The sequence below is a fragment of the Methylobacterium sp. ARG-1 genome, assembly GCF_001262595.1.
GTDB classification, from domain to species: domain Bacteria; phylum Pseudomonadota; class Alphaproteobacteria; order Rhizobiales; family Beijerinckiaceae; genus Methylobacterium; species Methylobacterium brachiatum.
The window spans coordinates 57,321-167,456 of sequence record NZ_LHCD01000009.1 but is presented as its reverse complement, the minus strand read 5'-3'; the positions used below and the strand labels follow the sequence as shown (position 1 = coordinate 167,456).

Sequence of the window (110,136 nt, the reverse complement as noted above, 5' to 3'; positions counted from 1 at the left end):
CTGGCGGCCCTCGCCAACGCCGTCGTGCTGCTCGGGGTGACGGCCTACATCCTGTACGAGGCCTACCGGCGCTTCTTCGAGCCGACCGAGATCCTCGGCTGGCCGATGATGCTGGTCGCGTTCGTCGGCCTCGGGGTGAACCTCGCCAGCATGAGACTCCTCGCGGGCGGATCGTCGGAAAGCCTCAACGTCAAGGGCGCCTACTTCGAGGTCTTCTCCGACATGCTGGGTTCGGTCGGCGTCATCGCCGCGGCCCTCGTGGTGATGGCGACGGGCTGGCGATGGGTCGATCCGCTGGTCGGCGCCGGCATCGGCCTGTTCATCGTGCCGCGCACCTGGCGCCTGTTGAGCGAGGCGCTTCACATCCTGCTGGAGGGAACGCCTCTGGGTGTCGATCTTGCCGCGCTACGAACGGAGATCGAGGCGATGCCTGGCGTGCGGCGCGCCTACGACCTTCATGCCTGGACGCTGACCTCCGGCTTCGACGCGATGAGCGGCCACGTGGTCATGGACGACGTCGCCGCCGGACCCGACCTCATCCGCGCGGTCCGGCGTCTGGTGAAGGAGCGACACGGCATCGAGCACGTCACCGTCCAGGTCGAGGACGAGGCGCTTTCGGCCGAGGCCGCGCGCCTGCCCGTGTGACGGCGAGCATCCGGCATGAGCAAGAAATCGGCGCGGCTGCGGAGCGAGTGGGCGCCAAATCCTCGGCGCAAGCGACGGGTCAGGCCATACGTCCGCAAAGCCGCGGATCGAATGATGATAGCGATCTGTATCGGATTGCCTCTGGCCGTATTGTTTCTCCAATACTTCAAGCACCTCATGAAGTGATGCCTGACTATGCAAGGTGTTTTCAATGAATGATCTACAAACGCACCATTTTGCCGTGACGACAACGGCGATGCTTGCGGTTCTGAGAACATCGACCATCGCCATGATGACCCTTCTCATGCAAAAACTTTCAGCACCTGAACGGGAAGAGGTTTTCGCAGAGATCGCGGCGACAATCGGTGAGTTGCCCCCGGATTATTCCCAGGCAGGCCCCGTGGGGACCAAGTTCTACGAAGAGGTGGTGGCCGAGGCGCCGGCGCTCGCGAAGGCATTCGTCCAAGATTTGCGTAGATCTCTTGGTTGAAATCCGATGAGACCATTTATCAGTTATCGAGTGTTGGTGACGGAGAGCAGAGGTCCCGCGGACCTGACGCGCCTGTCGCCTTTTCTGTGCTCGGTGCCCGGCCCGTCACTGAGGCTTAGGCGTCTCCGTATCGAGTGCCAACTGGGCATGGCGGATCTTCCTGGCGACACCGCGCCTGCGCGGGTTGCTCGCCCTGAATTTCGCCGTCGCGGCGGCCGGCGCCATGGTCATCGTCAATACCGTGGTAATCGTCCAGGCCCTGCTCGGACGCCCCCAGCACGACGTCGCCCTTGCCCTTGGACCCTTCGGCGCGGGCTCGATGGCCGCCGCCCTGGTCCTACCGCGGGTCCTGGACCGCCTGTCCGACAGGGGTGTGATGCTGCCGTCCGCCGCCTTCCTCGGAGTCGTCCTCGTCGGGGTCGCTGCCCTGACCTGGTGCGGGGCCATCGGCTGGCCCGTACTGCTCGGGACCTGGCTCGTCCTTGGGATCGGCTACTCCGCCGCCCAGTTCGCGCTCTCGCACGCGTCGTGGCTCCTCACTTACCCGCTGGCGGGCTGCCTCGGCGCTGCCGTCGGGATGCCCGCGACCCTGGCGGCACTCGGCGCCCTGACCGTCGCGGGCGTCGCGGCGGCGGCCATGCTTTGGCCTGCATCCGACCCGGACGTCGTCGCACATGCCCACGCGGACCTCGACCCGTCCCACCCCCACGTGCGGGGGATCGGTCAGGGCCGGCACGAGCATGCTTTCGTCATCGACGACCTGCATCGGCAATGGCCGTCCAGGGCGAATTAGGAACCACACGGCGAGCGTTGGAACGGCGACGCTCAGGGGGGGGCGTCGGGTGCCGGACATCCCTCATCCGATGGTCTGTCGGGGGCCGTGAGGATTGCGTCGCGGCAGGTCCGCATCGAGGGGAACACGGCATGAGGACGTTGCTCGGATCCTGGCAGCTGTGGGCGCTGCTTTCTGCCGCCTTCGCGGCGTTGACCGCGATCTTCGCCAAGGTCGGCATCGAGAACGTCAATTCCGACTTCGCCACCTTCATCCGCACGGTCGTCATACTCTGCGCCCTCGGCGCCATCCTGGTCGGCACGGTCCAGTGGGTACCGGTCGGGTCGGTCTCGGCCAGGACCTACGTGTTCCTGGTGCTCTCGGGCCTCGCCACGGGCGGCTCATGGATCTGCTACTTCCGCGCCCTCAAGCTCGGCGAGGCCAGCCGCGTGGCCCCGGTCGACAAGCTCAGCGTCGTGCTGGTGGCCGTCTTCGGGGTCGTCTTCCTCGGCGAACGTCTATCTCCACCGAATTGGCTCGGCGTCGCCCTCATCGCCGCCGGGGCCGTGCTCGTCGCCTATCGAGGATGAAGCCGGCGGGAAGGGATGCGTCGCGGCGCAGTCCAGGGCGAGGGCTCGAAACCGGACGGACCGACCGATGCGCGTGCTGTTGATCGAGGACGACCGGATGATCGGCGAAGGGCTGTCGAACGGCCTCTCGGCCGAGGGCTATTCCGTCGATTGGGTCCGCGACGGCGGCGAGGCCGAGACGGCCCTGCTCAACGGCGGCCACGCGCTCGCGCTGCTCGACCTCGGCCTGCCGGGCGGGGACGGACTTCGGGTGCTTCGATCCGCCCGGGCGGCCGGGATCGACACGTCGGTGCTCATCATCACGGCGCGGGACGGCCTCGAAAGCCGCGTCGCAGGCCTCGACCTCGGGGCGGACGATTACCTGGTCAAGCCGTTCGAGATGCGCGAGCTGCTCGCCAGGATGCGGGCCATCCTGCGCCGTCGGGCCGGGCGGGCGAGCGCGCGGCTCGTGGCCGCCGAGACCGAACTCGACACGGAAAGCCACGTCCTGTCCCACGCCGGGACCGTCGCGGTCCTGTCGGCGCGCGAATACGCCCTCATGCACGCCCTGATGGAGCGACCGGGGCGCATCCTCTCTCGTGCGCAGATCGAGGAACGCATCTACGGGTGGGGCGAGGAGGTCGAGAGCAACGCGGTGGACGCCCTGATCCTCACGGTCCGTCGAAAGGTCGGCAAGGGCGTGATCCTGAATGTCCGCGGCGCAGGTTGGATGGTACCCAAGCCATGAGGGCCGCCTCCCTGCGCCGCACGACGCTCGTCTGGATGACCGCCCTGCTCGCCGGAATCGGCTTGGCCGCGATGGTCGCGGCCTATGCCCTCGCGCGGATCGAGGCGGCCGATTTCCTCGACGGGCAGTTGCGGCAAGTCGCCCTCAACGCCGGTCCCGGGCTAACGGACGCGGACGCGCCGCCCGCCGCCGACCAGGACCCGGAGGACCAACTCGCCGTCACCATCTGGAAGGACGGGCAGGTCCTGCGCGACGACCGCGGCGTCGACGTCCGCCACCCCGGCCGCACGGGATATGCGAACGTCGTCATGGGCGGCGAGCTCTGGCGCACATACACGACCGCCAACGGCACAACGACGGTCCGGGTCGCCCAGCGCGACGTCGTGAGGGCGGAGTTCGCACGCAATGCGGCGCTCGGTGCCGTGGCCCCCCTGCTGCTCCTCGTCCCGCTGTCGTGGATCGTCGTCGGCTGGGCGATGAACCGGGCGCTCGGGCGGCTCGACGGCTTGGTGCATGACCTCGCCGGGCGCGGCGCCGCCGCCCAAGGCCCCTTGCCGACGCGCGGCGTGCCGACGGAGGTGGCGCCCCTCGTCGAGGCCATGAACGGGCTCATCCTTCGCCTGCAGGCCGCTCTGGCCGCCCAGAAGCGGTTCGTCGCCGACGCGGCGCACGAACTGCGTACGCCGCTCGCCGCGATGCAGATCCAACTCGACTCCCTCGGCGGGCCTGCCGGTGGCGGGAGCGACGCGCGGCGTACGGCGCTGGCGGACGGCCTCCGGAGGGCGAACCGGCTGGTGGATCAACTGCTCCGTCTCGCCCGGCTCGACGACGGTGCCGAGGCGCGTCCTGCATCCGTCGACCTCGGCCAGCTCCTGCTCGACTGCGTCGCCGACCACGTCGTGCTCGCCGAGCGCAAGGACATCGACCTGGGCGTGCATATCGAGACACCCGCGACGCTTCACGCGTCGGAGGACGAGGTCCGCGTCCTGTTCGCCAACCTCGTCGACAACGCCCTGCGCTACACGCCGTCCGGAGGCCAGGTCGACGTCCGTCTGCTGAACCGGGACGGTGCGTGCGTCGTCACGGTTCGGGACACCGGCTGCGGGCTGCCGCCGGGAAGCGAGGGCCGCCTGTTCGACCGCTTCTTCCGGGCCGCGCCACCGGAAGTCGAAGGCACAGGGCTCGGGCTCGCCATCGCCCGCCGCATCGCGGAGCGCAACGACCTCGGCCTGACGGTCGAAAACCGACGTGACGGGCAGGGGACCCTCGCAACCGTCAGACTGCCGGCCTGAGGCCGAGCCTGCGGCTCCTTTGGACGAAGCTCATTCTGCCCTCATTATGGCTCGCTATCACGGTGCCCGACCATGACGGACGGGAGACGGGGATGAGCGAGATCCAGCGCCAGATCTTGAACAAGGTACCGGAGGTCACCGCGGTCTTCTGGGTCATCAAGATACTGTCCACGACCGTCGGCGAGACCGGCGCGGACTACCTCGCGGTGAACGTCGGCCTGGGTGCCGCCGTCACCGCCACCCTCACGGCCGGCCTCCTCGCGGCCGTCCTCGCCCTGCAGGTGCGCGAGTGGCGCTACTTGCCCTGGACCTATTGGTCGACCGTCGTCCTCGTCAGCGTGGTCGGCACGCAGGTTACCGACATCCTGACCGACAAGCTCGGCGTGAGCCTCTTCGTCAGCACCGGCGTGTTCGCGGCCGCCCTCGCCACCGTGTTCGCCCTTTGGTACGCGACCGAGCGGACGCTCTCGATCCACGCCATCGTGACCCGGCGCCGCGAGGCGTTCTACTGGCTCGCCATCCTCCTGACCTTCGCGCTCGGCACGGCCGCGGGCGACCTGGCTACCGAGGCGCTGGGGCTCGGCTTCAATCTCGGCGTCGTCATCTTCGGCACGATGCTGGCCGCCCTCGCCCTCGCCTGGCGCCTCGGCACGAACCCGGTGACGATCTTCTGGCTCGCCTACATCGTCACGCGCCCCCTCGGCGCATCGCTGGGCGATCTGCTGTCGCAGGCACGGGAATACGGCGGCCTCGGCTTCGGCACGGCCTCCACCAGCCTCGCCTTCTTCGCCGTCATCGTCGCCCTGGTGACGTCCCTGAGCCTCGTCTCCGGACGCCCTGGCGAGCCGGCCGGACAGCGGCGGGCCTGACCGTCCGCCGCCTCCCGCATCCCCATCCTCCAGTCCTTCCAACGCCGCACGACACGGAGCGAATGACCATGCGAAACATCCTCCTCGCCGCCATCGCCGCGACGGTCATCGGCGCCACGGCCGCCCCCCTGGGCCTGCAGGCGATGCAGGACGCCGCCGTCGGAGCGACGCCCAAGGCGATGGCGGCCTCGAAGCTCGGCGACCTCTCCAAGTTCCGGACCATCGTCGTCGACGTAAAGGCGATGACCGACCGGGGCGACCTCGCCGCCGCCAAGACGCGCATCAAGGACCTGGAATTGTCCTGGGACGCGTCCGAGGCCGGCCTGAAGCCGCGAGCCGCCGCCGACTGGCACGTCGTGGACAAGGCCATCGACCGCACCCTCGACGCGTTGCGGGCTTCGAACCCCGATCCGGCCGCCTGCCGTCGCGCGGTCGACGACCTGCTCGCCATCATCGACCAGACCCACACCGCGTGAGCCAGCCCTCGCTTTCCCACGGCAGCCCGATGCAACCGACCGAGCGACCCGGACACGTCGAACCCGCCAAAGTGCCAGAAGCCACCGCCGGGTTCTGGGCCATCAAGATCGTGGCCACGACGTTGGGCGAGGTCGGCGGCAACGCGGTCACGTTGACGCTCGGCCTCGGCTATCTCGCCGGCACGGCGATCTTCGGGGCCGCCCTGGCGGTGCTGCTCGCCGCACAGGTCCGGGCGGACCGCTTCCAGCCGCTCCTGTACTGGGCCGTGGTCACCGCGACGACGCTCGCAGGCACGACCCTCGCCGACTTCTGCGACCGGTCCCTCGGCATCGGCTACGCGGGCGGGTCCCTGGTGTTGCTCGGATTGGTCGTCGCGACCCTGATCCTGTGGAAGCGCACGCTCGGCACGGTCGCCGTGGAGACGGTACGGTCCCCGCGGGCCGAAGGTTTCTATTGGGCCACGGTCATGTTCTCCCAGACGCTCGGCACCGCGTTGGGCGACTGGATGGCCGACAGCAGCGGACTCGGGTACAACGGGAGCGCGCTCCTCATCCTCGTCGCGCTGGTCGTGGTCACGGCCCTCCAACTGCGAACGCGCGTTTCCAGGCCGATGCTGTTCTGGACGGCGTTCGTCCTGACGCGGCCGCTCGGCGCCACCCTCGCCAACTCGCTCGACAAGCCAGTCGCTTCCGGCGGCCTGGGCATCGACGACATCACGATCTCCGGCGTGCTCGCGCTCGTCATGGCCGGGCTCGTCCTCCTCATCCCGCAGCGTGCCGGTCGCCGGGCGGCCTGCGCCGACGCGCCGTGAGGTTTCCCCTCGAAGAAGGAGCAGGTCCGATGGACGACCGTTACGAACGCGCTCTGAGCAAGGTGCCGGAGGTCACGCTGGGCTTTTGGATCATCAAGATCCTGGCCACGACGCTCGGGGAGACCGGCGGCGATACCGTCACCATGACCCTCAATTGGGGCTACCTCGCCGGTACCGCCCTGTTCGCCGTGCTGCTGGTCGCGCTCGTGGTCGCCCAGGTCATGTCGAAGCGGTTCCACCCGGTCCTGTACTGGTCCACGATCGTCGCCTCGACCACCTTCGGTACGACGATGGCGGACTTCGCCGACCGCTCGCTCGGCATCGGGTACACCGGCGGGTCGACCCTGCTCCTCGTTTGCCTCGCGGCCGTGCTCGGGCTCTGGTACGCGACCGAGGGCACCGTGTCGGTGAACACGGTTTCGACCCCCCGGGTCGAAGCGTTCTATTGGGGGGCGATCACCTTCTCGCAGACGTTGGGCACCGCGCTCGGCGACTGGCTCGCGGACACCGGCGGCCTCGGCTACGAGGGCGGCGCCCTCGTCTTCGCGGCGGCGCTCGCGGTCGTCGTCGCCCTTTACTACCGGACCTCGGTTTCGCGCGTCACGCTCTTCTGGGCGGCGTTCATCCTGACCCGCCCGCTCGGGGCCACGGTGGGCGATTTCCTCGACAAGCCGGTCGCCGACGGCGGGTTGAACCTGAGCCGGCCGCTCGCCTCCGCCGTGATCGCGGCCTTCATCGTCGCGCTCATCGTCCTCCTCCCGCAAAGGGCCGGTCAGCATCCGACAGAGGGAGCACAGGCGTCGCGCTGACCCGGACGTTCCCGTGCGAGCGCCGAACGGCCACCGTGCCTTGCCCAAAGCTTCCGGATCGCCACGTCCAAGCGTATGATGAGGGGGAACCTATAGTGCCAAAGCATGCCCGCTGCATTACGCGACGACTTCATCGGGCTGGATGAGTACGAACGCCTCTGCGAAGCGGCGGAGGAAGGGGAGCGGCTGGAGTACATCGACGGGCAGGTTGTCCGCATGCTGGTCGGCGGCTCCATCGCCCACCATGCCTTGACCCGGTGCCTCGATAACCTGATTGCCGACCGCCTCCCCCCGGCGGGCCGTGCGCGTCATTACGTCAGACGATGCGGCTCCAAGCGGGAACGGCACGCGTCTACCCGGATGTCTTCGTCGCCTGCGGGGATACCGTCGAACCGGATCCGGAGACCAACAGCGTCCGTTCGGCGACCGTCATCGTGGAGGTTCTGCCCCCCGCGACCGAACGGTACGACCGCGGCGGGAAATGGCTCGAATACCAGACGCTGCACGACCTCATGCATTTCGTCCATGTCGCGCAGGACCAACGCCGGGTCGGATTCTTCCACCGTCAGGGAGACGGATGGCACTACGAACTCCTACAAGGACCGGACGCCGTCCTTCGGCTAGCGGCCATCGGGGTCGAGTTGAGGCTCGACGATTTCTACTCGTCCATCCCGCTGCTAGCCACGGAGGGCGGCGACCTCGCTACCCAAGCCACGTTTGCCACCGTTCAGGTATCGGGCATTGCGGGGATGAAGGGTCTTCCACGCTCGCCGGACATCTACGCCATGGTTACGGAGATGGACGCCGGCGAGTGTGAGGCGGCCGTAGCTGCCATCGTCGGCTTGGTCGGTACGCCCGCGATGGTGGATTGGAAGTCCGTACTGCCGGAGCGGCTGCAGAACCGGCTGGATGCTGTTCTGAGCGCCAGCACTTACTATTAGGCAGTCCTTTCAGGAGCCGGGCGGCTTAATCATAACCGAAGGGGGGCGGCCCCATGAGGGCTTGGGCGTCCTCCAACGCCCGGTCGACGTTGCGGGGGTGTTTGCCCGCTCTGGCACCCGCCGCGACGACCAACGCCGGATGGAACCCCGTCTTCATTACCCACTCCGAACCTAAGCGGTCCGTACCCCGACGGCTAGGGCGGCCATGGCGCTCAGCAGGTAACCGACCTCAAAGCGTTGGATCTCGGTCACCAAAGGGCACTGACGAAAGCTTGATGTTGACAGCGGAGAGCATCTCTGAATCAATGCTCTCCCAACCTGAAAACCTGCCGATACGCCGGCGAGGTCAGGCTTCTCAGTAAATCGGTCCACATAATTCGCTTCCCGGGACATATTTTACTGAGAAATTACATAGCGGGCGCTACACGTCCAGGTTGGCGACGCTCAGCGCGTTGTCCTGGATGAACTCGCGCCGCGGCTCGACCACGTCGCCCATCAGCTTGACGAACAGGTCGTCGGCGTCGGTCGTGTCCTTGACCTTCACCTGCAGCAGCGAGCGCACCTCGCGGTCCAGCGTCGTCTCCCAGAGTTGCTGGGCGGTCATCTCACCCAGGCCCTTGTAGCGTTGGAGCTGGAGACCCTTGCGGCCGAAGGCCATCACCGCCTCGAATAAGGCGACGGGCCCGTGCAGAACGGTCTCGTCGGTCTTGCGCATCAGCGTAGCGGGCTCGCCGTAGATCTCGCGGAACGCGTCGGCGCGCTCGGACAGGCGCCGCGCCTCCTGAGAGGAGATCAGGCTGGCATCCAGGGTGGCGACCTGCTTCACGCCGCGGAGCGTCCGGGTGAGGCGATAGCCACCCTCGTGCGATTCACCCTGCCAGCCCTGCTCGATCTCGTCGGCAATCAGATCGAGGCGGCGCGCGGTCATGTCGGCCAGCACCTCGGCCTCACCGGGCCGCGTCGCCGCCTCGGCGTCGAATGCCCCGGCCAGCACCGCCTGCTCGACCACGGAGCGGTCGTAGCGGGTGTGCAGGCCCTGGAGCACGTTGCGGAAGCCACGCGCCTCCTCGACCAGGCTCTTGAGCTGCGGGCCGGTGAACTCGGCGCCGGTCGAGAGCCGCAGGATCGCCCCGTCGGTGCCCTGGTCGATCAGGTAATCCTCGAGGGCGCGCTCGTCCTTGAGATAGATCGCCTTGCGCCCACGCTCGGCTTTGTAGAGCGGCGGCTGGGCGATGTAGAGGTGGCCGCGGTCGATCAGCTCCGGCATCTGGCGGAAGAAGAACGTCAGCAGCAGGGTGCGGATGTGCGAGCCGTCCACATCGGCATCGGTCATGATGATGATGCGGTGGTAGCGCAGCTTCTCCGGGTTAAAGCCCTCGCGGTCCGTTGACGAGCGCCCGATCCCGGCGCCGAGCGCCGTGATCAGCGTGCCGATCTCCACAGAGGACAGCATCCGGTCGGCGCGCACGCGCTCGACGTTGAGGATCTTGCCGCGCAGCGGCAGCACCGCCTGGAACGCCCGGTCGCGGCCCTGCTTAGCCGAGCCGCCGGCCGAGTCGCCCTCAACCAGCAGGATCTCGCATTTCGACGGGTCGCGCTCCTGGCAATCGGCGAGCTTGCCGGGCAGCGAGGCGATGTCCAGCGCCCCCTTGCGGGTCACGGTCTCGCGGGCCTTGCGGGCGGCCTCGCGGGCGGAGGCCGCCAGCACGACCTTGCCCATCACCGAGCGGGCCTGCTGCGGGTTCTCTTCGAGCCACGTGGACAGGCCCTCGTTGAGGACGTTCTCCACGGCGGGACGGACCTCGGACGAGACCAGCTTGTCCTTGGTCTGCGACGAGAATTTCGGATCCGGCACCTGCACTGAGATGACCGCGGTCAGGCCCTCGCGGCAATCCTCGCCGGTGAGCGAGACCTTCTCGCGCTTCGAGACGCCCGACGAATCTGCGTAGCCGGTGATCTGGCGGGTCAGCGCCGCCCGGAAGCCCGCCATATGCGTGCCGCCGTCGCGCTGTGGGATGTTGTTGGTGAACGGCAGGACCGTCTCGTTGAACGAGTCGTTCCACCAGAACGCGACCTCGACCCGGATGCCCTCACGCTCGGCGCGGACCACCACGGGGCTGGACATGCCCTCGATCGGCTTGCGCGAGCGGTCGAGGTAGCGGACGAAGGCCTCGATGCCGCCCTCGTAGTAGAGCTCCTCGCGTTTGTGCTCGGCATGGCGCGCGTCGGTCAGTACGATGCGCACGCCGGAATTCAGGAAGGCGAGCTCGCGCAGCCGCTTCTCCAGCGTGCCGTAGTCGAACTCGATCATCGTGAAGGTGTCGGTGGAGGGCAGGAAGGTCACCTCCGTGCCGCGCCGTCCGTTGCCCGGGCCCACGACCTTGAGCGGCGACACGGCATCGCCGTGGCGGAACTCCATGGCGTGCTCCATCTCGTTGCGCCAGATCCGGAGCTTCAGCCAGGACGAGAGTGCGTTGACCACGGAGACGCCGACGCCGTGCAGGCCGCCGGAGACCTTGTAGGAGTTCTGGTCGAACTTACCGCCCGCGTGCAGCTGGGTCATGATGACCTCGGCCGCCGAGACGCCCTCCTCCTTGTGGATGTCGGTGGGGATGCCGCGGCCGTTGTCGGACACGGTCACCGAGCCGTTGGCGTTGAGCTGGACGGTCACGAGGTCGGCATGACCGGCCAGGGCCTCGTCGATGGCATTGTCCACCACCTCGTAGACCATGTGGTGCAGGCCCGAGCCGTCGTCGGTGTCGCCGATATACATGCCGGGGCGCTTGCGGACGGCGTCGAGGCCCTTGAGCACGCGGATCGATTCCGCGCCGTACTCGGCGGGCTCGTTCGGGGGGATGTCGGCCATGAAATTCCTCGGGCAGGCGGACCAGTTCGCGACGGAGGGACTCGCGCCGTCGGGCGCCCACGCCTGCGCTCTCGCTTGGTCCGCCTGATATAGGGGTTCCGCGTTGAGATTGCACGATTTTACGGGCTCGCGCCGGACCCGTGCACCCGCTTTTCTGAGGCCCGGCGCTTAACGCCGCGTTAGCCCTGGATTCCGCCCGCGCTGGCCGCGTCCAAACGGGCGATCGCGTCCGCCGACAGGGTCAGCGCGGCGGCCCCGAGCAGATCGTCGAGCTGCGCCACCGAAGTCGCGCTGGCGATCGGCGCGGTGATGCCCGGCCGGGCAATGATCCAGGCGAGCGCCACCTGGGCCTGGGTTGCGCCGTGGTCCCGGGCGATCGAATCGAGCACGTCGAGGAGCGCAAGGCCGCGCGGGGTGAGGTACTTCGCGACCCGGTTCTCCCGGGCCCGTCCAGCCGCATCCTGCGCGGAGCGGTACTTGCCGGTGAGGAAGCCCGCGGCCAGGGAGAAATAGCCGATCACGCCGATCTCTTCCGCCCGGCACAGGGGTTCAAGCTCGGCCTCGAAGCCGCGCTCGGCGAGGCTGTAATCCGGCTGGAGGCATTCGTAGCGGGGCAGGCCCGAGGCGGCCGAGACTTTCAGCGCTTCGGCAAGCCGCGCGGCCCCGTAGTTCGAGGCGCCGATCGCCCGGACCTTGCCGGCGGCGATCAGGCGCTCATAGGCCCGCAGCGTCTCCTCCAGCGGCACCTCCGCATCGTCGACATGCGACTGGTAGAGGTCGATCCGGTCGGTCTGGAGCCGCCGCAGGGACGCCTCGCAGGCCGCCTCGATATGCCGGGCCGAGAGTCCCTTGCCGGCCTCGCCCATATCCATGCCGACCTTGGTGGCCAGCACGATCCTGTCCCGCGCGCCCGGACGCGCCGCGAACCACTTCCCGATCACCATCTCGGATTCGCCGCCCTGATGGCCGGGCGCCCAGCGCGAATAGACGTTGGCGGTGTCGACGAAGTCGAAGCCGCGCTCCACGAACCGGTCGAGGATCGCGAACGAAGTGGCCTCATCCGCGGTCCAGCCGAAGACGTTGCCGCCGAGGCAGAAGGGCGCGACCGTGAGGTCGGAGCGGCCGATGCGGCGTTTGTCCATGATGTCAGCCCTGAAGGAATGGGTTGGAGACGCGCTCTTCGCCGAGCGTCCCGGTCGGCCCGTGGCCGGGGATGAAGGCGATGTCGTCGCCGAGCGGCAGGACTTTCTCCTTGATCGCCCGGATCAGCTGCTCGTGGTTGCCGCCGGGCAGGTCGGTGCGGCCGACCGAGCCCTTGAAGACGACGTCGCCGACCAGGGCGAAGCGCGCGTCCCGGCTCACGAACACGACGCTGCCCGGCGAGTGGCCCGGGCAATGGAGGATGTCGAAGCCGAGTTCGCCCACCGTCACGGCGTCGCCGTCCTCGAGCCAGCGATCGGGGGTGACGGCCCTGCCCTCGCCGATCCCGTAATTGGCCGCCGTCTCCGGCAGGAAATCGAGCAGGAACTTGTCGGCGAGGTGCGGGCCTTCGATCGGCACGCCGAGGCGCTCGCGCAGCTCGTCGGCGCCGGCGGCGTGGTCGACATGACCGTGAGTCAGCAGGATCTTCTCCACGCGCACGCCCTGCTCCCGGATGGCGGCCTCGATCCGGTCGAGGTCGCCCCCGGGATCGACGACCGCGCCGACCTTGGTGGAGTCGTCCCAGATCAGCGTGCAATTCTGCTGGAAGGGCGTGACCGGGATGATCCCGGCGCGGGGCGTTCCTGGCATGGGGTTCCGCGAGTTGGCTGCGCCGCCGCCGGCGCTCTCGACCCGGTTCTAGCGCAGAAGCGTCCGGGCGACACCATCGCGGCCCGGTCAGGCCGGTCCATCTTTCGGGCGGCGCAGGCTGTCGTGGAGCGCCAGCATCTCGGCCATGCCGAGGGACCGGCTGCTCCAGCGGGTCTCGGCGGTGTTCACTTTGGTGAACCGGTTGTGGGACCGGCCGCCATAGGCGCCGAAGAGCGCGACACCGGCCTCGGTCGCGCCGTCCTCCGAAGGCGTCGCGGACGCGTCCGGTCGGTCGATCCGATAGGAGGGCGCGGCCGCCTTCCCGGTGACGCCGATCCGCACCCAGGCATCGCCGTAATGCTTCTGGCACATCCGCATCGTCACCAGCACCTGCCGGAGATAGCCCTCGGCATCCTCGAGGCCGGGCAGGACGTCCGCGATCGTCGCGTCCGAGGGGTAATGCTTCGACCGAACCATGTGAAACCTCGCTCCGGGGCGTGCCTTACCGTGCCAGCCGGGCCAGGGCGAGGCGCCGCTCGTCAGCTCGGCGTCCGCCTCAGCAGGGCGTCGAGCCCGCCGACCCGGAACCAATGGTAGCCGTAGCCCTCGAGGAACAGGCAGTGCTTGCCGTCGGGGCCGACCTCGCTGCGCGACCCGGTCAGCACGTCGATCAGGATGTCGTGCTCCGGCTCGGCTGCGCCGGATGCGAGCGCGACCTCGACGGGTTCGGACGCGAGGTTGTGCACGCACAGCACGGCATTGCCGCGCCACGTGTAGCGCAGCGCCAGGACCGAGTTCAGGCCGGTCGGGACCGCGGTCACGTCGCCCCAGCCGATTTCGGGGGCCTCCTTGCGCTGGCGGATCAGGCTCTGCATCCAGTTGAGCAGCGAGCCCGGATCGTGCCGCTGGTCGGCGACGTTGACATGGGCGTAGCCGTAGGGGCCGTGATCGATCGGCGGAAGGATCGTGCGCTCGGCCTTGGTGAAGCCGCCCTGGTGCTCGGCGGTCCATTGCATCGGCGTGCGGGCGCAGTCGCGCTCCTTCAGGGCGAGGTCGTCGCCCATGCCGATCTCGTCGCCGTAGCGCAGCACCGGCGTTCCCGGCAGGGTGAACATCAGCGAGTAGGCGAGCCGGATCCGGCGCGGGTCGCCGGCCAGCATCGGGGCGAAGCGGCGGCGGATGCCCCGGTCGTAGAGTTGCATCCGCTTCTCGGGGCCGAACTCCGCGAACACCGCTTCGCGCTGCTTCTCGGTGAGCCGGCCGAGGTCCAGCTCGTCGTGGTTGCGCAGGAAGATGCCCCACTGGCACGAGAGCGGGCGGGGCTTGGTCCGCTCGATCGCCTTCACCAGCGGTCGCGCGTCGTGCGCGGCCAGGGCATAGAAGGTCGATTGATTGACCTGGAAGTTGAACATCATGTGCATGCGATCGGCGTCGTCGCCGAAATAGTCGAGATCCTGCTTCGGCAGGATGTTGGCCTCGGCCAGGATGATCGCGTCGCCCTTGCGCCATTGCAGGAACTCGCGGAAGTCGCGCAGCATGTCGAATTGCTCGCGCGGCTTGCCGCCGACATCGGCGCCCTTCTCGGCGATGACGAACGGCACCGCATCCATGCGGAAGCCCGAGACGCCGAGCTCGATCCAGAAGCCCATGATCTTCAGGATCTCGGCCAGCACCTCGGGGTTGGCGGTGTTGAGATCGGGCTGGAAGTCGAAGAACCGGTGGAAGTACCAGGCGCCGGCCTTCTCGTCGTAGGTCCAGGTCGTCTTCTGCACCCCTGGAAAGACCATGCCCTCGTCGGTGGTGGCCGGGCGCTCCTTCGACCAGACGTACCAGTCGCGGTAGGGCGAGTTCGGGTCGGAGCGGGCCGACTGGAACCAGCGGTGCTTGTCGGAGGTGTGGTTGACGACGAGGTCGATCAGCACCCGCAGGCCCCGCTGCTTGGCCGCGTGCGCGAAGGCGACGAAATCGCCGAGCGAGCCGTAATCGGGATCGACCCCGTAATAGTCCGAGATGTCGTAGCCGCCGTCGCGCTTGGGCGAGGGCTGGAACGGCATCAGCCAGATCGCGGTGGCGCCCAATCCCTGGATGTAGTCGAGCCGCCGTTCCAGCCCGGCGAAGTCGCCGATGCCGTCGCCGTTGGCATCCATGAAGGTACCGACCGACAGGCAATAGATGACCGCGTTCTTGTACCAGAGATCGGTGATCATGCCGGTCCTTCCCTTCGCCGCGTACGACGAACGTCAAGCCTGGCGTAAGCGTTGCCGTGGGCTGTCTCAAATCAGCCGCGTTGTGCGGCGCCTATCCAGCGCCCCCGGCCTGGCGCTATTCCGGCCGGGCCCTGACTCGCCCCTCGAATCCGGACCGCATGAACGCCATCCTGATCAAGCTGTTCGCGACGGCCCTGACGCTGAGCCAGGTCACGACGCGGCCGGACGCGGTGCGGACCCAGTTCGACCCGTTCACCGACCAGGCCGAGGTCGTGCGCCTGCTGCGCGACGGCTGCGCCCACATGCGCAAGGCGTTCGACATCGAGGACATCAATCTCGACGAATTGATCACCACCGCCATGGAGGATCCGTCGAGCGTGGCCGGGCCGGCCGCGCCGAAGATCCTGCACGGGCTGAACCTCGACGAGCTGAACACCAGCTACAAGCAGTTCTGCAAGGGCGAGAACCCGGCGATCTCGCCGTTCAACGCCCGGGAGGTCATCGAATTCTACGACAACGCCACCAAGGACCTGCCAACGGCCGAGGCGCTCCGGGACAAGGCCCTGCCAGGCATGACCCGGATCCTCGACGGCGCCGGCAAGCCCTTCGCCGAGACCTTCGAGCCCAACGGCCGACGCCTCGTCGTGCCGATCACCGCGGTGCCGAACCTCGTGCAGAAGGCGTTCATCGCGGCGGAGGACAAGCGCTTCGAGAGCCACCACGGCATCGACGAGCGCGGGGTGATCCGCGCCTTCATCGGCAACCTCGCCTCGCCCGGCCGCCCGGCCGGCGGCTCGACCATCACCCAGCAGGTTGTGAAGAATCTCTCGGTGGGCGACGACGTCACCTACGAGCGCAAGATTCGCGAGATGATCGTGGCGTCCCGCCTGGAGCGGATCCTGACGAAGCCGCAGATCCTCGGGCTCTACCTCAACGGCATCTATCTCGGTCGCGGCGCCTACGGCATCGAGATGGCGGCACAGAGCTATTTCGGCAAATCGGTCGGGCAGTTGACCCTGCCGGAGGCCGCCCTGCTCGCCGGCATGCCCAAGGGGCCAAACTTCTACAGCCCGGATAAGTACCCGGAGCGGGCGCGCGAGCGGCGCGCCTACGTGCTCGCCCGCCTCAAGGAAGAAGGCACGATCACGGAGGCCGAGATGAACGCGGCAGTGAACGCCGATCTCGGGCTGAAGCCGGTCGACGCGACACGGCGCGATTCCGGATTCTACGTCGTCGATTACCTGAATCGCGAGGCGCGCACCTTCGCGGGGGTGGATTCGCTGACCGCCGGCTCGTTCACCGTGCGCTCGACCATCAATGCCGGGCTCCAACGCGCCGTCGAGTCGGCCTTGCAGGACGGGCTGGCCAATTACGAACGGTCCACCGGACGGCAGAGCTATACCGGCCCCGAGCTCAACCTCGCCGACAGCATCCGCCGGATCCAGGCGGCGACCCCCGCCCCGGAAGGTGCGGTCCAGGCCGCCCCCGGGGTGACCGGTGTCCGGGCGGAGCCCGCCAAGGACCACGCCAAGGACCTCGCGAAGCCAGAGACGAAGCCGGGCGCCAAGGCACCCCGGCCAAAGGTCGCGGCCGTACCGCAGGCGAAGCCCATCTGGTTGCGGGCCCTCGAGAGTTCCCGGCCGACCCTGTACGACGTGCATTGGCCAGTCGCTGTGGTGCTTGAGGCTGGTCGCGGGCCCGTGAAGGTCGGTCTCGCCGACGGCCGCACCGTCATCCTCGACCCGGGCATCGCCCGCAACCGTCTGCAGCTTTACGACGTGGTGCGGGTGAAGCTGACGGAGGGCCGCGGCGCGGCCCGGGCGCAGCTGCGGGTCCGACCTAACGTCCAGGGCGCGGCCCTCGTGCTGGAGAACCAGACCGGCCGTATCCTGGCGATGGCCGGTGGATTCTCCTATCCGATGAGCCAGCTCAACCGGGTCACCCAGGCGGTGCGTCAGCCCGGCTCGACCCTCAAGCCGCTGACCTATCTCGCCGCGCTCAATGCCGGGCTCCAGCCCAACACCCTGGTCCTCGATTCCCCGGTCACGCTGCCGCCGATCGGCGGCGCCGGGGATTCCTGGTCGCCGAAGAATTACGAGGGCGGCGGCTCCGGACCGACGACCCTGCGTCGCGGCCTGGAATTCTCGAAGAACCTCGTGACCGCCCGGCTGCTCCAGGGCGGTATCGCCCCGAAGGCGCCGGCCAGCCTGAAGCGCGTCTGCGACATCGCCCTCGAAGCTCAGATCTACGCCGAGTGCGAGCCCTATTATCCGTTCGTGCTCGGCGCCCAGCCGGTGCGGATGCTCGATCTGGCCGGCTTCTACGCGGCGGTGGCCAACGAGGGCGCCCGCCCGGCATCCTACGCGCTCGAATCGGTCGAGCGGGACGGCAAGGCGCTCTACACCCACGCCCCGCGCGAGCCGGTGCGGATCGGCTCGGCCGACCGGGTCGCGTTCTATCAGCTGAAGACCATGCTGCAGGGCGTGACCCAGCACGGTACCGCCGCAGCGCTCTCCAAAGTCTCGGCCTATGTCGCCGGCAAAACCGGCACCTCCGAGAACGAGAACGACGCCTGGTTCGCGGGCTTCACGAACGAGATCACGGTCGTGGTCTGGGTCGGCTACGACAACGCCGACGGCAGCCGCAAGACGCTGGGCCGCGGCCAGACCGGCGGCCATGTCTCCGTGCCAATCGCGTCGAACATCCTGCAGGCCGCATGGGCGAACGGCGTCCCGAAGACGCCGCTGCGGGGACCCTCCTCCGAGGCGCGCCCGTTCATCGCCGACCTGCCGATCGACCCGCATAGCGGCCAGCGAGTCGCGGGCGGCGGTTTCCTCGAGCATTTCCGCACGAGCGGCGATGGCAAGATGGCCGACACCCAGTTCCGCCTGGTGCCGCGCGAGACCCTCTACGCCATGCGACCCGATGCCGAGGACGGCGACCTCAACGGCGCCGAGGATGGAGCCAGCGTCGCCGGCGATTACTACGGCAACATGACCGGCGAGCGCCCGGCGCCTGATCCCCTCGACCCGTTCGGCGAGCGCCAACCGCCGCGCAGCCGCCGTGCGCAGGGCGATCTGGATTCCTACGGCCAGGACGCCTACAGGCCCTGGCCCGGCCAGACCGCGCGCTCACCCTTCGGGGAAGAGGAGGTGCGCCGGCCGCGCCGCCGCGACCCGGATTACCTGTTCGGCGAAGACCCGGGCTACTGACCGCCCCTCCATCGATGAGATACCCGTTGCGCAAGCAGTTCCCTGCCGCCCTCGCCCTCGCCCTGACGGCTGCCCACCCGGTCTGCGCGCAGACGCCCGCCGCCAGCCCGGCGCCGGGGTCGGAGCGGATCAGGGAGGTGCCCTCGGTCACGGCCCTCGATCCGGCGACGCTCAAGCCGGGGCAGATCCTGTTCACCGATCACCGCGACAATCCGACGGCGCCCGAGAACGGGCTGATCCCGTATCTCGACTGGCTGAAGGCCCGCCCGGCCGAGGCCGCGGTGCTGGCGCCTTTCCCCGGCTACAAGGAGCCGGACTACACGGTGACGGTGAACGGCGTGACCAAGCCGCGGCACGAGACCCTGAAGGTCTACGTGGCCGAGGGGCGGTTCGTGGTTGCGCGGCCGGCCGAGGCGATCGACCTCCAGGCCTTCGCCAATCTCGGCTTCGTCCAGAAGATGGACCCGGCGATCAAGCACAAGGCGATCACGGCCGGCGAGGTGACGCCGAACAAGGACCCGGCCGCCGCCTTCGCCAAGCGTCCGGACCGATCCTGGTGCGAGGGCGCCGGCGCCTGCATCGAATCGCGCTACGATCTCGAAGGCAAGCTGCCGCTCGGCGTGAAGCTCGCCAATAAGCTGGAAGAAGGCTCGGCCAAGAAGATTGCCGAGTATGTCTCGTTCCAGAGCGAGTTGCGCGTGCTCGGCCCCGACCAGGGCGCGCCGCTGAAGGCCCTGACCAAGATCGACACGCCGGTGACCGGCGGGCTGGAGCAGACGATCTTCTGGGTCAACCAGATCCTGCGCTTCGGCAAGTTCCTGGCCGTGTTCCAGCCGATGCCGAACGATCCGACCAAGACGGTGGTGACCACCTACATGGCGCTGGCGATCAAGGCGGATGTCCTAGACCGCAAGGCCGAATATGCCCGTGTGCCGGTGCTGAAGAACCTGCTCCCCGCCCAGGTGCTGATGGGCAATTCGAGCTTCAACACCGGCAACTCGATCAGCGCCGGCCTGCCGGTCTACGCCCGCAACCGGATCACCACCTTCGCCGACGCGATGGCAAAGCGCTGATCGTTGCGGACGCCGCGTCCCGGTTTCCGGACGCGGCTTTGCGGGCTGGGGATCAGAACCCGCGATTACCGATCGAAGGCAGGGTCGGCTGCGTGTAGGCCCGGTTCACGTCGCGCCGGGTCTGGGTGCCGTTCGTGTCGTTCGAGGCCCGGTAATTGTCGAGCCGGAAGCTCTCGGCGAGGCCGCTGCGCCCGTCCGGGCTGTCGGTGTTGCAGGCGCAGAGACCGCCCACCGCCAGGAACGAGACCGCGAGAAGGGTGAAGCGCATGATTGATCCTGGGCGATCCCGAGCCGGGCGAGGGATTGCTATCCGCCGCCGAATCGCAGTTTGAAAGGCCGGTGAGGGCATGGTCAGGCCGGCGACAAGTCCGTCAAGACTGGCGGCGAGGCGTAAACCGATTCTGCCGCCTCCGATGCGCGGCGGCCACGGAAAATCTACCTTTCCACGCGTTAGCGGCGGATAGGACCCACCATTTGGCGGAAGTACGGCCCCTCCCCCTGGCGAATCCGGGTCCTTTCGGGCCAGAACCGTCGGCGATGAGCAACGTCCTGCCCTTCCGGCCGCGCCCGACCGTCACCCGCCTCGCCCGCTGCGAAGTGGTGACTGTGGCCGGCGACCTCCTCGCCCTGCTCGAGCAGCTCGAGGATGTGAGTGCCCGCGCCGCAGCGATGGGCCGTCCCACGCTCGAGGTGGAGCGCACGGTTCAGCACCTCCTCGACGCGGTCAGCGCCGTCGAGCGCGCCCTCGACTGCATCGGCGAGGGCGAGCAGATGGCGCCGGCCTAAGCGGCACCATCGTGCCGTAACGCCGAGCGGTATCGGGCCTGGTCCTGCCCGGTCCGTGCGTTCCGGAGAGCGTGGAACCTGCTTACGGACCGCATGTGGTCGTCGGACGACGGGCAAGCCGGCCGGACCGGTTTTGCACAATAGATCCGATGGTGATTCGGTCTTCAATGACACGCACAGCGTGGTTCTTCGAACTACGCTTCCAAACCTCCAATATTCCGGAACCCTCTCGCGCAGCTTGCGGTTGAAGGTCCGGCGGTCGAGATCGGCGCCGGTGCCGGAGGATGTTATGAGGTTTCGTACGGGCAGCACGTTGGCCGTCATCGCCGCCGCCGGGCTTCTCGCCGGAACCGTGATCCAGGCCCAGGCGGCCGAGGTCGGGTTCCTTGAGATGCTGTTCGGCGCCCGGCCGGCGCCCGCGCCCCAGCAGGCGCCGCAAGCGCAAGCGCCCCAGCCGGTGCAGGACCGTGCCGTGTATCGGCGCGCGACGCCCCGTCTCGGCAGCGCCCGCCATCGTCTGCAGACGCGCTACGCCGCGCTGCCGGTCCGGATCCGCGTCAAGGAGGTCAAGGAGCTGGAGGTCAGCCCCCGTCAGACCGCGATCGACATGAAGGGCGGCGCGGCTGCGGCGCTGCTGAAGGACGAGACGTTGATGCCCGGAGACATCGTCGTTCTCAACACCGGCGCCAAAGTCTTCACCGGCAACCCCGACAAGCGCCACGCCCTGCGGGACTTCGAGTCCGTGCAGACGTCGCGCTTCGTCAGCAAGGGCACCCGCAAGCAGCTGGCCGGCCTGTTCACGCCCGTCGGCGCGACGCCCGCGAGCGAGGCTCGCCGGGTCGTGGCGCGCGGACCGCAATCCACGCCGCCGATTGCCACCCCGATCCCACCGCAACAGACCGCCATGCGGGTTATCAACGTCTGGAAGACCGCGCAGTAATCTGGTGCGGCCTTCGGCTCAGAAGAAGCGCTCCTTGACCACGATCGTGTCGCCCGGCCGGACCGAATAGGTCATCGGCACGATGCCCGACACGAGCCCGCTGCCGGTATCGCGGGTGAGCACGGCATAGTCCCGGGCCGCGCGCGGTCCGAACCCGGCAGCGATCGCCACCGCCGTCTCAACGGTCATGCCATTGACGAATGGGTACTGGCCCGAGGTCGTGACTTCGCCGAGGATGTAGAACGGCCGATAGGTATCCACCTCGACGGTGACGTGCGGCTCGCGCACGAAGCCGGCGGCGAGCTTGGCCTCGATCGCCCGAGCCGCCTGACCTGTGGTCTGGCCTCCGACCTGGACCGTGCCGACCAGCGGCATCGCGATCTTGCCAGCGCCGTCGACCGCGTAAATGTTCGACAGGTTGTCCTGTCCGAACACGATCACCCGCAGCTTGTCGCCCGCCGAGAGCGGATAGCGCGCGCCGATCGATCCGGTGCCGGTGGCATCGAGCTGGTCGGTGCGGAAGCTCGGACGCAGGCAGCCGCCGAGCGCCAGAGTCGAGCCAAGAGCGAGGAGCAGAGCGCGCCGGTTCATCACCATCGCCGTCATGGGTGCCAAGTCGGCGTGGTATAGGCTGTTAAGGTTAACGAACCTTGATCATTCCGATGACCAGTCCGAGCGGATCGGCACGCAAGCTTTCTTAACGTCCAAGCAACCTTAACGACCTCTAATAGCGCCCGGATGGCATCGCGTGCCGTCTCGTCGGCCTTCGCGTTCAGAGCGTCTCATGTCCCGTATCAGCCTGCGCTCGCCCCACGCCCTACTTGCCATGCAGCCCAGCGCCCGGGACGGCGTCGGCCTGGCGCAGGTCCCACAGATCCTGCGCCGGTCGATCGGCTGGATCGTCGGACCGACCTTAATTGTCGCGCTGGGCGCGGGTATCTTCGTCAACGTGGTGAGCCCGCGCTACACCGGCGAGGCCAAGCTGATCCTGGAGAGCCGCGATCCGGCCTTCGCCCGCACCGCCCAGGAGCGCACCGACCAGCTCGCGCCGATCGACGAGCAGGCCGTGGCGAGCCAGGTCCAAGTGGTGATGTCCCGCGACCTCGCCCGGGAGGCGATCCGGCGGCTCAAGCTGGTCGGCAATCCGGAATTCGACCCGGGCTCCAACAGCATCGGCCCGGTCCAGCGCGTGATGATGATGCTCGGCATCGGCGCCAACCCCCTCGACCGTCCGGCCGAGGACCGCGTGCTCGATTCCTATTTCGAGCACCTGCTGGTCTATCCGGCCGGCAAGTCGCGGATCCTGACGATCGAGTTCCGCGCCAAAAATCCGAAGCTCGCCGCCGAGGGCGCCAACACCATTGCGCAGCTCTACATTTCCTCGCTCGAGGCCGACAAGGTCGACACCGCGCGCTACGCCTCCTCCTGGCTGAGCGGCAATATCGACGGCCTTCGCAAGCGCGTCGCGGAAGCCGAGGCGAAGGTCGAGGCGTTCCGCGCCAAGAACGGCCTGGTCGGCAGCGGCGGCGTCACCGGCCAGCCGCTGACCACGCAGCAGCTCGGCGAGCTGTCGAGCCAGCTCTCCCAGGCCCGGATCCTGAAGGCGGATCTCGCCGGGCGTGTGAAGGCGATCAAGGACCTGATCAAGGACGGCCGCGCCTTCGAGATCACCGAAGTCGCCAACAACGACATGATCCGGCGCATCGTCGACAACCGGATCGCCGTCAGGGCCCAGCTTGCGCTGGAATCGCGCACGCTGCTGCCGGCCCATCCGCGGATCAAGGAGCTGCACGCGCAGCTCGAAGACCTCGACGCCCAGATCAAGACCTCGGCCGAACGCGTCGTGCGCACGCTGGAGAACGACGCCAAGATCGCCGGCTCCCGGGTCGAGAGCCTGCAGGCCGCCGTCGACGGCCAGCAGGACGTGGTGGTGAAGGGCAATGCCAGCGAGATCCAGCTCCGAGCCCTGGAGCGCGAAGCCAAGGCGCAGCGCGAGCAGCTCGAATCCTACCTGTCCCGCTACCGTGAGGCCGCCGCCCGCGACGGCGAGAGCGCCACGCCGGCCGATGCCCGCATCGTCTCGCGCGCCGTGACTCCGGAACTACCCTCCTTCCCGAAGAAGCTGCCAATCGTCGGCTTCGCGACTCTGGTGACGCTGATGCTGGCCGTCGGCGGCGTCCTCGCCAGCGCCCTCCTGGCTGAAGGAAGCCGCAGCGAGCGGGACTCGGACACCGCCTTCGACACCTCGGATCGACGCACCCGCCTCGAGCCGGAGCTCGCGCGCCCGGGCTTCGCCTTCCCGGAGGCGATGCCCCCGGCCCATTGGCCCGAGACCGCCGAGGTCGCCGAGCCGGCCGGTCCCACCCCGCCATCCGCCCCCATCCCTGCACGCCCGCCCGCCGAGGCCTACGATCTGGCGCCGCTGATCGCCCGGATCTCCGCGGTTGTGCGCCAGCCCGGCGACCGCTCCGGACGCAGCGTGCTGGTGATGGAGACGGAAGCGTCGCACGGCGATCAAGCGCTCCACGATGCGCTGGTGCGCGCGCTCGGCCGCAAGGCCAGCCTGGTCACGGTCGATCTGAACACTGCGCGCGGCCGTTCCGATGAGCGCGGCTTCACCGATCTGATCGCCGGTGATGCAGCCTTCCTGGATGTCATTCAGCCCGCGCGCGATAGCGGCCTTCACCGGATCGGCGCCGGCCGGGCCCCGTCGGGGGTGCTGTTCGACGGGCCGGATGCGCTGAGCCTGACCTTCGAAGCCATGGCCGAGGCCTATGATTGGGTCGTCTGCCGGCTTCACGCCGCGCCGGGCGCCGTCGACCTGCTCGAACTCGTCGCCGGCTACATGGACAGCGTCATCATCGCGTCGAATGCCTCCGCCGAAGATCCGGCCCTGGCCGATCTCTACGCGATCGCCGAGGATGCCGGCGCCGGCCAGATCCTGGTCGCGCAGGATCGCTCAGCCGAGTACGTCGCCGCGGCCGATCTGGCCGGTCCCGAGCTCCGGCTCAACGCCGCCTGAGATCACGACCGGCGCGTCAGCTTTCGCAGGCGCGCCGCGACCGCGTAGAGCCGCGGATCGCGCTTGATCCGGCGCTTCGTTCGGGTGAGCGCCATCCGGGCGACGCCATAGGCTCGGCCGCGCAGGCTCACCGGCACGATCGTCTCGACCAGCCCGATCGTCTCGTCGCAGATGCTCGCCTTGTAGCGGGCCTCACCGACGCCGAGATCGAAGCCCCGGCGGCCCCTTGCGGTCTGGTCGCCAACGAGATGCTGCAGCAGCAGGTCGCCCGGGCTGAACCGGGCGATCTCCGGGTCCGGATCGAACGCCGTCATCATGCCGCTGAAGCGATGCTCGCTCACCGCCCCCCCGAAGGTCGCGAGCACACGCCCGCTCTCGGCCAGGCACAGGGCGTAGATCTCCATCGCCGGGGCGGCGCCGGAGGCAGCGGCGGCGAGGAATTGTCGGATCGGCTCGGGCGCGTAGGGGTCGGCGACGCCCATCCCGGCAAATCGCAAAGCCTTGTGGGCGAAGAACGCCGCCAGATACCGGGCCGCCTCCTCGGGCGTCTCGGCACGACGATACGCGAGCGCGCCTTTGGCCTCGACCAGGCGCTTCTCCTTCGAGCGCAGCTTCTTGCGGGCATCGGCGCTGAACACACGACGTACGGTCGCTTCGGCATCGGGGCCGAGCATCAGCCCATAGGCATCGCTGGCCTCCGGCTCACCGGTCTCCGCGAACGGATTGGCCGCGCCGTCCCACATCCGGGGCTGATGCTGCAGCGCGTAGACGTCGATGCCGGCCGGGCGCCCGGCGCGGATCAGCGCCGCCGTGATCTCGCCCGGGGCGATCGCGGCGGCGTCGCGGGTGGCGAAGAGCGGCAGGTGGTAATTCGCATGCGTGTCACCGACGACCCGGGCCACGGTTTGGCCGAAGCGTTGCGTGAGCACGAGAGGGAGCAGGATCCTGGCGCGGCCCTCCGCGTCCCGCAGGACCAGGATGCGCGCAGCCGCCGCTGTGCCGGTCGCCCGCAGGTAGGCCGAGACCCAGTCGAACCGCTGATAGGGCGTGTGCAGGCTCGCCGGATTGAATTCGAGCCGCCGCCACAGGGCTTCCACGGCGGCGAGATCGGAAAAGACTTCCGCGGTCAGCGTTCCGGACGCGCGTGCACCGATCATCTCCGCTCCCGCCACCTGGACGCCGGTCGCCATACCCGGATCTCTCCGCCGAACCGGGCCGTGCCCGGATCCAAGGGCCGACCCTGCCGGATGCGCGCTGAATGAGCAGTGACTCGCGGAGCAGCGTATCCCGACCCAACACTGCAAACCGCGGCTTTGGCTAATACAATCTTCCGGCAGAACTTCTGATCGGGGAGCAATTGTGGGTTTCTTTACCCCGGCCGGTGATCGCTGTACCCGCCCGGGCCGAGCGGCCCGATCGGGTCCGAGTCATGATCTCGTCGCGTGCCAAGCATCGGGTATTCGCGTCCGGCTTCCGCGCGATCCAAGCGCTCGGCGCCGACCGCTGGCTCGCGCCCGCAGCCCGCGGGCTCGGCGTGATCCTCACCTTCCACCATGTCAGCCCGGATCCCGCCCCGGCCTTCGCGCCGAACCGGCTGCTGAGCATCACGCCGGACTACCTCGACCTGACCCTGCGCGAACTCGACGCCCGCGGCTTCGAGGTGATCGGGCTCGACGCGGTGCCGGAGCGGCTCGCCGCGCCGGATTATGGGCCGCCCTTCGCGGTCCTGACCTTCGACGACGGCTATCGCGACAATGTCGAGCATGCCCGCCCCGTCCTCGCGCGCCACGGCGTCCCCTGGACCCTGTTCGTCACGAGCGGCTACGCCGACCAAAGCGGCCGCCTGTGGTGGATCGAGCTGGAGCGGGCGATCGCGCGGCTCGACCGGGTGCGGATCGTCATCGGGGCACGGTGCCTCGACCTTCCGGCCCGCAGCCCGCAGGAGAAGGCGTTGGCCTTCGAGGCGCTCTACCGCGACCTGCGCCGCGGCAGCGAGGCCGACCTGCTGGACCGGATCGCAGATCTGTGCCGGCAAGCCGGCTTCGCGCCGGGCGCCGTCGCGTCCGAGCTGTGCCTGTCCTGGGCCGACCTGCGGGAGCTGGCCAGCGACCCGGCAGTGACCATCGGCGCCCACACGGTCAGCCACCCGATGCTCGCCAAGCACGATGCGGCGACGGCCGCGCGCGAGATCGTCGAAGGCCGCGCCCGGATCGCGGCCGAACTCGGCCGGGCGATCCGGCATCTGTCCTACCCGGTGGGCGATCCCACCTCGGCCGGCCCGCGGGAATTCGCTCTGGCGCAGGAGCACGGCTTCGCGACTGCCGTCACGACCCGGCCCGGGCACCTCTTCGCCGAGCATGCCGGCCACCTGCACGCCCTGCCGCGTGTCTCGATCAACGGCTGCCATCAATCGCGGGCGGCACTCGCGGGGCTGCTGTCCGGCGTGCCGTTTCTGGCCTGGAACCGTGGGCGGCGGCTCAACGTCGCCTGACGATCCCTTTCGAGGTCGTACGGCGCGTCGGTGCCCGCATTGTGCGTCAACGCCGCCGGCGGTGCCGATAGCTGGTCGAGAACGAAGCGTATTGCCGGCCGCCGCGGCGCGAGCGGTAGCGGCCCTTCCGGCTCGGCGTGCTCTCGACGGTGTCCTCGGCCTGGGGCAGCGCCTCCGCCAGGGCCGGGGCGGCGGCCGCGTCGGCTGAGGCGTAGCCGCCCGCCACGTTCCGGGCAGCCGGTCCGAACATCGCCAGGCACTGGTTGTAGGCCAGATCGTTCTTCAGACGCTCGCACTCGCCGATCGAGCGCGGAGTGCCCTGCGCGAGGGCGGGAAACGGCGCGAGCAGCACGACGAGTGCGGCCAGATGCTTGAGACGCATGGGCAAGCGATACACGAACGGGGGATCTCGAAATCCGGTCGGACGCTTCTGGCGGCCGAGTGCGGCGAAATCGAGGGGTCGGGTCAGCTGTCCGGCCGTTCCATCCAGCGGATCAGCGGCATCAGCGGGAAGATCCAGGCGATGCCGAGGATCGAGTAGAGCGCGGCCTGAATGGCCGCCGGCGTCTCAGCGATGCGGCTGTCGGCTAGCGCCATCGCCAGCGGTCCGTAGAGGCAGACGAAGGCCAGCATCGCGACAGTGCCGATCAACGTGCGGGTGCGGCGGCGCATCACTTCTACAGCCTCGTCTCTCCCTGACGTGAGACGGCTACCGCCCGCGGGCCCGGATGGCAACGCGCGCAGCGCCGCGGCCTGCGGCGCCGCCGACGTTGCCCGCATCCCGCGCTTCCCCTAACGCGTCGCGTGGGCCGGGACATCCCGGCAACCGCGGAAGGGATGCGCGTGGTGATGAGAGTTTCGGGCGACCATCGATCGAGCACCGTGCGGGTCTGGCTCTACCTGGTGGCCGCCCTCGTGGTTGCCATGGTGGCGGTCGGCGGCGCCACGCGCCTGACCGGGTCCGGCCTGTCGATCACCGAGTGGCGTCCCGTGACCGGGATCGTCCCGCCCCTGTCGGAGGCGGACTGGGCCGCTGAGTTCGCCAAATACAAGGACACGCCGCAATACAACATCCTCAACCAGGGAATGGGGCTGTCGTCGTTCAAAGTTCTGTACGGTTGGGAATGGGGCCATCGCCTGCTCGGGCGGCTGATCGGCCTGGTGTTCTTCCTACCGCTGGTCATCTTCTGGTGGCGCGGCATGATCAGCCGGCGCCTCGGGCTTGGCTTGCTCGGCCTCGGGATCCTGGGCGGGTTCCAGGGCGCGATCGGATGGATCATGGTCGCCTCGGGCCTCCAGCCCGGCATGACCGCGGTAGCGCCGCTGAAGCTCGCGCTCCACCTCACAATGGCGAGCCTGATCCTGGCCGGCTTGGTCTGGCTCGCGGCCGGGCAGCGCGACGACTCGGTTGATCCCGCGCCCGACCGCCTCCGCGTCGTCGCATTGCTGCTGCCGGCTTTGGTGCTCGTGCAGATCTTCCTGGGTGGCCTCGTGGCCGGGTCGCATGCCGGCCTCGTCTACAACACCTGGCCGAGCATGGATGGCGCTCTGATTCCGCCGATGGACAGCCTGTTCGCGATCCAGCCCTGGATCGAGAACTTCGTCGACAACCACGCCCTGGTTCAGTTCGACCACCGAGTGACCGCCTACCTGATCGTGGTCGTCGCCGTCCTGCACGCCATCGACGCCCGGGTGAGCGGACCGGCCGGCGCGGCCGGGCGCGCCGCCGGCCTCGCGGTCTTGGCCCTGGCCCAGGTCGGGCTCGGCATTGCGACCCTGCTCCTGGCCGTCCCGCTCTGGGCGGCGCTGGCGCACCAGATCCTCGCCATGGCGGTGCTGACCATGGCGGTGGTCCATGCCCGGCTGAGCCGCGGCACCGGCCTCGCCCGGCCGGCCGCGCGGGAGCCGGCGCTCGGTTTCGAGGGATTAGCCGGCCGCGGGGCGTGAGGTTGGCTGCGGCGATGTAGCCACGGGCAACAACACTTTTACCACGCGGCACTAGAACCTTGGGATAAACTCCGCATCAGCACTTTGCATAGGGAACGACTGAGCGCTTTTAAGCTTTAGGATGCAGGCGTAGCAGGAGGCTTCATGATGTCTCTCGCGGAGGATGGTCGCCCGCTGACCCTGACGTGGCATTACACGCCGCGCGAGATTGTGGCGGACGGTGTGATCCACGGCCTCGGTGTCGTCTTCGGCCTCTCCGGCGCGGTGGCACTGGTGGCCACGGCCCTCACGGCCCATCTGGGCTTCGGCGAGCGGGCCGCCGTCGTGCTCTACGCCACCGCTCTCGTGCTGATGCTGGGCGTCTCGGCCGTATACAACCTCTATCCGGTCAGCCCGCGAAAATGGCTGCTGCGCCGGGCCGACCACGCGCTGATCTACCTGATGATCGCCGGCACCTACACGCCGCTGGTGGCGCTGGTCGGCTCCGGGACGCGCGCCTACCTGCTGCTGGCGGTGATCTGGCTGGTCGCCCTGGTCGGGATCGCGATCAAGCTGTTCATGCCCGGACGGTACGATCGCCTGTCTATTGGCCTCTACCTGATGCTCGGCTGGAGCGGCTTGCTCGCCTACGAATCGGTGATCGCCGCCCTGCAGCCGACCGCCCTCTGGCTGCTGGCGATCGGCGGGATGCTCTATTCCGTGGGCGTGCTGTTCCACGTCTGGCGGACGCTGCCGTTCCAGAACGCCATCTGGCACGGCTTCGTGCTCGCCGCGACGGCCTGCCATTACGGCACGATCTGGGCCAGCCTGAACGGCCTCGCGCTGACGTGAATTGATGCTCAGCAGTAAAACTCCGCTTACCTTCCTTCTGAAAAGGCCGGTCGAGCGGAGTTCCGTTTAAGTTTACTGCGACGGTCGCTGCACCACACTCCTGGGACTGTTACTCCCGGGAGCAATACCGTGGCTGCGAAGCCGAACGAGACCCGACCAGCCCAGCGCCACCGCATCCTGCACGTGTTCCGCGCGCCGGTCGGCGGGCTGTTCCGTCACGTGCTGGACCTCGCCCGCCTGCAGGCCGCGGCGGGGCACGCCGTCGGCATCGTGTGCGACGCGACCACGGGCGGCGAGCGCGGTGCAAAGGCCCTGGGCGACCTGGCGCCGACGCTGGATCTCGGCCTTCTCCGGATCCCGATGCGGCGCAACCCGCATCTGTCGGACTGGACCTGCCTGCGCGCGGTCGCGCGCCGGGCCGGCGAGGTCGGCGCCACCGTGCTCCACGGTCATGGCGCCAAGGGGGGCGCCTACGCGCGGCTCGCGTCGGCCTCGGCGATCCGCGCCTACACGCCCCATGGCGGCAGCTACAATTATCGGCCGGGCAGCGCGCTGCACCGGACCTACATGGCCGCCGAGGCCGTGCTGGCCCGCCGCACCGACGCGTTCCTGTTCGAGAGTGCGTATGTCGCCGGTCGCCACCGGGCCTTCGTGGGCGGCCCGGAGCAGGTGACCCGGATCGTCCATAACGGCATCGCCGAGGCGGAGTTCGCCCCGGTGCCTCTGGCAGCCGATGCTGCCGACCTGCTCTATGTCGGCGAGCTGCGCGAGGCGAAGGGCCTGCCCTACCTGCTCGACGCTTTGGTCCGGCTGCGCCAGGAAGGTCGGCCGCTGCGGCTGCTGATGGTCGGCTCGGGTCCCGATGCCGAGAGCCTGCGCGCCATGGTCGAGCGGCTCGGCCTCTCCGACGCGGCGTCCTTCGAGCCGCCGCAGGCGATCCGCTCGGTCCTGGCCCGGGGCCGCATCCTGGTGGTGCCGTCGTTGGCCGAGTCCCTGCCCTACGTGGTGCTGGAGGCAGCGGCCGCTGCCCAGCCCCTGGTCGCCACCCGGGTCGGCGGCATTCCGGAAATTTTCGGCGCCATGGCCGGCGACCTCGTCCCGTCCCGCGACGCGGACGCGCTGGCCGGCGCGATCCGCCGGGTGCTCGACGAAGCCCCGGACGTGCTGGCCGCCCGCGTCCGGGCGCTCAGCGAATCCATCCATGAGCGCTTCTCCCTGGAGCGGATGGGGGCCGACGTCATCTCGGGCTACGCCGCGGCGTTCCAGGCCCGCGAGACGCGCCTGAGGTTCGGATCGGGCGAGGCCGTGCAAGAACGGGCCGCCGCGATGCGAGCCACGCGAACGTGATCCCGTAGGCGAGCCCGCGTCTCGGGACGTCGACCCGGGCGAGCTCGCCTTGACAGTTTTCTATACTGGCCCGTGCCAGGGTCCAGGCTCAGTAACTCATCTGTTTCCGATGATCGGAAAGCGGTGAGACTCCTACAGACCCGGGGGCGTTGCCTCGGGAGGAACCGATCGATGAGCGCGTTCGACATCCGCGACCTTCTCGAGGCCACCGGCCCGCTCGACGGCCAGACCGCTGTGGCGCGACTGGGCGGTGCGGCTCCGCCCGCGGACCTGCAGGCGCACGCGCCGACGGCGATCTCGCCGGTGGTCGTGGCCGGGCTGGTGCGGGCCGCCGAACTCGCCCTGATCTTCGGTCTGGGCGCATTGCTGCACCTGCTGATGCTGCGTGGCCGGGTACCGTTCGGGCTGACCTATGCCGGCGTGATCGCGCTGGTCGCCGGCCTCACCGTGGCGCTGGTCCAGGCCGCCGGCGGTTACCGGATCTCGTCCTTCCGGGCCTTTCCCAAAGCCGCGATCCAGTTGATCGCGGCGTGGTCGATGACCTTCCTGATGGTCGCCGCCATCCTGGTGCTGGCCAAAGTCGCCGATCATTACTCGCGGCTGTGGCTCGCGGCCTTCTACGGCACCGGGCTCGCCGCCCTCCTGGCCGGCCGCTTCGCGCTCGCCCGGGTGATCGAGGTCCAGACCCGGGCCGGCCGGTTCGACCGCAGGACAGCGATCGTCGGCGGCGGCAAGCCGGCCGAGGAGCTGATCGCGGCCCTGGAGAAGCAGAGTGACAGCGGCATCCGCATCGTCGGCGTGTTCGACGACCGCAACGCCGACCGGTCCTCGGACGTGGTCGCCGGCTATCCGAAGCTGGGCACGGTCGACGATCTCGTCACCTATGCCCGTCATGCCCGGCTCGACCTGATCGTGTTCACGATCCCGATCACCGCCGAGGCGCGGATCCTCCAGATGCTCGCGAAGCTCTGGGTGCTGCCGATCGATATCCGCCTGTCGGCCCACGCCGCCAAGCTGCGGCTGCGCCCGCGGAGCTACTCGTATCTCGGCTCGGTACCGGTGCTGGACGTGTTCGACCGGCCGATCGCCGATTGGGATGTGGTGCTGAAGGCTTTGTTCGACCGCAGCGTCGGCCTGATGATGCTGCTGGCCCTGTCGCCGCTTATGATCGCGGTGGCTCTGGCTGTGCGGCTGACCTCGCGCGGGCCTGTACTGTTCCGGCAGAAGCGTCACGGCTTCAACAACGAGCTGATCGAGGTCTTCAAGTTCCGGTCGATGTATGTCGATCAATGCGATGCCGGCGCCGACAGGATGGTCACCCGTGGCGACCCTCGGGTCACTCCGGTCGGGCGCTTCATCCGCAAGACCTCGCTGGATGAGCTGCCGCAACTCTTCAACGTTCTGAAGGGCGACCTGTCGCTGGTTGGGCCGCGCCCGCACGCGCTGCAGGCCAAGGCTGCCAACACGCTCTACGATCAGGTGGTCGACGGCTATTTCGCCCGTCACAAGGTCAAGCCCGGCATCACCGGCTGGGCACAGGTCAACGGCTGGCGCGGCGAGACCGACACGTCGGAGAAGCTGCAGCGGCGCGTCGAGCACGACCTGTTCTACATCGAGAATTGGTCGGTGCTGCTCGACTTGCAGATCCTGATCACGACGCCGTTCGCGCTGTTCAGGACCGAGAACGCATATTGAACTCGGGTTTGACACCCGCACTTCGAACCTCTCACCTCAGGACGAGGTGAAAGGTCGGAAGATGGGGCGGTCTCGGCTGACGTTCAGCCAAGACCGCTGAGAAGCGGGATCTGAGAAGGACTACGGCAGGGCGCCGGCCTTCTCCTTGGCCTGCATGATCGTGTTACGACAGGCTTCGGCATTGCCGGCCTTGTCCTCCTCCGCGGCCTTGGCAACCAGGCGCTTCGCCTCGTCGACGCCCGAGGCGGTCGGCTTCACGGCGGCGTCGCTCTTGGTCAGGGCCGGCGGGGTCGCGAGCGCCTTGTCGGAATGCGACGAGGTCGTGCCGCCGGGCGGCGTCGTGCCGGTCACCGAAGCGGCGCCCGCGCTGTCGAGGCGCTTCTGCAGCGTGGACACCTCGTCGGCGCAGGGGGTCGCCCAGGCCGGGGTGGCGGCTGCGAGAGCCAGGGCGGCGACGGCGAATCTCATCATCATCGGGGCGTTTCTCCACGTCGTTCAAGGCGCGCCCGGCCACGACCCGCGGGGATCGCCGGGGGCCGGCCGGAGCGTCGATCGCTCCCGGAAGAGACGCGGGGGACGAAGGCGCGTTCCTGAGACGTGAGGCCGCACGGCGTTCGGTCTCGGGGTCTCGGAAACGCGAAGGGCGCCCCGCCCGGTCCGAAGACCGCGCGGGGCGCCCTGGCCTGACGGCTTGGTGCGTCAGTACTTGCGGATGATCGGCTCGGCCGACATCGGGACCGGGTCGGCTCCGAAGGCGTAGCGGATGCCGGCATAGACCGAGAAGGGCTGCGACAGGGTCGTGGTCCGCGGGTCGCTGATCCGCAGGTTTCCGGCGACCGCGCCCGGCTCGGCGAAGGTGCCGAAGGTGGCGTAGCGGTTGTTGGTCAGGTTGGTGATCAGGCCGAAGACCTCGAGGTTCTTGGTCACCTGATACTTCGTCTGGAAGTTCATGACGTAGTAGGGCGGCAGCTTGCGGTTCAGGTTCGACTCGTCGCCGCGGAAGTAGGACGACGAGAAGGCCTGGAGGTAGAGGCCGACCTGCCAGTCGGGGGTGATGAAGTAGTCGAACCCGGCCTTGAACTGGTGTGTGGGCACCAGCGGCACGACGTTACCCTTGCGGACCTCGATCGCCCCGTCATCCGAGAGCGGGTTGTTGGGCGAGGAGAGCGTGCCGTTGAACTGGAAGGTGGCGTCGATCAGCGCGTAGTTGGCGTAGACCCGCAGGTAATCGGCCGTGTACTCGCTGCCGACTTCGATGCCCTGACGCTGGGTCGAGGGCACGTTCACGAAGTAGGCGCGGGCGGTGTTGCCCGGGGTGGCGAGCGACAGGATGTCGTTCGACAGGTCGGTGCGGAAGGCGCCGATCTTGTAGCTGATGACACCGCCGTCATAGGTGTTCGGCAGCGCGCCGCGGAAGCCGACCTCGTAGGTCCGCCCGGTCACCTGCTTGAGCGGCGGATCGGCGACCAGCGAATTCGGCAGCAGGCACGGCCGGTCCGGGTTGGAGCAGGCCAATTCCAGCGGCGTCGGCGCGCGGTTCGATTCCGAGTAGCTGCCGTAGAGGTTCAGCGCGTCGGTGAAGCGATAGGTCAGGCCGGCGACCGGGTTGATCTTGTTGTAGTAGTGCGTGCCGGTCACGTCCGGCGAGAAGCCGGTGAGGTCTTCGCTCTGGATGCGGGCGAAGTTGAGCCGCGCGCCCGCCGTCAGCGACAGACGGTCGGTCACGTCGAGGGTGTTGAGGGTGTAGAGGCCCATATACAGGTTCGAGCCGTTGACCGAGCTCGGGGCGATCCCGAGCGCCCCCGCGGTCCGGAGTTGGGTCGTGCCGAGGCCCGGGATGTTGCCGTAGAACGGGTTGCTCGGATCGGTGGTGATCGACAGGTTCGGGTTGATCACGCCCAGGGTGCTGGACGACTTGAACGAGTAGTTCGCGGCATCGATGCTGCCGCCGACCACGAAGGAATTCGGTAGGCCGAACACCCGGTCGCGGTTGGCCGCCTGGATCGATCCGCCGAAGCCCGTGGCCTCCGTGTTGGTCACGTCGAGCGTGCCGTACGGGATGCCGGACCGGAACGGGATGCGCTGGTTCTGCTGGCCCAGCATCAGGAACTGGTTGCGGAAGGCGAGCTGCGACTGGCCGGCGGCCGGGCTGAAGCCGTCATCCTCGAAGCAGAGATTGCCGCGGAAGCTGGAGCGCGTGCTGCAATTCTCGAAGTTTCCGTCGTTGCCGTCGACATAGGTCTGGCTGAAGCGGCGGAAATAGGCGTTGCCGGCGAGATCCCAGGTCGGCGACACGTCGACCCGGCCGGTGAGCTGGAGGGTGCCGACCTCGGTGGTGGTGGTCTGCGGGTAGGTGAAGATCGCCCGCGGGTCGCGGTGGGTGAAGTCCACCGGCGTCGCGGCGGCGGCACCGAAGAAGCTGCGGGCGGCGAGCCCGATCAGGTGGAACTCCGAATCCTGCGAGCGGTAGCCGATATCGCCGTAGAGCCGGCCGATCGTGCTCGGGCTCTCGTAGCGCCAGCCGCGGTCGTTCAGGCCGTCGCCGGTGAAGTAGACGCTCCACGGGCCGGAGACTTTGCCGTACTCGACGTACCCGGCGGTGCGCGCATCCGAGCCGCCCCAGGCCGAGATCTCGGTGCCCTGCCAGGTGAAGCCGTTCTTCATCTGGATGTTGACCGCGCCGCCGAGCGCGTTGAGGCCGAAGACCGGGTTGCCGGTGACGACGTCGATCCGCTGGATCGCCTGCGGGGGGATCAGGTCGAAATTGACCGTGTCGCCGAAGGCTTCGTTGATGCGCACGCCGTTCTGGTAAACGGCGAGGCCCTGCGGCACGCCCTGGACCGGCGAGACCGTGAAGCCGCGATAGGTGACGTCGGGGCGATTCGAATTGCCCTGCGAATCCGACAGGTTGAGGCCGGGCGTGCGGCGGGCGAGCGTCGCCACGATGTTGTCGCTGCCGCGATCGACCGTGATGTCGCTGGCCGTCACGGTCTCGACCGTGCTGGGGATCTTGTAGAGAGGCTGCTCGCTGCCGCGCAGGCGGACCGGACCGATCGGCGGCGGCGCCGAGCCGGCGGGCTCCAGGCCCCCCGGTCCGTTCAGGTTCTGGACGCGGCTGGAATTGCCGCCGCCCGACCCAACCGGCGTGGTCGAGACGACACTGATCTCACCCAGCGTCACGGCATTCTGCGCCTGCGCGGCGCAGGGCAGGATCGCCCCACCCAGAACCGACGCCGACGCGACCAGGCTGCTCCGAAGCGCCCTCAGTGACATCCCAATCCCCTTGCCGTGAACCCGCGCTCGTTTCAGCCGAGCTTGAGGTCACTCTTGGCGGGCAAAGGAAAGGGACACAATTGATCCGACACCACGCGCGGCCGGTTTCAGCAACCTTTCCGAAATACCGATATCGAACGCCGGGGCACGTGATTTAACGGCAACAGTTTCGATAGCGATTTCAGAGGCTTAGGGAAGTTCCGGCAAGCATCCTGGGATGAATCGGCAATTCCACATGCTCGTCCGGTGCCGCCCTCAGAGCCGCGCCTGAATCATCCGGGCGATCTCCCCGAGCCGCTGCTCGAGCAGTTGCGGCACCTCGCAGACATAGGTCAGCGACTGGCTGCGCTCCTGGAAGATCCGCCGATCCCAGGCGAATTTGGTCTCCAGCTCCGACTGGTCCTTGGGCAGCTCGGTGGCGTCGGTGGCGCTCGGCGCATCCTTGGTCTGGCTGATCTTGTCCGCCTCGTCGCGGATCCGCTCGGCCATGCGGCGCTGACCCTGGGCGTAGCGGGCGATCCCGCCCATGACCTTGTCGCGCTCGCCGTTGATGACTTCGAACACGCCGGCATAGACATGGGTCAGCGACTTGGCCTTCGCGTCCTTGTCGGCCCCGAGCTTCGCCGCGAAGGCATCGAGCAGCGGGCCGACCTCGGACAGCTCGGTGCGGCGGGACGCGATCTTCTGGGCGAGCACCGCCGCATCGTTGTCGCTGCCCCAGTCGCCGGCTGCGGCGATATCCGGCCCGGTCCAGAACTGGCCGGGGCTCAGGGTCGCGACCTTCCGCTGGACGCAGGGCCAGTCCGGATCCTGCCGCGGCTGGGCGAGGACGGGCCCGGCCGCCAGCGCGAGGCCGAGAGCGGAGGCGAGAAGGCGGGCGGGAATACGGGTCATCGAACGGTTTCCGAAATCATCACGCGATCATGGAAGCTAGGCGTTATCGCCGGCGGGCCCGCCGCGGCGGGCCATGATGCCGCGACCGGGATCGTAGGCGACCACCGCCATCCCGAAGAACGCGAGGGCCACGCCCACGACGACCGCGCACGCGACCGGCTCGAACTGGACGTAGAGGGCGAAGCGCACGAGCTGGACCGCGTGGCTGAACGGGTTCAACTCGCAGATCCAGTAAAGCGTTTCCGAGGATTCCCGGATCCGCCACAGGGGGTAGAGCGCCGAGGAGGCGAAGAACATCGGGAAGATCACGAAGTTCATCACGCTGGCGAAGTTCTCGAGCTGGCGCACCAGCGACGACAGGAACAGGCCGATCGCGCCGAGCATCAGTCCCGAGGCCAGGAAGGCCGGGAGCGCCGCCAGGTATCCGAGCGGCGGAATGTCGGTCTCCCAGAAATACGCGACCGCCAGGAACGCGTAGGCCTGCACGATCGACACCGACACGCCGGCAAGCAGCTTGGCGAGCAGCAGCAGCCAGCGCGGATAGGGCGAGGTCAGCAGCACCTTCATGGAGCCGACCTCGCGGTCGTAGACCATCGAGAGCGAGGATTGCATGCCGTTGAACAGCTGGATCATCACGGCCAGCCCTGGCACCACGTAGACTTCGTAGAGCACGTAGGTCTGGTAAGGCGGCTCGATCGAGACGCCGAGCGTGTTGCGGAACCCAGCCGCGAAGATGAACAGCCAGACCAAGGGCCGGACTAAGGCCGAGAAGAACCGCTCCTTCTGATTGAAGAAGCGCAGCAATTCCCGCCGGACGATGCCGCCGAGGCAGATCAGGTAGCCGACCGCATCGAGCCGGCCCATCCGGGCGGTTTTGTGGGTCTGGGTTGCCGGAACGGCCGTGGCGAGGGGGGGCGTCATGTGAGCTGACCTATAGGCAGCAGGCCGGTTTGGTTCGCGCCGCGGCGATGGTGACTCTGTCGATCGCAGCGTACCCCCTCTCCCGCACGGGAGAGGGGACCCGCGTCTCGCCCGGCGATGGACGGCGTGAGTCGTTCGCGGCCGAGCGATCCCGTCCAATCCTGAGGTAGCAAGACACTGATCACGCCGTTGCCCTCCCAGGCTCGGCGACGAGGCGGCGGAAGGCGTCTGCGAGGTTTTCGCCCGGCGCGCCGATATCTCCGGCCCGGCCCCGGGCGACGATGCGTCCCCGGTGCAGCACCACGGCGTCGTCCTCCGGCGCAATCTCCTCGAAGATGTGGGTCGCCCAGAGGACTGACAGCCCCTCCTCGCGCACCAGCGCCCGGACGATCGCCACGATGTCGGCGCGGGATTCGAGATCGAGCCCTACCGTGGGCTCGTCGAGCAGCAGCAGGTCCGGCCGGTGGATCAACGAGCGGGCGATTTCGATCCGACGCGACTGGCCGCCCGAGAGCGTCCGGACCTTGTCGTGGCGCCTGTCCGCCAGGCCGACGCGGTCGAGCAACTCCCCCACCCGGAGCTTCCCGGCCCTGCGGGCGATACCGTGGAGGCTGGCATGATAGAGCAGGTTCTGCTCGACGGTGAGGTCCGTATCCAGCGTGCGGGCCTGGAAAACCACGCCGAGCCGGGCCAGGGCCCGGGACGGCTCGCGGTCGAGCCCGTGGCCGAAGATCGAGACCCGGCCGCTCTGGTTGTTGTAGAGCCGGGTGATAACCGAGAACAGCGTCGTCTTGCCGGCGCCGTTGGGCCCGAGAAGCGCCGCGAAACGCCCCTGCTGAACCGTGAGCGACACGTCATCGAGCGCCGCTCGCGCGCCGAAGCGGTGGCCGACATGCTCGACCAGCAACGCTGCCTCGCTCATCGGCCGAGCGCCTTGCGGGCATCCGCGACCGCGTCGAGGCACTCGTCGAACTCGCCCTCCTTCTGCTCGCGCTCGGCGACCCGAAGGGCTTTTTTCAGTTTTGGAAGAGCGGCTTCGGACGGGTTCGCCGCCAGGGCGTCGCGGATCATCGTGATGCCCTCCGCGCAGGAGGATGCGTCATCGGCCGCGTAGGCGGGCGCGGCCAGGACACAGCTGAACAGCACTAGCGCGAGCCCGCTCCCCCCTTTGCCGGGGAAAGGCGATGTGACGGGAGCCGCCCAACCGGTTCCGAACACGGCGCCCATCACTTCACCGTCAACGTGCCGGTCATGCCCTTGGCCTCCAGGCCGCGGGCCTCCCACTTGTAGGCGCCCGGCTTGATCGCGACGAACTCGACGGCGATCTCGCCGGGATCGTCGAACTCCAGGTGATCGGGGGCGCCGCCGCCGTGGATCTCCTTGTGCTCGATGACGATCTGGTTGAGCCAGATGTAGCGGAAGAACTCGGGCGCGTAGAACTTGTATTCCTGGCGGCCCTTGGCGACGATCCGCAGACGGTAGGCCTTGCCGGATTCGAGGGTGATGTCCTTGTTCTCGACCGCGAAATCGTTGCCCTGATCGTCGCCGAGGACGAGGTCGGGCAGGTTCTCCCGCTTCTTGGTCAGGTCGAGGGCCGAGGCCGGACCGGCCGCGAACAGGCCGGCCAGGGCGAGGGCTGCGATCCGAAGCGTTCGCGTCATGTCGTTCCGATCCCTGTGCCGCCGTTCACGCGGCGATGCCTTGTGTCGTGGGCTTTCGATCGGAGTTACACGCCCCGATCTGCGCCTGTCCTCGCGTGACAAATTAGTTCGGGGAGATGGCCACGCCCCAGGGTAGCAGGCCGACCGGGATACTCTTGACTACCTTCTCGGCGGCTACGTCGATCACCGAGACGTCGTTGGAGGTGCCGTTGGTGGTAAACAACATCTTCTGGTCCGGCGTGAAGGCGAGCTGCCAAACGCGCTGGCCCACCGGCAGGTACTTCTCGACCGCGTAGGACTTGGCGTCGATGACCGCGACCCGGTTGGCCGGGCCGAGCGCCACGAAGGCCTTGGAGCCGTCCTTGGTGATGCGGATGCCGACCGGCTGGATCGCCTCGTCGTTCACGCTTGGAATTTTGAAGGTGATCTTCTTGATCACCCGGCGCTGGGCCACGTCGATCACGCTAACCGTGCCGCCGACCTCGGCCGAAACCCACAGAAACTTGCCGTCGGCGGTGAACTCGGCAAAGCGCGGCCGTGCATCCACCAGCACGTTGTCGATCACCTGGAAGGTCTTGGTGTCGATGAAGTGGGCCATGTTGGTGGTCTCGGAGGTGTTCACCAGGATCTTCCCGTCCGGCGACAGGCCCATCCCCTCCGGCTCGACCCCGACCGGCACCTCGGCCAGGACCTTGTTCTTCTCGATATCGATGATCGTGACCTGGCTGTCGTCCTCGTTGGCGACGTAGAGCGGGTTGCCGGAGGCATCGAGGATGAACTGCTCGGGGTCGGGTCCGGAGCGGAGCGAGCGCACGACCTTTCCGTTGCTGGTATCCAGCACGTCGATCCGGTCGTCGTCGCTGGCGCAGACGAAGACCTCCTTGCCGTCCTTCGACACGGTGACGCCGCGCGGCCGGCGCCCGACCTTCCAGGTTGCCGTCACGGCCATCGTATTCGTGTCGATGACGCTGACGGAATTGCCCTTCTCGTTGGTCACGTAGGCGGTGAAGGCGACGGCCGGCCCGCTGAGGGCGAACCACGCTCCGAGGGCGACCACACTCAGACCTGCCTCGACGCGGCGGCGCATACGCATTCCTTCCCTTGTGACGTCCCGGCGTCCTCGAAGGACGTTCTCGGAAGTGGATTGTAGAGCATCGCCCGCGCGTTGCGAGGGCGCGGGCCCCTCGCCAACGCCGCAGGCAGCGGCGGCCCTCATTTGAACTTGCAGGTGGTCTCGGGCAGGTCGACGCCCAGGGTATCCAGCGGGGTGCGCTGGTGCAGGAAGCCCTGCTCGGGCGCGACCGAGACCAGGGCCTTCGGCTGGACCACGATCACCGGCTGGCGCAGCTGGTGGTCCCAGGGGCGGAAGGTCAGCGACACGCCCTTGTAGGCCGGCAGGTTGAAGGCCGGGTCGACCAGGTACGGGGCCAGCACGGCCGGATCGTTCGTCTTCTTGGCGGTGACGGCGTCGCCGACCGTACGGACCGCGGCCCAGACCTGGTAATCGAGCGGGCGCATCAACCGGGAGGCGAGCCGCCGGAAGCGGTTCTGGGCCTGCGCGGCGCCCCAGGTCTCGAGGACGGGCGACCAACTGGTCGAGGTGAGCGCCTGCGTGCCGCCCACGGGGCGGGGATCGACGGTGCGGTAGGAGACGTAGTCGCCCCAGTCGCCCTCCTCGTCGGCCACGATCGCCATGTCGTAGTCGAGGCCCCGGGTGAAGACCATCGCCTCGGCCCGGGTCGGCGTGTCGCCGCGCGCCTTGGCGAGCGGCCCGAAGGTCCAGGGCTTCTCCGCGGTGATCTTCAGGCCGAACTTGCGGGCGGAGTTGCGTACCGCCTCGGCATAGGCCTTGTCGGCGTCGGTCGGGCCGACGATCAGAAAAATTTTCCGCCAGCGCATCACCGTCAGGTATTGCGCGACGGCGTCCGTCAGCATCGCCCGGGACGGCAGGATGTGGAACACGTTGGCCCGGCAATCGGCGCCCCGCAGGCGGTCGTCCGGGGCGCCAGCATTGAGCACCACCGCGCCGGTATCCTTGACGGCATCGGCCACCGCCAGCACCGCCTCCGCCGGCAGGGCGAGCACGAGGTAGTTCACGCCCTTGGCGATGAGCTCCTTGGCGGCCGCCACGGCGTCGGGCTTCTCATCGCTGAGCGCGATCTCGTCCAGCGCGAAGGTCTGCTTGGTGAAGCGGCCGGTGGTGTTGTTGTCGGCGATGCCCATCTTGGCGCCGGCCAACCCCTCGTCCTCCGGGGCGGCCTCGGCATCGTAGGAGGACGGCGCCGGCTGGGGCCGGTAGATCAGCCCGATATGCGTATCGATCGGCGACGGCGCGGGCTGCTGCGCCAGGGCGGCGAGCGGTGCCAGCAGCGCACCGGTCACGAGGGCGGCGCGAAGCCCGGCCCGGGACCAGGCGGGCAGAGTGTGGCGCTGGACCGGGGCGTGTGCAGGATCGTGCATGTGCGCGGCCTCTAGCAGCTTCCGATCCGGCCGCTCAACCGCGGCTTCTTGGCGAATGATCACGTTCGCGTCGTGGGCCAAGCACGCGACGATGTACATTGCCAATTTGTCCCTTCGCCCGAGCTATAGGGGCGCGAATGCGCCGGATGACACGGCATCGATCATCGTGAGGGAGCCCCGAGGATGCGCCACCTGTTCGCCTGCGCGGTGATCGCCTGCCTCCTCGCCGGTCCCGCTATCGCCGCCGAGAAGGCAGCGATCTTCCCCGTCGAGCTGTTCGATCCCGGCGCGACCTACGGCACGCGGGTCCGGCCGGTCGACACGAAGAAGTTGGCGCTGGTGACCGACGAGCTGCGCAACGCTCTGCACAACCAGGCCGGCCTGGAGATCGTCGATACCGCCCCGAAGGCTGACGTCGTCGCCAAGGAAGGGCCGCTCTACAAGTGCAACGGCTGCGCGGCCGACATTGCCAAGAGCCTGGGTGCGGATCTCGTCGTGACCGGTTATGTGGAGAAGGGATCCGGTCAGATCTTCAACCTGAACGTCACCATCGCCGAGGCCGAGACCGGCAAGATGGTGCGCGGCGGCCAGGTGACGATCCGGGCCGATACCGACGACACCTGGGCGCATGCCATGCGCTGGGTGGTGAAGAACCGCCTGCTCGCCGAGCCGCTGCCCGGCAAGTCGTGATTGCGTGCCGCACTTCTTCGAGAGATCCGTGTCCGCGTTCCCCGTTCCGCCAGCCCCCCCGCCCAGCCTCCTCGTCAGCGTTCGGGACCCGGCCGAAGCCGAGGCGGCCCAGCTCGCCGGGGCCGACCTGATCGATGCCAAGGATCCGGAACGGGGCGCGCTCGGCGCCCTCGAGACCGGGATTGTGGGGGAGATCGTCGCCCGGATTGCCGGCGCGGCCGTGACCAGCGCGGTGGCCGACCCCTCGCCCGACGCCGTCACCGCGATGGCCGCGACCGGGATCGACTGGGTGAAGACCGGTCTCGACGCCCGGGACAGGCGCGACAAGGCCGCGATGGCCGCCCTGACGGCGGCCGCGCCCGGCCGCCTGATCGCGGTCCTGTTCGCCGAGGACGGCCCGGCAGCCGATCTGGTCCCGGCCCTAGCCCAAGCCGGCTTCGCGGGGGCGATGATCGACACCGCTGGCAAGTCCGGCGCCCGGCTGACCGATCTCGCCGAGCCGGAGGTGCTGGCCGCGTTCACGGCGGCTTGCCGGACCCACGGCCTGATGAGCGGGCTGGCCGGCTCCCTCCGGATCACCGACATCCCGGTCCTGAGCGCCCACCGACCGGATTATTTCGGCTTTCGCGGCGGCCTGTGCCGCGACTTCGACCGACGCAACGGCATCGATCCCCTGCGGGTCGCCGAAGCCGTGCGCGCCCTGCGGCCGAACCATCGGGACGCCGCGTGACGACGATCCTCAAGATCGGCGGCAGCCTGGAGGCGGATCCCGCGCGGCTGCGCGCCCTGCTGGCTGAGGTGGCGGACGGCACCCACGGACGCTGCATCGTCGTGCCGGGCGGCGGCGCCTTCGCGGATGCCGTGCGGGCGGATCAGATCCGCGACGGCTTCGACGATGCGGAGGCCCACCGCCGCGCCCTCGACGCGATGAGCCGCATGGCCGCATCTTTTTGTGACTGGGAACCGCGGCTGACCCGCAGCATCGAACCCTGGAGCGACACGGCCGCGGCCTGCATCTGGGACCCCGCCCACCTGCGCGCCGGCCATCCCGACATCCCCGAGAGCTGGGACGTCACGTCCGACAGCCTCGCGCTTTGGCTGGCCGCGCGCCTGCGCGCCGACCGTTGTGCTCTGGTGAAATCCGCTGACGCCGCGCTGGAGGAGAGCCCGGACGCGCTGGCCCGCCGCGGGCTGGTGGACGCCGCATTCCCGGCTTTCGCGGCGCACTACCGCGGCCGGATCGCGATCTGGGGGCCGACCCGCCGGGTCACGCTGCAGCAGCGGGTGGCGGCGTGAGCGTCCCCGAGCACATCGTCTTCGTCACCGGACGCCTCGCCCGGGCGCGGCTGGAGAAGGTCGCGGCCGCTTTGCCGGCGACGATCCGCTGGAGCATCGCGGATGCCGGCGTGAAGGTCGCCGCGCTGATGACCGAGGAGATCATCCGCCGCCGAGTGGAGATCCCCGAGGGCGCGACCCGGATCGTCCTGCCGGGCCGCTGCCGGGCCGATACCGCCCGCCTGGCCGAGCATTTCCATCTGCCGGTGGAGCGCGGCCCGGACGAGGTGGTCGATCTGCCGGCCTGGCTCGGGCTCGCCGGCCGCAAGGTCGATCTGTCGAAGCACGATCTGCGGATCTTCTCCGAAATCGTCGACGCCTCGAAGATGACGCCCGACGAGATCCTGGCCAAGGGCCTCGATCTCGCCCGCCGCGGCGCCGACGTGATCGACCTCGGCGGCCTGCCGGACACGACCTTCCCGCATCTGGAAGAATCCGTCGCGGCCCTGAAGGGCGCGGGCCTCAAGGTCAGCGTTGATTCCTTCAACCAAGACGAGCTGGCCCGGGGCGCCCGCGCCGGGGCCGACTACCTGCTCAGCCTGAACGTCGACACGCTGGATCTGGCCTTCGAGACCGATGCAGTGCCGATCTTGGTGCCCCTGCGCCCGGACGACCTGCCCTCCCTCGACCGGGCGATCGAGCGGATGCTGAAGGCCGGGCGGCCGTTCCTGGCGGATCCGATCCTGGAGCCGATCCACCACGGCTTCGTGGATTCGATCAGCCGCTACCGCGACACCCGCGCCCGCTGGCCCGACATCCAGATGATGATGGGCACCGGCAACCTGACGGAGCTGACCGAGGCGGATTCGCTCGGCGTCACCGCCCTTCTGGTCGGGATGTGCTCGGAACTGTCGATCGGCAACGTGCTGATCGTTCAGGTCTCGAACCACACCCGCCGCACCGTCGAGGAGCACGACGCTGCCCGCCGGGTGATGTACGCGGCGAAAGTCGATTCCGCCCTGCCCAAGGGCTACGGACGGGCGCTGCTGGCCCTTCACGACAAGCGCCCCTTCGTGCAGACCGCCGCGGAGGTCGCCCAGGCCGCCGCCGAGGTCCGCGACCCGAATTACCGGATCGCCGTCGCCGAGGACGGGATCCATGTCTACAACCGCGACGTCCACAGGGTCGGCACCGACGCGATGGCCTTTTTCCCCGACCTCGACGTGAAGAGCGACGGCGCCCACGCCTTCTATCTCGGGGCCGAGCTCGCCAAGGCCGAGACCGCCTGGCGGCTCGGCAAGCGCTACGTGCAGGACGAGCCCCTTAACTGGGGTTGCGCGGCCGACGCCGATGTCGAGGATTCCACCGCCTTTAAGAAGGCCGGCCATACCCGCCATTCCGGCCCCGATGCGCCGCCGCCCGGCACCCGCGACGCCCGGCTGGTGAAGCCGGAGGCGAATGCCGACGCCCCCGAGACCATCACGGACGCCGAGGCCCGGGACGAGGTTGCGCTCGAGTCAGCCCAGTCCGCCACCAAGCTGGTCTGCGGCCGGCTGGTGCCGGCGGACAGGGCCTGAGCCATGCCGCTGATCCTGGAGACCATCGTCACCACGCTCGCGCCCTCCGGCGAGCTGCACCTCGTGCCGTTCGGGCTGATCAGCGAGGCGGAGGGCTACGTGCTGGCGCCGTTCCGGCCCTCGCCGACCATCGCCAATCTCGAGGCCAACCCGTGCTTCGCAGCCTCGAGCCCGCGGGACATCCGGGTGATCGCCGGCGCAGTGACCGGACGGCGTGACTGGCCGACCGTACCCTGCGCGGCCATTCCCGGCCGGCGGCTTGCCGACAGCTTCGGCCATGCCGAGTTCGAGGTTGCCTCGGTGGAGGAGCACGAGACGAGGCCGCGCTTCCGCAGCCGCATGGTCCATTCCGCCGCCCACGCGCCGTTCATCGGCTACAACCGCGCCCAGGCCGCGGTGCTGGAGGCGGCGATCCTCTCGACCCGGCTCCACATGCTTGAGCCGGACAAGGTGTTGACGGAGATGGCCTACCTCGCCATCGCCATCGCCAAGACCGCAGGCCCGCGCGAGCGCGAGGCCTGGGGCTGGATCGAGGACAAGGTCGCGGAGGCTCTCGGCCCCGAGGCGCGCCTCCTCGATCGGGACGCAAGCTAGACCCGTATCCGGGCGTTCGGATGCGGGCCTGACACTCACTTGTGACACGCTCTAAGGCGCCAAACCGGTATTCCCCTGACCGGAATGGGCCCTGGAGGCGGGAGGAGCAGGACACGATGAAGACAATGACCCTGGCCCTGGCGGCCACGGCTGCCCTGGTGGCGGCGACCGCGCAGGCCCATGGCCCGACCCGGCGCAAGATCGCCGAGTCGATCGAGATCAACGCGCCGGCCGACAAGGTCTGGGCCGTCGTCGGCGACGTCAAGAACGCCGACTGGATGGAGAACGTCACGAAGACCGAGGTCAGCGGCGACGTGCCGGCCAAGTTCAAGCGCACCCTGACGCTGAAGAACGGCAACCAGATCCAGGAGACCAGCAACAAGTACAAGCCGGACGACAAGCTGTTCTCGTACTACATCGAAAAGGTCGACGTGAAGGACCTGCCGGCCAACGACTATTCCGCGACGATCACGGTCGAGCCGGCCGGCGACGCCAAGTCCAAGGTCGAGTGGAAGGCCGCCTTCTACCGCGGCTACATGAACAACGATCCGCCGCCCGAGCTGAACGACGAGGCCTCCGAGAAGGGCGTTGGTGCCTGGATCAAGGCGAGCCTCGCCAACCTGAAGGCCAAGGTCGAGAAGGGCTCGTGAGCCTGAACAGGCGCGGCGCTCGCCGCCGCCCTCGCCCTCGTCGCGACGCTGGCCCGCGCCGAACCGGCGCGGGAGGCGATCGTGACGGCCCAGCTCGGCGGCGCGGTCGAGATCGTCGACCTCGCCGCCGGCAAGGTGGTGCGCAGCATCGCGCTCGACGGGGCCCCGGCCGGGATCGCCCTGTCGCCTGACCGCAGGCGCGCCTACGTCACCCGGCCCGAGGGTCACGGCCTCGCCGTGCTCGATCTGGAAGCCGGCCGGGTCGTGGCCGAGGTGCCCCTACCCGGCGGACCGCTCGGCGTCGCCGCCAATCCGAAGGGCGGCACGGTCTACGTGGCGGATTGGTACGGCCACCGCCTGTTCGTGCTGACCGAGCGCGACGGCACGCTGGTTCCCGACGGCGAGATCGCGGTGGGCGCCTCGCCCTCCGGCATCGCGGTCTCGCCCGATGGGGCGACGCTCTACGTCGCCAACCGCGAGGCTGATACGGTCTCGGTGGTCGACGCCAAGGCCCGCAAGGAAACCAGGGCGATCCCCGTCGGCCAGCACCCGTTCGGCATCACGCTCGATGCCGCGGCCGGGCGTGCCTACACGGCCAACGTCACGAGCGATGACGTCTCGGTGATCGACCTGGCGGCGGGCCGCGAGATCGCCCGGATCCCCACCGGCCGGCGGCCCTACGTGATCGCGCTGGCGCAGGGCCGCGGCTTCGTCACCGACCAATATGCCGGCAGCGTCACGGCCTTCGACCTCGCCACGCTCAAGCCGATCGCCGACATCGATGTCGGCGACCATCCCGAGGGCATCGCGGCCGATGCGGACGGGCGCCTTTACGTCGCCAATTGGGGCGACAACACGCTGAGCGTCCTCGACGCCCGCACCCTGAAGGTCGTGACGACCATCCCCACCGGCAACGGCCCGCGCGCCTTCGGCGACTTCCTGCGGTAGCGTTCGGGGTTTCGGCGAGGGCGGCGCTATTTTGCAACCCAGCGCTCGTCGGCCCAGACCTCCCCGTGCAGTTCGGACGCCAGGGCGTTGCCGATGGCCTGCTGCGCCATCTCCGTGTTGAGATCGGAGGCGGTGCTGTCGTCCTCGCCTTCCGTATCGGCGCGGCCCGAGAGCAGGACCGGCTTTGGATCGGCGTCGACGAGCTTCGCATCGAGCGGTCGCAGCCGGATGTAGTATTTCGATGGGTCGCGGACGTCCTGCCAGACGAAGGCACGCAGCGTGATGGCCTCCTGGATCCCAACGGCGGCAAAATCGGGCAGCGTCCTCCGGAACGCCACGCGGACCTCGCCCCGGCTGGGATCCTTCTCCGACGACACCGTCGACAGGCCCGGAATCGCCTTCTGCGCCGCCTTGCTCAGGATCGACGCGACATCGGCCTCGTTCGGCTTTGCCTTAAGCCGGATCAGCAGCGCATGATCCAGCACCGTCCCGAACTCCGCGTTGGTGACGCCCGGGACGGCCCGGACCTTGTCCAACAGGGCGGCGGAGCGGCTCGGATCGACCTCGATCGAGGCCGTCGCGCGTCCCGATCTCAACGTGCTGCATTGGGGGATGAGGCCGACCGGATCGAGCCGTCCGCCCTCGGCGCGAACCGTCCGGATCAGATCAGCGAGGTTGGCGATCTTGACCGTCGCGAGGACCTTGCTCGGATCGGTGACGGAAGCACCATCGTCGGGATCCTCCTCCCCGGTCCCATCCGGTTGAGCAGTCGACGACGTGGGATCCTCGTTGAGTGAAACGAGATCGGATTGCGCGATTCGGATCGTATGCCCGGGCAGGGTCACGGTGCCCTCAAGGCCGAGAGATTCCTTCTGCCCGGTGCGCTTTAACGTCACCGAGACCTGACGGCCACCCGCGCTGACCCCCAAGCCTGACAGGGTCGAACCTTGCACCTGCAGCGGAATCGCCAGCCGGTCGAGCCTGAGGGACAGGCTGTCGGACGGAAAACAGACATCGAGACTGGATGCGGTGATTTGGTTGCCGCTCTGTGTGAGTTTCAGCACCCCGTCGATCTGGACCGAGGGGAAGCCGTCGATGGAGCCTTCCGAGAATGGGAGGAACTTCGAGACGGGCCGCGGCGCGGAGGGCTTCTTGCCGTCGCTTTGGGCGGCAGCCGTCCCGCATGCCAGCACAAAAAGAAGTGCTGCCCTGATGCGTCTCATCCGATGCCCCTCTAGCTTATCGCTCCCGTATTTCAACTCGGATGGTATGGCAACTCGATACTGTGCTGTCGCAATTGATCAAAAGGCGCGATTAAAACTAATATTACGCATAGTCCCTACCAAATATGTGGCTGTAGGAGGGATCCACGGCCAGTAACGATTGACGGTAGCACTGCCTCTTCCCGAGTTTTCAATCCCGGCTCCGCTGCGGCGCACCGGAATAACCGGGCGCTCGGTGAAACCCCCGTCCGGGGAAGCAGGCGTCGCGCGCGCGACAAAAAACCCGCGCTGGCGAACCGGGCGGGCTGACGGTGGATCGGATCGGGCGATTCCAACGCGCGGATCGCATCCCGACGGCACCAGGTGTCACCTCACAAGGGCGAGATGTCGTGCCAGGACGATCGGCATCGCCGTCCCCGCGAGCGGTCGTCATGGCAATTTCGGGAACCGCGGAACCGTCGGGTCGCTTGCTCCGCCATGCCCGAGAAGAAGCCCCCGAAGAAGAGACCAGCGGCCAAGCCGAAGCCGGTCGAGAAGGCGCCCGCCAAGATCGGCAAGGCGACCCAGCTGGCCGTGATCCAGGACCGCTATCGCCGAGCCCTGATTACCGCCCTCGATCACCCGCATCGCGCGCAAGGCGACCGGATCCGCGCGGCCCTCGCTGCCTTGCTGGCCGAGAAAGCCGCGCTCGGCGTGAAGGACGGCGAAGAGGCCGCCGAAGCGTCGGAATAGAGTCCGCAAGCGCGACACCGGGCTCGCTGAAGCGATGCGCGGGGTCAATCCAACTGGCGATGCGGCGCCCGGCGATAGGCCACCCGGGCTGCGACCAGGGCACCGCCGATCTGAAGGAATCCGGATTCGCCGAGATCCGGGGGCGCACCATGCGCCTGGATCAGCAACCGCGTCAGCGCGTTCAGCGCGAGCAGGGTCAGGCAGAAGGCCGCTGCGGCGAGCAGGCTGGCGACGAACTCGGGCATGGCATCATCCCCCGTGTCGAACACCGGCAGAGTAGCAAGCCCTGCGCCAGGGGGAAGCCCGCCCGGGGGCGCCGATCAGCGCTTCCGGGTATTCGCCGCCGGGGTCCCGGCCTGGGCAGCCGGCGCCACCAGCCGGGGCGTCTCGACGGAAAGCCGCTTCACCGGCCAGCCGTCGCTCCAGCGCTCCATGTCGGCGAGCCGCGGGTTGTTCTTCATCGCATTCGCGTCCGACCCGGCAAAGGCCGCGGCCGCCGCGATGTCGAACGTCTTCCAGAAGCCGAGATAATCGAGCGCGTCGACGCGGGCGATGTTGATCTGGGAGACCAGGGTCTGCTGCTCGCCGGTGAGCGCCATGTCGGCCGACCAGCGGAACGGCGGCGGCTTGGGGGCGTCCTTGGCCGCGTCCTTCGGCTCCGGTCCCGGCTTGATCGCGCCGCCGTCATAAGCCGCGTCGGTGCCGGCGGGCGCCGCCAGGGTTGCGGTGAGTGCCGGAAAGCCGTGGTCGTCCGAGAGCGCGCGGACGAAGAGCTTGCGCTCGATCGGAACGGCGCTGGCCTCGCGCAGCAGGCGCTTCGCGGCGAGATCGGCTGCGCGCGTGTCCTTGTCGCCGACCATGGTGATGAGCAGTGTCGACGGGTCGATGCTCGACAGCTCGCTGAGCGTGATGCCCCGCGATTTCGGGCCGCTGGCGATGCCGCCCGGCGCTGCCGCGAAGATCAGCTTCGGGACAGGCAACCCCTGCTGCTTGGCGCCGGCAGCCATGTCGAAGGCAATCGGCGCGCCGGCGAGATGCCCGATCAGCGCGACCCGGGACAGATCGGGCTTGGCGTCCGGATCGGATGCGAGGTCGGCGAGCGCGGCCTTGACCAGCGTGTCGGCGATGCCGGGGGCGTCGGCCGGGCGGGTCCGGTTCACCTCTTGGAAGCGGGGATAGAGCACCAGCCAGCCCTGGCGGGTCAGGTGGTCGATCCAGCCGCCGTAGCTCTGCGGGTTGACCACCCCCCAGCCGTGCAGGAACACCGCCACGGGCCGGCCGGCCTCGGGCGCCGCGCCGCCCGCGTGGAACGCGAAGGTGGTCGCGGTCCCGCGCCCGAGCAGCCGCTTCACGATCGTCGCCTTGCGGTCGCCGACGCCGCCGGGGCCCTCGGCCGGCTGCGCTGGCGGTGTGGCGGCCTGCGCACCGGTGATCCCGGCCAGCGCCAGGATCAGGCCGGCCGCGAGCGAACCGCGAAGAACGTTGAGACGCATGAGGGGCTCGGCTGAGAGACGCGATGCGCCGGCAGGTCAGAACCCGCTGAATAGCAGATTCCCTCGCCTTGGCGACACGCCCCGGTCGCTTATCCGGCGAAGGCCGGCTGCCCTATCGGTCCGTCGAGCCGCATCGCCAAAGCCAGGATCTCGGCCGGAACGTCGTCGGTCGCGGACTCGTAATGGATGCGCAACTCATCGGTCACGCTATCCACGACGCAGATCGCGTTCCGGTCGTCCGAGAGGTTCCGTCGCAGAGAATCGGCGTGGTTGGCGGCCACGATGCGCATGATTGTCTTCGGGGTTGTTGGCGTTGCAGGGATTCGGGCGTCGCGCGCCCTTGAAGTGCCGTACAACCCGGAGTTGGCCTCAGGTTTCCAGGCCCGGCGTAATTAATTTACCACCCGGCCCGATGACCGCAGGACCCGTCGTCCCGGAGGGGCGACCCGCCGCCTGCTCGACCCAGGCCAGGATGTCCTCGGCACGCCAGGGCTTTGGGATGAAGGTCGCCGACATGCGCAGGTCGCTCGGTTGATCGCCGGCATCCCCGGAGGTGAGCAGCACCCGGACCCGCGGCCAGGTCACGCCGATGATCCGCGCCAGCTCGAAGCCGCCGATCGGGCCTGGCGTGCGCACGTCGGAGAACACGACGCTGACTTCGTCGGCCCGGTCGTTAAGGATGGCGAGCGCCCGGTCGGCGGTCTCGGCCTCGATCACCGTGAAGCCGGTATCCTCCAGGAGCGTGGCCGCGAGGAAGCGCTCGTCGGCTTGGTCCTCCACGACGAGGATCACGGGCTTCTGTCCGGGCTGTACCGAATCGCTCATGGGCCGGGACACTCTACAGGGGCTGAACGGCGGTCGCGACGATCGGTTCAATGCCCCGGTCGTGACGATCGTCCGGACCCGCGCGGGCACAGATCCACCCGCGACCCTTGCATATTCGACAAGTTGTGGCCGTGTCCCGGGAAGCACAGCCACCCGAGAACATCCTGACAAGACCAGCGAGAGCCCCTGAGTCAGCCGACGCCGTGGGCTTTCAGGAAGGCGAGCGCGCGGTTCCAGCCATCCTCGGCCGGCTCCTTGTGGTAGCTCGGCCGGTAATCCGCATGGAAACCGTGCGGTGCATCCGGATAGATCACAAGTTCGACGGTCTTGCCGGCTTGCTTCGCCTTGTCGCGGGCTTCCTCCACCGAGGCGGGCGGAATGCCGGTATCTGCGCCGCCGTAGAGCGCGAGCAGCGGGGCGTGGATCTCGGCCGCGACATCCCCCGCTGTCCGCGGCTGGATATCCGTCCGCTCCCCGCCGATGGGGCCATACCAGGCCACCGCGGCCTTCAGGTCGCGACGATGCGCCGCGTAGAGCCAGGCATCACGGCCGCCTCGGCACCAGCCCATGACGCCGAGCCGGGCGGGATCGCCCTTGGCCGCGGAGGCCGCCCAGGCCGCGGTGGCGTCTAGATCGCCGATCCACTGCGCGTCCGGCGTCTTCGCGATCACGTCCCGGATGATGATTTTCGGATCGGTCATGGTCGAAAGATCGCCCTGCCGAGCGTAGAGTTCGGGGGCCACCGCGCAATAGCCGGCCTTGGCCAGGCGTCGGCAGATGTCTTTGATGTAGTCGTGGACCCCGAAGATCTCCTCGATCACCAGCACGATCGGGAATGGGCCGGCTCCCTCGGGCACGGCCCGGTAGGCCGGCATCGGACCATCGGCAGCGGGGATCTTCACCTCCCCGGCCTCGATCCCGGAGGCATCCGTGCGGATCACCTGAGCCTCGACGCGGGTTGTGGCGACGGTAAGGCCGCTGATCAGGCTGGTCATCACGAAGCCGCGTCGCGACAGCGGTGACGTGATCAAGCCGTCCAGCCCGGCGTTATCAGCATTCGCCATGATCGTCTCTCCCGCATTCTCGCAAAGAGGGCTATCCGGCGAAGACAGTCGCGGTCAAACGACCGGCCGCCTCAGGCGCCGGCCGCAGCCAGCGCGCGTGCCGGAGCCCGGGCGGCGACCCGGACCGTCTCCGGCGCGGTGCGGGGCTTCAGAACGTCGGCCAGGGTGACGAACGTGTCCGGCGCCGGAGCCTCGACGGCCCGGATGCCGTAGCCTAGCGCGAAGGAGCGGGTGAGGCCGGCATCGCGGGCGATCCCGAACTGTGCCAGAGCGTTCAGGAACGCCTCGCGGAACAGGCTGGGCCGGCACCAGCTCTTCTCCGCCATCTGGAGCGGCCATTCCCACAGGCCCTCGGCCCGGCGCGCAGCCACCGCATCCCGGCCGATGAAATAGCCCGTCCCCCGGTGCTCGAGCCCGTCGGCGCTCACCGACCAATCGTCATTGCCGAACAGCTCGGCATCGGCCACATCGCTCATCGGATCCTCCGCGCTGTGCCGGCATTCCGAAGCACCGGAACAATGCCGGAACATTGGCGCGGAACATCGCAGCGGTCAAGGCGATTGTTCCCGCTGCGTTCGCGAACCTGCCCGTCGGCTCAGCGTCCCTTGAACAAAGGGTGCTCGACACGGTCGCCCGCCTGGATTCCCAGCTTGGCCGCGGTTCCGGCATTGAGCTCCAGAACGGCCGAGACCGGTCCGCCGGACGCGATGATCGCCGTCGACAGCGGCTCGGTATCGGCCGCGATCCGGCTCACGGTGCCATCCTTGCGGATGAACAGCATGTCGAGCGGCAGGTAGGTGTTCTTCATCCACATCGTCACAGGGTCGCTGCGCTCGAAATCGAACAGCATGCCGTGGTCGGGCGCCATGTGGCGGCGGAACATCAATCCCCGGGAGCGCCCGGCATCGTCGCGCATCACCTCGACGTCGAACCGCTTTGGACCGGCCTTCGTGACGATAATGAGCGGCTCGGTCTTGGCGGCGCTCTCGAGTGCCGTCTCCTGGGCGATCGCGGGACGGTGGGGCGCGGACGCGGTCAGGACCAGGCAGACGATCGTGGCCGCCTGCGCGACACGGGTCAGGATTCTCACGGGCACTGGCCTCTCGGGAAACGCGATTGCGGACGGGGACGTCCGCCGCGGGTGCAGATAGCGCATCGCGCCCGGAGCGGGGGACCGGCGTTTGCGAAAAAGACGAGGCCGCCCAATCGGCGCGGGTTCGCGGCGCGCCGTCAGTGCGAGGTCGGCAGCGCGTCGTCGATCAGGCGGATCTCGGCGGCCATCACCCCCTTGGAGCCGTCCCCGTAGCGCACCAGCACCGCGTCGCCCGGCTTCAATTCCGCGATGCCGTAACGGCGCAGGGTCTCCATGTGCACGAAGATGTCGGGCGTGCCGTCGCCACGGGTGAGGAAGCCGAATCCGCGCAGCCGGTTGAACCACTTCACCACTGCGGTCTCAAGCCCGCTGGTCGGCGTCACCGAGACATGGGTGCGCGGCATCGGCATCTCGGAGGGATGCAGGGCCGCCGACTGGTCGAGCGACAGAACCCGGAACGCCTGCCAGCCCCGCGGTCGCTCCACCGCCTCCACGACGATGCGGGCACCCTCGCTCGCGGCCTGGAAGCCGTCGCGCCGCAGGCAGGTGACGTGCAGCAGGATGTCGGGGGCGCCGTCATCGGGCACGATGAAGCCGAAGCCCTTCGCCACGTCGAACCACTTGATACGGCCGGAGACCTCGACGAGGTCGAGCGCCTCATCGTCGCCCGGCGCCCCGTCGGCGGTCCGGGCGTCCTCGATCCGACTGGGGTTCTGCGGCCCGGAAGCGCGTTCGTCAGACATGGCCGAGCAACCTACACCGAATCACGCCGCGCGCTCTCGCAGCAAGATTAACGAAGTCCTGATTCCCGGAAAGCCCATATGACCGGCATCGGAGCCATCCCGAGTTGCAATCTTGCCCGGGGGAGGCAGGCTCGCAACAGTCGATCGGTCGCAGGGGGAGCGGGGTTACGGCGTTTTTGCGCCGCTGGAGCCGTTTGGATATCCTCAGCCACGGCGTCCAGTCAGGTTTTCGCGACCGGTCCGCACACCCCTTCACGTTTTCGAGAGGGTTCGGGAACGCCGCCCGGCTCCGCCATTGCGCCGACGCACCCCGGTGGCGTCCCGAGCGCCGGCGTGGTTTGAGCCCTCGCCATGGTACCAGCTCTATCTCGCCCCAAGTCGTCACACGCTGCCCCGAGCGCCGCACGGGCCCGGTACCCGATCATCGACGCGGTTCGAGGGGGCGCCCTGCTCGCGATGGCGAGCTACCATTCGCTCTGGGACCTCGGATATCTCCGGCTGACCGCCGAGAACTACGCCCTGACGCCAACTGGGCATCGCGCAGCCGAGGCGATCGCCGGCACGTTCCTGACGCTGGTGGGCGTCGGGCTGGTGCTGATGAACGGACGCGGCATCCGCCTGCGCCCGACCCTCTTGCGGCTCGCCCGGATCGGCGGGGCGGCCCTGCTCGTCACGATCGGGACCTGGTTCGCCTTCCCGGATTCCTACGTGTTCTTCGGGATCCTGCACTGCATCGCTGCGTCGAGCGTACTGGGCCTGCCGTTCCTGTTCCTGCCGGTTCCGGTGACGGCGCTGGCCGCGGCCGCGATCTTCGCCGCCCCCGCCCTGGTGCATGCGCCGGTGCTCGACGCGCCGGTCCTGTACTTCCTCGGGCTCGGCGCCGGGACGCCGCGGACCAACGATTACGTGCCGCTGTTCCCGTGGTTCGGCTTCGTCCTGACGGGGATCATGGTCGGGCGGCTGGGCCTGCCCTGGCTGGCGCGCTCGCGCTTGGGCGCCTGGGCGCCGCGCTCGGCACTGAGCCGCGCCGCGGCCTTCGCGGGACGCCACAGCCTGGTCCTCTATCTCGTCCACCAGCCGGTGCTGCTGGCGCTGTTCACCGGCCTCGTCACCCTGACCGGACCGAACCCGCGTGCGGGAGTGCGGGCTTTCCGCGCCGATTACGTCACGATCTGCACCCGCACCGGCGGCGAGCCGCCGCTCTGCCGGATCGCGGCCCGCTGCACCTCGGACGCGCTGATCCAGGAGGACCTTTTCCGGGAGGATGGACGGCCGTTCAGCCCGCAGGAGCGGCTGCGGGCACAGGCCGTGTCCCAGGGCTGCTACGGGGCGATCGAGGCGGCGTCTCGGGCGCCGCGGTGAGGTCGTGGGCTGAGATCGCTGCGAAGGGATCTGCAGACTCTCACCCAATCACCTCATCCTGAGGCGCGAGCACAGGGAGGCTCGCAGAAGGCCTCGAAAGATAACGCAGCTGGCCGGAAGCCTCCTTCGAGGCCTCCGCTTCGCTCCGGCACCTCGGGATGAGGGCGCGGGTGAGATAGAGGTTCTCACCGCACTGCTGTCAGCCCGCAGTGAGATTCCTCAAAAAAATCAGTCCTTGGCGCGCTCGACATAGGCGCCGTCGGCCGTCATCACGACGACGCGGGTGCCGGCGGCGATGTGCGGCGGGACGGTGGTGCGCACGCCGTTCGAGAGCGTGGCCGGCTTGTAGGACGAGGAGGCGGTCTGGCCCTTGAGCACCGGCTCGGTCTCGGCGACTTCCAGCGTCACCCGCTGGGGCAGCTCGATGGTCAGCGGCACGCCGTTATGGCTCGACAGCATCACGGCCATGCCCTCCTGAAGATAGGGGGCGGCGTCGCCGACCACGTCGGCCGGCACGGCGACCTGCTCGTAGCTCTCGGGATTCATGAAGTGGAACCCTTCGCCGTCGCTGTACAGGAAGGTGTGCTCGCGATCCTCCACGAAGGCCCGCTCGACCTGCTCGGTGGTGCGGTAGCGCTCGGACACCTTCACACCGTCCGTGATGCGGCGCATGTCGAGCTGGGTCACCGGGGTGCCCTTGCCGGGGTGGATGTTCTCGGCGAACAGGATCACGTAGAGCTTGCCGTCCTTCTCGACGACGTTGCCCTTACGGAGCGTTGAGGCGATCACCTTCACGGAATTCGGTCCTGCATTGACAAGGCGGGTCGGCACACGCCAAGCGCGTGCATGGGATCTAGGCCCCGGCACTATCGCATCTGCGGCGCCGTTGCCAGCGGGCGGGCCTCAACCGAAGCGCGTGGGCTCGATGCGCGCCTCTCCCAATCCGGGGAACCCGTGGCCCGTGCGGAGGCCTGGACATCGAGAGGCCCGATCGGGAGCCCGTCAGGATCGTGCGATGACGACGCCGAGGATTGCCTTGCCCGGCCGAGACCGCCCGCGCCCGGGGATCGGGCTTTGAGCGGCGCGCCCTCGCCCTGGTGGTCGCCCGGTCGCCACGCCGACCGGCGGCCGCGGCTGCTCCTGCGCAACCGCATCCTGGCCGCCTTCCGGGCCTGGTTCGCCGCGCGCGACTTCGTCGAGGCCGAGACCGCCTGCCTGCAGGTCTCCCCAGGCAACGAGGTGCATCTCTCGGCCTTCGCCACCGCGGCGATCGGCGCGAGCGGGGCGCGGACGCCGCTCTACCTGCACACCTCGCCGGAATTCGCCTGCAAGAAGCTCCTGGCGGCCGGTGAGACGCGGCTGCTCAGCGTCGCCCGGGTTTTCCGCAACCGCGAGCGCGGCCCGCTGCACCATCCGGAATTCACCATGCTGGAATGGTATCGCGCCGGCGTGCCCTACACTGACCTGATGTCCGATTGCGCCGATTTGCTCGCACTCGCCGCCGAGACCGCCGGCACCCGCCGCTTCCGCTATCGCGACCGGGAGGCCGACCCGTTCGCCGAGCCGGAGCGCCTGACCCTCGCCGAGGCCTTCACGCGCTTTGCCGGCATCGACCTGCTGGCCACGATCTCGCCCACCGGGGCGACCGACCGCGACGGCCTCGCCACCGCGGTGTCGGAGGCCGGCCTCCGGATCGCGCCGGATGACACCTGGGCCGATCTGTTTTCCCGGGTGCTGGTGGCGCGGGTCGAGCCGCATCTCGGCATCGGGCGCCCGACCATCCTGTGCGAGTACCCGATCAGCGAGGCCGCCCTCGCCCGGCCCGCCCCGGACGATCCGCGGGTGGCCGAACGGTTCGAGCTCTATGCGTGCGGGGTCGAACTCGCCAATGCCTTCGGCGAATTGACCGATCCCGCTTCCCTTCGCCGACGCTTCGCCGGGGAGATGGCGGAGAAGCTGCGCGTCTACGGAGAGACGTACCCCATCGACGAGGATTTCTTCGCCGCGCTGGCCGTGATGCCCGACGCCTCCGGGATCGCCCTCGGCTTCGACCGCCTCGCCATGCTGGCCTGCGGAGCGAACCGGATCGACGACGTCCTCTGGACCCCGGTCGCGGAGACCCTGCCGTGAACCGCACCCTGCGCAACGCCGCCGACCTCGCCGCCGCCGGCCTGCTCTCCGGCCCGGAGGCGGACGCCCTGCACGATGTGCTGTCGCGCTACGCCGTCTCGGTTACGCCGGACATGGCCGAGCTGATCGATCTGGACGATCCGACCGATCCGATTGCCCGCCAATTCGTGCCGCAGGGTGCGGAAACCGTGGTCGCCCCGGAGGAGCGGGCCGACCCGATTGGCGATGAGGCGCACACACCGGTAAAAGGCATCGTCCACCGCTACCCCGACCGGGTGCTGCTGAAGCCGCTGCATATTTGCCCGGTCTATTGCCGGTTCTGCTTCCGGCGCGAGATGGTCGGGCCGGACGGCCTCGGCTCCCTGACCGAAGCCGAACTCGACGGCGCGCTGGCCTACATCGCGCAGGATCCGCGGATCTGGGAGGTGGTGCTCACCGGCGGCGACCCGTTTGCGCTCTCCGCCCGGCGCCTCGGCGCCATCGCCGAGCGCCTGTCGGCGATCGAGCATGTCCGGGTAATGCGGATCCATACCCGCGTGCCGGTGGTGAAGCCCGATCTCGTCGATGCAGATTTGGTGACGGCGCTCAAGCGCTTCGGCCGCGCGGTGTTCGTCGCCCTGCACGCCAACCACCCGCGGGAATTCGCGCCGGCTGCCCGCGCCGCCTGCGCCCGGGTGGTGGATGCCGGGATCCCGATGGTCAGCCAATCGGTCCTGCTTGGCGGCATCAACGACGACCCAGCGACCCTCGAGGCGCTGATGCGGGCCTTCGTCGAGAATCGGATCAAGCCCTATTACCTCCATCACGGCGACCTCGCCCCGGGCACCGGCCATCTGCGCACGAGCCTGACCGAGGGGCAGGCGCTCATGCGCGCCCTGCGCGGGCGCCTCTCCGGGCTCGCGCAGCCGACCTACGTGCTCGACATCCCCGGCGGCCACGGCAAAGTGCCGGTCGGGCCGGGCTACCTGCGCGACGCGGACGGTGAGACGCGGGTGACCGATCCCAACGGGTGTGAGCACGCCTACCCTCCGAAGGCGTAGCGGAGACGGTTCGTGACGATGCGTAAACTCTGGGGCCGGCTTACCTCGGTCAACGTGCAGAAGGCCGTCTGGGCGCTGGACGAGGCCGGCCTCGCCTATGAGCGGATCGATGCCGGCGGTGCGCACGGCGTCGTCGACGACCCCGCCTATCGCGCCAAAAACCCGAACGGGCTGGTCCCGACCCTGGAGGAGGACGGGTTCGTCCTCTGGGAATCGAATGCCATCCTCCGCTACGTCGCTGCGATGGCCCCGTCTCTCGCACCGCCTGCCGATCCGCGGACGCGCGCCCATATTGAGCAATGGCTCGATTGGCAGGCCACTTCCTTCACGCCCGCCATGCGGGACGCGTTCTGGCAGCTCTACCGGTCGGCCAATCCGGACCGCGCCGTGATCGGCGCTTCGGTGAAGCGGACAGAGGCGTTTGCCGCCATTCTGGACGCGCATCTGACGGGTCGCGCCTACGCGGTCGGCGATGGTTTCAGCATCGCCGACATCGCCCTCGGCTGTGCGGCGCATCGCTGGCTGAACCTGCCGGCCGAGCGCATCGAGCGGCCGGCCCTGCGCCGCTGGTACGAGCGGCTCGCGGCCCGGCCCGGAGCGGCGCGGGCTTTGCGCGAGCCGATCTCCTGAGATCGCGAACGTCTCCCCGGACACCGGCAACCATCTTTCGGGGCGAGGCGGCAAGCGCGGCCTTGTCGGCGGGCCTGTGCGATCCACCTTGAGCCAACTCGCCGATCCGTCCGGCGCCCGCCTTCCACGGAGCCTCTGATGGCGATCGATCCGACCCTGCGCGACGCACTCTCCGCCGTGACGCCGGCCAGCCTGGCCCGGGCCTTGTCGCGCGCGGGCGTTAAGGCTTTCAGCCCGCGCGGTCTGACCGGCAACGGCGAAAGCGCCATCGGCCCGGCCTACACGATGCGGATGATTCCGGCCCGCAACGACGCGGCCGGCGACCTCTCTGCCGCCATCGATGCGGTCCCGGAAGGCGCCATCTTGGTGATCGACGCCGCCCGCTCAGGCCTCGCCCTGCCCTTCGGCGCGATCGTGGCGGCGCGGCTCGCGCAGCGCGGTGTCGCCGGCCTCGTCACCGACGGCGCCCTTCCGGACGCGGTCGGTCTGCCGGTCTGGTCGGCGCCGGAGGTCGGGAGCGAGACGCTGGCCCTGGTCGGCAGCCAGGAACGGGTCTCCTGCGGCGGCGCCGCGATCCATCCCGGCGACATCGTCGTCTGCGGACCCGGCGGGATCGTCGCGCTGCCGGCCGAGCTCGCTGAGCGCATCGCCCTGGAAGCCGTCGAGCAGCAGCGCCTCGACCTGTGGATCCAGCGCGAGGTCGAGAAAGGCGAGAGCCTCTCCAGCCTGCTGCCGCCGGACGCCGCCGCCCTGGCCCGGTTCGAGGCCGAGACGAAGCCGGCCTGAGGCGGCCCGGTGTTCTTCCCGCTCTCGAAGGTGGTCTATTTCCTGATCACCCCGTCGAACCTGTTCATCTTCTCGGCAATCGCCGGGCTCGTGCTTCTGGCGGCGACCCGCCTGCGCCGAACCGGCCTCGCGCTCGCCGCGTTCGGTCTGGTGGGACTGGCCGTTGGCGGCTTGACCCCCGTATCGGAGATCGCCCTCCTGCCGCTGGAGGAGCGGTTTCCGCCCTACCCGGAAGATGGGCCGGCGCCCGCGGGCATCATCGTGCTCGGCGGCGGTATCGAGGCCGGGCTGTCCGAGGCGCGCGAGCAGGTGCTCGGCAATGATGCCGGCGAGCGACCGGTCTACCTGGCCCATCTATCGCGCCGTTTTCCGCAGGCCCGGCTCGTCTTCTCCGGCGGAAGCGGCTTCGTTGGCGGCGGCATTGCGGAGGCCGACATCATCAGCCGCCATGCCGATGTCCTCGGCCTGCCGCGCACCCGACTGATCCTCGAAAACCGGTCGCGCAACACTCAGGAGAACGCTGCGTTTACCGCCGCTCTGGTCCAGCCGAAGCCGGGAGAGCGCTGGCTGCTGGTCACCTCGGCCTGGCACATGCCCCGAGCGATCGGCTGCTTCCGGGAGGCCGGCTTCACGGTGGACGCTTTCCCGGTCGATTACCGAACCCGCGGCTGGGGCGACGCCGCCCGGTTCCACGGATTCGCCTCGGACGGGCTCCTCCAGCTCGATCTCGCGGTGAAGGAGTGGATCGGCCTCGTGGTTTACCGGCTCGCCGGCTACACGCCGGATTGGTTGCCAAGGCCCGAACCGGTCGCGGCGCCTGGCAGCGCCAGCCGGTAGATACCGCGAAAATCGTCCGGATCGACCGGCTTGCCCTTGCGCAGGATCGCAACCTGGCCGGCATGGGCGAGCCGCACCGCGACCCGCCGCACCGGCTGCATCAGCGGCCCCCATCCGTCGGGGTGCGGGCCGCCCAAGGCCCGGGCGACCTCCGACGGGCAGATGGTCTTGCCGACGCCGCGCTCGGCTACCAGCCCGAGCAGGGTCTTCTCGATCGCCGCCTCGTCTGCTTTGGTCATCGTCATGTCCGTGCCTCCTCGGCGGGGGCCAGGAGCGGTCCCTCGTGCGGGCCTTCACCGGCCTCCAGCAGTGCCTTGCGGATCTCCGAGGCGAACTGCCGACGCCACATGATGACGACCACGGCACTAGTCGAGGCGATCAGCACATACGGGCTCACGAACCAGCCGAGATAGGCCAGCGCGAAGAAGAAGGCGCGCTGCCCGCGGGCGAAGTGCCGGCCGGCGCTGACATTCATCGCCGCGAGCCGGCGGACTGCCCGCATCACCTCTGTGTCGCTGACGCCCGAGCCCTTCGGCGGCACGGCGCCCAGCAGGATCGCCGCATAATTGAACAGCCGGTAGGCCCAGGCGAATTTGAAGAAGGCGTAGACGAAGACCACCGCGAGGCCGGCGACCTTCAGCTCCCAGGTCGTCCGGTTCGCCACCGTCCCGAACGGAAGGGTCGCGAACAGGTTGAGCACGTCGTCGCCGGAGCGGGACAGGGTCAGCACCGAGCCCAGTGCAATCAGCGAGGTCGACGCGAAGAAGGCGGTGCCGTTCTGGAGAGAGGCGTTGATCTGCGTGTCGACGACCCGGTTCTCACGCCCGATGATCTGCCGGGCCCAGTTCGACCGGTGCACGTTCATGATCTGGCTGAGCGAGATCATGCGCCCGCGCAGGCGGCCGACCGACAGGCCGTACGCGACCCAGGCGACGATGAAATAGGCCAGCGCCCCGAGATCGAGGGGCGAGAAGGCGGCACTGCCTGCGGTCAGGTCTGTCATGGTCTCGGAGTGCCGGGTATCGGAATCGGTAGCGGCCCGAGGCCATACCAGTCCCATACGCCCCGCAGAACCCGTCCTGCCTCTCGCGACGGTCTCAGCCGCGCAGGATCTCGAACCGGCCTGCCTCCGGCGGATCGCCGCCCTCGCACACACTGACGTCGGTCACCCGGGCCGCCGGCGGCCCGGACCGGCACAGAGCCACCATGTGGTCGACGGCCTCCAGCGGACCGCTGAACAGCGCCTCGACAGAGCCGTCGTCCCGGTTGCGCACGAAGCCGGACAGGCCCCGGGCGCGGGCTTCGGCCTGGGTCCAGGCCCGATAGGAAACACCCTGGACCCGCCCCTTCACGATCACGGAGACGGTACGCGTCGCGCTCATCGGATCGGCACCGTCCCCAAAGGCCCGTGCGGGAGCACGGGCCGCTCAACCTCACTCGGCCGCCATCGGACGACGGACGCCGGCACCGACCGGGGCCGAGCGCGTCTCACCCGTGCGGACATGGGTCGAGTAGAGCATCAGCCCGGTGAAGGCGAGACCGCCGACGATGTTGCCGAGCAGCGTCGGGATCTCGTTCCAGAGCAGGTAATCCATGACGGTCAGGTGGCCGCCCATGAGGATCGCCGACGGGAACAGGAACATGTTCACGACCGAATGCTCGAAGGTCATGAAGAAGAACACCGTGATCGGCATCCACATCGCGATCACCTTGCCGGGAACCGAGGTGGACAGCATCGCGCCGATGACGCCGGTGGAAACCATCCAGTTGCACATCATGGCGCGCACGAAGAGCGTCAGCATACCGGCCGCGCCGTACTTCTCGTAGCCGAGGGTGCGCGCCTCGCCGATACCGGCGATCGCCTTGCCGACGGCGTTCGGCTCGGTGGCGAAGCCGAAGGTGAACACGATCGCCATCATCAGTGCGGTGGTGAGGGCACCGGCGAAGTTCCCGAAGAACACGAGTGTCCAGTTGCGCGCGATGCCGGCCACGGTGACGCCGGGGCGCTTGTCGATCAGAGCGAGCGGGGTGAGCACGCAGACCCCGGTGAAGAGGTCGTAGCCTAGCAGGTACAGCATCGAGAAGCCGACCGGGAATAGCAGCGCCCCAACGAGGGGCTGGCCGGTGGTCTGGTTGATGGTCACCGCGAAAGCCGCGGCGAGCGCCAGGATCGCGCCGGCCATGTAGGCCCGGATGAACGTGTCTTTGGTGGCCATGAAGACCTTCGATTCACCGGCATCGACGGCCTTCTTCACGAAATCGGCGGGCGCCAGATAGGACATGCGAACCTCTCCCTCGCACGCGGCCGCCGATCGCCGTTGACCGAATGGCACGCTGCGCAAACATCACAGCTGGCCGAGGCGCATGATGGTGTCGCCGCCCCGGTCGATCGCGAGCAAGCAGGTTGCGTACCAATTGCCCGATGGTCAGGCGGGCGGGCCGCGCATCCAGGTACTGAGTTCGCGGATATAGGCAAGCGGCAGCTGCGCGGCGTGCGCGGCCGCGACCACGGCTTCGAGGTAGCCCGGACGCGGCCGGCCGCGCGCGGTGGACCGGCCGAGATAGATCAGCGCGCGCTTGACCCCGCCGGCCGTCGTCACCGGCAATGTCGCCTTGGTGTAGAGGCCGCCAGACACGCCCTCGTAGCGGTCGAGGGCCGGAATATCGTCGCGTGCCAGCTCCCACAGGACCCCGTGAACCGTGCGGGCGGGATCGCGCACCACGGAGGCATAGCCCTCGCGCATGATGATGAATCGGTGCGCCGGCAGCCGCCCGCCGCCGATCAGCCGCGAGACCGGGCAACGCAGGGCCATCGCGGCGGCATCCATGTTCGCGCCGTAGGCGAAATACAGGGGCATGCTGACGTGATCAGATCAGCGGCTAGGCCGCCACATCATGGTCCGGATGTGCGCCGGTCGCGTTGAATGGCCCATGCGTTCGCACGCATCGCCACATAAGTGACGACGATGGCGACCGCCGGGATGACGAACGTAATGAAGGTTCCACCCGAACTCATGGCCTGACGCTCCGCAGCACGCGCCTGCCGATCGCATCTATGCCGAAGCTTGAGGAAAGCCAGATCGCCGCGAAGATGGCGGTGGCTGGACGCAAGGCCAGCGCGCTCGCGACTTCCAAACGCATGGCCGTGATCCGCGTTACGAAGCCGATCACCACAGAAGCCACCGCGATGTTGTTCAGCGCGGTGGCCAGGAGCTTCGTCTGCTCGTCGTGAACTGCACGCACGACGAACGCGCGATCATCAGGCGAATTCTAGGATCACCGCGTCCACTGCAAGGCTGTCGCCTTCCTTGGCATGGATCTTCGCGACCGTCGCGTCGCGCTCGGCGCGGAGCATGTTCTCCATCTTCATCGCCTCGACCACCGCGATGGGCTCGCCGTTCTTCACCTCCTGGCCCTCGGTGACCAGGATCTGCTTCACGAGACCCGGCATCGGGCAGAGCACCTGCTTGCCGGAGCCGGCCTGCTCCTTCACGGGCATCAGCGCGGCGAGTTCGGCCTCGCGGCGGGTGTAGACCCGGGCCTCGGCCGCGGCGCCGGCATGCTGCAGGAACACGCCGTTCAGCAGGCCGCGCACCTGGATGGCGACGCGCTCGGCGCCGATCGTGCCGATCCAAACCGGCTCGCCCGGGCGCCACCCGCTCGCCACCGCCAGCGCCGTGCCGTCATCTCGGGTGACGATCAGGTCCTCGCCCTCGGCCTCGATGGTCACCGGGTAGGACTGGCCGGCCAGGATCACGACCCGGTCCCGCTCGAACGCGAACAGGCCGGGGGCGCGCATCTGCCCGGAGATCCCGCGCTTGCGCTGGTTGAGCTTGTGATCGATCGCCGCCGCGGCGGCCATCATTCGGATCGCCACCGCACCCGCGGGCTCGGGCGCGACGAAGCCGTTCGGGAATTCCTCGGCGATGAAGCCGGTGGAGAGATTGCCCTCCTGCCAGCGCGGATGGGCCATCAGCGCCGAGAGGAACGGGATGTTGTGGCGGATGCCGTCGATCGCGAAGGCGTCCAGGGCATCGCCCTGCGCGGCGATCGCCTCGGCGCGGGTCGGCGCCCAGGTCACCAGCTTGGCGATCATCGGATCGTAGTGGATCGCGATCTCGCCGCCCTCCTCCACGCCGGTATCGTTGCGCACGATCGCGGTGCCCTGCCGCCCCTCCTCCGGCGGCCGGTAGGTGGTCAGGCGGCCGATGGAGGGCAGGAAGTTGCGGGTTGGATCCTCGGCGTAGACGCGGCTCTCCACGGCCCAGCCGTCGAGCTTCACCTGTTCCTGCGTCAGCGGCAGCGTCTCGCCCGCGGCCACCCGGATCATCAGCTCGACGAGGTCGAGGCCGGTGATCATCTCAGTGACCGGATGCTCGACCTGGAGCCGGGTGTTCATCTCCAGGAAATAGAAGGACTTGTCCTGGCCGGCGACGAACTCGACCGTGCCGGCGGAATCGTAATTCACGGCCTTGGCGAGGGCGACGGCCTGCTCGCCCATCCTCCGGCGGGTCTCGGGATCGAGCAGCGGCGACGGTGCCTCCTCGATCACCTTCTGATTGCGGCGCTGGATCGAGCACTCGCGCTCGCCGAGATAGATCACGTTGCCGTGCTTATCGCCGATCACCTGGATCTCGATATGCCGCGGGTCGGTGATGAACTTTTCCACGAAGACCCGGTCGTCGCCGAAGGACGAGGAGGCCTCCGACTTGGCGCGGGCAAAGCCCTCGGCGACCTCGCCCGACGAATGGGCGATGCGCATGCCCTTACCGCCGCCGCCGGCCGAGGCCTTGATCATCACCGGGTAGCCGATCCCGTCGGCGATCTCGACGGCGTGCTCGGGGCTTTCGATCACGCCGAGGAAGCCCGGGACGGTGGAGACGTTGGCGGCCGCGGCCGCCTTCTTGGATTCGATCTTGTCGCCCATGGCGGCGATGGCGCCGGGATTGGGGCCGATGAACACGATGCCGGCAGCCTCGAGCGCCTTCGGGAAGGCCTCGCGCTCGGACAGGAAGCCGTAGCCGGGATGGACCGCCTGGGCGCCGGTCTGCCGGCAGGCCTCGACGATCTTCTCGATGACCAGATAGGACTGCGCGGCGGCGGCGGGGCCGATATGGACCGCCTCGTCGGCCATGGCGACGTGGACCGCGTCACGGTCGGCATCCGAATAGACCGCGACCGTCCTGATGCCCATCTTCCGGGCGGTCTTGATGACCCGGCAGGCGATTTCGCCCCGGTTGGCGATCAGGATCTTATCGAACATCGCTGGCGCATCGCTCTCGAGATCGCCGGATTGCACACCGGCTTGACAGTCCCGATAGATCAGATGTGCCGCGGACGGAAGCTGCGCCTTGGTCGTAGTCTCAGGCGGCCAGGGCGAACGTGACGCGCGGAGCCTGGGCCGCCTCGCGGGTCCAGCGGTTGGCGTCGAGGGCGAAAGCCATCAGGGCCTCGGCGCTGCCCTGCGCCTCGCGGACGATCTCCATGGCGATCCGGGCGCCGACCGGGGTCGGGCCGTCGCGGCCGCTGAGCGAGCTGGCGAGCCAGGCGGCGACGTCGCGGTCGATATAGCCGGTCGGGCGCAGGCCCCACACCGCGAAGTCGACCACCGAAGCGACCAGGAAGTCGGCGAAATCGTCGGAGCCGATCACCGCACGCTCCAGGGCGATCAGCATGTCCGCCTCGTCACGGCTCATGATTCCCTCCGGCAGCACCTCGCGCTTGAGGACCAGGAGGTCCTCGTCGCTGATCGCGCCAGTCGAAACGGCATGGTTGCAGAACTGTTGAACGGAGATCATGGTCATGGCTGCCTGCTCCTCCGACCTTTGCTGCGGTCGGTGCTTGTCCCGGTGTGATTTGAACTTACGGGACGGCTCCCCTGCCGGAAGTTAACGGCAAGGTCTGAACGGAAGTTCAGGTAAACACGGACCGAGCAAGCAGGCTTATTGGGACGTTGATCAGTTGCGTTACCGGACGATGACCGTCGCCCCGACGGGCACGCGGTCGAACAGGTCCACCACGTCGATGTTGCGCATGCGGATGCACCCGGAGGAGACCGCCTGGCCGATCTTCTCCGGCTCGTTGGTGCCGTGGATCCGGTAGAGCGTGTCCCGGCCGTGATCGGCCAGGTAGAGGGCCCGGGCGCCGAGCGGATTCAACGGGCCGCCCTGCATGGCGTGGACGTGGGGCCAGCGCTTGATCATCTCGGCCGGCGGGTTCCAGGCGGGCCATTCGGCCTTCCGATCGATGGTGGCTGTGCCCGTCCAGCCAAAGGCCTCATCGCCCACGGAAACGCCGTACCGGATCGCCTTGCCGTCCGGCAGCACGAGGTAGAGCTGGCGCTCCCTGGTCTCGACCACGATCGTGCCCGGGGGCTGCCCGGTCGGATCGCTCACCTGGTATCGGGCGAAGTGCGGATCGAACTCGGCCTCGGGCACAAGCGCCATGAACGCGGCATCGCGGGCCGAGACCTTCGGGTCGGGGACGGCCTTGAACGTGCAGCCCGCGAGCCACGCGGCGCAGGCGATGACGGGGATGATGCGCATGCGCCGGTCCTCGGACGTCTTCCGCGCGCCCGGACATGCGACCCGTTCGGGACTCGTCCCGTGGAAGATTTGAGCAACTATAACGAGGCCTGGCACCCTGCCGTAGTCCGCGCGTTCCGCCCGTGGCACATTGCCGGCTCCTGTTGCAGGTCCGCGACAGGACCGCACCCGGGAGCGATCGTCGTGACCACCCTCTACGTGAGCCATCCGGCGAGTTTCGACCACGCGGTGCCGGAGGGCCATCCGGAGCGCCCGGCGCGGATGCGGGCCATCGAGCGTGCCCTGGAAGACGAGCGCTTCGCCGGCCTGGTGCGAGTGGCCGCACCGCGGGCGGAGATTGAGGTCGCGACCCTGACCCATCCCCGCGAATACGTCGATGCACTGGTCGCCGCCGTGCCGGAACACGGCATGGTCGGGATCGACGCCGACACGATCCTGTCCGCCGGCAGCCTGGAGGCGACGTTGCGGGCGATCGGGGGGGCCAACCACGCCCTGGACGCGGTGATGGCGGGCGAATGCCGCAACGCCTTCGTGGCGATGCGTCCGCCCGGCCACCATGCCGAACGGACCCGGTCCATGGGCTTCTGCCTGTTCAATCACGCCGCGATCGCCGCCCGCTATGCCCAGCAGAAACACGGTGCCGAGCGCGTGGCCTTAGTCGATTGGGACGTTCACCACGGCAACGGCAGCCAGGACATCTTCTGGGACGATGCGAGCGTGCTCTACGCCTCGACCCATCAGATGCCGCTGTTCCCGGGCAGCGGCGCCGCCTCGGAGCGTGGCGAGAAGGACACGATCGTCAACGTACCGCTGCGGCCCAACGACGACGGCGAAGTGTTCCGCGAGGCGTTCGAGGCCGGCATTGTGGCGCGGCTGGAAACCTTCCGGCCCGACGTCATCGTGATCTCGGCGGGTTTCGACGCACACCGCCTCGATCCGTTGGCGAACCTCCGTCTGGAGGCGGAGGATTTCGGCTGGGCGACCCGCAAGCTCATGGACCTGGCCGAGCGTTGCGCCGGCGGCCGGATCGTGTCGGTGCTGGAGGGCGGCTACAGCTTGGAGGGGCTGGCGAAATCCGTATCCGCCCATGTGGACGCGCTGATGGGACGGTGAGCAAGGCGATCGGATTCGCCTTGCGGGCACCGCGAAGCCCGGCATGATCGGCCGATTTCGAATCGATCAAACTCCGGCTGCCGGTGAAACGCTGCGCCCCGCCCATTTGGATGCGTCTCTTTGAGACGGACGCGCCTTTGGTCTGGTCCGGGCGCGGTCGATGACGCTCACCAGCTATCTCGCCTACGCGCTGGCGCTTTGCGTCGCCGCCGCCGTGCCCGGCCCGGGTGTCGTCGCCCTGGTGGCGCGGGCGCTCAGTTCGGGCTTCCGGGCCGCCATGGCCTTCTCGGCGGAGCTGATCCTCGGCGATCTGACCTTCCTGTCCGCGGCCGTCTTCGGACTGGCCGTGATCGCGGAGACGTTGGGCGAAGTCTTCGTCGCCGTCCGGCTCTGCGCCGGCCTGTATCTCGGCTATTTGGCTGTGCGCCTCTGGCGCGCGGCCGGACAGACGGACCGGATCGAGGGCGGCCCGGCGGGAGGCCCCCTATCCAGCTTCACCGCGGGGATCACCATCACTCTGGCCAACCCCAAGACGATCGTCTTCTACCTCGCCGTCTTGCCCACGATCGTCGACCTGCGGACGGCCGCGGCGGGCGATTTCGGTATCCTGGTCGGACTGACGACGCTGGTGCTCGCGGGGGTGATGACGCCCTACGCCGCCCTTGCGGCGCGGGCACGGGAGTCTTTGCGGAAACCCGTGTTCCGCGCCCGGCTGAACCGGAGCGCCGCCGCCATCATGGCCGGCGCGGCGATCTGGACCGTCGCGCGCCGCGCCTGACAGGTCAGCCCTCCAAGGGCACGTCGCCCAGAAGCTCGATGCCGAAGCCGGAGAGGCCGACATAGGAGCGCGCCGACGTCGCGAGGTTGCGGATCGAGACGACGCCGAGGTCGCGCAGGATCTGGGCGCCCAGGCCGACTTCGCGCCACTGGCGGGCGCGCAGAGCCTCGGTCCCCTCCTCCAGGGCGCTCTTCAGCGGAACGCCTGCAGTCCCGTCCCGCAGATACACCAGCACCCCGCGGCCCTCGGACGCGAAGCGCTTGAGAACGGCGTCGATCTGCTTGCCGCCTCCGATCACGTCGGCCGCGACGTTGGAGCGATGGAGGCGAACCAACACGTCCCGGCCATCGCCGATCTCACCCATCACGAAGGCGAATTGCTGGATCGCCTCGAACGGGGTCGAGAAGGCGTAGGCGGTGACGTCCCCGTGGCTGGACTGGACGGTGAAGTGCCCGACCCGCTCCACCAGCCGGTCCCGGGCCTGCCGATAGGCAATCAGATCGGCCACCGAGACGCGCTTCAGCCCGTGCTTCTCGGAAAACGCCTCGATCTGCGGCCCCTTCATCACGGTGCCGTCGTCGTTGGCGAGCTCGCAGATCACCCCGACCGGCGGCAGCTCGGCGAGCTTGCATAGATCGACCGCGGCCTCGGTATGGCCCGAGCGCATCAGCACGCCGCCATTGCGGGCAATCAGCGGGAAGACGTGGCCGGGGCGGACGAAATCGCCTGCGCCCATATTACCGTTGGCAAGCGCGCGCACGGTGTTGCAGCGCTGCTCCGCGGAGATGCCGGTGGTCAGCCCGTGCTTGACGTCGACCGTGACCGTGAAGGCGGTGCCGAGCGGCGCGTCGTTCGAGGCCACCATCGGGTCGAGATGCAGCCGCCGTGCCTCGTCCTGTGTGATCGGCGCGCAGACGATGCCGCAGGTGTTGCGGATGATGAACGCCATCTTCTCCGGCGTGCAGAGCGAAGCCGCGACGACGAGGTCGCCCTCGTTCTCACGATCGTCATCGTCGGTGACGACCACGATCTCGCCGCGGGCGAAGGCCGAGATGGCCTCTGTGACGGTGCAATGGGGCACGGATCGCTCTTTCGTCTCGCATCCCCCACCCCGCGCGGAGGAAGGGGGGGCTCGCTCAGCGCCGGACAGAGGGTGGTCCGGGTTGAGCGAGCCTGTGAAAATCTCTGGTCCCGGAGTTGGCCTGACCACGCCGTGATCGGATCCTGCTCCGGCGGGTCAGGCCACGCCCACCTGCCCGCGATGGCGTAGATAGTGATCGGCCAGCACGCAGGCCATCATGGCTTCCGCCACCGGCACGGCACGGATGCCGACGCAAGGATCGTGGCGGCCCTTGGTGATCAGGTCGACCTCGACACCGTCGCGGGTGACCGAGCGGCGCGGGGTCAGGATCGACGAGGTCGGCTTCACGGCGAAACGCACCACCACCGGCTCGCCATTGGAGATGCCGCCGAGGATGCCGCCGGCGTGGTTCGCCAGGAAGCGCGGGCGCCCGTCATTGCCGGCCCGCATCTCGTCGGCATTGTCCTCGCCGCGCAGGGCCGCGGCCGCGAACCCGTCGCCGATCTCGACGCCCTTGACGGCATTGATCGACATCATCGCGGCAGCGAGATCCGCATCGAGCTTGCCGTAGATCGGAGCGCCGAGGCCCGACGGCACGCCCTCGGCCACCACCTCGATGACGGCGCCGACGGAGGAACCGTCCTTGCGGATCTCATCGAGATAGCGCTCGTAGAGCGCGGCCGCCTCCGGGTCGGGGCAGAAGAACGGGTTGTTGCCGGTCTCGGCCCAGTCCCAGCGCGCCCGGTCGATGGCGTGCGGCCCCATCTGAACGAGCGCCGCACGAATGGTGACGCCCGGGATCACCTTGCGCGCCACCGCGCCGGCGGCGACCCGCGCCGCGGTCTCCCGAGCCGAGGATCGGCCGCCGCCGCGATAGTCGCGGATGCCATACTTGGCGTCGTAGGAGTAATCGGCGTGGCCCGGCCGATAGCTGTCGCGAATCTCGGAGTAATCCTTCGAGCGCTGGTCGGTATTCTCGATCATCAGGGCGATCGGTGTGCCGGTGGTGAACTGGCGACCGCCGGTGCGGTCGTCGGAAAACACCCCCGACAGGATCTTCACCTGATCCGGCTCGCGCCGCTGGGTCGTGAAGCGCGACTGGCCCGGCTTGCGCCGGTCGAGTTCCGCCTGGATCTCCTCTGCCTCCAGCGCCAGCCCGGGCGGACAGCCATCGACCACGCAGCCGAGCGCGACCCCGTGGCTCTCGCCGAAGGTCGTGACGCGGAAGAGATGACCGAACGTGTTGTGAGACATGACCCGGCCCGTCTAGCGCGGGAGCGCCGGAGGCACAAACCGTCTTCCTCAGTCTGACCCTATGCCAGCTCCGAGCCGGCGATCGGCTGCACGCTGAGCCTCAGCCCGATCGCTTTCAGGACTCCGATCAAGGTGTCGAGTTGCGGATTTCCCTTGTCGGATAGTGCGCGATACAGGCTCTCGCGTGATCGTCCTGTCTCGGCCGCGATCTGCGCCATGCCGCGCGCGCGCGCCACGTCACCGATGGCCGCTGCAATAAGGGCGGGATCGCCATCCTCGAGCACGGCCTCGATATACAGGGCGATGCGTTCGGGCGTATCGAGGTGTTCAGCAACATCCCAGGACCGAGTTTCGACGGTCATCGATGTTTCTCCTGCCGGTTGAGCGACTGGGCCTCGCGGAGGTCTCGATCTTGCGTGCGTTTATCGCCGCCACATAGGAACAACACGATCTCGCTTCCGCGTTGCGCGAAATAAACGCGATAGCCCGGTCCGTAATCGATCCGAAGTTCACTCACATCTTCACCGACAGGCTTCACGTCCCCAGCGTTACCCAGGGCAAGGCGCTTGATGCGAACGTCGATACGAACCCGCGCACGCTCGTCGCGCAATCCAGCAAACCAAGCTTCGTAGATCGTGGTCTGACGTATGGTCAGCGTGGTGTGCCAGTAGCTTAAAAACTACATAATCGCTCCGGCGGTTCCTGTCGACACAGCCAGCCCACCCCGTGCCTTCAGCGCCCTGTAAGCCGCCACCCCGACAGAAAGGTCGGCGCGCAGGCGGCGTTCGTCGCCGAGAGCGTCTAGATCATAGGTCAGGCCAAGGATATGCGCCGCCTCGTAGCCCTCCGGCAATTCGCCCAAGGTCCCGAGGGTGATGCACCTGTTCGGGAGGCGCCCTGCGAAATCGGACAGACGCGACCGCAGCGCGTCGCCGCTGGTGCGGAGGTAGGCTTCCGCTCGCGGCCCGTGCTCACGGATCGCCGCCACCGTTCCTTGGGCCAGCGACAGGTGAACGACCTCGCGATCGGCCGGAAACAAGTAGACGAGGTAATAGCCGCGGGTGGCACTGGTTGTGACGGCGGGGTCGAACACGGCAAGCCAGGGCACCGCCGCCCAATGGCTGCCGCGGCCGGGGCTGCCCTTCACCAGAAACGAACCCTCTATTGATTCGAGGGCAGCGCGCAGCTCGTCCGGCGCGCCGCGCCGGATCACTGCCGCCAGGGGATGCCCGGTCGGCGGATCGAGCCGGGCGAGCGGGTATTCCTCGACGATCCGCCGCAGGGCGTGGCCGAGGCTCATTCTTAGGCCGGAACCTGCTCTATGGTGGTCGGCTCCGTCTCGGGCGTCTGGTTTCGGCCGTGACGGAAGCTGGAGAGCGCCTGATAGGTCTTGAGGCGTGCCCGCATCAGCGAGCCAAGCGGCCGGTGCGCCGCGAGGCTGTGAGCGGGCCGGAAGGACAGGACGTCGTCGGCGTAGCGGGTCCGGGCCTCGGACTGGGAATCCTGCGCAGGCAGGACGAGGCGGGCGACGGTGCGATAGGGGCTCGCCGCCTCGTCCCAGCGCTTCGCCGCATCCTCGACCGGCATGTCGTCGAGATTGGTGCAGAGCTGCACGCGAAGCTCGAAAATCGCCGCGTCGCCAGTGAAATAGGCGGCCACCGCGTGCCGGAACGCGTTGGGATCCTCGCCGGGATGCAGATCCTGATCGGCCAGCGCGACCTGTTTCGCGCCGGTCGGAAAGGCGGCGACCTTGGCGACGTGGTCGCCGTAGCGGAGCGCGGCCTGCGAATAATACGGCTCGGCCAAGGGATGCAGCGGCTCGTGGCCGAAGAAGTCGAGGAGCGGCGAGCTCTCGCCGGTCACGGCCTTGACGATCGTATCGGCCGCACGTGCCGTCCGTGAGAAAGCAGCCTTGAGCGCCTCGGGCGCCTTCGTACCGGCCTCCAGCTGCCTCATGCTGCCCAGGAAGCCCTTGGCATCCGGGTTCGGAAAGACCGGCCCGGTGGCAAGCACGAAATCCTGGGTCTCCGCGCCGTGGCCCTGCAGTTTCTCGCCCGCGACACCCAAAACCTTGATCGCCATGCCGCGGTGGGTGGAGACGCTGTCCTTCAGGTGTTCACCCGGCCCCTGCGCGAAGCGCACGATCACCGGATAGGTCCCACCCTTGGCGAACAGGCCCTGCTTCAGCTCGCGCGGGAGATCGTCCGGCACCTGAAGCTCGCCCGTCACCACGCCGCTGATTTTCGCGTGCGATGCGCGCACCGCGTGGCCGTAGCGCTTGGCCGTGGTTTGGCTCTCGCGCGTCATCGACGCGATAATCGCGTCGATCGTCTCGGCTTCATCCGGTGCCGGCGTCTCGACGCCGTCGTGGTAGCGCAGGTAGGTCTCGGCCAAGGTTACAATTCCGGTCGCGATCCGAACGGAGCAAACCGACGGGCCGTCCGCCGGTTGCCGCCCAGGGATCAGGCATTCGGTCGCGCCAGCACGCCGCCGGTCATCGGCTCGCGCACCCCCGTGGTGGATGGGAAGGTGATCGGCAGGCCCCGGAGCGAGCGCACTGCGAGATACGCGAAGGCCTGCGCCTCCAGATAGGCCGAGGACCAGCCGATGGCGTCCGCGGTCGTGATCTCGGACCGCAGATGGTAGTTCAGCAGCCGCACCAGCTCGCCGTTGCGCGCACCGCCGCCGGCCACGATCCAGCGGGTCGGGATCTCGGGCGCGTGGTCCAGGGCCCGGGCGACGGCGCGGGCCGTGAAGGCCGTCAGCGTCGCGGCACCGTCCTCCGTCGAGAGCTGGCCGGCGAGCTTATGCGAGAACCAGTTCCGGTCGAGCGACTTCGGCGGCCGGCGGAAGAAGAACGGATGTGTCAGCAGCCAAGCGAGCAGGGGCTCGTCCGGGCGGCCGCGAGCGGCGGTACGCCCGCCATCGTCGAGGTTCTTGCCCTCGCGCTCCTGCATCCACTCATCGATGAGCGCGTTGCCGGGGCCGGTGTCGAACGCGATCACGCCGCCCTTCGAGTCGATCAGCGTGGCGTTTGCGACGCCGCCGATATTCAGGATGCCGAATGGGCCGTCGAAGCCCGAGGCCTCGGCCAGGGCTTTGTGGAACACCGGCACCAGCGGCGCGCCCTGGCCCCCGGCCTCGATATCGGCCCGCCTCAGATCCGACACCACCGGAATGCCGAGCCGAGTCGCCAAGGCCTGCCCGTCGCCGATCTGGATCGAGATGCGCTGGTCCGGCCGATGAATCACGGTCTGCCCGTGGAAGCCGATCACGTCGATGGCGTCGGCGCTCAGGCCGTTCTCGGCGAGGAAGCGTTCCACCGCCTCGGCATGGGCCTGGGTGACGAACGCTTCCGCCTCGGGCAAGCGCCCGGGGCGGTCGCCCGGATGGAGCACCGACTCGGCATCCTTCGTGGCGACCCGCAGAAGCAGCTTCTCCTCGTCCGAATAACCGCGGTAGCCGGTCGGCCCCAGCGGCTCGAGGAAGTTGTTCTGGCCCTTGACCACGTGGACCCGCTCGCCGTCAGTCTCGATCAGCGCGATGTCGACGCCGTCCAGCGAGGTGCCGCTCATCAGCCCGATCGCGCGCATCATCGCCATTCCGCCTGACCCCGTGCCTTTCGGCCAACGCCCTGCTAAGAGCGCGCCGTATCCTGAACCCCAGCGCGAGCTAGCACGCAGAGCCTCGGCCTGTCGCGCCGGCTCGCGATCCGAGACCGCAGCCATGACCGCCGAGAGCTTCGCGCCGAAATCTGACTTCCTGCGGATCCTGACCGAGCGCGGCTACATCCACCAGACCTCGGACCTCGCCGGGATCGACGCCGCGGCCTCCGAAGGGCGGCTGACGACCTATGTCGGCTACGATTGCACGGCGCCCTCGCTCCATGTCGGGCACCTGCTCTCAATCATGATGCTGCACTGGCTGCAGGCGACCGGGGGCAAGCCGATCGCCCTGATGGGTGGCGGCACCACGCGGGTCGGCGACCCGTCCGGCCGCGACGAGACCCGCAAGATCCTCACGGTCGAGCAGATCGACGCCAACAAGGCCGAGATCCGCAAGACATTCGACCGGTTCCTGCGCTTCGGCGGCGGTGCGGGCGATGCCGTGATGGTCGACAATGCCGAGTGGCTGACCAAGCTCAACTACATCGAGATGCTGCGCGACATCGGCCGCCATTTCTCGGTCAACCGCATGCTGTCGATGGACAGCGTCCGCCTGCGCCTGGAGCGCGACCAGGAACTCTCGTTCCTGGAATTCAACTACATGATCCTGCAATCCTACGACTTCGTGGAGCTGAACCGCCGCTACGGCTGCATCCTGCAGATGGGTGGCTCGGACCAATGGGGCAACATCGTCAACGGCATCGATTTGGGCCGGCGCATGGGCACGCCCCAGCTTTACGCTCTGACCTGTCCGCTGCTGACCACGTCCTCCGGCGCCAAGATGGGCAAGACCGCGGCCGGTGCCGTCTGGCTCAACCCGGACATGCTCAAGCCGTACGATTACTGGCAGTTCTGGCGGAACACCGAGGATGCGGACGTAGCGCGCTTCCTCAAGCTGTTCACGCTCCTGCCGATGGACGAGATTGCACGGCTCGCGGCGCTCGCCGGCTCCGAGATCAACGCGGCGAAGATGGTGCTCGCCACCGAGGCCACGGCCCTGATGCACGGCCGCGAGGTGGCCGAGGCCGCCGCCGAGACTGCACGGAAGACCTTCGTGGAAGGGACGCTCGCAGCCGATCTGCCGACCGTCACCGTTCCCGTCGCGACACTCGAAGGCGGGCTTGGCGTGCTGACCGCGTTCGGCCCCGAGATCGCCAAGCTCGTGCCCTCCACCAGCGAAGCGCGCCGCCAGATCAAGGGCGGCGGGTTGCGGGTCAACGATGCGGCCGTGACGGACGAGAAGGCAATGCTGACGCCCGCGGACCTGACCCAGGATGGGGTGATCAAGCTGTCCTTCGGTAAGAAGCGGCACGTTCTGCTGCGGACAGCGTAGCGCAGATTGGTTTCCCGAAGGGCCTCCGGCCCTTTGGCGGGGTTCGGGGCGTGTAGCCCCGATTTGCCAAGGCTCTGCCCTGGACCCGCAAAAGGTCCGCGGCCTTTTGAGACGGGAACCTGTCGGTCCGGACCTTACGGATCCAACCCTTCCGCCGCCCGTCGGGCCGCGCGCAGCTTCTCCACGCGCGCCACGGAGAAGACCGAAGCCTCGTAGAGGATCAGCATCGGCAGGGCGAGCGAGAGCTGTGAGATGACGTCCGGCGGCGTCAGCACGGCGGCCACGACGAAGACCAGCACGATCGCGTAGCGCCGTTTCTCGCGCAGGAAGGCCGCGTCGATGATGCCGATCTGGCCAAGAAGGGTCAGGATCACCGGCAGCTGGAACGCGATGCCGAAGGCGAAGATCAGCGTCATGATTAGCGAGAGGTACTCGTCGACCTTGGGCAGCAGCTTGATGGTCGGCTCGCCGGCCACGCCGACCTGCTGCAGCGACACCGAGAACTTGATCAGCAGCGGCATCGCCAGGAAGAACACCACCAGGGCGCCCAGCACGAAGAAGATCGGCGTGGCCACGAGGTAGGGCAGAAAGGCCTTGCGTTCGTTGCGGTAAAGGCCCGGCGCCACGAAGGCGTAGATCTGCGTGGCGATCACCGGGAAGGCCAGGAACGCGGCGCCGAAGACGCTGAGCTTGATGTTGGTGAAGACCTGCTCGAGGAAGTGCGTTGCGATCAGCTCGGCATTCTGCGCGCCCACGATCGAGACGTAGGGGTAGACCAGGATGTTGTAGATATCGCGCGAGAAGAAGAAGCAGCAGAAGAACATCGCCACGAAGGCGATCAGCGACTTGATCAGCCGCGACCGCAGTTCGATCAGATGTTCGAGCAGCGGCGCCCGGGACGCTTCGATCTCGGCCTCGTCGGCGTCGCTGATCATCGGGCTGTGGCGCCGTTCTTCGGGTCCATGGGGGTGTCGTGCGCGGTCTTGGGCTCCGGCGGCGGTCCGTAGGGATCGTCGACCGAGCCGGGAATCGGGAGCGGCGCGTCGGGCTGGGCGGCGTGCTCGAGCGGATCAACATGCGCCACGTTATCGGTCGCGACGGACGATGGCTCGGGGCCTGACGGCGCAGTCGCGTCCTGCTCGGCCTTGAGCTGCGCCGTAGCGTCAGCCAGCGAGCGCGTATCCGCGGCCGGCTTCTCGGGGCCCAGCGGCTCGGTGCCCTGCCGGGCGGCGACCCGCCCCTCGACCGCACCCTTCAGCTCGTCCCGGATCGTCTGGACCGGGTTGAAGCCGGAGCCCGCGGACCGGACGGTGTTGCGGATGCCGTCGACCTCCTTGCGAACCTCGTCGAGCTCGGCCTCGCGGATCGCCTCGTTGAACTGCATCTGAAACTCGCCGGCCATCCGGCGCAGCTTCGTCGTGATCTGCCCGACGGTGCGCAGCGCCTTCGGGAGATCCTTCGGCCCGATGACGATGAGGGCGACGCCGCCGATCAGCATCACCTCGCCCCAACTCATGTCCAGCATGTCGTCGACGGTCCTGCTGCCCTGGGAGCCGGACGTGAGTCCGAACCCCCGTCAGGCTCTACACCACAGCGCGCGCCCTGACAGGCTCTCAGACCGGCTTGCGCTCGCCGCCCGGCAGATGGCTCGCCGGAACCGCGGTGCCGGGGCTCGTCTCGGCGGTGTGCGGGATGGTGCGGACCGGCTCGCTCGGCGCGACCGGCTGGCTCGCCGGCGGCGTCTCGTCCTCGGCCATGCCCTTCTTGAACGCCTTGATGCCCTTCGCGACGTCGCCCATCAGGTCCGAGACCTTGCCGCGGCCGAACAGCAGCATGACGATGACGGCAACGATGACCCAGTGCCAGATACTCATGCTGCCCATGGCAACCTCCTGCGTGCGTCCACCTGCCTGCGCCCACCTGTGGGAGCGTGACGCTACGACCGGTTGAAGATTTCCGGGCGAACCTAGGGATCGCACCGCCCGAACACAAGCAGAGGCGGCTTCAGGGACGGTGGATGCCCGCGGTGGAAGGCCGCGGGTCAGGCCGCACTGGCCATCGCCGCCGCGAACCGGGCCCGGGCCTCAGGCAGATCCAGCGCGTCGCCCGCCCTGTCGAGGCGTGCGAGCGCGGCGGCGGCCCGCCGGGCAGCTTCACCCGTCAGGAACGGCGCGGCCTCGGCGACGGCTCGCATCTCGTCCATGGCGCCGTTGCAATGCAGCCCGACATCGACGCCCGCCGCGAAGGCGGCCTGTGTCCGGTCGCGGAACGTGCCGGTGAGTGCGTGCATCGACAGGTCGTCGGTCATGAGCAGCCCGTCGAAGCCGATGGCGCCGCGGATCACATCGCGGATGACGCTCGCCGACTGGGTGGCCGGACGATCGGGGTCGATGGCCGTGAAGACCACGTGGGCGCTCATGGCCATCGGCAGGTCGGCCAGCATCTGGAACGGCCGGAAATCCTGAGCCGCCAGGGCCTCGAGCGTCGCCTCGACGACGGGCAGGCCGTGATGGCTGTCGCAGGCGGCGCGGCCGTGGCCGGGGACGTGCTTCATCACCGGCAGAACGCCGCCGGCCATCAGGCCCTCGGCCACGGCGCGACCGATCTCGGCCACCGAATCGGGATTCGAACCGTAGGCCCGGTCGCCGATGATGTCGTGCGATCCCGGTGCCGGCACATCGAGCACGGGCGCGCAATCGACGTTGATGCCGACCTCCGCGAGATCGTGCGCCATCAGCCGGGCGCCGAGCCGGGCGATCGCGGTGGCGCTGCCGTTCAGGCGCCCATAGCGCCCGCCCGCCGGATAGGACGGCCAGTGCGGCGGCCCCATGCGCTGGACCCGGCCGCCTTCCTGATCGATCAGGATCGGCGCCGTGTCCGAGCCCAGGCAGTCCCGCAGCGCAGCCGTGAGGGCGCGCACCTCGTCCGGCGTGCCGATGTTGCGCTTGAACAGGATGAAGCCCCACGGCCGCACGTCGCGGAAGAAGGCGGCCTCCTCGGCGGAGAGCGTCTTGCCGGCGCAGCCGAGGATCAGGGCACGGGCGGTCATGCGGGCTTCTCGATGGCCGCGCGGGTGCGGCGGAGGAAACGGCGACTCGATGCCGGCAGAGTCGGGCGGGAACAGGGAGCCGGCAAGGCGAAACCGCGTGCCCGGCCCGTTCGGCGTCTCGACGGGGGCCGGGTGTTGCGGGGCGGACTCGCGTTCAAGGCGGATCCCGCCTCCCCTGCTCCAGGGACGAGACGAGACCGGATCTATCGGTGGCTCAGTTCTTCGCCACGAAGCACTGACCGCCCTCGCCCTGCAGGGCGCTGCACAAGCTGGCCGCCTCGTTCTTGGCCAGCGGCCCGACGCGGACGCGGTAGATCGTCTTGCCGTTGACCTCGGCTTGACGGATCAGCTCGGGCTTGCCGGCGAGTTGGCTGTATTTCGCCTGCATCTGCTTGAGGGCGGCCTTCGCCTCGACGGCGCTGCCGCGCACGCCGAGCTGGACCGAGAACCCGCCGACCGAGCCTGTCTTGACGGTGTCGTCGACGGCCTCCGGCGCGTCCGCGGCTGGGGCGGCCAGGGAGGCGACCCGCTGGGCGGCCGTCGGCGGCGGTTTCACGGCGACGGGCTTCGGCGGGGCAGCTTCAGCCGAGGTGGACGGCGGCGGCGCCTGGACCGGCTCCGGCGTGGGCGCCGGCAGAGACGCGGCCGCCTGACGGCCGGGTTTCGGCTTCGCCTGCTGCGGCGGCTCGTCGGTGGGCAGGACCATGGTCGGGATCGGGGCCGGCGCGCCCTCGGCCTGCGCCTCGCGCTGGACCGGTGCGGGCGGGGCTTCCGGCTTCACCGCCACGGTGCGGACCCGGCGCGGTTCGCCGAACGCCTCGAACGGGCCGTTGCCCGGCGTCGTGCCGCTCTGTGCACCGCCGGCCTGGCCGGTCCCCTGCGCCGCGCGGGCCGCCTCGGCCACGTCGATCGGCTGCTCCTCGCGGTTCACGATCTTGATCTGGCCTTCCTTGGCCTTGCCCTTGGTGTCGTAGATCTGCCGGTTCTGGTCCGGAATCTCGACGCCGTCGGCGACCTTCGGGGCAACCTTGAGGGGCGTGGAATCGGCCTGGACGACGGGTACGCCGCCGCCGCTGTTCGACCCGTGAAGACCCTTGTAGGTGAGCGCGCCGGTCACGGCGACGGCGACGATCGCGATGCCGGCGCCGACCGAGGCCAGGCGGCGGCGCGGGTTCACCCGGCGCAGCGAGCGGCCATCGGCGTAATCCGGGCCGGCGGCCTCCGGGGTGCCCGCGGCCGCCGCGCCGTAGGATACCGGCTCCTCGTGCGTGTCGCGCTCCACCGAGGCGAGATACTGGTCGAAGGCGTCGGCGGGCGTGGATTTCGGCGGCTCGGGCGCGAAGCTCGGCTCGACCCGATGATCCCAGCTGGGCTCCGGCTGCGCGGTGGCCGCGCCGCGCATCTCGTCACGCGCAGCGAGCAGCGCCCGGAAGGGGTCATCCTGACCGACGATTCGCGCGAGCTCGGCCAGGGGGTCGGGCTTGCTGCCGCCCTGCGTGCCGCGACCCTGCTCGTGACGCAGATCGCGCGCGAGGGCGTCCAAATCGACCTGAGCGCGCGAAGCGTTCGTCATGGCAGCATCCTCACATCAGGGCCGGTCACCGGCCCGATGCATATCGAGCCTATCGCATCTCGTCCGGCGCGGTCACACCGAGAACCGCGAGGCCGGCCGCGAGGGTACTCCGAAGAGCCTCGACGAGCGCCAGCCGCGCCCAGGACGACTTTCGGTCGGTTGCATTAACAAACCGTAATTGCGGCAAGTCTTTGCCCTTGTTCCAGAAACTATGAAGTGCCGAGGCCAGTTCATAGAGGTGGAACGCGATTCGGTGCGGCTCGTGCGCCAGCGCTGCGGATTCGAGGACCCGCGGGTATTGGGCGATCAGGCGCATCATTTCGATCTCGCCCGGATCGGTCAGGACGTCGAACGCGGCCTCGCGCAGAAGGGCTTCGGCGGAGAGGTCCGCGTCAGGGAAGGCCTCGCGCGCCTGCCGCTGCACCGAGCGGACCCGGGCATGGGCGTACTGGACGTAGAAGACCGGGTTGTCCTTCGACTGCTCGACCACCTTGGCAAGATCGAAATCGAGCGTCGCGTCGTTCTTCCGGTAGAGCATCATGAACCGGATCGCGTCGCGGCCGACCTCGTCGATCACGTCGCGCAGGGTCACGAACTCGCCGGCCCGCTTCGACATCTTCACGGGCTCGCCCGCGCGCAACAGCCGCACCAGCTGGCAGAGCTTCACGTCGAGCGTCGCCTTGCCATCGCTGACCGCCTTCACAGCCGCCTGCATGCGCTTGACATAGCCGCCATGGTCGGCGCCGAGCACGTCGATGAGCTCGGTGGCACCCGCGAGGTACTTCGCCCTGTGGTAGGCGATGTCCGAGGCGAAGTAGGTGTAGGAGCCGTCCGACTTGAGCAGCGGCCGATCGGTGTCGTCGCCGAAATCCTTGGTGCGGAACAGCGTCTGCTCGCGGTCCTCCCAGTCCTCGGGCAGCTGGCCCTTGGGCGGCGGCAGACGGCCTTCGTAGACCAGCCCTCGCTCGCGCAGCTCCTGAAGCAGTGCTTTGACGGCCCCGCTCTGCAAGAGCGTCCGCTCCGAGAAGAACACGTCGTGGCGGATGCCGATCGCCTCGAGATCGGACCGGATCATGTCCAACATCATGCCGAGGGCAATTTCGCGCACCACCGGGAGCCAGTCGGCCTCCGACTGGTCGAGGAGCGCCCGGCCATGGGTCTCGGCGAGCTTGGTGCCCACCGGCTTGAGGTAGTCGCCCGGATAGAGCCCCTCGGCGATCGTGAACGGCTCGCCTAGAGCCTCGCGGTAGCGCTGGTAGGCGGAGCGGGCCAGCACGTCGACCTGGGCGCCCGCGTCGTTGATGTAATATTCGCGCGTCACTTGGCGGCCGGCCGCCACGAGAAGGTTGCACAGGGCATCGCCAAACACGGCGCCGCGGCCATGGCCGACATGCATCGGCCCGGTCGGATTCGCCGAGACGTACTCGACGTTGATCGGACCGCCCTGCAGCCGGGCGCGCCCGAACGTCTCCGGGTCGGAGAGCGCACTGCGGACCACATCGTGGAAGATCCCGGGCGCGAGGCGCAAGTTGATGAAGCCGGGGCCGGCGACGCTCGCCTCGAGGATGCGGGGATCCGTACGCAGCTCCGCCGCCAGCGCCTCGCGCAGGGCCTTCGGGTTGGCGCGCGCCACCTTGGCGAGGACCAGAGCGGCATTGGTCGCGAGATCGCCATGCGTGGTGTCGCGCGGTGGCTCGACGACGACGCGTCCGAGGTCGAGGCCCTCCGGCAGCTGGCCGGCGCGCGTCAGCGCCTCCACAGCCTCGCGCACACGCGCCTCGAACAGGGCGAAGATGTTCATCGGTCTCGATCTCGCTCGCGCGGGTTTGCTTCCGCCCGGCCATCCCGGCCTGCGCCCGCCGGACGCCGTCTAGCAAGGGGGCGTGAGGGTGTCACGGCGGTGGCGATTCCCAGCGCCCCCGCGCCGCAAGCCGCCGTTAACCGCACCGCCGAAACCACCCGGCATTCGGGCAGGCGACGGCAGTTTATCCCCATGCGACAACTACCGACGCGCCGCCAAGCATCTTGTCTTGGCTCGCGTGTATCTATGTGATCGACCGGATCGCAAAATTCTCGAGTCCGGAGATATTGATGAAGACCTTGATGATGGTGGGCGCGGCTCTCGGCGCGCTGGTCCTGACGGTGCCGGCCGCCGAGGCCCGCGGTTTCCGGGGCGGCGGGTATCACGGCGGGTATGGCGGCCAGTACGGCGGCTTCGCCGGACGGGGCGGCTACGGCTATGGTCGCGGCTACGGCTATCGCGGCGGCTACGGGCGTGGCCTGGGCTACGGCCTGGCCGGCGCGGGTATCGGCCTCGGCCTCGGCCTCGGGCTCGCGGCCGGCAGCCTGTACGGCGGTTACGGCTATGGCGGGTACGGCTACCCCGCAGCCTACGGCGGCTACGATTACGCCTATCCGGCCGCCTATGGCGGGTACGGCGGATACGGTTCGGGCGGCGGCTGTTACGGCAGCTTCACCTGCGGCTGCGGCTGCTGATCGCGACCTGCCCCTCTCGGGCTCTCAAGGCTCGGTGAGGGGCAGGCCCCGGCTCGGCAATTCCCAGTACAGGTCGGGTGTCGTTGCGTAGAGCTTGCGATGCGCCAGGACCGCGTAGGTGTCGGTCATGCCGGCGATGTAGTCAGCGACCCGCCGGGCGATCCGGCTCTCTGACGCACCGTCGAGTCCGGCGCTCCATTCGTCCGGCATCCGGGACGGGGCCGCGGTGAAGGCCTTGAACAGGTCGTTGACGATGGCGTCGGCCTTCTTGCGCACGGCCACGACGCCCGGGTGCCGGTACATGCGAGCCCAGAGAAAGCGCATGATCTCGGCATCCGCTTCCGCGATTGGTCGCGAGAACACGATGACCGGCTCGGCGGCGTTCCGGATGTCCTCGACACTGCGCGGCGCGAGCGCGGCGATCCGGCGGCCGCCCTCGCGGATCACGTCCTCCACGAACCGGGTGATCACCCGACGGGCCAGCTCGTGGATCACCCGGGACGGTTCGAGGCCCGGATGCAGCCGGTCGATCTCGTCGAGCAGATCGGCCAGGAATGGGACTGCGCGCAGCTCCGGAATCTCGAACAGGCCGGCCCGCAGGCCGTCATCAAGGTCGTGCGCCGCGTAGGCGATGTCGTCGGCCAGCGAGGCGGCCTGTGCCTCGGGACCCGCCTGGCTCCACAGGTCGAGCGGGTTCAGGGTATCGTATTCGAGGATCGCGGCCGGGATGCCGCGCTCGGCATAGCGCGGGGTCGGCTGCCCATCCCGGTCGAGCAGGGGGCCGTTGTGCTTGACCAGTCCCTCCAGGGTCTCCCAGGCCAGGTTCAATCCGTCGAACCCGGCGTAGCGCCGCTCAAGGCGGGTCACAATGCGCAGAGCCTGCGCATTGTGGTCGAACCCGCCATGGTCCGCCATGCAGGTATCCAGCGCCTCTTCGCCGGTATGGCCGAAGCAGGTGTGGCCGAGGTCGTGGCTCAGCGCCAAGGCCTCTGCCAGATCCTCGTCGAGCCCCAGCGCCCGGGCGAGCGCCCGGGCGATCTGGCTGACCTCCAAGGTGTGGGTCAGCCGGGTCCGGTAATGGTCGCCCTCGTGATGCACGAAGACCTGGGTCTTGTGCTTCAGGCGGCGGAACGCCGTCGAATGGATGATCCGGTCCCGGTCGCGCTGGAAATCGCTGCGCGTCGGCGACGATTCCTCGACGATCAGCCGTCCCCGCGTCCGGGCCGGATCGGTGGCGTAGGCCGCCCGCCAGCGCTCACCGTTGGGACGCACGGCGTCCGCTCTCGATCTCGCGCAGCCTGATCATGACCCCTCCCCGCCCGGCGCGTTGCGGCGCGGGCTCCGAGCCCATATCTTGTGGGCCGAGGCGGGCTCGGCAACGGCCGGGCGGCGCCATCCACCGGACACTTGCGTGGCCAGAGCTTAAGATGGCTGAGATCACCCTGACCCCCCGCGCCGCCAGGCGCATCAACGAGATCATGGGCGCGGAGCCCCCGGGCTCGTCGCTGCGCATCAGCGTGAACGGCGGAGGCTGCTCCGGATTCTCCTACGCCTTCGACATCACCCGGTCCCGGGAAGCCCAGGACGTGGCGATCGAGCGCGACGGCGCCACCGTGATCGTCGATCCAGTCTCGCTGGAATACATGTCCGGCTCGACCATCGACTTCGTGAACGACCTGATTGGCCAGTCCTTCAAGATCGAGAATCCGCTGGCGACCGCCTCCTGCGGCTGCGGCACGTCGTTCTCGCTCTGACCCGGGCGCGACGGCCCGCCGCCTGGCGGGGCCGTTGCCCGTGTACGACACTGGAGCCGGCTCACGGCTCGTGCAGCCCATGCGCGATTGCCTCGACCGGTAAAACGCGGCACCCATGCGGCTAGCCAGCCTGAGCCGTGATCCGGACCCTCCCATGATCCATCCGAAGGTCCGATCCCGCCTGCGATCGGCTTTGGCCGCGAGTTGCGCCATCCTGTGCCTTGCCGGCGCGGCGGCGCCCGCGCCGCTGGCGGCCCAGGAAGGCGCTGCGGCGGTCCAGGACGTCACGATCACGGATGTCATGCTGCCGCTCGGCGGCACGCTGCTGCGGGCGCCGAAGCTGACGGCCAGCGGCACGCGCCTGTCCAAGGATGAGCTCGCGGCGATCCTGAAGTCGGATTCCTCCGAGCCCTGGGAGGCCCGGCTGGCCCGGCTCGATGCCGGGAGCCTGACCATTCCGGTTCTGAGTTCCGAGCATGCCGGCCCCGGCGACGATCGCCAGACCGTGACCTACCGAGACGTGATCGCCCGCGACGTGAAAGCCGGCCGCGTCGGCGAGCTCACCGCCGCCGGCGCGACGGTCAGTGCCGTCACCGGCCCGAACCGCGGCTACGGCACCTACGGCCGGGTCCGGGCGACCGATCTCGACCTGGTGGCGCTCAACCGGCTCTACACGGTCCCGGGTGACGGCAAGGGACTGGTGCAGAAGGTCTACGGCACGATCCAGGTCTCGGACGTGACCTATTCCGACGCGCGCGGCACGACCGTGAAGATCGCCCACCTGAACGGGCGTGACCTCGGCGGCCGGCAGATCCCGGACGGCTGGAACGGCGCGTTCGAGATCGTGGCCGCGGGCTTCCAGGGGCCCAATGACCGGCGGAGCTTCGCGGCCTCCGCCGCCGACCTCATCGAGGCGACGGCCCTGGGCAGCCTCGACATGCAGGGTCTGAGCGTCAGCAACACCGACCCGCAAGGTCCGGTGCTGTTCGAGATCGAGCGCGCCACCTATGCCGCCGCGGGGTCGAAGTCCGGCACGGTCCTGGAGAACATGACCGTGTCGCGCGGCAGCCTGCGCGCGCATCTCGGACGTCTGGCCCTCTCGAACGTCTCGCTCGGTCCGACGGTCGAGGCCCTGCGCAAGGCCGCCGCCGGATCCGAGAACCGCCCCGGGTTCAGCGACGCCGAGATGCGCAGCCTGACGCCGACGCTGGGCGGGATGACGCTGACCGATCTGAGCATCGACCTGCCGCTGGACCCAGAGCCGCCCAAGGCGGCCCCGCTGGATCCGCGGCCGGCGACCCGCGGCCCCGCGCAGAGCAGGCCGGGCTCGGCCAAGCCCTCGGAGGGCAAGATCGCGGAATCGAAGCCCGCGGATACCAAGGCGCCCGACGCGAAGCTCGGCGACCCGCTCGCGGTCACCATCACGCCGCCGCCCACCCGTCGCATCGCGCTGCGCGAGGCGGCCCTGTCCTTCGGCCCGCCGCAGGACGGCGTCCCGACCGCGAGCCGGCTCACCCTCACGGGCCTGAGCCTGCCGGCCGACCTGGTTGCCGGCGCCCCGATCATCGGTGCGCTGCCGGCCTACGGGTATCGCGAGCTGGACCTCGATGTCGTGGCCGACGCGGCGCTCGACGGGAAGGCCCGCGACCTGTCGCTGCGCGACGTCACCGTCACCGGCCGCGAGATCGGGACCGTCCGGCTGACCGGCACCTTGGGCGGCATCGGGCCCGAATTGTTCAACGGGACCCTGCCGGCCGCCACGATGCTGATGTTCTCCGGCAGCGCCAAGAGCCTCGACCTCACGATCGAGAATGCCGGGCTGTTCGAGCGTTTCCTGACGGCGCAATCCAAGGACCTGAGCCTCAAGCCCGATGAATTGCGCAAGGAATACGTCACAGCCAGCCTGCTCGGCGTCCCGGTGATCTTGGGCAATACCGCGGCTGCCAAGGGCATCGGCGCCGCGATGGGGCAGTTCGTGATGAAGCCGGGCAAGCTCGTGCTCCACGCGAAATCGAAGGAGCCGGCCGGCATCGGCTTCATCGATATCGGTGCGGCCCGCTCGCCAGCGGCCTTGCTCGACCGCCTCGACGTGGAGGCCAAGGCGAACTGAGCCCGGCGTACCCTTCGCGCGCGACGGCGCCGTCTATTCCGCAATGATGCCGGGATGACGGGCGGCCAGGGCGGCCCGCGTCGCCTCGGCCCAGGCGCGGTCGCGCTGCCCACGGGGACGGTCGAGCGGCACGTCGGCCATCAGGGTCGCGGGCCGTTTCGACACCAGCAGAAGCCGGTCGGCGATCCCGATCGCCTCTGCGACGTTGTGAGTCACCATCAGGACGCTCATGCCGGCGGACTCGACCGTCTCGACCACCAGTCCGCGCAACTCAGCGGCGGCATTATCGTCCAGGGAGACGAAGGGCTCGTCGAGCACCAGCACCCGCGGCGCGTCGGCGAGTGCGCGGGCGAGCGCCACCCGCCGCTGCATCCCGAGCGACAGCGCCTTGGGGTAGCTGCCGCGCCAGGGCGTGAGGCCGAGCTGGGCGAACAAGCCGTCGAGATCGCGTCCGCGCCGCGCCCGCGGCAGACCCAGCCGGACATTGTGCTCGACGCTGCGCCAGGGCAGCAGCCGCGGCTCTTGGAACACCATGCCGGCCTGATCGGCCCCGGAAACGTGGCCCTCGAAATCCGTATCGAGGCCGAGCAGGATCCGCAGGGTCGTGGTCTTGCCGGCACCCGAAGGGCCGATCAGGCAGACGATCTCGCCGGCGCCGACCCCGAAGCTGAGATCGCGGACCGCCTCCACCGGCTCGGCGCCCTTGGACCGATACCGCTTGACGGCGATCGCGACCTGGAGAACGGGTTCAGCGCCAGCGGCGGACATGCGCTTCGAGCCGCTGCAGGAGGAGGACGTCGATGCCGATCATCACGGTCATGAACACGAGGCTGTAGCCGATGATGGCAGCGACATCCGTGCTCTGGACGAAGTAGTAATTGATCGCGAAGCCGACGCCGTCGGGGCGGCCGAGCAGCTCGACCACCAGCACGATCTTCCAGGCGAGCGACAGGCCCGAGCGCGCCGCCGTGACCACGTAGGGCTGGAGCTGCGGCACCAGCACGTCCATCGCCCAGGTGCGCCGGTCGAACCGATAGGCGCGGGCCATCTCGTCGAGGCCCGGATCGAGGTTGCGCGCGCCCTCGCGGACGATCACGGCAACGTTCGGCAGCTTGTTGAGCACCACCGCGAGGATCGCGGCCATCTCGGTCAGGCCGACCCAAACATAGGCCAGCACCGTGATCACCAGGGCCGGCGTGTTGAGCAGGACGAGGAGCGGCGTGTCGAGGGTCAGGTCGGCGGCCTTCGATCGACCGAGGGCGACGCCCAGCAGGATCCCCAGCACCATCGCCACCGCGAAAGAGATCGCCACCCGCAGCAGCGTGACCCCGACATTGTGCGCGAGGTCGCCGCGCTCTGCCTCCTCGACGATGAAGCGCAGCACTGCCATCGGGGCCGGCAACAGCCGCGAGCCGGCCTCCAGCGCAGCGAACTGCCAGGCGGCGACGAGCACAACCAGGGACGCGATGCGGGTCAGCGCGCCCATGCGGTCCCGGCGATCGCGATCCCCAATGCTGGGACCAGCCTGACGGGCCGCTCAGCCATTGCGGCCGGCGTCGTAGTAGAGGTCCGGCGGCAGCCCGGCGCCCTTGCCGACCAAGCGCGGGCCGCCGAGGCGCGCCATCACGGCGTAGAGCTTCTCGGCATCGGTGCGCTCGGCCGCCACCGGGCGGCGCGGGATGCCGGACAGAAAGTCGCGCTTGAGCGCCTCGAAGGTGGCGTCGTTCTCCGCCGCCATCAGCGGACGCACGACCTCCCAGGTCGTGGGATCGGCCGCCAGCATCTCCTTGGCGGCGCGCGAGGCCCGGGCGAATCCGGCAACCGCGTCGGGCTTCTCCTTCACGGTGGTATCTTGGAACAGGTAGCCGATCAGGGAGACGTCGCCGGCGACGCCGAGCGCGTGCATGATGTCCTCGGCGCCCACCAGCCGGCGGAAGCCCTTGGCCTCGAGCCGCGCGCAATAGGTCCAGTAGGTCAGGGCTGCGTCCAGGGCGCCCTGTTCAAGCTTCAGGGTGATCAGCGGCGGCGCGCCGTAGGCGATCTCGGCGGCGTGTTCGAGGTCGATCCCGGCGGCGTCCTTGGCCTGCGCCCGCAGCAGGAGCCAGTTCTTGTCGAGCGGCCCGCCGGCGACGCCGAAGCGCTTGCCATCGAGATCCTTCAAGCTTTTGATCGAACTGTCGGCCGGCACCATCACGGCGCCCTCTGAGGTCGAGTACGGGATGAAGCGCACCGCCTGGCCGTCATTGCCGAGGCGGGCCGCCCACAGAAGGTCGCCGATGATCGTGTCGACCTGTCCGCCGATGAAGCTGATCCGCGCCGCGTCGTTGCCGGCGAGCTTGACCGCGTCGAGCTGGAACCCGTTGGCAGTATCGAGGCCGCGGGCCTTGATCACCGCCGCTTCCCAGGTCGAGGTGCCGAACGGCAGGCTCCCGAGGCGGATCACCGGCACGTCCGCCCGCGCCGCCCGCAGGCCGAGGCCGCCGAGCAGGCCGCCGGCGAGCATTGCGCGCCGTGACAGCATCACGCCTTCTCCCATCGTATTGCGCGGTCTTGAAAGATCGCAGACTTGGGCGTGGACTTGTCCTGCCGCCATTGGAAAAAGGTCATAGGGCCCGCACGGCACGCCGTCCACCGCGGCGAATTTCCTTGTGCGCTTGCACGCCGCCGGTGCCGCGGGCACCCTCGCCCTCTAATACGAACCGAGAAGGACGAGGCGGATGAGCGAGCGGCGCGAGGGCGTTCTGGACGTGGCGACCGTGGAGGCCCGGCTGAAGGCCGAGCTGCCGCATTGGCGGCTGGAGGACGGCTGGATCCGGCGGACCTACAAGACGGCGGGCTGGAAGGGCACGCTCATGGTCATCAACACCGTGGGCCACCTCGCCGAGGCCGCCTGGCACCACCCCGATCTCACGGCATCCTATGCCTGGGTGGAGGTGCGGCTGATGAACCATGCGGCCAAGGGAATCACCGAGAAGGACTTCGCGCTCGCCAAGAAGATCGAGGAGGTCGTGTCCTGGCAGCCGGCGCTCGAAGGACAGGGTCTGGAGGGAACCCCGGCCGACCCGCGCTTCGCCTACATCAAGTACGACAGATAGCCGGGCGTGCCCGGTCACTGCGGCTCCTTCACCCGGCGGCACGCGGTCTTGAGGTAGGCGGACTTGCCGATCTCCTCGCGCCGCTTGGTGCGGGCGATGATCTCCTGCCAGCCCGTGGCGCAGCCGAGCTCGTTGGCGACCCGGACCTTGCGCACCTCCAGCGCCTCGGCATCGGTGCAGGCCTCCTGGGCGAGACCGTTAGCGCAGACCAGGACAACGGCGATGAAGGCGTTCATGCGGGCGGGATTCCTCGGCTTTTGCCCCGCTTACGTGCGGGGACGGTCCGGAGTTTCCGTCTGCATGGCGTGAAACGAATCACGGTCGGCCCGCCCTGAGGGGGCGGAGGGGCGGGCCGACCGCTCACCGCAGCGTGGGGCCACGCTGCGATCGGTGTCACCGGTCGCTCAGGCGGCTTGCGCCGGAGCCCGGTCACGGCTCTCCGGTCGGATCCGGTAGCAGCCGACATAGAGGGCGGGCAGGAACAGCAGCGTCAGGAAGGTCGCCGCCAGGATGCCGCCGATCATCGCGAAGGCCATCGGCCCCCAAAACACCTCCCGGGCGATCGGAACCAAGCCCAGGCTCGCCGCCGCGGCGGTCAGCAGGATCGGCCGCATCCGGTGGTGCGTGGCCTCGTAGACGGCATCCCAGGGTGCCATGCCCTCGGCCCGGAACTCCTCGATCTGGCTCACCAGGATCACGGCGTTGCGGATGATGATGCCGATCAGGGCCAGGATGCCCAGGATCGCCACGAAGCCCATCGGCTTGTCGAACAGCAGCAACGCCGGCACGACGCCGATCAGGCCGAGGGGCGCCACCGTGAAGACCAGCAGCATCCGCCCGACGCTCTGGAGCTGGACCATCAGCAGGAGCGCCATGGTGAGCAGCATCACTGGGACGACCGCCGCGATTGGGCCCTGGCCCTTGGCCGATTCCTCGACGGCGCCGCCGGTCTCCAGGCTGTAGCCCTCGGGCAGCGCCTTCGCGAAGGCGTCGATCCCGGGCTGCAGCCCAGTGACGATGGTAGCGGGCTGCGTGGTGTCGCGGATCGTCGCCCGCACCGTCACGGTCGCCAGCCGGTTCCGGCGCCAGACGATCGGCTGCTCGAGGTCGTAGCCGATCCGCGCGAAGGAGAGCAGCGGCACGACGGAGCCGTTGGCGAGCCCGACCTGCAGGGATTGCAGGGTGTCGAGCGAGGAGCGCTCGGCGGCCCGCGCCCGACCGACCACGTTCACGAGGTAGATCGAATCGCGCACCTGCGTGATCGCCTGGCCGCCCTCGATGCCGTTGAGGATGCCGGCGATGTCCTGGCTGGTCACGCCGAGCTGGCGCGCCTTGTCCTGAAGGATCTCGACCCGCAACACCTTGCCGGGCTCGTTCCAGTCGAAGGTCGGCACGTCGAGGCGGTGGTCGGCCGCGACGACGTTCCCGAGGTCGAGGGCGAGGCGGCGCACCGTCTCCATGTCCAGCCCGCTGAGCCGGTACTGGACCGGGCGTCCGACCGGCGGGCCGAGGCTGAGCGGCTGGACGAGCACGTCGGTGCCGACGAAGTCGCGCCGCCCGATCGCCTGGAGCCGCGCCATCACCTCGTCGCGGGTCTCCAGGGATTTCGTGACGACCACGATCTGCCCGTAGAATGCGTTGGAGAGCTGCTGGTCGAGGGGCAGGTAGAAGCGCACCGCGCCCTGGCCGACATAGGACGACCAGCTCGTCACGTCCGGATCGTCCTTCAGCTTGGCCTCGAACCGGTCCATCTGCGCCTTGGTCTCGGCGATGGTAGCGTTCTGCGGCAGAGTCAGGTCGACCAGCAGCTCGGAGCGGTCGGAGGACGGGAAGAACTGCTGCTGGACATGGCCCATCCCGACGCTCGCCACCGCCATGAGCCCCAGGCAGAGCACGACCGTGGTCCAGCGCCAAGCCATCGCGAGCCGGAGCATGGCCAGGAACAGCCGGGTCAGGAAGCCGCGCTTCTCCGCATGGTGCTTCACGGTCTTCGGCAGCAGCGCGACGCCGATGAGCGGGGCGAACAGCACGGCCACCACCCAGGAGACCAGCAGCGAGGCCGCCAGCACGACGAACAGCGAGTAGGTGTACTCACCGGCCCCCGAGCCGTTGAAGCCGATCGGCAGGAAGCCCGCCACGGTCACCAGGGTCCCGGTCAGCATCGGGAAGGCCGTGGAGGTGTAGGCGAAGGTCGCCGCCTTGCGCAGCGTATCGCCCCGCTCGAGCCGAGCGACCATCATCTCGACCGTGATCATGGCGTCGTCGACCAGCAGGCCCAGGGCGATGATGAGCGCGCCGAGTGAGATGCGCTGCAGCGTCACATCCATCATCTGCATGATGACGAAGACGATTGCGAGCACGAGGGGGATCGACACCGAGACCACCAGGCCGGCCCGTACGCCGAGGCTGACGAAGCTGACCGCCAGCACAATCACCACGGCCTCGACCAGCGCCTCGGTGAAGCCGCCGACCGCGTGCTCCACCTGCTTGGGCTGGTCGGAGACCAGGTGGACGCCGACGCCGACCGGCAGCGTCGCCTCGATCCGGCGCATTTCGCCCTTCAGCGCTTCGCCGAAATGCAGCAGGTTGGCGCCCGGACGCATGGCTATGGCGAGGCCAATGGCGGGCTTGCCGTCGACCCGAAACATCGGCGCCGGCGGATCCTCGTAGCCGCGGCTGATCTCGGCGATGTCGGCGAGCCGGAAGAAGCGATCGTTGACCCGCAGGTTCACGTCCTGAAGCGAGGCCTCCGAGGTGAAGGAGCCGGTGACCCGCAGCGACACGCGCTCCGGTCCAGCCTGAACCACGCCGGAGGCCGAGACCGCATTCTGGGCCTGAAGCGCCTTGATCAGGGCCTGGAAGTCGATGCCGTAGCCGGCGAGCTTGCGGGTCGAGAAGTCGAGATAGATCGTCTCGGCCTGTGTCCCGATCAGCTGGGTCTTGCCGATATCGGGCACCCGCAGGACCTCGGTTCGGATGCTCTCGACGTAGTCGCGCAGCTGCCGGTAGGTCAGGCCGTCGGCCGTGAAGGCGTAGATGTTGCCGTAGACGTCGCCGAACTCGTCATTGAAGAACGGCCCCTGCACGCCGTCCGGGAACTGGCCCTTGATGTCGCCAAGCCGCTTGCGGACCTGATAGAAGGCGGGCTGGACCTCGGACTTCTTCAGCGTGTCACGGAACTGCACGAAGACCGTGGACGAGCCCGGCGTGGTGTAGCTGCGGACGTAATCCAGCGCGTTGAGCTGCTGCAATTCCTTCTCGACGCGGTCGGTGACCTGATCGAGCGTGTCCTTGATCGTCGCGCCCGGCCAGGTCGTCTGCACGACCATGGTCTTGATCGTGAACGGCGGATCTTCCTCGCGGCCGAGGCGGCTATAGGCCATCACGCCCGCGACGAGCGAGACCGCCATCAGGAACCAGACGAACGAGCGATGTCCGAGCGCCCAGTCGGAGAGGTTGAAATCCTTCACGGGAAACTCTCGTTCGACCGGCTCAACGGGCATCGTCGGTCAGGCCCACGGCCTGGCCCTCGCGCAGGGCATGGACCCCCGCGACGACGACCCGCTCGCCCGGCTCCATGCCGTCACGGACGGCGATGCGCCCGCCCTCGACTGTCTCCGGGGTGGAGGCCACAGTCACGTCGCGGCGCGTCACCGCCTTGCCGTCCGGCGTGACGATCCAGACCGAACGGCGCTCACCCTCCACGAGCAAAGCGGATTCGGGCAGGAGGAAGCGGCGCGGGACCTTGCGCGTGAGCGACACGTCGATGGTTGCGCCGAGCCGGAAAGCGGGGCCCGGATTGTCCAGGGTGATCCGGATGCGCCGAGAGCGCGTCCCGGTCTCGGCGATGGGCGCAATCTCGCGGACGCGGCCTCGGGCGGTCAATTCCGGCGCGCTCTGGAGCGAGACCTTGAACACCCCGTCGGCCGGCAGCGCGCCGACATATTGCTCCGGCACGTCCACGACGGCCTCGCGGATCTCCGGCCGGGCGACGGTGACGACGCCCTGTCCGGCGCTCAGCACCTGCCCGACTTCGGCCAGGCGTTGGGTGACGACGCCGTCGAACTCAGCCTTTAGCTCGGTGTATCCCATCTGGTCGCGGGCCTTCTGGAGGCTCGCGGCGGCCTGATCGACGCGCGCCCGGGCGGTGTCGCGCTTGGCAACCGCCTGATCAAGGGTCGCCTGCGAGACGTTGTTGCCCGACATCAGGCGGCGGCTGCGCGCCTCGGCGGCCTCCGCGTTCTCGGCCTGCGCGCGCGCATCGGCGAAATCGGCCTCGGCCCGCGTTAGGTCGAACCGCGTGACCACGGTGTCGAGGGCGGCCAGGCGCTGGCCCTTCTTGACGATGTCGCCGACGGTCACGTCCCGCGCCACCATGCGGCCGGGAATCTGGAACCCGAGCTGCGACTGGTAGCGCGGCTCGACCGTGCCGGCGAACGGCCCGAACGTGATCGTGTCGCCCGGCACGGCGACTTGTGTGAGCACCGGGCGCACCGGCGCCGCGGCATCCTTGGGCTCGTCGTCGTGGCCGCCGCAGCCGCCGAGGAATGCCGCGTAGGCGGCCAGAATCAGAACCGCGCGCGTCTTCATGGGTTGCTCTCGACGAGGGCAGCCGCAACCTCCTGCCCGGGACGCAGAAATTGAATGCCCGCGATGACGACGCGCTCACCCGGCTCGACGCCGCCCTTGAGGGCGATGACATCCGGCCCGTACCGGTCGATGTCCACGGGGCGGACTGCGACCGTCCGCCGGCCGGCATCGTAGATCCAGACCGCCGGGTGCCCGTCGTAGCGATACAGCGCCGACCAGGGCAGGATCACCGCGTCGTGGGGCGCGAAGCGACCATGCCCGATGACCACAGCACCCAACCCCATGGCGGGCGGGGTGTTCTCCAGACCGATCTTCACTCGCACCGTTCCGCTCGACGCGTCCACGGTCGGCGAGATCTCGCGCACGGTGCCGCGGACCGTGATCGCCGGATTCGCCTGCAGCGAAACCGTGATGGTCTTGTCCCCCGGCGGTCGCGCGGTCAGCGATTCGTAGACGTTGAACACCGCGTCCCGCGGTCCGTCCTGGGCGATGACCAGGACGGTCTGGCCGGACTGGACCACCTGGCCGACCTCGAAGCTGCGGCTCGTCACGATCCCCGCGACGCCGGCGCGCAGCTCCGTGTAGGAAAACTGCTCCTGGGCGGTCCCGAGCGCGGCCTTTGCGGAATCGACCGCGGCCTGCGTGGTCCGGACTTCCTGCTCGGCATTGTCGTAGCTCGGCCGCGTTGTGTAGCCGCCGGCCAGAAGCTGCTTCTGTCGCTCGTAAGCCATCTTGGCCTGGGTCAGCAGCGCTTCGGCCGACACCAGGGCGGCTTTGGCGTTGTCGAGGTTGGCCCGCTGGGTGAGCGGCTCCAGCACGGCCAGCACCTGGTCGGCCTCGACATGGTCGCCGACCTCGACCCGCCGCTCGGCGACCTTACCGTTCGTCCGGAACGAGACGTTGACCTGGGCCTGGGCCTGGATGTCGCCGGTCAAGACGACTTCGGACGCGACGGAGGTGCGGCGCGCCTCCACGATCCGGACCCGGGCCAGGGACGAGTCGGGCTCATCTGCCGGTTCGGCGGCCTGCGCCGCCGACGCGAAGGTGATCGTCGCGAGCAGCAGGGCTGTGTATCGAGGAACGATCATGGGAATCTTGCCGTCAGCCGTTGCGGCAAAATCGGGCCACCGGCGTGACGTCCTCCTACTTCATCGCTTACATACCGTCCAGTCGGTTTTTAATTTGGTGACCCATGCGCGTCAAACGGCAGCGGCTGGCGGAACGGCCAGAGATCATTCTGGAAGCGGCCGACGCGGTGCTGCGCAAGGGCGGCGCGCGGGCGCTGACGATCGACGCCGTCGCGGCCGAGGCCGGGTTGAGCAAGGGCGGGGTGCTGCATCACTTCGCCTCGAAGGATGCTCTGATCCTGGCGCTCGTCGCCCGCAAGCTTGCCGCGTTGCGCGCGGATATCGCCGCCTGCGAGGCGGCCATCCAGCCCGGACCGGCGCAGCTTCCGCTGGCCATGGTCGAGCATGTCCGGAAGCATTACTGCGACGAGGATGAATCCTCGCGTGCCCTGCTCCTCGCTTCGATCGAGTATCCCGAGGCCCTGAACGATTATCGTGCCTTCGTGACGGGCCAGCTCGAGCGGCTCGCCGGGATGAACAGCGCCTGCCCGGGTGAGGGTTCGGTCCTGTTCTTCGCGATCCTGGGCGTGATCATGGGCCGGACCCTCGGCTTTCACCAACTAGACAAAGGCGAGTTGGAGCCGATGTTCGAGACGCTGGAGCGGATCGCCCGAAAATCCGAAGCGTGAGTCCGAGTCGCGGGAAGTTGCGTCGGCTCTCGAGACCCGGTGGACGTTCCGCGCCGGCAGAATCGATGCATGTCTGAGCAGACCCGCATTCCCGGCAACGGAACCGAACCGGACGTCTTCGCCTCGGCAACGGGATCGGCGAAGATGTCGCGATGGATCGACAGCGACCGGTGCGTAATGCGTGCGACGGCGTCTTTACAGGATGGCTGGAACGACCGCGCACGGTAAGAGTCGTGCGTGTCGGATCCTCGGGCCATCGGACAAATGCATGGGCGTGACGAATGCCCCCGCCTCGATACCGGAGCGTCATGCGCCCATGGCTCCTCCGGCTGCACAAGCGCGTTGATTGCCGTCCTGTTACTCGCCGCCAGCGTAGCGTCATGAATGAACACGTCGCGACTTCGCCTGCCGACGACCTGCGCCGTGCGGTGGCACGGTCGCTCTACGAACATGACGGATCCGGGATCACCGACCATCCGGCCTGGGACGGCCCGGCCCTGGACAGGGACCATCCGGGCTTGCGCGAACGGTATCTCCGGCGGGCCGACGCCCTGGCGGACGGGCCTCTGGCGGGGCTGATCGCCGCCGCGAACGATCGCGCAGCGCGCGACGAGGAACTGCGTGTCCTGCGGCGCCAGCGCATGGCGCCGGAGCGCGAGCGCGAGTTGCTTGAGGCCAACAACCGCCTTCTGGCACGCGCCCATGCGGCGGAGGTGGCCCAGGAAACTGCCGAGGTGGCTCTGGCCGTCGCACAGCGGGAACGGGACGTCGCCCGGGAGGCGGAGGCGTTCTGGCAGCATTTCGCCTTCGACGCCGATGAACTGGCGACCCGCCGGCTGATCGAGCAGACCGACGCCCGGGCCGAGGCCGAACGCACTGCGATCCGCGAGCGTTGCCGGAGGGAGCGGGCCGAGAGCGCGCTTCGCCTGTTCGCGGACCGGGCCGAGGTTATGCCCAAGGAGGGCTGGGCGTCGGAATTGACGAAGGCCAACCGCGACATCCCGCTCTGGTGGTTCCACGCCGCTCGGGTCGCGCTGGAAGCACAAGAGCCGCCGGCCAAGGCCGAGCCGGACCGTCCCTGAAACGGCTCGCGATCGGCCGGCCCTCAAACACACGGCGGGACGCGCAAGCGCCCGCTTCAGGCCGCCCACGCTTCAAGCGGGGCGCAACCGCCGGAAAACTGGATTCACGCCGCGGCGGGCCGCGCCGCATCCGCGGGCGGCTCCCGGAACAGGGCCGTGCAGCCCGAACCGCGGTGCATGCTGAGAATCGAAGCCCGGTCGATCTCGGGATGCGCCTTCAGGACCTTCTGCACGCAGCACAGCACGCGGTCGTACTGCGCGGCGTCGAAATTCGGTTCCAGCGGGCTCACCGCGATGTAGGTCTCGACGACGAGCACGCGCTCCGCCCGGTCGCGAGCGACATCGACGGCGATCCAAGAGGACTTGATCAGGCTAGTGCTGGCGAGCATGGGCGTTCCTCGTTCAGCGTTGTTGCGCGGTCTTCCGCGTCGCGGAGTACCGATTTTGGCGGAATGATGGACCCCCTTGAGACGTATGCCAAGGGGGCGGGGCCCGGTTCTCCCTGTGATCTGGCCCATCCGCGTTGAGCCACAAAACTCTTGGGTCTAAGCTGATGCGCTGACCACAACCTTCGCGAGAGTTTCTTTGTACTCGCCTCCCGCTGATGGCATGTGGTATACAAACCTGAAGGCCCGCCTGACCGGGCCAAGGTGACGGAACCGCGATTCGACGGGGCCGCGTAATGGGAGGGAGTGTCGGCATGGTCCGTCCGCAAACACCAGACGCGCGTCCTCAACCGAAGCGCAGCGCAGCCTCCAGGGTGGCGCGGCGCCTGTGAGACCGACCTGAACCGCCTCCCGACCCTGAATCCCGAAACCCGACCCGAGATCCGAGACCGACCATGAGCAAGGCCCTTGAAGGCGTCCGCATCCTGGACTTCACCCACGTTCAGTCCGGCCCGACCTGCACCCAGCTCCTGGCCTGGTTCGGAGCGGACGTGATCAAGGTCGAGCGGCCCGGGGTCGGCGACGCCACCCGCCAGCAGCTCCAGGACATTCCGGATGTGGACAGCCTCTATTTCACGATGCTGAACCACAACAAGCGCTCGCTGACGCTCGATTCGAAGAACCCGAAGGGCAAGGAGGTGCTCTGGCGCCTGATCGAGGAATGCGACGTTCTCGTCGAGAACTTCGCCCCCGGAGCGCTGGCCCGGATGGGCCTGACCTGGGAAAAGATCCACGCCAAGAACCCGCGCATGATCCTGGCCTCGGTGAAGGGGTTCGGGCCCGGCCGTTACGAGGAATGCAAGGTCTACGAGAACGTCGCGCAATGCGCCGGCGGCTCGGCCTCCACCACCGGTTTCCGGGACGGCATCCCGATGGTGACCGGCGCTCAGATCGGCGATTCCGGCACTGGCCTGCATCTGGCGCTCGGCATCGTCACGGCGCTCTACCACCGTACCCAGACGGGGCTCGGCCAGAAGGTCGACTGCGCCATGCAGGACGGCGTGCTCAACCTCTGCCGCGTGAAGCTGCGCGACCAGCAGCGCCTCGAGCACGGTCCGCTGAAGGAATACAGCCAGTTCGGCGAAGGGATTCCCTTCGGCGAGGCCGTGCCGCGCGCCGGCAACGATTCCGGCGGCGGACAGCCGGGCCGGATCCTGCGCTGCAAGGGCTGGGAGCAGGATCCGAACGCCTACATCTACGTGATCACGCAGGCCGCGGTCTGGGAGCCGATCTGCGACATCATCGGCGAGCCGGACTGGAAGACCGACCCGAACTACGCCTCCCCGAAGGCGCGCCTGCCGCATCTCAACGAAATCTTCACGCGCATCGAAGCCTGGACGATGAAGATGTCTAAGTTCGAGGCCATGGACATCCTGAACGGGCACGACATCCCGTGCGGCCCGATCTTGTCCATGAAGGAGATCGCCGCGGACGAGGCCCTGCGGGCAACCGGCACGATCGTCGAGGTCGATCACCCGACCCGCGGCCGCTACCTCTCGGTGGGCAACCCGATCAAGCTGTCGGCGAGCCCGACCGAGGTCGCGCGCTCGCCCCTGCTCGGCGAGCATAACGACGAGATCCTGCGCGACGTGCTCAAGTACTCGGCCGAGGACATCGAGGAGATCGCCGGGTCCGGCGCGATCGGCGCCGTCCAGAAGATCGCCGCCGAGTGAGGCCGACGGGCGATCCCGGGCCGCGCGTCCGGGATCGCCGTTACCGATCTACACGCCCACGCCGTCCAACCAGAACGAATCCGTCCCCGCGTCGGGGCCGGACGACGCCAGGGATTTCCCATGCGCATCGCCGTCATCGGTCAACAGGATTTCGGCAAGGCCGTCTTGGACGCGTTCCTGACGCGCGGTGATACCGTGGCGGGGGTGTTCTGTGCGCCGGAGAAGGCCGGCGCCAAGCCGGATGTCCTGAAGACCGCCGCCCTTGAGAAGGGTCTCCCGGTCTTCCAGTTCCCGAGCCTGAAGAGCCCGGAGGCCGAGGCGGCGATGCGTGACCTGAATGCCGATATCGGCATCATGGCCTACGTGCTGCAATTCGCCCCGCAGAGCTTCGTCACCATCCCGAAGCACGGGACGATCCAGTACCATCCGAGCCTGCTGCCGCGCTATCGCGGCCCGTCCTCGATCAACTGGCCGATCGCCAAGGGCGACCTGCAGACCGGGCTCACGATCTTCCGCCCCACGGACGGTCTCGATGAGGGCCCGGTGATCCTGCAGAAGACCTGCGAGATCGGCGCCGACGCGACGCTCGGAGACATCTACTTTGGCAACCTGTTCCCGATGGGTGTCGAGGCGATGCTGGAGGCGGCCGATCTGGTCGTCGCCGGTGAGCATATCGAGATCGATCAGGACGAGGATGCGGCGAGCTACGAGGGCTGGTTCCGTGCCGCAGAAGCCGAGATCCGCTGGTCGGCCCATGCCGATCAGATCTACAACCTGATCCGCGCGGCGAACCCGGCCCCTGGGGCCTGGACCACGCTCGACGGCAAGAAGCTCCAGATCTTCGACGCGCGCCTGCACCCGGTGCGCCGCCTTGGAGACGTGAAGGGCAAGCCCGGAGAAGTCATCGCCGTAGACGCGGACGGATTCAGCGTCTGCGCGCAGGGCGGCCGGATCGAGATCCGCAAGGTCAAGCCGGAGGATGGCAAGAAGATCGCGGCCGCAGAGTTCGCGGCCTCCAGCGGCATCACGCTCGGGCAGGTCCTCGGCCGCTGAGCGGTGGGGATTCCCATTTTCCCCTCCCCATAAGAGCTACAGGCTCCACAGGTTTAGAGCACAAGCGCTCCTGTAGGCTGAAACGCGCGCCCTCTCCCGCACGGAAGAGGGGACCCGCGCCTTCTGCGCCCACGGCATGATCACGGCTACGGTCGAAACCTGTGTAGCCCGTAGCCGTAAGGGGGAGGAGAGCGCGTCACGCCTTGAACAGGCCGACGCGTGGAGGTTGCAGGTCGTCTGGGCCGCGGTTCAGCCTTTGTCAGCCGCGTTCAGCCCGTAGCCGCGGAAGCGCTCCACGGTGCTGTTGATCTCATGGTCGGACAGGATGTTCGGGGCGCCGACCTGGAGCGCCACGGCGTATTGCCAGCACACAGTCTCGAGCTCGACGGCGAGCCACAGCGCCTTCTCCAGGCTCTCCCCGGCAGCGATCATGCCGTGATTGGCGAGCAGGCAGACATTCCGGTCTCTGAGCGCCACCAGAGCGAGTTCGGATAACTCGGCCGTACCGTAGGGCGCGTAGGGCGCGCAGCGCACGTTCGGGCCGCCAAAGGCCGCGATCATGTAATGTACCGCCGGGATCTCCCGCCCGCACAGCGCGAAGGCGGTACAGTGGATCGGGTGGGCGTGGACGACAGCGCCCATCTCGGGCCGCGCCGCCAGGATGTCCCGGTGGAAGCGCCATTCCGAGGACGGCTTGAGCCCTGTCGGGTGGGTCCCGTCGAAGGCCAGGGGTACGATGTCCTCCGGGCGCATGCGCGCGGTAGGCAGCCCCGAGGGCGTGATCAGGAGGCCGTCGCGGAACCGCACCGAGACGTTGCCCGAGGTCCCGCGGTTCAACCCTTGCGCATCGAGATCCCGCGCCGCCGCCACGACGCTCGCGCGTGCGTTCCGCTCGTCCGTATCCATGCCCGATCCTCGGATGAACCCCGGCACCGGGTACGCGCGAAGGCCCGGCGCCGTAAAGCCGGCGCCGGGCCTCCTGTCGATCGCTCGGATGCGCCTTACTGGGCGAGCACCGGCGCGAGGTTCGTCTGCGGCGCCTTGGTGTAGGCCGCCCGCATCGGCTTGAGCACGAACAGGGCCAGGAACGCCGCCAGGATGTTGAGCCCGGCCGCCACCAGGAACACCGTGTGCCAGCTCCCGGTCATGGTGGTGAGCACGCTGGTATAGGGCACGATCAGCGCCGCGGTCCCCTTGGCCGTGTAGAGGAGGCCGGCATTGGTCGCCGCATATTTCGAGCCGAACGTGTCGCCGCAGGTCGCCGGGAACAGCGAGTAGATCTCACCCCAGGCGAAGAACACCAGGCCGGTGAGCAGCACGAAGGCGATTGGGTTCTCGCCGAACTGGCTCAGCGCGTAGATGCCCAAGCCTTCGATAGCGAAGGAGATGAACATCGTGTTCTCGCGGCCGATATGGTCCGAGACCCAGCCGAAGAACGGCCGCGTCACGCCGTTGAGCACCCGGTCTAGCGTCGCAGCGAAGGTGAGCGCCGGCAGCGTAATCCCGAGCAGCGAGACCGGCACGTCGGCGATCTTGAAGTCCTTGGCGATCGGCCCGAGCTGCGCGGTCGCCATCAGGCCGCCGGCGGCCATCATGACGAACATCGCGTACATCACCCAGAAGATCGGGGTGCGCACCATCTCGCCCGGCTTGAAGTCGCGCTTGGACTGGCTGACCCGGGCAACATCCGGGACCTGGCCCTTGACCGGCGAGCGCAGGAACAGGGCGATCAGCATCACGATCAGGCCCTGGCCAATGCCGAAGTAGAAGAACGCGGCCTCGTAGCCCTGAGACTTGATCATCGCCTGGATCGGCACGACCGTGAGCGCCGAGCCGGCGCCGAAGCCCATCGCGGTGATGCCGGCCGCCAGACCGCGCCGGTCCGGGAACCACTTGAGGGAGTTGCCCACGCAGGTCCCGTAGACCGCGCCCGCGCCGGTGCCGCCGATGGCCGCGGCCACGTACAGCATCGTGAGCGACTCCGCGTAGGAGTTCATCACCCAGGCGATACCGCAGAGCAGGCCGCCGAACAGGGTGACGATCCGCGGGCCGTACTTATCGACGAACCAGCCCTCGATCGGCACGAGCCAGGTCTCGGTGACCACGAACAGCGTGAAGGCGACCTGGATCGCGGCGCGATCCCAGCCGTGCCGCTCCTGCATCGGGTTCACAAAGAACGTCCAGCCGTACTGCATGTTGGCGATCATGCACATGCAGACGACGCCGAATGTCAGCTGGAGCCATCGGCCCCGCCCAACCGGTTTGGTGGTCTCGGACATACGCTTCCCTCCAGATTGGATTTATTATTTTCTCTCGAACGCCGGCTGTGTTTATGACCCGACGGAGCCGCCGTTGGCAGTACAAAGCGCGCGACGTGCTTTGAAAAATTCTTGTCTGGCGGACAAATGAAGTCTCGGCGGCTCCGCCCTTCACCGCCGAAAGGTCTCTCTCGTGCCCCACTGGTCGACGGTATGCCAGCAGAATGGTGCTGAGGTACGGCGAGTCTGTCAATCGATCCTGCACAAAAATACACGAATACGCCGCAGGATTATCGCGGCTTGTCAGACGTGGGGCGGATTTTCGGCATTACCGTTCCGGAAAGGGCCGATCATGGCCAGCGTCTCCGGCCGACTGCCGGCGAGCGCTCTGTGGAGTCGCCGCGCATTTGGCTAGGATCGGGAAAAGGTTTGGGCTAGTTCGTTTTATGAGCGCACGACAGACAACACGTGCGAGAAATCATGGGCATGGGCCGACTGGACGAGGCATGTCGAACTCTGAACCGTTGAGCGTTAAACCGATCGTCGCCAGCTCCAGTTTACGGACCCTGGCTTATGAAGCGCTCAAGACTGCTATTACCAACATGGACATCTACGGGCGGCCTGACGAGGTCCGGCTCGACGAGCGGAAACTGTCGCAGGATCTCGGGGTCAGCCGCACGCCCGTGCGCGAGGCGCTCACCGTGTTGGAGCAGGAGGGGTTCGTCCGGTCGGAAGCGCGGCGCGGCGTCTTCGTCATCAAGAAGAATAAGCGCGAGATCGTCGGCATGATCCACGCCTGGACGGCGCTGGAGAGCATGGCGGCCCGCCTCGCCTGCACCCGCGCCACCGACGCGCAGCTGCGCGCCCTGCGCGAGTCGTTCCCCGAATTTTACGAGGGGCAGCCGGCCGAACACATCGACGAGTATTCGGATGCCAACATCCGTTTCCATCAACGGATCATCGCGCTGGGCCATTGCGAGCCGATCGCCGAGCTCACCAGCAACCTGCTGATGCATGTGCGGGGGATCCGCAGCACTGCGCTCCGCCAGGGCGACCGGGCCGAGCGGTCGATCCGCGAGCACGTGGCGATCATCGCGGCGCTGGAAGCGCGGGACGCCGACAAGGCCGAGCGGCTGGTGCGCGAACACGGCCTCGGCCTCGCTCAGCACGTGGACACCTACGGCGACTACTTGGACTGAGCACCGCGTCTGGCCGAAGTCTGCTGCGTCGAACCCAGGATGCACCGCCGGCGACATCGATACGGCGCCTGCATGGCCGCGCTTGCGGTGCAACATAGATCGGCCCGGCGACGGACCGTTTGGTGCAGACGGCGAGCGGGTTTCGGGCGAGGCGTCAGGCACTGAGGCCGGGCTTTCGCTCATGGCTTCCATCGCTTATGCGTCCGAAACATGAGTGGCATTCAGCATCTGGTATACCAGTTTGCGCTGCGAGATGGCATCTCTGGCGTCGCAACATCGCGTGGCCATTCGGGCCGCACCGGAGCCTCAACATGATCGCCAGCTTCCTCGTCGTGTTCGTCGCCCTCGCCGCTTGCCAGGCCCTGTTGGCTGTCAAGCTGGCCGACGTCCTGAGCCCGGCCTCCGATTCCGGCAAGGTCGCCACGCAGCAGACCCGTCAGGACGGCGCCGTCAGCCTCGCCTGAAGACTGCTCTTCCGGCGCCTATACGCTCGCAAACTGCGTAGGGTTAACGCTTTCCTCAAAAGTCTCCGCTAAGGTCAACGGATCGTTGACCTTGCGGGCGAGGGAGCAACCGCGTTGGCTCTCGGCACCTCTTCGCGGATCATGAATGGTCCGTTCGTCCTGCTGATTTCGGATCGCCCCACGGAACGGGCCGCCCTGGAACGGGCCATCGCTCTTGTGATGGATTGCCGGGCCGTCCCGGCAAATGCGGCGCTTCCACAGGGCCGCCCCCATCTCATCGTCTTGGATCTGCATCCGGCCCAGGCCGTGGCCCTTGAGCCGGCGCTGACCCGTCGCGGGCTTCCGGTCCCGCGTCTCGTGCTCGTCCGCGGCGAGCCCGCCAAACCGGCCCCGCACCTGCGCCAGTTGCCCGCTGCGGCCCCGCGCCAGGTGGTGCTGGCGAACGTCTTCGCGATGATCGAGGCGGTCACGCGATCGGCGGAGACGCGCCGGCAGAAGCTCGTCGGTCAGGTCTCGGACGCCACCGCGATCGTTTCCGAGCTGTTCGACAGCGCGGCCCTCGGCGCCGGTTTGCAGCGCGCCGATGTCGAGCGCGGAACCGATCTGGTGCTCGCCGCTGTCTCCGAAGCTGGGATCACGGCGTGGCTTGCCGAGGTCTGGCGCCACGATGTCGGTGTCTACCAGCACACGCTCGGGGTCGCCGGCCACGCCGCGAGCTTCGGTGCGCAGATCGGGCTGGGCCGGGTCGATCTCGGGCGGGTGGTCCGCGCCGCCCTCCTCCACGATATCGGCAAGTGCCGCATCCCGGGCGAGATCCTGAACAAGCCTGGCCACCTCGATCCCGAGGAGTTGCGGCTCATGCAGCGTCATCCCGTCATCGGGGCCGACCTCCTCCGGGCGCAGGGCACGTTCGAGGACGAGGTCATCGACGTCGTCCTGCATCATCACGAGCGTCTCGACGGGACCGGTTACCCGGATCGGCTCTCCGGCCGGGCGATCTCCGATCTCGTGCGGATCGTGGCGATCTGCGACGTGTTCTCGGCTCTGACCGAGCGCCGCGCCTACCGGAAGCCCGCGAGCCCCGCCGAGGCCCTGGCGATCATGACCGACGGGATGGGCCATCTCGACCCTGACCTCCTCCGGGTCTTCGCGCCGGTCATGCTCGGGGGCGACGCCCTGGCGGCGTAAGCGCCGTGGCCGCGGCGCCACGGTCCGGCGTCGCGGCACCGGAGCCACCACCGGCGCCGCGGTTTCGCCGCAACCGAGCCGGAGGGAGACCCATCTCATCCGGAATCCCTGTCCACGTGTCGAAAATCCTCCCTGCCCTCGCCGCTGCCCTGTCGCTGTCGCTCGCCGGTTGCGGCGGCCTGTCCTTCACGCCCGAACCGACCGTGGAGAACGCGACCCATACCGCGATCCTCGACGAGGTCGCCGCCGCGGCCGCGATCTCGGCCTACCGGGTCCAGCACGGGCTGAGCCCGGTCATCGTCGACACCGGCCTGGTGAAGGCCGCCGCCTTCCAGGCCGGCAACAATGCCCGGCATGGACAGCTGAGCCACGATGTCGGCGGCAGCTTCACCTCACGCATGGCCTCCGCAGGTCTCGCGCGGTCCTACGCCGCCGAGAACCTCAGCGCCGGCTCGGAGACCTTCGAGCAGGTGCTCGCCCGCTGGAAGGCCAGCCCCGAGCACAACAAGAACATGCTGCTTCCGCAGATCCGGCGGATCGGCATCGCCCGGGTCGATGCCCCGAACACCCGCTACAAACGGTTCTGGGCGCTGGTCATGGCCGGCGGCTGAGCGGTCTCAGCCCTCGGCCGGCGCCAGATCGATGATCCGCAGCTGCGCCCGCTCGGCACCCCGCCAGCGGTCGCAGGACAGCGTGCCGGCCACATGCATCTCCTGGCCGATCCCTTTGAGCAGGGCCTGCCCGAGCGGCCGTTCGGCCGCCCGAAAGCAGATCGCGCCGACGGCCTGACCGTCGCGGCTGCGCAGGCGGGCGCGGACATGGCTCGACCCGACCACCGCGGCATCGACCAGCCGGTGCCGGCCCAGCGCGAAGACCGGCTCCGGCGCCGCCTGTCCGAACGGACCGGCCCGCTGCAGCAGCCGGACGGTCTCGGCGGTGGCGCCGCCGGCGCTGAGGCCGCCGTCGATCATCAGGGCGTCGGCCGCCCGCGAGACCGCGACGCTGGCGCCGAGCAAAGCAGCGAGATGCGTCTCGAAACGCGGGATGTCGTCCGCCCGCAGGGTGACGCCCGCCGCCATGGCGTGACCGCCGCCCTTGCTGGCGAGCCCGGCCTCGACGCAGCCACGGACCGCCAGGCCGAGATCGGCGCCGGGGATCGAGCGGCCCGAGCCGGTGGCGGTGCCATCCGGCCGGATCGCGAAGGCGAAGGCCGGCCGGTTGAAACGCTCTTTGAGCCGCGCCGCGATCAGCCCGACGATGCCGGGATGCCATTCGGTATTGCCGGTCACCAGCACGGCCCGGGCGGGGTCGAGGGTCAGGGCGCGGTCCATCTCGGCCTCGGCCTCGGACACGGCATGCGCCTCGATCGCCTGGCGCTCGCGGTTGAGACGGTCGAGATCGGCCGCGATCCGGGTCGCTTCGACCGGGTCTGCCGTGGTGAGCAGGCGCGCGCCAAGGGCCGAATCGCCGATCCGGCCTCCGGCGTTGATCCGCGGCCCGAGCACGAAGCCCAGATGCCACGCCTCAGGGGGCTCGCTGAGCGAGGCTGCGTCGAGCAGGGCAGCCAGACCGGTGCGTCCGCGGTGGCGCATCACCGTCAGGCCCTGAGTCACGAAGGCGCGGTTCAGGCCGATCAGCGGCACCACGTCGGCCACCGTCGCCAGGGCGACGAGGTCGAGGGCGTCGGTCAGGGGCGGCTCCGGGCGGTCCGGCCCGAAAAAGCCTTCCCGGCGCAGTGCGCGGTTGAGGGCAGCCAGGGTAAGAAACACGACGCCGGCGGCGCAGAGATGGCCCAGGCCCGACAGGTCGTCGAGGCGATTGGGATTCACCACGGCCCGGGCCGGGGGCAGGAGCTCGGCGGCCGCGTGGTGATCCAGGACAATCACGTCGAGACCCAGCTTCTCGGCCTCCTCCAGCGGTCCATGGCCGCTGGTGCCGCAATCGACGCAGACCAGCAGGGTCGCGCCCGCGGCTGCCAAAGCGGTGATCGCCGCGATGTTGGGCCCGTAGCCCTCGGTGATCCGATCGGGGATGTGGATCGGGGCCCGGAGGCCGAGCTGACGGAGATAGCCGGCGAGCATCGCGGCGCTGGCCGCGCCGTCGACGTCGTAATCGCCGAACACCGCGACGACCTCGCCGCGGCGGATCGCGCGGACCAGCCGGCGCACCGCCGCGTCCATGTCGAGCAGCGTGTCCGGATCCGGCATCAGATCGCGCAGGCGCGGCGCCAGATGGCGGGCCGCCTCGTCCGGTGCCACCTGCCGACCGGCCAGCACGCGCGCCAGCAATTCCGGCAGGCCATGCGCCTGGACCATCTTGGCGATGTGATTCTGCACCGCCATGCCGGCGCAGCGCTCCTGCCAGCGCCGGCCGGTCACGGAGGCGGCGACGCCCAGGAACGGCGGCGGATCGGCGAGCAACGAGGCGACGGCGGCAGACACGGGAGGCACTCTACACCGGGTCGGCGGCGGAATCGCGGGCGCCGCGGCAACAACGATGGCGCTCGACGCAGGACCGGCAAAACGAAAGGGCGGGCATCGCTGCCCGCCCCCTGCCCCACCTGATTTTCGGCTGGTTTCAAAACGCCTTGAGGATGTTGTCGACAACCTTCTTGGCATCGCCGAACAACATCATGGTGTTGTCGCGGAAGAACACCTCGTTCTCGACGCCGGCATAGCCCGAGCCCATGCCGCGCTTGATGAACAGCACCGTCTTCGCCCGCTCCACGTCGAGGATCGGCATGCCGTAGATCGGCGAGGCCTTGTCGGTCTTGGCAGCCGGGTTTGTGACGTCGTTGGCGCCGATCACGAAGGCCACGTCGGCCTGCGGGAACTCGCCGTTGATGTCCTCCAGCTCGAACACCTCGTCGTAGGGCACGTTCGCTTCGGCGAGCAGGACGTTCATGTGGCCCGGCATGCGGCCCGCCACCGGGTGGATGGCGTATTTCACGTCGACACCCTCCTTCTTCAGAAGGTCGGCCATCTCGCGCAGACTGTGCTGCGCCTGCGCCACCGCCATGCCGTAGCCCGGGACGATAATCACGCGCTCG

General features: G+C 68.6%; 115 protein-coding genes (2 of these 115 running past the window's edge). 51 read left to right on the top strand and 64 right to left on the bottom strand.

Translation table 11 applies throughout. The annotated features are described in order from the left end of the window. From AKJ13_RS11765 to AKJ13_RS11720, 10 genes are all read left to right on the top strand, one after another. Positions 1-645 carry the 3' portion of a cation diffusion facilitator family transporter gene (locus tag AKJ13_RS11765; protein WP_007563931.1) on the top strand. It extends 297 nt beyond the left edge of the window, so only the last 645 of its 942 coding nucleotides appear in the window; its start codon lies beyond the left edge, outside the window; it ends in the stop codon at positions 643-645. Positions 646-856: 211 nt separating this feature from the next. Further along, positions 857-1,135, top strand: a complete 279-nt coding sequence (locus AKJ13_RS11760; RefSeq protein ID WP_124262910.1) for a hypothetical protein — start codon at positions 857-859, stop codon at positions 1,133-1,135. 184 nt (positions 1,136-1,319) lie between these two features. After that, the gene (locus tag AKJ13_RS11755; RefSeq protein ID WP_007563927.1) at positions 1,320-1,928 is read left to right on the top strand and encodes a permease of the major facilitator superfamily; all 609 of its coding nucleotides are present in this window, start codon (positions 1,320-1,322) and stop codon (positions 1,926-1,928) included. Positions 1,929-2,059: 131 nt separating this feature from the next. Continuing rightward, positions 2,060-2,497 (top strand): EamA family transporter, encoded by a 438-nt coding sequence (locus AKJ13_RS11750; protein ID WP_050733501.1) that lies wholly within the window; start codon positions 2,060-2,062, stop codon positions 2,495-2,497. Positions 2,498-2,564: 67 nt separating this feature from the next. Beyond that, positions 2,565-3,224 carry a response regulator transcription factor gene (locus AKJ13_RS11745; RefSeq protein WP_050733500.1) on the top strand — a complete coding sequence of 220 codons (660 nt, stop codon included), beginning with the start codon at positions 2,565-2,567 and terminating at the stop codon, positions 3,222-3,224. After that, the gene (locus AKJ13_RS11740) at positions 3,221-4,516 is read left to right on the top strand and encodes an ATP-binding protein (protein WP_007563921.1); all 1,296 of its coding nucleotides are present in this window, start codon (positions 3,221-3,223) and stop codon (positions 4,514-4,516) included. Before AKJ13_RS11745 ends, AKJ13_RS11740 begins: the two co-directional genes overlap by 4 nt. A 92-nt stretch (positions 4,517-4,608) precedes the next feature. Further along, the gene (locus AKJ13_RS11735) at positions 4,609-5,385 is read left to right on the top strand and encodes a hypothetical protein (RefSeq protein ID WP_050733499.1); all 777 of its coding nucleotides are present in this window, start codon (positions 4,609-4,611) and stop codon (positions 5,383-5,385) included. Positions 5,386-5,453: 68 nt separating this feature from the next. After that, entirely contained in the window at positions 5,454-5,861 is a 408-nt protein-coding gene (locus AKJ13_RS11730) for a hypothetical protein (protein ID WP_050733520.1), read from the top strand. A 29-nt stretch (positions 5,862-5,890) separates the two neighbouring features. Continuing rightward, on the top strand, positions 5,891-6,673 hold the full coding sequence (locus tag AKJ13_RS11725) for a hypothetical protein (protein ID WP_050733498.1): 783 nt from the start codon (positions 5,891-5,893) through the stop codon (positions 6,671-6,673). A 29-nt stretch (positions 6,674-6,702) separates the two neighbouring features. Further along, positions 6,703-7,482, top strand: a complete 780-nt coding sequence (locus AKJ13_RS11720) for a hypothetical protein (protein ID WP_050733497.1) — start codon at positions 6,703-6,705, stop codon at positions 7,480-7,482. A gap of 117 nt (positions 7,483-7,599) precedes the next feature. Here AKJ13_RS11720 and AKJ13_RS32235 read toward each other — a convergent pair whose 3' ends face one another. Next, positions 7,600-7,794 (bottom strand): hypothetical protein, encoded by a 195-nt coding sequence (locus tag AKJ13_RS32235; RefSeq protein WP_050733496.1) that lies wholly within the window; start codon positions 7,792-7,794, stop codon positions 7,600-7,602. 11 nt (positions 7,795-7,805) lie between these two features. Between AKJ13_RS32235 and AKJ13_RS11710 the strand changes: the two genes are divergently transcribed. Further along, the gene (locus tag AKJ13_RS11710) at positions 7,806-8,423 is read left to right on the top strand and encodes a Uma2 family endonuclease (RefSeq protein WP_050733495.1); all 618 of its coding nucleotides are present in this window, start codon (positions 7,806-7,808) and stop codon (positions 8,421-8,423) included. Between the two features lie 421 nt (positions 8,424-8,844). On the opposite strand, the gene gyrB is transcribed toward AKJ13_RS11710, so the two are convergent. The 5 genes from gyrB to AKJ13_RS11685 all read right to left on the bottom strand — a co-directional run bounded on the left by gyrB (position 8,845) and on the right by AKJ13_RS11685 (position 15,287). Continuing rightward, positions 8,845-11,289 (bottom strand): DNA topoisomerase (ATP-hydrolyzing) subunit B, encoded by a 2,445-nt coding sequence (gene gyrB, locus AKJ13_RS11705; RefSeq protein WP_050733494.1) that lies wholly within the window; start codon positions 11,287-11,289, stop codon positions 8,845-8,847. Positions 11,290-11,468: 179 nt separating this feature from the next. Continuing rightward, a complete protein-coding gene (locus AKJ13_RS11700; RefSeq protein ID WP_050733493.1) occupies positions 11,469-12,431 on the bottom strand; it encodes an aldo/keto reductase in 963 nt (320 codons plus the stop codon). A gap of 4 nt (positions 12,432-12,435) precedes the next feature. Continuing rightward, the gene (locus AKJ13_RS11695) at positions 12,436-13,080 is read right to left on the bottom strand and encodes an MBL fold metallo-hydrolase (RefSeq protein WP_050733492.1); all 645 of its coding nucleotides are present in this window, start codon (positions 13,078-13,080) and stop codon (positions 12,436-12,438) included. An 87-nt stretch (positions 13,081-13,167) separates the two neighbouring features. Further along, complete coding sequence (locus AKJ13_RS11690; protein WP_050733491.1) at positions 13,168-13,557, bottom strand: hypothetical protein; 390 nt, start codon at positions 13,555-13,557, stop codon at positions 13,168-13,170. A 62-nt stretch (positions 13,558-13,619) separates the two neighbouring features. Continuing rightward, entirely contained in the window at positions 13,620-15,287 is a 1,668-nt protein-coding gene (locus AKJ13_RS11685; RefSeq protein WP_050733490.1) for an alpha-amylase family protein, read from the bottom strand. 158 nt (positions 15,288-15,445) lie between these two features. Between AKJ13_RS11685 and AKJ13_RS11680 the strand changes: the two genes are divergently transcribed. Both AKJ13_RS11680 and AKJ13_RS11675 read left to right on the top strand, forming a co-directional pair. Further along, entirely contained in the window at positions 15,446-18,499 is a 3,054-nt protein-coding gene (locus AKJ13_RS11680; protein ID WP_050733489.1) for a transglycosylase domain-containing protein, read from the top strand. 14 nt (positions 18,500-18,513) lie between these two features. Further along, a complete protein-coding gene (locus AKJ13_RS11675) occupies positions 18,514-19,572 on the top strand; it encodes a hypothetical protein (protein WP_144426232.1) in 1,059 nt (352 codons plus the stop codon). Positions 19,573-19,624: 52 nt separating this feature from the next. Here the strand turns inward: AKJ13_RS11675 and AKJ13_RS11670 are convergent, their stop codons facing one another. After that, positions 19,625-19,840, bottom strand: coding sequence for a hypothetical protein (locus AKJ13_RS11670; RefSeq protein ID WP_007563892.1), 216 nt, complete (start codon positions 19,838-19,840; stop codon positions 19,625-19,627). A 269-nt stretch (positions 19,841-20,109) separates the two neighbouring features. On the opposite strand from AKJ13_RS11670, the gene AKJ13_RS11665 reads away from it, so the two are divergent. Both AKJ13_RS11665 and AKJ13_RS11660 read left to right on the top strand, forming a co-directional pair. After that, positions 20,110-20,358, top strand: coding sequence for a hypothetical protein (locus AKJ13_RS11665; RefSeq protein WP_007563890.1), 249 nt, complete (start codon positions 20,110-20,112; stop codon positions 20,356-20,358). 313 nt (positions 20,359-20,671) lie between these two features. Beyond that, positions 20,672-21,298, top strand: coding sequence for a hypothetical protein (locus tag AKJ13_RS11660; RefSeq protein WP_244471587.1), 627 nt, complete (start codon positions 20,672-20,674; stop codon positions 21,296-21,298). An 18-nt stretch (positions 21,299-21,316) separates the two neighbouring features. Here the strand turns inward: AKJ13_RS11660 and AKJ13_RS11655 are convergent, their stop codons facing one another. Then, positions 21,317-21,895: a polysaccharide biosynthesis/export family protein gene (locus AKJ13_RS11655; RefSeq protein ID WP_050733519.1), complete on the bottom strand. Its 579-nt coding sequence runs from the start codon at positions 21,893-21,895 to the stop codon at positions 21,317-21,319. Positions 21,896-22,082: 187 nt separating this feature from the next. Here AKJ13_RS11655 and AKJ13_RS11650 point away from each other — a divergent pair, with 187 nt between their 5' ends. Then, on the top strand, positions 22,083-24,320 hold the full coding sequence (locus tag AKJ13_RS11650) for a GumC family protein (protein WP_050733486.1): 2,238 nt from the start codon (positions 22,083-22,085) through the stop codon (positions 24,318-24,320). Positions 24,321-24,322: 2 nt separating this feature from the next. Here the strand turns inward: AKJ13_RS11650 and AKJ13_RS11645 are convergent, their stop codons facing one another. Continuing rightward, positions 24,323-25,510 carry a GNAT family N-acetyltransferase gene (locus AKJ13_RS11645; protein ID WP_050733485.1) on the bottom strand — a complete coding sequence of 396 codons (1,188 nt, stop codon included), beginning with the start codon at positions 25,508-25,510 and terminating at the stop codon, positions 24,323-24,325. 239 nt (positions 25,511-25,749) lie between these two features. Here AKJ13_RS11645 and AKJ13_RS11640 point away from each other — a divergent pair, with 239 nt between their 5' ends. Further along, a complete protein-coding gene (locus AKJ13_RS11640) occupies positions 25,750-26,811 on the top strand; it encodes a polysaccharide deacetylase family protein (protein ID WP_050733484.1) in 1,062 nt (353 codons plus the stop codon). A gap of 46 nt (positions 26,812-26,857) precedes the next feature. Here the strand turns inward: AKJ13_RS11640 and AKJ13_RS11635 are convergent, their stop codons facing one another. Both AKJ13_RS11635 and AKJ13_RS11630 read right to left on the bottom strand, forming a co-directional pair. Then, positions 26,858-27,193 (bottom strand): hypothetical protein, encoded by a 336-nt coding sequence (locus tag AKJ13_RS11635; protein WP_064774616.1) that lies wholly within the window; start codon positions 27,191-27,193, stop codon positions 26,858-26,860. Between the two features lie 83 nt (positions 27,194-27,276). Continuing rightward, positions 27,277-27,483 (bottom strand): DUF2842 domain-containing protein, encoded by a 207-nt coding sequence (locus AKJ13_RS11630; RefSeq protein WP_050733482.1) that lies wholly within the window; start codon positions 27,481-27,483, stop codon positions 27,277-27,279. Positions 27,484-27,660: 177 nt separating this feature from the next. Between AKJ13_RS11630 and AKJ13_RS11625 the strand changes: the two genes are divergently transcribed. The 4 genes from AKJ13_RS11625 to AKJ13_RS11610 all read left to right on the top strand — a co-directional run bounded on the left by AKJ13_RS11625 (position 27,661) and on the right by AKJ13_RS11610 (position 32,631). Then, positions 27,661-28,758, top strand: coding sequence for a COX15/CtaA family protein (locus AKJ13_RS11625; RefSeq protein ID WP_144426231.1), 1,098 nt, complete (start codon positions 27,661-27,663; stop codon positions 28,756-28,758). Between the two features lie 147 nt (positions 28,759-28,905). After that, on the top strand, positions 28,906-29,589 hold the full coding sequence (locus AKJ13_RS11620) for a hemolysin III family protein (RefSeq protein ID WP_050733518.1): 684 nt from the start codon (positions 28,906-28,908) through the stop codon (positions 29,587-29,589). Between the two features lie 129 nt (positions 29,590-29,718). Then, positions 29,719-30,936: a glycosyltransferase family 4 protein gene (locus tag AKJ13_RS11615; protein ID WP_050733480.1), complete on the top strand. Its 1,218-nt coding sequence runs from the start codon at positions 29,719-29,721 to the stop codon at positions 30,934-30,936. A 171-nt stretch (positions 30,937-31,107) separates the two neighbouring features. Then, entirely contained in the window at positions 31,108-32,631 is a 1,524-nt protein-coding gene (locus AKJ13_RS11610) for an undecaprenyl-phosphate glucose phosphotransferase (RefSeq protein WP_050733479.1), read from the top strand. Between the two features lie 120 nt (positions 32,632-32,751). Here the strand turns inward: AKJ13_RS11610 and AKJ13_RS11605 are convergent, their stop codons facing one another. The 9 genes from AKJ13_RS11605 to AKJ13_RS11565 form a co-directional block, all read right to left on the bottom strand. After that, positions 32,752-33,105, bottom strand: coding sequence for a hypothetical protein (locus AKJ13_RS11605; protein WP_007563866.1), 354 nt, complete (start codon positions 33,103-33,105; stop codon positions 32,752-32,754). Positions 33,106-33,330: 225 nt separating this feature from the next. Next, positions 33,331-35,904, bottom strand: coding sequence for a TonB-dependent receptor (locus AKJ13_RS11600; protein ID WP_050733478.1), 2,574 nt, complete (start codon positions 35,902-35,904; stop codon positions 33,331-33,333). Positions 35,905-36,159: 255 nt separating this feature from the next. Further along, complete coding sequence (locus AKJ13_RS11595; RefSeq protein ID WP_050733477.1) at positions 36,160-36,798, bottom strand: hypothetical protein; 639 nt, start codon at positions 36,796-36,798, stop codon at positions 36,160-36,162. Between the two features lie 36 nt (positions 36,799-36,834). Next, a complete protein-coding gene (locus AKJ13_RS11590; protein ID WP_050733476.1) occupies positions 36,835-37,719 on the bottom strand; it encodes an ABC transporter permease in 885 nt (294 codons plus the stop codon). A gap of 181 nt (positions 37,720-37,900) precedes the next feature. Further along, positions 37,901-38,641: an ABC transporter ATP-binding protein gene (locus AKJ13_RS11585; RefSeq protein ID WP_050733475.1), complete on the bottom strand. Its 741-nt coding sequence runs from the start codon at positions 38,639-38,641 to the stop codon at positions 37,901-37,903. After that, positions 38,638-38,946 carry a hypothetical protein gene (locus AKJ13_RS11580; protein ID WP_244471586.1) on the bottom strand — a complete coding sequence of 103 codons (309 nt, stop codon included), beginning with the start codon at positions 38,944-38,946 and terminating at the stop codon, positions 38,638-38,640. The genes AKJ13_RS11585 and AKJ13_RS11580 overlap by 4 nt, the downstream gene beginning before the upstream one ends. Next, entirely contained in the window at positions 38,946-39,380 is a 435-nt protein-coding gene (locus AKJ13_RS11575) for a hypothetical protein (protein ID WP_050733473.1), read from the bottom strand. Before AKJ13_RS11575 ends, AKJ13_RS11580 begins: the two co-directional genes overlap by 1 nt. 103 nt (positions 39,381-39,483) lie before the next feature. After that, the gene (locus tag AKJ13_RS11570) at positions 39,484-40,467 is read right to left on the bottom strand and encodes a YVTN family beta-propeller repeat protein (protein WP_050733472.1); all 984 of its coding nucleotides are present in this window, start codon (positions 40,465-40,467) and stop codon (positions 39,484-39,486) included. A gap of 125 nt (positions 40,468-40,592) precedes the next feature. Next, positions 40,593-41,840, bottom strand: a complete 1,248-nt coding sequence (locus AKJ13_RS11565) for an ABC transporter substrate-binding protein (RefSeq protein ID WP_050733517.1) — start codon at positions 41,838-41,840, stop codon at positions 40,593-40,595. Between the two features lie 183 nt (positions 41,841-42,023). On the opposite strand from AKJ13_RS11565, the gene AKJ13_RS11560 reads away from it, so the two are divergent. The 7 genes from AKJ13_RS11560 (at position 42,024) to AKJ13_RS11530 (ending at position 47,574) form a co-directional block, all read left to right on the top strand. Beyond that, entirely contained in the window at positions 42,024-42,530 is a 507-nt protein-coding gene (locus AKJ13_RS11560; protein ID WP_050733471.1) for a DUF3280 domain-containing protein, read from the top strand. A 28-nt stretch (positions 42,531-42,558) separates the two neighbouring features. Next, complete coding sequence (locus AKJ13_RS11555) at positions 42,559-43,260, top strand: (5-formylfuran-3-yl)methyl phosphate synthase (protein ID WP_050733470.1); 702 nt, start codon at positions 42,559-42,561, stop codon at positions 43,258-43,260. Further along, entirely contained in the window at positions 43,257-43,826 is a 570-nt protein-coding gene (locus AKJ13_RS11550; protein ID WP_050733469.1) for a uridylate kinase, read from the top strand. Before AKJ13_RS11555 ends, AKJ13_RS11550 begins: the two co-directional genes overlap by 4 nt. Beyond that, complete coding sequence (locus tag AKJ13_RS11545; RefSeq protein ID WP_050733468.1) at positions 43,823-45,382, top strand: DUF6513 domain-containing protein; 1,560 nt, start codon at positions 43,823-43,825, stop codon at positions 45,380-45,382. Before AKJ13_RS11550 ends, AKJ13_RS11545 begins: the two co-directional genes overlap by 4 nt. A 3-nt stretch (positions 45,383-45,385) precedes the next feature. Further along, positions 45,386-45,976, top strand: a complete 591-nt coding sequence (locus tag AKJ13_RS11540) for a DUF447 domain-containing protein (RefSeq protein ID WP_050733467.1) — start codon at positions 45,386-45,388, stop codon at positions 45,974-45,976. A 116-nt stretch (positions 45,977-46,092) separates the two neighbouring features. After that, entirely contained in the window at positions 46,093-46,626 is a 534-nt protein-coding gene (locus AKJ13_RS11535; RefSeq protein ID WP_050733466.1) for an SRPBCC family protein, read from the top strand. A gap of 48 nt (positions 46,627-46,674) precedes the next feature. Further along, on the top strand, positions 46,675-47,574 hold the full coding sequence (locus tag AKJ13_RS11530) for a YncE family protein (RefSeq protein WP_050733465.1): 900 nt from the start codon (positions 46,675-46,677) through the stop codon (positions 47,572-47,574). A 26-nt stretch (positions 47,575-47,600) separates the two neighbouring features. On the opposite strand, the gene AKJ13_RS11525 is transcribed toward AKJ13_RS11530, so the two are convergent. Continuing rightward, complete coding sequence (locus AKJ13_RS11525; RefSeq protein ID WP_144426230.1) at positions 47,601-48,797, bottom strand: hypothetical protein; 1,197 nt, start codon at positions 48,795-48,797, stop codon at positions 47,601-47,603. 477 nt (positions 48,798-49,274) lie between these two features. Here AKJ13_RS11525 and AKJ13_RS11520 point away from each other — a divergent pair, with 477 nt between their 5' ends. Beyond that, complete coding sequence (locus AKJ13_RS11520) at positions 49,275-49,529, top strand: hypothetical protein (RefSeq protein WP_050733463.1); 255 nt, start codon at positions 49,275-49,277, stop codon at positions 49,527-49,529. 44 nt (positions 49,530-49,573) lie between these two features. On the opposite strand, the gene AKJ13_RS11515 is transcribed toward AKJ13_RS11520, so the two are convergent. The 8 genes from AKJ13_RS11515 to AKJ13_RS11480 form a co-directional block, all read right to left on the bottom strand. Continuing rightward, the gene (locus AKJ13_RS11515) at positions 49,574-49,774 is read right to left on the bottom strand and encodes a hypothetical protein (protein ID WP_007563829.1); all 201 of its coding nucleotides are present in this window, start codon (positions 49,772-49,774) and stop codon (positions 49,574-49,576) included. Between the two features lie 75 nt (positions 49,775-49,849). Further along, on the bottom strand, positions 49,850-51,022 hold the full coding sequence (locus tag AKJ13_RS11510) for an alpha/beta hydrolase (RefSeq protein WP_050733462.1): 1,173 nt from the start codon (positions 51,020-51,022) through the stop codon (positions 49,850-49,852). 89 nt (positions 51,023-51,111) lie between these two features. After that, entirely contained in the window at positions 51,112-51,312 is a 201-nt protein-coding gene (locus AKJ13_RS11505) for a hypothetical protein (RefSeq protein ID WP_050733461.1), read from the bottom strand. Between the two features lie 79 nt (positions 51,313-51,391). Then, entirely contained in the window at positions 51,392-51,847 is a 456-nt protein-coding gene (locus AKJ13_RS11500; protein ID WP_050733460.1) for a response regulator, read from the bottom strand. 191 nt (positions 51,848-52,038) lie between these two features. Beyond that, positions 52,039-52,911, bottom strand: coding sequence for a dienelactone hydrolase family protein (locus tag AKJ13_RS11495; RefSeq protein WP_050733459.1), 873 nt, complete (start codon positions 52,909-52,911; stop codon positions 52,039-52,041). A 71-nt stretch (positions 52,912-52,982) separates the two neighbouring features. Then, positions 52,983-53,387: a hypothetical protein gene (locus AKJ13_RS11490; protein ID WP_007563818.1), complete on the bottom strand. Its 405-nt coding sequence runs from the start codon at positions 53,385-53,387 to the stop codon at positions 52,983-52,985. Between the two features lie 119 nt (positions 53,388-53,506). Next, positions 53,507-54,001, bottom strand: a complete 495-nt coding sequence (locus AKJ13_RS11485; RefSeq protein WP_200905617.1) for a DUF192 domain-containing protein — start codon at positions 53,999-54,001, stop codon at positions 53,507-53,509. Positions 54,002-54,141: 140 nt separating this feature from the next. Continuing rightward, positions 54,142-54,747, bottom strand: coding sequence for a cold-shock protein (locus AKJ13_RS11480; RefSeq protein WP_050733457.1), 606 nt, complete (start codon positions 54,745-54,747; stop codon positions 54,142-54,144). Between the two features lie 351 nt (positions 54,748-55,098). On the opposite strand from AKJ13_RS11480, the gene AKJ13_RS11475 reads away from it, so the two are divergent. Further along, complete coding sequence (locus AKJ13_RS11475; protein ID WP_200905614.1) at positions 55,099-56,109, top strand: heparan-alpha-glucosaminide N-acetyltransferase; 1,011 nt, start codon at positions 55,099-55,101, stop codon at positions 56,107-56,109. Positions 56,110-56,337: 228 nt separating this feature from the next. Here the strand turns inward: AKJ13_RS11475 and efp are convergent, their stop codons facing one another. After that, positions 56,338-56,904 (bottom strand): elongation factor P, encoded by a 567-nt coding sequence (efp, locus tag AKJ13_RS11470; RefSeq protein ID WP_007563812.1) that lies wholly within the window; start codon positions 56,902-56,904, stop codon positions 56,338-56,340. 279 nt (positions 56,905-57,183) lie between these two features. Between efp and epmA the strand changes: the two genes are divergently transcribed. The 5 genes from epmA (at position 57,184) to AKJ13_RS11445 (ending at position 61,532) form a co-directional block, all read left to right on the top strand. Beyond that, positions 57,184-58,239, top strand: coding sequence for an EF-P lysine aminoacylase EpmA (epmA, locus tag AKJ13_RS11465; RefSeq protein WP_050733456.1), 1,056 nt, complete (start codon positions 57,184-57,186; stop codon positions 58,237-58,239). After that, positions 58,236-59,279, top strand: coding sequence for a lysine-2,3-aminomutase-like protein (locus AKJ13_RS11460; RefSeq protein ID WP_050733455.1), 1,044 nt, complete (start codon positions 58,236-58,238; stop codon positions 59,277-59,279). The genes epmA and AKJ13_RS11460 overlap by 4 nt, the downstream gene beginning before the upstream one ends. Before the next feature lie 18 nt (positions 59,280-59,297). Then, positions 59,298-59,909 (top strand): glutathione S-transferase family protein, encoded by a 612-nt coding sequence (locus tag AKJ13_RS11455; RefSeq protein ID WP_050733454.1) that lies wholly within the window; start codon positions 59,298-59,300, stop codon positions 59,907-59,909. A gap of 138 nt (positions 59,910-60,047) precedes the next feature. Then, positions 60,048-60,695 carry a dimethylmenaquinone methyltransferase gene (locus AKJ13_RS11450; protein WP_050733453.1) on the top strand — a complete coding sequence of 216 codons (648 nt, stop codon included), beginning with the start codon at positions 60,048-60,050 and terminating at the stop codon, positions 60,693-60,695. 9 nt (positions 60,696-60,704) lie between these two features. Next, positions 60,705-61,532, top strand: coding sequence for a YdcF family protein (locus AKJ13_RS11445; protein ID WP_050733452.1), 828 nt, complete (start codon positions 60,705-60,707; stop codon positions 61,530-61,532). On the opposite strand, the gene AKJ13_RS11440 is transcribed toward AKJ13_RS11445, so the two are convergent. The 5 genes from AKJ13_RS11440 to AKJ13_RS11420 form a co-directional block, all read right to left on the bottom strand. Further along, entirely contained in the window at positions 61,469-61,777 is a 309-nt protein-coding gene (locus AKJ13_RS11440) for a DUF3253 domain-containing protein (RefSeq protein ID WP_050733451.1), read from the bottom strand. The two genes, AKJ13_RS11445 and AKJ13_RS11440, sit on opposite strands and share 64 nt — an antisense overlap. Continuing rightward, on the bottom strand, positions 61,774-62,535 hold the full coding sequence (locus AKJ13_RS11435; RefSeq protein WP_007563798.1) for a DUF599 family protein: 762 nt from the start codon (positions 62,533-62,535) through the stop codon (positions 61,774-61,776). Before AKJ13_RS11435 ends, AKJ13_RS11440 begins: the two co-directional genes overlap by 4 nt. A 94-nt stretch (positions 62,536-62,629) precedes the next feature. Next, positions 62,630-62,914: an acylphosphatase gene (locus AKJ13_RS11430; protein ID WP_050733450.1), complete on the bottom strand. Its 285-nt coding sequence runs from the start codon at positions 62,912-62,914 to the stop codon at positions 62,630-62,632. Between the two features lie 51 nt (positions 62,915-62,965). After that, positions 62,966-63,814 (bottom strand): formate/nitrite transporter family protein, encoded by an 849-nt coding sequence (locus tag AKJ13_RS11425; RefSeq protein WP_050733449.1) that lies wholly within the window; start codon positions 63,812-63,814, stop codon positions 62,966-62,968. 144 nt (positions 63,815-63,958) lie between these two features. Continuing rightward, positions 63,959-64,390, bottom strand: a complete 432-nt coding sequence (locus tag AKJ13_RS11420) for a gamma-glutamylcyclotransferase family protein (protein ID WP_050733448.1) — start codon at positions 64,388-64,390, stop codon at positions 63,959-63,961. Positions 64,391-64,587: 197 nt separating this feature from the next. On the opposite strand from AKJ13_RS11420, the gene AKJ13_RS31860 reads away from it, so the two are divergent. After that, a complete protein-coding gene (locus AKJ13_RS31860; protein ID WP_160320600.1) occupies positions 64,588-64,764 on the top strand; it encodes a hypothetical protein in 177 nt (58 codons plus the stop codon). A 27-nt stretch (positions 64,765-64,791) separates the two neighbouring features. Here AKJ13_RS31860 and AKJ13_RS11415 read toward each other — a convergent pair whose 3' ends face one another. The 3 genes from AKJ13_RS11415 to AKJ13_RS11405 form a co-directional block, all read right to left on the bottom strand. Beyond that, positions 64,792-66,795 carry an acetyl/propionyl/methylcrotonyl-CoA carboxylase subunit alpha gene (locus AKJ13_RS11415; protein WP_050733515.1) on the bottom strand — a complete coding sequence of 668 codons (2,004 nt, stop codon included), beginning with the start codon at positions 66,793-66,795 and terminating at the stop codon, positions 64,792-64,794. Positions 66,796-66,895: 100 nt separating this feature from the next. Further along, entirely contained in the window at positions 66,896-67,336 is a 441-nt protein-coding gene (locus tag AKJ13_RS11410) for a hypothetical protein (RefSeq protein ID WP_050733447.1), read from the bottom strand. A 162-nt stretch (positions 67,337-67,498) separates the two neighbouring features. Then, the gene (locus tag AKJ13_RS11405; RefSeq protein WP_050733446.1) at positions 67,499-68,077 is read right to left on the bottom strand and encodes a L,D-transpeptidase; all 579 of its coding nucleotides are present in this window, start codon (positions 68,075-68,077) and stop codon (positions 67,499-67,501) included. A 183-nt stretch (positions 68,078-68,260) separates the two neighbouring features. Between AKJ13_RS11405 and AKJ13_RS11400 the strand changes: the two genes are divergently transcribed. Both AKJ13_RS11400 and AKJ13_RS11395 read left to right on the top strand, forming a co-directional pair. Continuing rightward, positions 68,261-69,190, top strand: a complete 930-nt coding sequence (locus tag AKJ13_RS11400) for a histone deacetylase family protein (RefSeq protein WP_050733445.1) — start codon at positions 68,261-68,263, stop codon at positions 69,188-69,190. Between the two features lie 160 nt (positions 69,191-69,350). Next, entirely contained in the window at positions 69,351-69,968 is a 618-nt protein-coding gene (locus AKJ13_RS11395; protein WP_050733444.1) for a LysE family translocator, read from the top strand. Positions 69,969-69,972: 4 nt separating this feature from the next. On the opposite strand, the gene ribB is transcribed toward AKJ13_RS11395, so the two are convergent. From ribB to AKJ13_RS11365, 7 genes are all read right to left on the bottom strand, one after another. Continuing rightward, on the bottom strand, positions 69,973-71,049 hold the full coding sequence (gene ribB / locus AKJ13_RS11390; protein WP_007563776.1) for a 3,4-dihydroxy-2-butanone-4-phosphate synthase: 1,077 nt from the start codon (positions 71,047-71,049) through the stop codon (positions 69,973-69,975). Positions 71,050-71,205: 156 nt separating this feature from the next. Beyond that, entirely contained in the window at positions 71,206-72,303 is a 1,098-nt protein-coding gene (gene aroC, locus AKJ13_RS11385) for a chorismate synthase (protein ID WP_050733443.1), read from the bottom strand. 59 nt (positions 72,304-72,362) lie between these two features. Next, positions 72,363-72,665 carry an addiction module antidote protein gene (locus tag AKJ13_RS11380; RefSeq protein ID WP_050733442.1) on the bottom strand — a complete coding sequence of 101 codons (303 nt, stop codon included), beginning with the start codon at positions 72,663-72,665 and terminating at the stop codon, positions 72,363-72,365. After that, positions 72,662-72,958, bottom strand: coding sequence for a type II toxin-antitoxin system RelE/ParE family toxin (locus AKJ13_RS30360; protein ID WP_082316923.1), 297 nt, complete (start codon positions 72,956-72,958; stop codon positions 72,662-72,664). The genes AKJ13_RS11380 and AKJ13_RS30360 overlap by 4 nt, the downstream gene beginning before the upstream one ends. 24 nt (positions 72,959-72,982) lie before the next feature. Beyond that, positions 72,983-73,603, bottom strand: a complete 621-nt coding sequence (locus AKJ13_RS11375) for a DUF3578 domain-containing protein (protein ID WP_050733441.1) — start codon at positions 73,601-73,603, stop codon at positions 72,983-72,985. Between the two features lie 2 nt (positions 73,604-73,605). After that, on the bottom strand, positions 73,606-74,697 hold the full coding sequence (locus tag AKJ13_RS11370; protein WP_050733440.1) for a catalase family protein: 1,092 nt from the start codon (positions 74,695-74,697) through the stop codon (positions 73,606-73,608). A 68-nt stretch (positions 74,698-74,765) separates the two neighbouring features. Beyond that, positions 74,766-75,905: an anhydro-N-acetylmuramic acid kinase gene (locus AKJ13_RS11365; protein WP_082316922.1), complete on the bottom strand. Its 1,140-nt coding sequence runs from the start codon at positions 75,903-75,905 to the stop codon at positions 74,766-74,768. Between the two features lie 124 nt (positions 75,906-76,029). Here AKJ13_RS11365 and tyrS point away from each other — a divergent pair, with 124 nt between their 5' ends. Next, the gene (gene tyrS, locus AKJ13_RS11360) at positions 76,030-77,301 is read left to right on the top strand and encodes a tyrosine--tRNA ligase (RefSeq protein ID WP_050733439.1); all 1,272 of its coding nucleotides are present in this window, start codon (positions 76,030-76,032) and stop codon (positions 77,299-77,301) included. Between the two features lie 134 nt (positions 77,302-77,435). On the opposite strand, the gene tatC is transcribed toward tyrS, so the two are convergent. The 6 genes from tatC to argS all read right to left on the bottom strand — a co-directional run bounded on the left by tatC (position 77,436) and on the right by argS (position 83,724). Then, on the bottom strand, positions 77,436-78,236 hold the full coding sequence (gene tatC / locus AKJ13_RS11355; RefSeq protein WP_007563762.1) for a twin-arginine translocase subunit TatC: 801 nt from the start codon (positions 78,234-78,236) through the stop codon (positions 77,436-77,438). Further along, entirely contained in the window at positions 78,233-78,826 is a 594-nt protein-coding gene (tatB, locus tag AKJ13_RS11350) for a Sec-independent protein translocase protein TatB (RefSeq protein ID WP_050733438.1), read from the bottom strand. The genes tatC and tatB overlap by 4 nt, the downstream gene beginning before the upstream one ends. A gap of 88 nt (positions 78,827-78,914) precedes the next feature. Next, positions 78,915-79,184: a twin-arginine translocase TatA/TatE family subunit gene (locus tag AKJ13_RS11345; protein WP_050733437.1), complete on the bottom strand. Its 270-nt coding sequence runs from the start codon at positions 79,182-79,184 to the stop codon at positions 78,915-78,917. A gap of 158 nt (positions 79,185-79,342) precedes the next feature. Further along, a complete protein-coding gene (gene nagZ, locus AKJ13_RS11340; RefSeq protein ID WP_050733436.1) occupies positions 79,343-80,350 on the bottom strand; it encodes a beta-N-acetylhexosaminidase in 1,008 nt (335 codons plus the stop codon). Positions 80,351-80,564: 214 nt separating this feature from the next. Next, entirely contained in the window at positions 80,565-81,923 is a 1,359-nt protein-coding gene (locus tag AKJ13_RS11335; RefSeq protein WP_050733435.1) for an SPOR domain-containing protein, read from the bottom strand. Positions 81,924-81,972: 49 nt separating this feature from the next. Continuing rightward, positions 81,973-83,724 carry an arginine--tRNA ligase gene (gene argS, locus AKJ13_RS11330; protein ID WP_050733434.1) on the bottom strand — a complete coding sequence of 584 codons (1,752 nt, stop codon included), beginning with the start codon at positions 83,722-83,724 and terminating at the stop codon, positions 81,973-81,975. 290 nt (positions 83,725-84,014) lie between these two features. Between argS and AKJ13_RS11325 the strand changes: the two genes are divergently transcribed. Continuing rightward, entirely contained in the window at positions 84,015-84,419 is a 405-nt protein-coding gene (locus AKJ13_RS11325) for a hypothetical protein (protein ID WP_050733433.1), read from the top strand. Between the two features lie 24 nt (positions 84,420-84,443). Here AKJ13_RS11325 and AKJ13_RS11320 read toward each other — a convergent pair whose 3' ends face one another. Then, entirely contained in the window at positions 84,444-85,691 is a 1,248-nt protein-coding gene (locus AKJ13_RS11320; RefSeq protein WP_050733432.1) for a deoxyguanosinetriphosphate triphosphohydrolase, read from the bottom strand. Between the two features lie 155 nt (positions 85,692-85,846). Between AKJ13_RS11320 and AKJ13_RS11315 the strand changes: the two genes are divergently transcribed. Next, positions 85,847-86,173, top strand: a complete 327-nt coding sequence (locus tag AKJ13_RS11315) for an iron-sulfur cluster assembly accessory protein (protein WP_050733431.1) — start codon at positions 85,847-85,849, stop codon at positions 86,171-86,173. Between the two features lie 154 nt (positions 86,174-86,327). Next, positions 86,328-88,283: a hypothetical protein gene (locus AKJ13_RS11310; protein WP_050733430.1), complete on the top strand. Its 1,956-nt coding sequence runs from the start codon at positions 86,328-86,330 to the stop codon at positions 88,281-88,283. Positions 88,284-88,316: 33 nt separating this feature from the next. Here AKJ13_RS11310 and AKJ13_RS11305 read toward each other — a convergent pair whose 3' ends face one another. Genes AKJ13_RS11305 through AKJ13_RS11295 form a run of 3 tightly spaced genes read right to left on the bottom strand, consistent with a single transcriptional unit; the run spans position 88,317 to position 90,804 of the window. Beyond that, the gene (locus tag AKJ13_RS11305) at positions 88,317-89,051 is read right to left on the bottom strand and encodes an ATP-binding cassette domain-containing protein (RefSeq protein WP_050733429.1); all 735 of its coding nucleotides are present in this window, start codon (positions 89,049-89,051) and stop codon (positions 88,317-88,319) included. After that, on the bottom strand, positions 89,032-89,769 hold the full coding sequence (locus tag AKJ13_RS11300; RefSeq protein WP_050733428.1) for an ABC transporter permease subunit: 738 nt from the start codon (positions 89,767-89,769) through the stop codon (positions 89,032-89,034). The genes AKJ13_RS11305 and AKJ13_RS11300 overlap by 20 nt, the downstream gene beginning before the upstream one ends. Before the next feature lie 51 nt (positions 89,770-89,820). Continuing rightward, entirely contained in the window at positions 89,821-90,804 is a 984-nt protein-coding gene (locus AKJ13_RS11295; RefSeq protein ID WP_050733427.1) for an ABC transporter substrate-binding protein, read from the bottom strand. A 196-nt stretch (positions 90,805-91,000) separates the two neighbouring features. Here AKJ13_RS11295 and AKJ13_RS11290 point away from each other — a divergent pair, with 196 nt between their 5' ends. Further along, complete coding sequence (locus AKJ13_RS11290) at positions 91,001-91,378, top strand: 4a-hydroxytetrahydrobiopterin dehydratase (RefSeq protein ID WP_050733426.1); 378 nt, start codon at positions 91,001-91,003, stop codon at positions 91,376-91,378. 14 nt (positions 91,379-91,392) lie between these two features. Here AKJ13_RS11290 and AKJ13_RS11285 read toward each other — a convergent pair whose 3' ends face one another. From AKJ13_RS11285 to AKJ13_RS11270, 4 genes are all read right to left on the bottom strand, one after another. Beyond that, positions 91,393-91,614 (bottom strand): hypothetical protein, encoded by a 222-nt coding sequence (locus AKJ13_RS11285; RefSeq protein ID WP_050733425.1) that lies wholly within the window; start codon positions 91,612-91,614, stop codon positions 91,393-91,395. A gap of 168 nt (positions 91,615-91,782) precedes the next feature. Continuing rightward, complete coding sequence (locus AKJ13_RS11280) at positions 91,783-94,848, bottom strand: efflux RND transporter permease subunit (protein WP_050733424.1); 3,066 nt, start codon at positions 94,846-94,848, stop codon at positions 91,783-91,785. A 22-nt stretch (positions 94,849-94,870) separates the two neighbouring features. After that, positions 94,871-95,968, bottom strand: coding sequence for an efflux RND transporter periplasmic adaptor subunit (locus tag AKJ13_RS11275; protein WP_050733423.1), 1,098 nt, complete (start codon positions 95,966-95,968; stop codon positions 94,871-94,873). Next, entirely contained in the window at positions 95,965-97,056 is a 1,092-nt protein-coding gene (locus tag AKJ13_RS11270; protein WP_050733422.1) for an efflux RND transporter periplasmic adaptor subunit, read from the bottom strand. The genes AKJ13_RS11275 and AKJ13_RS11270 overlap by 4 nt, the downstream gene beginning before the upstream one ends. A gap of 104 nt (positions 97,057-97,160) precedes the next feature. Between AKJ13_RS11270 and AKJ13_RS11265 the strand changes: the two genes are divergently transcribed. Together AKJ13_RS11265 and AKJ13_RS11260 are read left to right on the top strand one after the other, a co-directional pair. Beyond that, a complete protein-coding gene (locus tag AKJ13_RS11265; protein ID WP_050733421.1) occupies positions 97,161-97,724 on the top strand; it encodes a TetR/AcrR family transcriptional regulator in 564 nt (187 codons plus the stop codon). Between the two features lie 380 nt (positions 97,725-98,104). Next, entirely contained in the window at positions 98,105-98,806 is a 702-nt protein-coding gene (locus AKJ13_RS11260) for a hypothetical protein (RefSeq protein ID WP_050733420.1), read from the top strand. A 104-nt stretch (positions 98,807-98,910) separates the two neighbouring features. On the opposite strand, the gene AKJ13_RS11255 is transcribed toward AKJ13_RS11260, so the two are convergent. Further along, positions 98,911-99,195 (bottom strand): hypothetical protein, encoded by a 285-nt coding sequence (locus AKJ13_RS11255; protein ID WP_050733419.1) that lies wholly within the window; start codon positions 99,193-99,195, stop codon positions 98,911-98,913. A gap of 452 nt (positions 99,196-99,647) precedes the next feature. Here AKJ13_RS11255 and frc point away from each other — a divergent pair, with 452 nt between their 5' ends. Continuing rightward, on the top strand, positions 99,648-100,925 hold the full coding sequence (gene frc, locus AKJ13_RS11250; protein WP_050733418.1) for a formyl-CoA transferase: 1,278 nt from the start codon (positions 99,648-99,650) through the stop codon (positions 100,923-100,925). A 120-nt stretch (positions 100,926-101,045) separates the two neighbouring features. Beyond that, positions 101,046-101,978: a methionyl-tRNA formyltransferase gene (locus AKJ13_RS11245; protein ID WP_050733417.1), complete on the top strand. Its 933-nt coding sequence runs from the start codon at positions 101,046-101,048 to the stop codon at positions 101,976-101,978. Between the two features lie 249 nt (positions 101,979-102,227). Here AKJ13_RS11245 and AKJ13_RS11240 read toward each other — a convergent pair whose 3' ends face one another. Together AKJ13_RS11240 and oxlT are read right to left on the bottom strand one after the other, a co-directional pair. Next, positions 102,228-102,884, bottom strand: coding sequence for a class II aldolase/adducin family protein (locus tag AKJ13_RS11240; protein WP_050733416.1), 657 nt, complete (start codon positions 102,882-102,884; stop codon positions 102,228-102,230). Positions 102,885-102,979: 95 nt separating this feature from the next. Then, positions 102,980-104,257 carry an oxalate/formate MFS antiporter gene (oxlT, locus tag AKJ13_RS11235; RefSeq protein WP_007563711.1) on the bottom strand — a complete coding sequence of 426 codons (1,278 nt, stop codon included), beginning with the start codon at positions 104,255-104,257 and terminating at the stop codon, positions 102,980-102,982. A 485-nt stretch (positions 104,258-104,742) separates the two neighbouring features. Here oxlT and AKJ13_RS11230 point away from each other — a divergent pair, with 485 nt between their 5' ends. The 4 genes from AKJ13_RS11230 (at position 104,743) to AKJ13_RS11220 (ending at position 107,698) form a co-directional block, all read left to right on the top strand. Then, positions 104,743-105,435, top strand: coding sequence for a GntR family transcriptional regulator (locus AKJ13_RS11230; RefSeq protein ID WP_007563709.1), 693 nt, complete (start codon positions 104,743-104,745; stop codon positions 105,433-105,435). A 311-nt stretch (positions 105,436-105,746) separates the two neighbouring features. Beyond that, positions 105,747-105,899: a hypothetical protein gene (locus AKJ13_RS32230; protein WP_200905613.1), complete on the top strand. Its 153-nt coding sequence runs from the start codon at positions 105,747-105,749 to the stop codon at positions 105,897-105,899. Between the two features lie 114 nt (positions 105,900-106,013). Beyond that, positions 106,014-107,087, top strand: coding sequence for an HD domain-containing protein (locus tag AKJ13_RS11225; protein ID WP_050733415.1), 1,074 nt, complete (start codon positions 106,014-106,016; stop codon positions 107,085-107,087). A 116-nt stretch (positions 107,088-107,203) separates the two neighbouring features. Then, entirely contained in the window at positions 107,204-107,698 is a 495-nt protein-coding gene (locus AKJ13_RS11220; protein ID WP_050733414.1) for a CAP domain-containing protein, read from the top strand. A 6-nt stretch (positions 107,699-107,704) separates the two neighbouring features. Here the strand turns inward: AKJ13_RS11220 and recJ are convergent, their stop codons facing one another. Beyond that, positions 107,705-109,429 carry a single-stranded-DNA-specific exonuclease RecJ gene (recJ, locus tag AKJ13_RS11215; protein WP_244471588.1) on the bottom strand — a complete coding sequence of 575 codons (1,725 nt, stop codon included), beginning with the start codon at positions 109,427-109,429 and terminating at the stop codon, positions 107,705-107,707. A 235-nt stretch (positions 109,430-109,664) separates the two neighbouring features. Continuing rightward, positions 109,665-110,136, bottom strand: the final stretch of a protein-coding gene (locus AKJ13_RS11210) for an NAD(P)(+) transhydrogenase (Re/Si-specific) subunit beta (RefSeq protein ID WP_007563699.1). The gene runs 926 nt beyond the window's last position; only the last 472 of its 1,398 coding nucleotides appear in the window; its start codon lies beyond the right edge, outside the window; the stop codon is at positions 109,665-109,667.

Coding starts and splice junctions, on each gene's coding strand:
- AKJ13_RS11585 (WP_050733475.1), bottom strand. CDS start 38,641: ATGAGCGAGGCAGCGTTGCTGGTCGAGCATGTCGGCCACCGCTTCGGC.
- AKJ13_RS11680 (WP_050733489.1), top strand. CDS start 15,446: ATGAACGCCATCCTGATCAAGCTGTTCGCGACGGCCCTGACGCTGAGC.
- AKJ13_RS11440 (WP_050733451.1), bottom strand. CDS start 61,777: ATGACGATGACCAAAGCAGACGAGGCGGCGATCGAGAAGACCCTGCTC.
- AKJ13_RS11520 (WP_050733463.1), top strand. CDS start 49,275: ATGCCCGAGAAGAAGCCCCCGAAGAAGAGACCAGCGGCCAAGCCGAAG.
- AKJ13_RS11575 (WP_050733473.1), bottom strand. CDS start 39,380: ATGACGCGAACGCTTCGGATCGCAGCCCTCGCCCTGGCCGGCCTGTTC.
- AKJ13_RS11645 (WP_050733485.1), bottom strand. CDS start 25,510: ATGGCGACCGGCGTCCAGGTGGCGGGAGCGGAGATGATCGGTGCACGC.
- AKJ13_RS11665 (WP_007563890.1), top strand. CDS start 20,110: ATGAGCAACGTCCTGCCCTTCCGGCCGCGCCCGACCGTCACCCGCCTC.
- frc (WP_050733418.1), top strand. CDS start 99,648: ATGAGCAAGGCCCTTGAAGGCGTCCGCATCCTGGACTTCACCCACGTT.
- AKJ13_RS11265 (WP_050733421.1), top strand. CDS start 97,161: ATGCGCGTCAAACGGCAGCGGCTGGCGGAACGGCCAGAGATCATTCTG.
- AKJ13_RS11255 (WP_050733419.1), bottom strand. CDS start 99,195: ATGCTCGCCAGCACTAGCCTGATCAAGTCCTCTTGGATCGCCGTCGAT.
- AKJ13_RS11475 (WP_200905614.1), top strand. CDS start 55,099: ATGGTACCAGCTCTATCTCGCCCCAAGTCGTCACACGCTGCCCCGAGC.
- AKJ13_RS11695 (WP_050733492.1), bottom strand. CDS start 13,080: ATGCCAGGAACGCCCCGCGCCGGGATCATCCCGGTCACGCCCTTCCAG.
- AKJ13_RS11745 (WP_050733500.1), top strand. CDS start 2,565: ATGCGCGTGCTGTTGATCGAGGACGACCGGATGATCGGCGAAGGGCTG.
- AKJ13_RS11600 (WP_050733478.1), bottom strand. CDS start 35,904: ATGTCACTGAGGGCGCTTCGGAGCAGCCTGGTCGCGTCGGCGTCGGTT.
- AKJ13_RS11720 (WP_050733497.1), top strand. CDS start 6,703: ATGGACGACCGTTACGAACGCGCTCTGAGCAAGGTGCCGGAGGTCACG.
- AKJ13_RS11420 (WP_050733448.1), bottom strand. CDS start 64,390: ATGCCCCTGTATTTCGCCTACGGCGCGAACATGGATGCCGCCGCGATG.
- AKJ13_RS11500 (WP_050733460.1), bottom strand. CDS start 51,847: ATGAGCGATTCGGTACAGCCCGGACAGAAGCCCGTGATCCTCGTCGTG.
- AKJ13_RS11260 (WP_050733420.1), top strand. CDS start 98,105: ATGAATGAACACGTCGCGACTTCGCCTGCCGACGACCTGCGCCGTGCG.
- AKJ13_RS11685 (WP_050733490.1), bottom strand. CDS start 15,287: ATGATCACCGATCTCTGGTACAAGAACGCGGTCATCTATTGCCTGTCG.
- AKJ13_RS11605 (WP_007563866.1), bottom strand. CDS start 33,105: ATGATGATGAGATTCGCCGTCGCCGCCCTGGCTCTCGCAGCCGCCACC.
- AKJ13_RS11490 (WP_007563818.1), bottom strand. CDS start 53,387: ATGAGCGATGTGGCCGATGCCGAGCTGTTCGGCAATGACGATTGGTCG.
- AKJ13_RS11435 (WP_007563798.1), bottom strand. CDS start 62,535: ATGACAGACCTGACCGCAGGCAGTGCCGCCTTCTCGCCCCTCGATCTC.
- AKJ13_RS11580 (WP_244471586.1), bottom strand. CDS start 38,946: ATGGGCGCCGTGTTCGGAACCGGTTGGGCGGCTCCCGTCACATCGCCT.
- AKJ13_RS11290 (WP_050733426.1), top strand. CDS start 91,001: ATGAGCGAGCGGCGCGAGGGCGTTCTGGACGTGGCGACCGTGGAGGCC.
- tyrS (WP_050733439.1), top strand. CDS start 76,030: ATGACCGCCGAGAGCTTCGCGCCGAAATCTGACTTCCTGCGGATCCTG.
- AKJ13_RS11275 (WP_050733423.1), bottom strand. CDS start 95,968: ATGAAGACGCGCGCGGTTCTGATTCTGGCCGCCTACGCGGCATTCCTC.
- AKJ13_RS11480 (WP_050733457.1), bottom strand. CDS start 54,747: ATGTCTGACGAACGCGCTTCCGGGCCGCAGAACCCCAGTCGGATCGAG.
- AKJ13_RS11310 (WP_050733430.1), top strand. CDS start 86,328: ATGATCCATCCGAAGGTCCGATCCCGCCTGCGATCGGCTTTGGCCGCG.
- AKJ13_RS11710 (WP_050733495.1), top strand. CDS start 7,806: ATGCGGCTCCAAGCGGGAACGGCACGCGTCTACCCGGATGTCTTCGTC.
- recJ (WP_244471588.1), bottom strand. CDS start 109,429: ATGGCGGTGCAGAATCACATCGCCAAGATGGTCCAGGCGCATGGCCTG.
- AKJ13_RS11525 (WP_144426230.1), bottom strand. CDS start 48,797: ATGAGACGCATCAGGGCAGCACTTCTTTTTGTGCTGGCATGCGGGACG.
- nagZ (WP_050733436.1), bottom strand. CDS start 80,350: ATGACCGCCCGTGCCCTGATCCTCGGCTGCGCCGGCAAGACGCTCTCC.
- AKJ13_RS11725 (WP_050733498.1), top strand. CDS start 5,891: ATGCAACCGACCGAGCGACCCGGACACGTCGAACCCGCCAAAGTGCCA.
- AKJ13_RS11295 (WP_050733427.1), bottom strand. CDS start 90,804: ATGCTGTCACGGCGCGCAATGCTCGCCGGCGGCCTGCTCGGCGGCCTC.
- AKJ13_RS11630 (WP_050733482.1), bottom strand. CDS start 27,483: ATGCGCCGCCGCACCCGCACGTTGATCGGCACTGTCGCGATGCTGGCC.
- AKJ13_RS11670 (WP_007563892.1), bottom strand. CDS start 19,840: ATGCGCTTCACCCTTCTCGCGGTCTCGTTCCTGGCGGTGGGCGGTCTC.
- argS (WP_050733434.1), bottom strand. CDS start 83,724: ATGAACATCTTCGCCCTGTTCGAGGCGCGTGTGCGCGAGGCTGTGGAG.
- AKJ13_RS11515 (WP_007563829.1), bottom strand. CDS start 49,774: ATGCCCGAGTTCGTCGCCAGCCTGCTCGCCGCAGCGGCCTTCTGCCTG.
- AKJ13_RS11700 (WP_050733493.1), bottom strand. CDS start 12,431: ATGGACAAACGCCGCATCGGCCGCTCCGACCTCACGGTCGCGCCCTTC.
- AKJ13_RS11230 (WP_007563709.1), top strand. CDS start 104,743: ATGTCGAACTCTGAACCGTTGAGCGTTAAACCGATCGTCGCCAGCTCC.
- AKJ13_RS11415 (WP_050733515.1), bottom strand. CDS start 66,795: ATGTTCGATAAGATCCTGATCGCCAACCGGGGCGAAATCGCCTGCCGG.
- AKJ13_RS11690 (WP_050733491.1), bottom strand. CDS start 13,557: ATGGTTCGGTCGAAGCATTACCCCTCGGACGCGACGATCGCGGACGTC.
- gyrB (WP_050733494.1), bottom strand. CDS start 11,289: ATGGCCGACATCCCCCCGAACGAGCCCGCCGAGTACGGCGCGGAATCG.
- AKJ13_RS11610 (WP_050733479.1), top strand. CDS start 31,108: ATGAGCGCGTTCGACATCCGCGACCTTCTCGAGGCCACCGGCCCGCTC.
- AKJ13_RS11675 (WP_144426232.1), top strand. CDS start 18,514: ATGAGATACCCGTTGCGCAAGCAGTTCCCTGCCGCCCTCGCCCTCGCC.
- AKJ13_RS11510 (WP_050733462.1), bottom strand. CDS start 51,022: ATGCGTCTCAACGTTCTTCGCGGTTCGCTCGCGGCCGGCCTGATCCTG.
- AKJ13_RS11640 (WP_050733484.1), top strand. CDS start 25,750: ATGATCTCGTCGCGTGCCAAGCATCGGGTATTCGCGTCCGGCTTCCGC.
- AKJ13_RS11730 (WP_050733520.1), top strand. CDS start 5,454: ATGCGAAACATCCTCCTCGCCGCCATCGCCGCGACGGTCATCGGCGCC.
- AKJ13_RS11655 (WP_050733519.1), bottom strand. CDS start 21,895: ATGGTGATGAACCGGCGCGCTCTGCTCCTCGCTCTTGGCTCGACTCTG.
- AKJ13_RS11315 (WP_050733431.1), top strand. CDS start 85,847: ATGGCTGAGATCACCCTGACCCCCCGCGCCGCCAGGCGCATCAACGAG.
- oxlT (WP_007563711.1), bottom strand. CDS start 104,257: ATGTCCGAGACCACCAAACCGGTTGGGCGGGGCCGATGGCTCCAGCTG.
- AKJ13_RS11760 (WP_124262910.1), top strand. CDS start 857: ATGAATGATCTACAAACGCACCATTTTGCCGTGACGACAACGGCGATG.
- AKJ13_RS11305 (WP_050733429.1), bottom strand. CDS start 89,051: ATGTCCGCCGCTGGCGCTGAACCCGTTCTCCAGGTCGCGATCGCCGTC.
- AKJ13_RS11240 (WP_050733416.1), bottom strand. CDS start 102,884: ATGGATACGGACGAGCGGAACGCACGCGCGAGCGTCGTGGCGGCGGCG.
- AKJ13_RS11495 (WP_050733459.1), bottom strand. CDS start 52,911: ATGGCGAATGCTGATAACGCCGGGCTGGACGGCTTGATCACGTCACCG.
- AKJ13_RS32230 (WP_200905613.1), top strand. CDS start 105,747: ATGATCGCCAGCTTCCTCGTCGTGTTCGTCGCCCTCGCCGCTTGCCAG.
- AKJ13_RS11395 (WP_050733444.1), top strand. CDS start 69,351: ATGACGCTCACCAGCTATCTCGCCTACGCGCTGGCGCTTTGCGTCGCC.
- AKJ13_RS11570 (WP_050733472.1), bottom strand. CDS start 40,467: ATGCGCCGCCGCGTCGAGGCAGGTCTGAGTGTGGTCGCCCTCGGAGCG.
- AKJ13_RS11300 (WP_050733428.1), bottom strand. CDS start 89,769: ATGGGCGCGCTGACCCGCATCGCGTCCCTGGTTGTGCTCGTCGCCGCC.
- AKJ13_RS11650 (WP_050733486.1), top strand. CDS start 22,083: ATGTCCCGTATCAGCCTGCGCTCGCCCCACGCCCTACTTGCCATGCAG.
- AKJ13_RS11430 (WP_050733450.1), bottom strand. CDS start 62,914: ATGAGCGCGACGCGTACCGTCTCCGTGATCGTGAAGGGGCGGGTCCAG.
- AKJ13_RS11325 (WP_050733433.1), top strand. CDS start 84,015: ATGAAGACCTTGATGATGGTGGGCGCGGCTCTCGGCGCGCTGGTCCTG.
- AKJ13_RS11365 (WP_082316922.1), bottom strand. CDS start 75,905: ATGGCGATGATGCGCGCGATCGGGCTGATGAGCGGCACCTCGCTGGAC.
- AKJ13_RS11405 (WP_050733446.1), bottom strand. CDS start 68,077: ATGCGCATCATCCCCGTCATCGCCTGCGCCGCGTGGCTCGCGGGCTGC.
- AKJ13_RS11270 (WP_050733422.1), bottom strand. CDS start 97,056: ATGATCGTTCCTCGATACACAGCCCTGCTGCTCGCGACGATCACCTTC.
- AKJ13_RS32235 (WP_050733496.1), bottom strand. CDS start 7,794: ATGACGCGCACGGCCCGCCGGGGGGAGGCGGTCGGCAATCAGGTTATC.
- AKJ13_RS11410 (WP_050733447.1), bottom strand. CDS start 67,336: ATGACCATGATCTCCGTTCAACAGTTCTGCAACCATGCCGTTTCGACT.
- aroC (WP_050733443.1), bottom strand. CDS start 72,303: ATGTCTCACAACACGTTCGGTCATCTCTTCCGCGTCACGACCTTCGGC.
- AKJ13_RS11560 (WP_050733471.1), top strand. CDS start 42,024: ATGCGCCACCTGTTCGCCTGCGCGGTGATCGCCTGCCTCCTCGCCGGT.
- AKJ13_RS31860 (WP_160320600.1), top strand. CDS start 64,588: ATGCCGAAGCTTGAGGAAAGCCAGATCGCCGCGAAGATGGCGGTGGCT.
- AKJ13_RS11455 (WP_050733454.1), top strand. CDS start 59,298: ATGCGTAAACTCTGGGGCCGGCTTACCTCGGTCAACGTGCAGAAGGCC.
- tatB (WP_050733438.1), bottom strand. CDS start 78,826: ATGCTGGACATGAGTTGGGGCGAGGTGATGCTGATCGGCGGCGTCGCC.
- AKJ13_RS11635 (WP_064774616.1), bottom strand. CDS start 27,193: ATGCGTCTCAAGCATCTGGCCGCACTCGTCGTGCTGCTCGCGCCGTTT.
- AKJ13_RS11535 (WP_050733466.1), top strand. CDS start 46,093: ATGAAGACAATGACCCTGGCCCTGGCGGCCACGGCTGCCCTGGTGGCG.
- AKJ13_RS11245 (WP_050733417.1), top strand. CDS start 101,046: ATGCGCATCGCCGTCATCGGTCAACAGGATTTCGGCAAGGCCGTCTTG.
- AKJ13_RS11740 (WP_007563921.1), top strand. CDS start 3,221: ATGAGGGCCGCCTCCCTGCGCCGCACGACGCTCGTCTGGATGACCGCC.
- AKJ13_RS11380 (WP_050733442.1), bottom strand. CDS start 72,665: ATGACCGTCGAAACTCGGTCCTGGGATGTTGCTGAACACCTCGATACG.
- AKJ13_RS11345 (WP_050733437.1), bottom strand. CDS start 79,184: ATGGGCAGCATGAGTATCTGGCACTGGGTCATCGTTGCCGTCATCGTC.
- AKJ13_RS11285 (WP_050733425.1), bottom strand. CDS start 91,614: ATGAACGCCTTCATCGCCGTTGTCCTGGTCTGCGCTAACGGTCTCGCC.
- AKJ13_RS11335 (WP_050733435.1), bottom strand. CDS start 81,923: ATGACGAACGCTTCGCGCGCTCAGGTCGATTTGGACGCCCTCGCGCGC.
- tatC (WP_007563762.1), bottom strand. CDS start 78,236: ATGATCAGCGACGCCGACGAGGCCGAGATCGAAGCGTCCCGGGCGCCG.
- AKJ13_RS11565 (WP_050733517.1), bottom strand. CDS start 41,840: ATGCACGATCCTGCACACGCCCCGGTCCAGCGCCACACTCTGCCCGCC.
- AKJ13_RS11595 (WP_050733477.1), bottom strand. CDS start 36,798: ATGACCCGTATTCCCGCCCGCCTTCTCGCCTCCGCTCTCGGCCTCGCG.
- AKJ13_RS11425 (WP_050733449.1), bottom strand. CDS start 63,814: ATGTCCTATCTGGCGCCCGCCGATTTCGTGAAGAAGGCCGTCGATGCC.
- AKJ13_RS11620 (WP_050733518.1), top strand. CDS start 28,906: ATGTCTCTCGCGGAGGATGGTCGCCCGCTGACCCTGACGTGGCATTAC.
- AKJ13_RS11505 (WP_050733461.1), bottom strand. CDS start 51,312: ATGCGCATCGTGGCCGCCAACCACGCCGATTCTCTGCGACGGAACCTC.
- AKJ13_RS11625 (WP_144426231.1), top strand. CDS start 27,661: ATGAGAGTTTCGGGCGACCATCGATCGAGCACCGTGCGGGTCTGGCTC.
- AKJ13_RS11735 (WP_050733499.1), top strand. CDS start 4,609: ATGAGCGAGATCCAGCGCCAGATCTTGAACAAGGTACCGGAGGTCACC.
- AKJ13_RS11375 (WP_050733441.1), bottom strand. CDS start 73,603: ATGAGCCTCGGCCACGCCCTGCGGCGGATCGTCGAGGAATACCCGCTC.
- AKJ13_RS11540 (WP_050733467.1), top strand. CDS start 45,386: ATGCCGCTGATCCTGGAGACCATCGTCACCACGCTCGCGCCCTCCGGC.
- AKJ13_RS11450 (WP_050733453.1), top strand. CDS start 60,048: ATGGCGATCGATCCGACCCTGCGCGACGCACTCTCCGCCGTGACGCCG.
- AKJ13_RS11750 (WP_050733501.1), top strand. CDS start 2,060: ATGAGGACGTTGCTCGGATCCTGGCAGCTGTGGGCGCTGCTTTCTGCC.
- AKJ13_RS11590 (WP_050733476.1), bottom strand. CDS start 37,719: ATGACGCCCCCCCTCGCCACGGCCGTTCCGGCAACCCAGACCCACAAA.